The 115343-nt window shown below is 60.7% G+C and carries 88 protein-coding genes (2 of these 88 cut by a window edge); 53 read left to right on the top strand and 35 right to left on the bottom strand.

Features of this window, described 5'->3' with window-relative positions:
• A protein-coding gene (locus tag KUV45_RS11550) for a lipopolysaccharide kinase InaA family protein (protein WP_222163133.1) crosses the window boundary here: on the top strand, positions 1 to 630 show its 3' portion. The gene continues 105 nt to the left of window position 1, outside the view; 630 of the gene's 735 nt are visible here — the last part of the coding sequence; its start codon lies beyond the left edge, outside the window; it ends in the stop codon at positions 628 to 630.
• A gap of 198 nt (positions 631 to 828) precedes the next feature.
• On the opposite strand, the gene KUV45_RS11545 is transcribed toward KUV45_RS11550, so the two are convergent.
• Positions 829 to 1968, bottom strand: coding sequence for a glycosyltransferase (locus tag KUV45_RS11545; RefSeq protein WP_222163132.1), 1140 nt, complete (start codon positions 1966 to 1968; stop codon positions 829 to 831).
• 324 nt (positions 1969 to 2292) lie between these two features.
• On the opposite strand from KUV45_RS11545, the gene KUV45_RS11540 reads away from it, so the two are divergent.
• Together KUV45_RS11540 and KUV45_RS11535 are read left to right on the top strand one after the other, a co-directional pair.
• Entirely contained in the window at positions 2293 to 3480 is a 1188-nt protein-coding gene (locus tag KUV45_RS11540) for a glycosyltransferase (protein ID WP_222163131.1), read from the top strand.
• Positions 3464 to 4747, top strand: coding sequence for a PIG-L family deacetylase (locus KUV45_RS11535; protein ID WP_308126707.1), 1284 nt, complete (start codon positions 3464 to 3466; stop codon positions 4745 to 4747). Before KUV45_RS11540 ends, KUV45_RS11535 begins: the two co-directional genes overlap by 17 nt.
• A gap of 54 nt (positions 4748 to 4801) precedes the next feature.
• Here KUV45_RS11535 and KUV45_RS11530 read toward each other — a convergent pair whose 3' ends face one another.
• From KUV45_RS11530 to KUV45_RS20395, 10 genes are all read right to left on the bottom strand, one after another.
• Positions 4802 to 6163, bottom strand: a complete 1362-nt coding sequence (locus tag KUV45_RS11530; protein ID WP_222163129.1) for an O-antigen ligase — start codon at positions 6161 to 6163, stop codon at positions 4802 to 4804.
• Between the two features lie 14 nt (positions 6164 to 6177).
• The gene (locus KUV45_RS11525) at positions 6178 to 7311 is read right to left on the bottom strand and encodes an exopolysaccharide biosynthesis polyprenyl glycosylphosphotransferase (protein ID WP_261315928.1); all 1134 of its coding nucleotides are present in this window, start codon (positions 7309 to 7311) and stop codon (positions 6178 to 6180) included.
• Between the two features lie 183 nt (positions 7312 to 7494).
• Positions 7495 to 7971, bottom strand: a complete 477-nt coding sequence (gene pssE / locus KUV45_RS11520) for a PssE/Cps14G family polysaccharide biosynthesis glycosyltransferase (protein ID WP_222163128.1) — start codon at positions 7969 to 7971, stop codon at positions 7495 to 7497.
• A complete protein-coding gene (pssD, locus tag KUV45_RS20460) occupies positions 7968 to 8462 on the bottom strand; it encodes a PssD/Cps14F family polysaccharide biosynthesis glycosyltransferase (protein ID WP_222163127.1) in 495 nt (164 codons plus the stop codon). Before pssD ends, pssE begins: the two co-directional genes overlap by 4 nt.
• The gene (locus KUV45_RS11510) at positions 8449 to 9525 is read right to left on the bottom strand and encodes a glycosyltransferase family 4 protein (protein ID WP_222163126.1); all 1077 of its coding nucleotides are present in this window, start codon (positions 9523 to 9525) and stop codon (positions 8449 to 8451) included. The genes pssD and KUV45_RS11510 overlap by 14 nt, the downstream gene beginning before the upstream one ends.
• Positions 9522 to 11036: a hypothetical protein gene (locus KUV45_RS11505; protein WP_222163125.1), complete on the bottom strand. Its 1515-nt coding sequence runs from the start codon at positions 11034 to 11036 to the stop codon at positions 9522 to 9524. The genes KUV45_RS11510 and KUV45_RS11505 overlap by 4 nt, the downstream gene beginning before the upstream one ends.
• On the bottom strand, positions 11036 to 12190 hold the full coding sequence (locus KUV45_RS11500; RefSeq protein WP_222163124.1) for a hypothetical protein: 1155 nt from the start codon (positions 12188 to 12190) through the stop codon (positions 11036 to 11038). The genes KUV45_RS11505 and KUV45_RS11500 overlap by 1 nt, the downstream gene beginning before the upstream one ends.
• 1039 nt (positions 12191 to 13229) lie before the next feature.
• Complete coding sequence (locus tag KUV45_RS11495; protein WP_222163123.1) at positions 13230 to 14480, bottom strand: WzyE family oligosaccharide polymerase; 1251 nt, start codon at positions 14478 to 14480, stop codon at positions 13230 to 13232.
• A gap of 507 nt (positions 14481 to 14987) precedes the next feature.
• Positions 14988 to 16439 carry an MBL fold metallo-hydrolase RNA specificity domain-containing protein gene (locus tag KUV45_RS11490; protein ID WP_222163122.1) on the bottom strand — a complete coding sequence of 484 codons (1452 nt, stop codon included), beginning with the start codon at positions 16437 to 16439 and terminating at the stop codon, positions 14988 to 14990.
• Positions 16440 to 16474: 35 nt separating this feature from the next.
• Complete coding sequence (locus KUV45_RS20395; RefSeq protein WP_308126706.1) at positions 16475 to 17005, bottom strand: prepilin-type N-terminal cleavage/methylation domain-containing protein; 531 nt, start codon at positions 17003 to 17005, stop codon at positions 16475 to 16477.
• Positions 17006 to 17251: 246 nt separating this feature from the next.
• On the opposite strand from KUV45_RS20395, the gene pilB reads away from it, so the two are divergent.
• Together pilB and KUV45_RS11475 are read left to right on the top strand one after the other, a co-directional pair.
• The gene (gene pilB, locus KUV45_RS11480) at positions 17252 to 19066 is read left to right on the top strand and encodes a type IV-A pilus assembly ATPase PilB (RefSeq protein ID WP_222163121.1); all 1815 of its coding nucleotides are present in this window, start codon (positions 17252 to 17254) and stop codon (positions 19064 to 19066) included.
• A gap of 426 nt (positions 19067 to 19492) precedes the next feature.
• A complete protein-coding gene (locus KUV45_RS11475) occupies positions 19493 to 20632 on the top strand; it encodes a type II secretion system F family protein (protein ID WP_222163120.1) in 1140 nt (379 codons plus the stop codon).
• A 107-nt stretch (positions 20633 to 20739) separates the two neighbouring features.
• Here KUV45_RS11475 and KUV45_RS11470 read toward each other — a convergent pair whose 3' ends face one another.
• On the bottom strand, positions 20740 to 21258 hold the full coding sequence (locus tag KUV45_RS11470) for a L,D-transpeptidase (RefSeq protein WP_222163119.1): 519 nt from the start codon (positions 21256 to 21258) through the stop codon (positions 20740 to 20742).
• Positions 21259 to 21413: 155 nt separating this feature from the next.
• Entirely contained in the window at positions 21414 to 22076 is a 663-nt protein-coding gene (locus KUV45_RS11465) for a TetR/AcrR family transcriptional regulator (protein ID WP_206937984.1), read from the bottom strand.
• Positions 22077 to 22389: 313 nt separating this feature from the next.
• Between KUV45_RS11465 and lexA the strand changes: the two genes are divergently transcribed.
• Positions 22390 to 23055, top strand: coding sequence for a transcriptional repressor LexA (gene lexA, locus KUV45_RS11460; RefSeq protein ID WP_222163118.1), 666 nt, complete (start codon positions 22390 to 22392; stop codon positions 23053 to 23055).
• 159 nt (positions 23056 to 23214) lie between these two features.
• Positions 23215 to 24273: a DNA polymerase IV gene (gene dinB, locus KUV45_RS11455; protein WP_222163117.1), complete on the top strand. Its 1059-nt coding sequence runs from the start codon at positions 23215 to 23217 to the stop codon at positions 24271 to 24273.
• A gap of 109 nt (positions 24274 to 24382) precedes the next feature.
• Here dinB and KUV45_RS11450 read toward each other — a convergent pair whose 3' ends face one another.
• Together KUV45_RS11450 and KUV45_RS11445 are read right to left on the bottom strand one after the other, a co-directional pair.
• Positions 24383 to 24718 carry a hypothetical protein gene (locus KUV45_RS11450; RefSeq protein ID WP_222163116.1) on the bottom strand — a complete coding sequence of 112 codons (336 nt, stop codon included), beginning with the start codon at positions 24716 to 24718 and terminating at the stop codon, positions 24383 to 24385.
• A gap of 346 nt (positions 24719 to 25064) precedes the next feature.
• Positions 25065 to 25367: a succinate dehydrogenase assembly factor 2 gene (locus tag KUV45_RS11445; protein WP_206937970.1), complete on the bottom strand. Its 303-nt coding sequence runs from the start codon at positions 25365 to 25367 to the stop codon at positions 25065 to 25067.
• A 247-nt stretch (positions 25368 to 25614) separates the two neighbouring features.
• On the opposite strand from KUV45_RS11445, the gene KUV45_RS11440 reads away from it, so the two are divergent.
• From KUV45_RS11440 to lapB, 3 genes are all read left to right on the top strand, one after another.
• Positions 25615 to 25911, top strand: a complete 297-nt coding sequence (locus KUV45_RS11440; RefSeq protein ID WP_045994571.1) for an integration host factor subunit beta — start codon at positions 25615 to 25617, stop codon at positions 25909 to 25911.
• Positions 25912 to 25995: 84 nt separating this feature from the next.
• Positions 25996 to 26301 carry a lipopolysaccharide assembly LapA domain-containing protein gene (locus KUV45_RS11435; protein ID WP_206937961.1) on the top strand — a complete coding sequence of 102 codons (306 nt, stop codon included), beginning with the start codon at positions 25996 to 25998 and terminating at the stop codon, positions 26299 to 26301.
• A complete protein-coding gene (gene lapB, locus KUV45_RS11430) occupies positions 26302 to 27480 on the top strand; it encodes a lipopolysaccharide assembly protein LapB (protein ID WP_222163115.1) in 1179 nt (392 codons plus the stop codon).
• Between the two features lie 15 nt (positions 27481 to 27495).
• Here the strand turns inward: lapB and pyrF are convergent, their stop codons facing one another.
• Positions 27496 to 28194, bottom strand: a complete 699-nt coding sequence (gene pyrF / locus KUV45_RS11425) for an orotidine-5'-phosphate decarboxylase (protein ID WP_222163114.1) — start codon at positions 28192 to 28194, stop codon at positions 27496 to 27498.
• A 429-nt stretch (positions 28195 to 28623) separates the two neighbouring features.
• Here pyrF and KUV45_RS20390 point away from each other — a divergent pair, with 429 nt between their 5' ends.
• On the top strand, positions 28624 to 29040 hold the full coding sequence (locus KUV45_RS20390; protein WP_222163113.1) for a ComEA family DNA-binding protein: 417 nt from the start codon (positions 28624 to 28626) through the stop codon (positions 29038 to 29040).
• 119 nt (positions 29041 to 29159) lie between these two features.
• On the opposite strand, the gene KUV45_RS11415 is transcribed toward KUV45_RS20390, so the two are convergent.
• Positions 29160 to 29921, bottom strand: coding sequence for an SDR family NAD(P)-dependent oxidoreductase (locus KUV45_RS11415; protein ID WP_222163112.1), 762 nt, complete (start codon positions 29919 to 29921; stop codon positions 29160 to 29162).
• 492 nt (positions 29922 to 30413) lie between these two features.
• On the opposite strand from KUV45_RS11415, the gene KUV45_RS11410 reads away from it, so the two are divergent.
• The 5 genes from KUV45_RS11410 to KUV45_RS11390 all read left to right on the top strand — a co-directional run bounded on the left by KUV45_RS11410 (position 30414) and on the right by KUV45_RS11390 (position 35637).
• Positions 30414 to 30974, top strand: a complete 561-nt coding sequence (locus tag KUV45_RS11410) for an FxsA family protein (RefSeq protein ID WP_222163111.1) — start codon at positions 30414 to 30416, stop codon at positions 30972 to 30974.
• Positions 30975 to 31561: 587 nt separating this feature from the next.
• Positions 31562 to 31855 carry a co-chaperone GroES gene (locus KUV45_RS11405; RefSeq protein ID WP_045994577.1) on the top strand — a complete coding sequence of 98 codons (294 nt, stop codon included), beginning with the start codon at positions 31562 to 31564 and terminating at the stop codon, positions 31853 to 31855.
• Positions 31856 to 31923: 68 nt separating this feature from the next.
• A complete protein-coding gene (groL, locus tag KUV45_RS11400; protein ID WP_206937932.1) occupies positions 31924 to 33567 on the top strand; it encodes a chaperonin GroEL in 1644 nt (547 codons plus the stop codon).
• A gap of 303 nt (positions 33568 to 33870) precedes the next feature.
• On the top strand, positions 33871 to 34788 hold the full coding sequence (locus tag KUV45_RS11395) for a homocysteine S-methyltransferase family protein (RefSeq protein ID WP_222163110.1): 918 nt from the start codon (positions 33871 to 33873) through the stop codon (positions 34786 to 34788).
• 108 nt (positions 34789 to 34896) lie between these two features.
• Positions 34897 to 35637 (top strand): RNA methyltransferase, encoded by a 741-nt coding sequence (locus KUV45_RS11390; RefSeq protein WP_222163242.1) that lies wholly within the window; start codon positions 34897 to 34899, stop codon positions 35635 to 35637.
• Positions 35638 to 35801: 164 nt separating this feature from the next.
• Here KUV45_RS11390 and sodC read toward each other — a convergent pair whose 3' ends face one another.
• The 5 genes from sodC to KUV45_RS11365 all read right to left on the bottom strand — a co-directional run bounded on the left by sodC (position 35802) and on the right by KUV45_RS11365 (position 45714).
• A complete protein-coding gene (sodC, locus tag KUV45_RS11385; protein WP_222163109.1) occupies positions 35802 to 36320 on the bottom strand; it encodes a superoxide dismutase family protein in 519 nt (172 codons plus the stop codon).
• A gap of 402 nt (positions 36321 to 36722) precedes the next feature.
• Positions 36723 to 38072: a Na+/H+ antiporter family protein gene (locus tag KUV45_RS11380; protein ID WP_206937906.1), complete on the bottom strand. Its 1350-nt coding sequence runs from the start codon at positions 38070 to 38072 to the stop codon at positions 36723 to 36725.
• A gap of 455 nt (positions 38073 to 38527) precedes the next feature.
• Positions 38528 to 39562: a histone deacetylase family protein gene (locus KUV45_RS11375; protein ID WP_222163108.1), complete on the bottom strand. Its 1035-nt coding sequence runs from the start codon at positions 39560 to 39562 to the stop codon at positions 38528 to 38530.
• A gap of 461 nt (positions 39563 to 40023) precedes the next feature.
• The gene (locus KUV45_RS11370) at positions 40024 to 40212 is read right to left on the bottom strand and encodes a hypothetical protein (RefSeq protein ID WP_222163107.1); all 189 of its coding nucleotides are present in this window, start codon (positions 40210 to 40212) and stop codon (positions 40024 to 40026) included.
• A gap of 183 nt (positions 40213 to 40395) precedes the next feature.
• Positions 40396 to 45714, bottom strand: coding sequence for a hypothetical protein (locus KUV45_RS11365; protein ID WP_222163106.1), 5319 nt, complete (start codon positions 45712 to 45714; stop codon positions 40396 to 40398).
• 697 nt (positions 45715 to 46411) lie between these two features.
• Here KUV45_RS11365 and KUV45_RS11360 point away from each other — a divergent pair.
• Positions 46412 to 48181, top strand: coding sequence for a type I secretion system permease/ATPase (locus tag KUV45_RS11360; protein WP_222163105.1), 1770 nt, complete (start codon positions 46412 to 46414; stop codon positions 48179 to 48181).
• Complete coding sequence (locus KUV45_RS11355; protein ID WP_224852027.1) at positions 48178 to 49599, top strand: HlyD family type I secretion periplasmic adaptor subunit; 1422 nt, start codon at positions 48178 to 48180, stop codon at positions 49597 to 49599. The genes KUV45_RS11360 and KUV45_RS11355 overlap by 4 nt, the downstream gene beginning before the upstream one ends.
• A gap of 326 nt (positions 49600 to 49925) precedes the next feature.
• On the opposite strand, the gene KUV45_RS11350 is transcribed toward KUV45_RS11355, so the two are convergent.
• The gene (locus KUV45_RS11350; RefSeq protein ID WP_222163104.1) at positions 49926 to 64337 is read right to left on the bottom strand and encodes a carbohydrate-binding protein; all 14412 of its coding nucleotides are present in this window, start codon (positions 64335 to 64337) and stop codon (positions 49926 to 49928) included.
• Between the two features lie 923 nt (positions 64338 to 65260).
• On the opposite strand from KUV45_RS11350, the gene KUV45_RS11345 reads away from it, so the two are divergent.
• From KUV45_RS11345 to KUV45_RS11335, 3 genes are all read left to right on the top strand, one after another.
• The gene (locus KUV45_RS11345; RefSeq protein ID WP_222163103.1) at positions 65261 to 67066 is read left to right on the top strand and encodes a type I secretion system permease/ATPase; all 1806 of its coding nucleotides are present in this window, start codon (positions 65261 to 65263) and stop codon (positions 67064 to 67066) included.
• A gap of 2 nt (positions 67067 to 67068) precedes the next feature.
• A complete protein-coding gene (locus KUV45_RS11340) occupies positions 67069 to 68385 on the top strand; it encodes an HlyD family type I secretion periplasmic adaptor subunit (protein WP_206937885.1) in 1317 nt (438 codons plus the stop codon).
• Positions 68386 to 68537: 152 nt separating this feature from the next.
• On the top strand, positions 68538 to 69050 hold the full coding sequence (locus KUV45_RS11335; protein WP_222163102.1) for a hypothetical protein: 513 nt from the start codon (positions 68538 to 68540) through the stop codon (positions 69048 to 69050).
• A gap of 48 nt (positions 69051 to 69098) precedes the next feature.
• Here KUV45_RS11335 and KUV45_RS11330 read toward each other — a convergent pair whose 3' ends face one another.
• Positions 69099 to 69989, bottom strand: coding sequence for a helix-turn-helix transcriptional regulator (locus KUV45_RS11330; protein ID WP_222163101.1), 891 nt, complete (start codon positions 69987 to 69989; stop codon positions 69099 to 69101).
• Between the two features lie 236 nt (positions 69990 to 70225).
• Between KUV45_RS11330 and KUV45_RS11325 the strand changes: the two genes are divergently transcribed.
• The 13 genes from KUV45_RS11325 to KUV45_RS11265 all read left to right on the top strand — a co-directional run bounded on the left by KUV45_RS11325 (position 70226) and on the right by KUV45_RS11265 (position 84295).
• Positions 70226 to 70924, top strand: coding sequence for an ABC transporter permease (locus KUV45_RS11325; RefSeq protein WP_222163100.1), 699 nt, complete (start codon positions 70226 to 70228; stop codon positions 70922 to 70924).
• Positions 70921 to 71646, top strand: a complete 726-nt coding sequence (locus KUV45_RS11320; protein ID WP_224852028.1) for an ATP-binding cassette domain-containing protein — start codon at positions 70921 to 70923, stop codon at positions 71644 to 71646. Before KUV45_RS11325 ends, KUV45_RS11320 begins: the two co-directional genes overlap by 4 nt.
• Positions 71647 to 71821: 175 nt before the next feature.
• The gene (locus tag KUV45_RS11315; RefSeq protein ID WP_224852051.1) at positions 71822 to 72601 is read left to right on the top strand and encodes a substrate-binding domain-containing protein; all 780 of its coding nucleotides are present in this window, start codon (positions 71822 to 71824) and stop codon (positions 72599 to 72601) included.
• A gap of 157 nt (positions 72602 to 72758) precedes the next feature.
• Complete coding sequence (locus KUV45_RS11310) at positions 72759 to 73262, top strand: cupin domain-containing protein (protein WP_222163099.1); 504 nt, start codon at positions 72759 to 72761, stop codon at positions 73260 to 73262.
• Between the two features lie 379 nt (positions 73263 to 73641).
• A complete protein-coding gene (locus tag KUV45_RS11305; RefSeq protein WP_222163098.1) occupies positions 73642 to 74811 on the top strand; it encodes an isovaleryl-CoA dehydrogenase in 1170 nt (389 codons plus the stop codon).
• 87 nt (positions 74812 to 74898) lie between these two features.
• On the top strand, positions 74899 to 76506 hold the full coding sequence (locus KUV45_RS11300; protein WP_206937874.1) for a carboxyl transferase domain-containing protein: 1608 nt from the start codon (positions 74899 to 74901) through the stop codon (positions 76504 to 76506).
• A gap of 14 nt (positions 76507 to 76520) precedes the next feature.
• Entirely contained in the window at positions 76521 to 77342 is an 822-nt protein-coding gene (locus tag KUV45_RS11295; RefSeq protein WP_222163097.1) for an enoyl-CoA hydratase-related protein, read from the top strand.
• Positions 77339 to 79471, top strand: coding sequence for an acetyl/propionyl/methylcrotonyl-CoA carboxylase subunit alpha (locus KUV45_RS11290; protein WP_222163096.1), 2133 nt, complete (start codon positions 77339 to 77341; stop codon positions 79469 to 79471). Before KUV45_RS11295 ends, KUV45_RS11290 begins: the two co-directional genes overlap by 4 nt.
• Positions 79471 to 80385, top strand: coding sequence for a hydroxymethylglutaryl-CoA lyase (locus tag KUV45_RS11285; protein ID WP_222163095.1), 915 nt, complete (start codon positions 79471 to 79473; stop codon positions 80383 to 80385). Before KUV45_RS11290 ends, KUV45_RS11285 begins: the two co-directional genes overlap by 1 nt.
• Positions 80386 to 80578: 193 nt before the next feature.
• Positions 80579 to 80767, top strand: a complete 189-nt coding sequence (locus KUV45_RS11280) for a hypothetical protein (RefSeq protein WP_206937860.1) — start codon at positions 80579 to 80581, stop codon at positions 80765 to 80767.
• Positions 80768 to 80782: 15 nt separating this feature from the next.
• Positions 80783 to 81757 carry a hypothetical protein gene (locus KUV45_RS11275; RefSeq protein ID WP_222163094.1) on the top strand — a complete coding sequence of 325 codons (975 nt, stop codon included), beginning with the start codon at positions 80783 to 80785 and terminating at the stop codon, positions 81755 to 81757.
• Positions 81758 to 81894: 137 nt separating this feature from the next.
• Positions 81895 to 83796 (top strand): sodium:proton antiporter, encoded by a 1902-nt coding sequence (locus KUV45_RS11270; protein WP_222163093.1) that lies wholly within the window; start codon positions 81895 to 81897, stop codon positions 83794 to 83796.
• A 160-nt stretch (positions 83797 to 83956) separates the two neighbouring features.
• Positions 83957 to 84295, top strand: a complete 339-nt coding sequence (locus KUV45_RS11265) for an MliC family protein (RefSeq protein ID WP_206937853.1) — start codon at positions 83957 to 83959, stop codon at positions 84293 to 84295.
• 132 nt (positions 84296 to 84427) lie between these two features.
• Here the strand turns inward: KUV45_RS11265 and KUV45_RS11260 are convergent, their stop codons facing one another.
• Complete coding sequence (locus tag KUV45_RS11260; protein WP_222163239.1) at positions 84428 to 84988, bottom strand: LysE family translocator; 561 nt, start codon at positions 84986 to 84988, stop codon at positions 84428 to 84430.
• Positions 84989 to 85146: 158 nt separating this feature from the next.
• Between KUV45_RS11260 and KUV45_RS11255 the strand changes: the two genes are divergently transcribed.
• The 5 genes from KUV45_RS11255 to KUV45_RS11235 all read left to right on the top strand — a co-directional run bounded on the left by KUV45_RS11255 (position 85147) and on the right by KUV45_RS11235 (position 92239).
• Positions 85147 to 86544 carry a PLP-dependent aminotransferase family protein gene (locus KUV45_RS11255; protein ID WP_222163092.1) on the top strand — a complete coding sequence of 466 codons (1398 nt, stop codon included), beginning with the start codon at positions 85147 to 85149 and terminating at the stop codon, positions 86542 to 86544.
• A gap of 174 nt (positions 86545 to 86718) precedes the next feature.
• Complete coding sequence (hutH, locus tag KUV45_RS11250) at positions 86719 to 88254, top strand: histidine ammonia-lyase (RefSeq protein ID WP_222163091.1); 1536 nt, start codon at positions 86719 to 86721, stop codon at positions 88252 to 88254.
• 369 nt (positions 88255 to 88623) lie between these two features.
• A complete protein-coding gene (locus KUV45_RS11245; RefSeq protein WP_222163090.1) occupies positions 88624 to 90051 on the top strand; it encodes a YfcC family protein in 1428 nt (475 codons plus the stop codon).
• 20 nt (positions 90052 to 90071) lie between these two features.
• On the top strand, positions 90072 to 91418 hold the full coding sequence (locus KUV45_RS11240) for a M20/M25/M40 family metallo-hydrolase (protein ID WP_222163089.1): 1347 nt from the start codon (positions 90072 to 90074) through the stop codon (positions 91416 to 91418).
• A complete protein-coding gene (locus KUV45_RS11235) occupies positions 91415 to 92239 on the top strand; it encodes a phytanoyl-CoA dioxygenase family protein (RefSeq protein ID WP_222163088.1) in 825 nt (274 codons plus the stop codon). Before KUV45_RS11240 ends, KUV45_RS11235 begins: the two co-directional genes overlap by 4 nt.
• A gap of 3 nt (positions 92240 to 92242) precedes the next feature.
• On the opposite strand, the gene KUV45_RS11230 is transcribed toward KUV45_RS11235, so the two are convergent.
• Positions 92243 to 93040: a hypothetical protein gene (locus KUV45_RS11230; protein WP_222163087.1), complete on the bottom strand. Its 798-nt coding sequence runs from the start codon at positions 93038 to 93040 to the stop codon at positions 92243 to 92245.
• Between the two features lie 130 nt (positions 93041 to 93170).
• Here KUV45_RS11230 and pncB point away from each other — a divergent pair, with 130 nt between their 5' ends.
• The 3 genes from pncB (at position 93171) to KUV45_RS11215 (ending at position 95726) form a co-directional block, all read left to right on the top strand.
• On the top strand, positions 93171 to 94445 hold the full coding sequence (pncB, locus tag KUV45_RS11225) for a nicotinate phosphoribosyltransferase (protein WP_206937830.1): 1275 nt from the start codon (positions 93171 to 93173) through the stop codon (positions 94443 to 94445).
• 87 nt (positions 94446 to 94532) lie between these two features.
• On the top strand, positions 94533 to 95177 hold the full coding sequence (locus KUV45_RS11220; RefSeq protein ID WP_222163086.1) for an isochorismatase family protein: 645 nt from the start codon (positions 94533 to 94535) through the stop codon (positions 95175 to 95177).
• A 75-nt stretch (positions 95178 to 95252) separates the two neighbouring features.
• A complete protein-coding gene (locus KUV45_RS11215; RefSeq protein WP_222163085.1) occupies positions 95253 to 95726 on the top strand; it encodes a secondary thiamine-phosphate synthase enzyme YjbQ in 474 nt (157 codons plus the stop codon).
• Between the two features lie 68 nt (positions 95727 to 95794).
• Here the strand turns inward: KUV45_RS11215 and KUV45_RS11210 are convergent, their stop codons facing one another.
• Entirely contained in the window at positions 95795 to 96451 is a 657-nt protein-coding gene (locus tag KUV45_RS11210; RefSeq protein ID WP_222163084.1) for a DNA-3-methyladenine glycosylase, read from the bottom strand.
• A 689-nt stretch (positions 96452 to 97140) separates the two neighbouring features.
• Here KUV45_RS11210 and KUV45_RS11205 point away from each other — a divergent pair.
• A complete protein-coding gene (locus KUV45_RS11205) occupies positions 97141 to 98439 on the top strand; it encodes a sodium:proton antiporter (protein ID WP_206937822.1) in 1299 nt (432 codons plus the stop codon).
• Positions 98440 to 98526: 87 nt separating this feature from the next.
• Here KUV45_RS11205 and KUV45_RS11200 read toward each other — a convergent pair whose 3' ends face one another.
• The 4 genes from KUV45_RS11200 to KUV45_RS11185 form a co-directional block, all read right to left on the bottom strand.
• On the bottom strand, positions 98527 to 99732 hold the full coding sequence (locus tag KUV45_RS11200; RefSeq protein WP_224852029.1) for a methyltransferase: 1206 nt from the start codon (positions 99730 to 99732) through the stop codon (positions 98527 to 98529).
• 81 nt (positions 99733 to 99813) lie between these two features.
• A complete protein-coding gene (locus tag KUV45_RS11195) occupies positions 99814 to 100635 on the bottom strand; it encodes a LuxR C-terminal-related transcriptional regulator (protein WP_222163082.1) in 822 nt (273 codons plus the stop codon).
• 14 nt (positions 100636 to 100649) lie between these two features.
• Positions 100650 to 101756 (bottom strand): class II histone deacetylase, encoded by a 1107-nt coding sequence (locus tag KUV45_RS11190; RefSeq protein ID WP_222163081.1) that lies wholly within the window; start codon positions 101754 to 101756, stop codon positions 100650 to 100652.
• Positions 101757 to 101762: 6 nt separating this feature from the next.
• Positions 101763 to 103217 carry a Na+/H+ antiporter NhaC family protein gene (locus KUV45_RS11185; RefSeq protein ID WP_224852030.1) on the bottom strand — a complete coding sequence of 485 codons (1455 nt, stop codon included), beginning with the start codon at positions 103215 to 103217 and terminating at the stop codon, positions 101763 to 101765.
• Positions 103218 to 103350: 133 nt separating this feature from the next.
• Between KUV45_RS11185 and KUV45_RS20305 the strand changes: the two genes are divergently transcribed.
• Entirely contained in the window at positions 103351 to 104604 is a 1254-nt protein-coding gene (locus KUV45_RS20305; RefSeq protein WP_224852031.1) for a ChaN family lipoprotein, read from the top strand.
• Positions 104605 to 104709: 105 nt separating this feature from the next.
• Here the strand turns inward: KUV45_RS20305 and KUV45_RS11175 are convergent, their stop codons facing one another.
• Positions 104710 to 105213, bottom strand: a complete 504-nt coding sequence (locus KUV45_RS11175; protein WP_222163079.1) for a DUF523 domain-containing protein — start codon at positions 105211 to 105213, stop codon at positions 104710 to 104712.
• 157 nt (positions 105214 to 105370) lie between these two features.
• Here KUV45_RS11175 and KUV45_RS11170 point away from each other — a divergent pair, with 157 nt between their 5' ends.
• The gene (locus KUV45_RS11170) at positions 105371 to 105649 is read left to right on the top strand and encodes a peptidylprolyl isomerase (RefSeq protein ID WP_206937791.1); all 279 of its coding nucleotides are present in this window, start codon (positions 105371 to 105373) and stop codon (positions 105647 to 105649) included.
• Positions 105650 to 105795: 146 nt separating this feature from the next.
• Here KUV45_RS11170 and KUV45_RS11165 read toward each other — a convergent pair whose 3' ends face one another.
• Entirely contained in the window at positions 105796 to 106284 is a 489-nt protein-coding gene (locus KUV45_RS11165; RefSeq protein WP_222174241.1) for a cupin domain-containing protein, read from the bottom strand.
• Between the two features lie 264 nt (positions 106285 to 106548).
• Here KUV45_RS11165 and KUV45_RS11160 point away from each other — a divergent pair, with 264 nt between their 5' ends.
• The 4 genes from KUV45_RS11160 (at position 106549) to KUV45_RS11145 (ending at position 110204) form a co-directional block, all read left to right on the top strand.
• On the top strand, positions 106549 to 107094 hold the full coding sequence (locus KUV45_RS11160; protein ID WP_222163077.1) for a cytochrome b: 546 nt from the start codon (positions 106549 to 106551) through the stop codon (positions 107092 to 107094).
• A 201-nt stretch (positions 107095 to 107295) separates the two neighbouring features.
• Complete coding sequence (locus KUV45_RS11155) at positions 107296 to 108231, top strand: ABC transporter ATP-binding protein (protein ID WP_222163076.1); 936 nt, start codon at positions 107296 to 107298, stop codon at positions 108229 to 108231.
• The gene (locus KUV45_RS11150) at positions 108228 to 108989 is read left to right on the top strand and encodes an ABC transporter permease (RefSeq protein WP_222163075.1); all 762 of its coding nucleotides are present in this window, start codon (positions 108228 to 108230) and stop codon (positions 108987 to 108989) included. Before KUV45_RS11155 ends, KUV45_RS11150 begins: the two co-directional genes overlap by 4 nt.
• Before the next feature lie 66 nt (positions 108990 to 109055).
• A complete protein-coding gene (locus KUV45_RS11145; protein ID WP_206937776.1) occupies positions 109056 to 110204 on the top strand; it encodes a nucleoid-associated protein in 1149 nt (382 codons plus the stop codon).
• A gap of 1 nt (position 110205) precedes the next feature.
• On the opposite strand, the gene KUV45_RS11140 is transcribed toward KUV45_RS11145, so the two are convergent.
• Together KUV45_RS11140 and KUV45_RS11135 are read right to left on the bottom strand one after the other, a co-directional pair.
• Positions 110206 to 111003, bottom strand: coding sequence for a metallophosphoesterase (locus tag KUV45_RS11140; protein WP_222163074.1), 798 nt, complete (start codon positions 111001 to 111003; stop codon positions 110206 to 110208).
• Positions 111004 to 111025: 22 nt separating this feature from the next.
• Complete coding sequence (locus tag KUV45_RS11135; protein ID WP_206937772.1) at positions 111026 to 111667, bottom strand: LysE family translocator; 642 nt, start codon at positions 111665 to 111667, stop codon at positions 111026 to 111028.
• Positions 111668 to 111833: 166 nt separating this feature from the next.
• Here KUV45_RS11135 and KUV45_RS11130 point away from each other — a divergent pair, with 166 nt between their 5' ends.
• The 4 genes from KUV45_RS11130 to KUV45_RS11115 all read left to right on the top strand — a co-directional run.
• Positions 111834 to 112730 (top strand): NAD(P)-dependent oxidoreductase, encoded by an 897-nt coding sequence (locus KUV45_RS11130; protein WP_222163073.1) that lies wholly within the window; start codon positions 111834 to 111836, stop codon positions 112728 to 112730.
• Between the two features lie 63 nt (positions 112731 to 112793).
• A complete protein-coding gene (locus tag KUV45_RS11125; protein ID WP_222163072.1) occupies positions 112794 to 113639 on the top strand; it encodes a MoxR family ATPase in 846 nt (281 codons plus the stop codon).
• Positions 113639 to 114817: a VWA domain-containing protein gene (locus tag KUV45_RS11120; RefSeq protein WP_222163071.1), complete on the top strand. Its 1179-nt coding sequence runs from the start codon at positions 113639 to 113641 to the stop codon at positions 114815 to 114817. The genes KUV45_RS11125 and KUV45_RS11120 overlap by 1 nt, the downstream gene beginning before the upstream one ends.
• Positions 114818 to 114850: 33 nt before the next feature.
• Positions 114851 to 115343 carry the beginning of an N-acetylmuramoyl-L-alanine amidase gene (locus KUV45_RS11115; protein ID WP_224852032.1) on the top strand. It continues 524 nt past the right edge of the window, so the window shows 493 of its 1017 coding nt (coding positions 1-493); its start codon is at positions 114851 to 114853; its stop codon lies off the right edge, out of view.

The following is a 115343-nucleotide window of genomic DNA, read 5'->3' as shown; positions in this document are numbered from 1 at the left end:
GAAGCGTTTGAGGCGGTCGGCTCCAGTCGCTTCTTCGTCTCTGAGGACGGCAGGATTCTGGCCAAGGTGGTACCGGACAAGTTCTCGAAGACGCTCGAGCCCTTCAAATGGTTGACCCGCGACTACCTCGAGAAACGCTGGCTTGCCCAGTCAGACGCGCGAAAGGAATACCTGAGCATGCGTATTCTGGACAACGCCGGGCTGACCACACCCCGCTGCCATGGATGGGGCGTCAGCCTGAACCCAGGCAATCGCAACGCTTCGCTGCTATTGATGGAACGAGTGGAAGGAGCGGTATCTGGCGGCGATGCATTCGAGGCGTTTACACCGAGTCAACGAGCTGACTTTCTGGATCGGTTCAGCCGGGAGGTGGCTCAACTGGCAGAAGCCGGTTTTGTGCACCGCGACCTGCACTTCAACAATCTGCTTATTGCCCCCTCCGGAGCACTGGTGTGGGTAGATGCCCATGTCCGCCGACTGCCACGACAAGCGCAGCGCAAATGGCGCGCCATCGCGTCCTCATTCACCGCCGGCAAGCTACGTGGAGAAGACAACAGGGCTGAAGTCGCCAGCCGTGTGGCGGATCACTTAAAGATCTTTGGGAGCGACCAAAGCCACGACAGCCCGTAGCATCTGCGGTACTACTTTTCGGTGGCTCCGCTCATTTCTTGGTTCCCTTACTTTTCCGTCCTTTACTATTGCTTGCTTTGCTATTCCTTGCTTTACGGTGCCTGCCCTACCGTCCGCTACTCTTTAAGCTTACGCCTTCTACCACCACTTCCGATGCAGCACCAGTGTCTCGCCAAACCTTCTGTGATTCACTGACGCTCACTTATCTATAAAGGCAGCGGCCACTCTCTCCGGCATAAAGTCCTGGAGCCAAGCGTCGCGGATGGCCGGCTTCGGGCTCGCCACTGCCTGGTTGATCCCCTCCGCCAGTGACGAAGCCTCTCGCTCTACCAGGCAGCTCTCAAGCTCCCCCTTGAGAATTTGCCGCACACCGCCAGGGCAATCCACTGACAGTACAGGCGTTCCACAGGCCAGTGCCTCGAAAAGCACAATACCCATACCTTCAAAGCGAGAGCTCAACACGAAGAGTCTGGCCCGATGCATCCACGGATAGGGATTCTGCTGATTACCAGCAAAGATGACTCGCTCAGCAATACCCAGTTCTTCCGCCAAGCGTTCCAACGCTTCCCGCTCCTGCCCATCGCCTACCAGCACCAGCGGCATCTGGGTTTCCGACAAGGCATAGGCACGCAGCAGCAAATCATGGCCCTTGGCGGGTACCAGCCTGGCCACATTCAGCAGGTAGGGCTGCTCAGGTATCTGCGGGTTGTGCTCGTGCATTGACCTGCGAATGGCACGAATGGGGCAAGGGTTCGGAATCACCGTCAAGGAGCGAGGCCGAAACTTCCACAGCGCTTGCGCTTCACGCAGGCTTTCGGCCACCCCTTCCGACACCGCAACGAGGTCCCGGCGGTGATACAGACAGCGTGCAAACAGCATTCTGCGCCGGCTCGTCCCCTTCAGGTGAAAGATGTTCTCCAACACGTAGCGAGCCCGCTTGTCGCTGAAGCTCCACACCAGTTCGAAGGTTCCGATGCCCCGAAACACGATGCGATCCACCTTGCCGTACTGTTTCTCGAAACGCTTCAGCCAGTGGCGAAACACAACACCACCCATGATCCCATTGCCCAGGAACAGCGCCCTGCCCAGCAACGGATTGAGAATCAAGCGAGCGATCACCTCAAGACCATAGCCAATCAGCGTCAGACGGTTCCGCTGCTGCAGTGGCAGATGGTGCACGGTGACTCCTTCGTGCTCCGGAGCCAGGGGGCGTTTCACCTTGCGAAAACTGACCAGATGGCTTTCATGGCCAGCCTCATGGAAGGCGTCTGCCAGGTTAACGGCCACCCTCTCCATACCGCCCATCTTGAGCGATCTCACTACTACCAGCGTTCTCATGAAAGGCGCCTTGTCCACCTGCCAACGAAAAGAGGCTAATGAGAACACAGATCACTATGCGTGATCGAGCCTTCCTACCGATCACTCACGGCTCGCGGTACTGCCAGCATCCGCTACACCACCGCCCTCGACCAAACGGCGACTCGCTATATGTGAATTTGCTGAAACACGCGAAGGCCTCATTCCACCGAGACGCGACCCCCTGCGGGCTTGCTAGACTTTGCTGTATGAACACTTTGTGGCGAAAGCCAACCGAAACGTCTGAGCTGGGCCGCCGCATAGGTTCTAACACAAGGAAAGCCCTACCAGGCTAGGCGGTGAAAGATGGCAAATAAAAAGCGCGTTCTACTGGTGCTGCGACGCATGGGCATCGGCGGTATCGAACAGGCCACCAAGACCCTGGCGACCGCACTGGAGAGCGCAGGACACGAGACGCACCTGCTGGTGCTGAAAGGGGCCAGCGCCCTCCCCTCGGATGCCCCCTTCCAGACCCACCACCATGACGTGGATAGAGCCAGCCGCAAGGGGTTGGGTCGACTGTGTCATCTGGCCGACAAGCTGCTACTGACCCCACTTATCAAGCAGTCGGGCTTTATCTGGCGGGGCAAGCGCTGCTCTCAGGAATTCAAGCGCTACATCGGTGCGCTGGAGAACACATATGGACACTTTGACCTGATTCTGATACGGGGTCAGGGCGCCTTCGAGAACCTATGGGCCTTTGATGATGAGCGTACCTGGCGCGTGGTAGAAGCCGTAACCGGACGCTTCCCCGCCAATGCTAAGGGGCGCTGGCTGGCACGAGCGCTCTACCAGAACAAGAAGCTGCTGTTTGTCTCCCGCGGGGTCGAGAAGGAAGTAGGTAATTACCTGGAGCGCCAGGGCGTCACACCGCTGCGTGGCGAGATTCTTTACAACGCGGTCCCTATACCCGCGATCAGGCGAATGGCCAACGCCGATAAGGATATGCACCTGCATCAACCCTATCTGCTGCACGTCGCACGCCTGGTACCGGTGAAAAACCAACAACGCCTGATCGCGGCCTTTCACCTGGCCGTGAACCAGGGCCTTGAGCACGACCTCGTCATCATTGGTGATGGTTCCGAACGCCGACACCTGGAAGCCCAGGTGATGGCGCTGGGGCTTGCCGCCAAGGTGCATTTCCTTGGCCAGAAGGACAACCCCTACCCGTGGATGAAGGATGCGACCGCCCTTGTGCTGAGTTCCAACTTTGAAGGCCTGGGCATTGTGCTGATAGAAGCCTTGGCACTGGGCACGCAATGCGTTGCCTGCGATGTGCCTGGAGGTATTGGCGAGGTACTGACCGGACCTCAGGCACGTTTGCTTGCCGCGCCGACGATCGAGGCACTGGCGGATAAGATGCGTGAGGCGGTAACGGATCCGGTAACGATCGACGACTCGATGGTAAAAGCGTTTGAAGCCCTGAGGATCATCAGCGATCTTGTAGCATTGGCCCCTGAGACAACGGACGTGCTCTATGCCCCATCAACGTGACCACCAACTCCCCCTGACACCTGACTGGGAATATACGGCCACAATCGATAGGGACGGGCACCTGACAGTAGACAGCACAGAACGACAGGCTCATCAGGGGTTACCGAGCATCGGCAGCACCACGTGGATGTTGGACGTCAGCTATCGCGCGAGTTCGCGCTGGAAGCTCCCCGCGGTAACAATCCACCAGGACGGCATCGCTCTCTTCACACAGTATCTTGAGCCTAATGAGGTAGGCAGACGCCTTATCAACCTGACAGGCATAAGCGGCCTGGAGGACATACGGCTTGATCTCTCGCACCTGCGCTTGGACACCCAAGCAAGGCTGCTAGGGTTCACGCAGCCTGATCTTGATAGTGGTCCGATCCTTATCATCGCGCCTCACCCCGATGACGCAGAGCTTGCCGCCTTCGGTCTCTACGCCAAACACCCCCAGAATACGTGGATCGTGACCCTTACCCCCGGGGAGCGGCTCAAGAAGCTCGACAAGCAGTACTGGACCAACATGGATGAAAGCCTCGAGGAAGCATCACGACGCAAGGGCTTCATCCGGACCTGGAACAGCGCTACAACGCCTCTTTTGGCAGGCGTCCCGGCTCAGCAACTGGTGATGCTTGGCTACTTCAATGACACGTTGGCTGCACTTTATGCAGACCCCGACGTGCCACAGCCTTCACACAGCGCGGGAGATGTCACACCGGACACGTTTCGCCGATGGAATCGCTTGGCACTGCCGAGCGATGGCCAAGCCACCAACACAGGGCGCTGCCTGCAGCAGGACCTAAGCGCCCTGCTCAACCAGATAAAACCCACCACCGTTATCACACCGCACCCTGAGCTAGACCCTCACACAGACCACATAGCCACCACCGAACACCTTCTTGCCGCTATGCAAGAAAGCGAGCACTCGCCAGAGACGATGTTGCTGTATGCCAACCACCTAAAGAGCACCCGAGGGTTCCCAAGAGGCCCGGCTCACGCCGCTGCCGGCGTATGGCCCACCCAGCTGGCAACATCCAGACTTGGCGAATGGCGGCTGATGAGCACACGGCTAGACCTGGAAACCCAGAAACAAAAAGCCCTGGCATTGCACTCCATGCATGATCTTGGAGGCAAGCCAGGGCTTGAAAGGCGCTGGAAACGGCGGCTAATGCGATGGCTAACCGGCGTACCTATCGAACAGTGGAAAGAGTACAGCGGTCATGACTACTTTCAGACCCACTTGAAGGCTCATGAGATCTTCTGTTCGATCCAACTGAAGTGGTGACCGTCGCGGGACCCATACCAACTCACGCGACGGCTTGCTCAGGCCGAATCTTGCTTATGTGGCAGCTCGCTTGCGTCCAAACGTAAAGACCGAGCTGCCGGTCTCAAGCTGCCAGCGCCAGATGAAGGTGACGACCACACCCATCACCACATTCTGAATGTACGAGCCTGTCCAGAAAAAACTATAGGACTCAAACAGACTCACAATAAAGTAGTAAACGAAAAACGCCCAACCAAAAACAAGCACTTCCGTAGGCATTACCCCAGCCTTCCAGGACTTGTAACTTCCGAGCCCCGTCCACCCCACGAGCACACTGATCACGGACAGGCCTAGCAGGCCATAGCTAACAAGAAAGTCCAGCAAGGTGTTGTGCAAATGTCCGTACTCATCCTTAATCTGCTGCGGAAGCCAGTCGGTATGGTCAATCACAAGCCCGCGACCTTCGCCGCCCCAACCCAGTATGGGTCGCTCCGCAAACCATTCCAATCCTGCGCGCCACGTATGCAGACGCGTGCCAATACTGCTATAAGGAACCTCTTCCCAGTTACCCTGCATAGCATGAGCCATCACGGAGTTTTCAGCTGCGAGACGTGTTTGAAGCGTGTCCTGAAATGTTATGCCAGCGATAACAGCTAAGGCAACAACACTGAAGATCGCAATAACTCCTTGGCGTCGGGCACTACGAGAAAATTTACCCCTTAACGCAGCCACCACGAAAAAACAAAATGCCAAACAAGTGACAACTACCATAGCTAGCCATACTGCACGTGTTTGAGTAACCACGACACCAAGCAAGCATATCGCAAAGGCAATGACCCAAGCCGAGCCAGTTAACCAAGCTATGCGTCCACCGGAAAAGCATAGCCTGACAAAACAAAGTAATCCGATTAATGCCACACCAAAAAACATTGCGGTATGCTGTGCATTTCTGATATCGAGATCAATCCTATGGCCCTGCACGCCCCTTACCCACTGCTCCAGCGAACCATCAAAGAAAAAACACGTCGCCAGGAAGCCTAACAAAGCAAGTGACAACGCAAGTTTGACGTTAAAATAACTGCCACCAAGCCAGAACGCCACGCCAACAAATAAAAACCATTTACCGAGACGATCAATTTCCGGGTTGCTTGGAAGCCAATCCGGGTGGTGATAGTAACCTGCTACCCAGCTTATCAACTGAGCAATTACCACTCCAAGCAGACACCAGAATACAGAACTAGACCTGAGCTCACGTCCTCTCCATAGTATGACAACCAATGCAATAACTGCGATAACAGTACCAGATTTTTGTCCAATATCTGGAGTATAAATCCGAAGAGCGGCATACGCAAAAGTCAAAAAGAGAAGTACTGCACCCAGCCAACGCGGAGAAAAACCACTACCAAACGGAGTGACAAGACTTTGCTTATTATTCATGCCCACAGAGACACTCACCTTGCGCCATTCCCAGTTACGATAGTCTTTACTGTCTTGAATAGCACCAAGACATCCAACCACAGAGAGAAGTGTTTAATGTAGTAAAAATCGTACTGTAACTTTTCAATCATTCCCTCAACTTCAGCTGCATACCCCTGCTCGACCTGGGCCCAGCCGGATATACCAGGCCTCACCACATGACGGTAACGAAAGAAAGGTACATCTCTCTCATACCACTCTGAAAGCTCCATAGACTCCGGTCGGGGCCCAATAAAACTCATCTCTCCCTTTATCACATTAAACAGCTGAGGCAGCTCATCAATACGATATTTTCTTATGACACGGCCAACCTTCGTTATTCGCGGATCGTCTTCTCCGTCAGTGAATCCCTTGCCCTTCTGATCGATGTACATACTGCGAAATTTATAAACCTTGAAAGGCTTTCCTCTATAGCCCATACGTTGTTGAAGAAAGAGTGCAGGCCCCTCGCTCTCATGACGAATACAAATCGCTGTTAGCAGCATGACCGGAGTAAGGAGTGGAAGTAGCAAAACAGCACCAAGAAGATCTACTAGCCTCTTGCAACTAGAGTAAAATGCTGAGGGCATAAGAGAGCCAAACTCATTTTCTGACAGATGATCAATTCGAACTTTACCTGACATGGACTCTTGAATCTGACGGACATGATAAACTGGAATACGACAAAGTGTGCATTCCGCCAAAAACCGTTCCCACTCAGGTCCCAGGCAATCGCTACGAAGATCAGCAACTATTGCATCATAGCGAACTCCGTCTGGCTCGGGGGAGGTTAGCTGCCGAAGCTCAACTTTGGCATACGAGACAAGCCCAATGGCGTTTCCAACCGGCACGACACCAATCTTCAATTGTCTATATCTTCTCCCTACAAAATATCCGGAAAAGAACCATAATAGACACATCAAGTAGCCGGTAAAAAGCACCTGCCTCGTATACGGTTCTCTAGTAAAAAAAAGAATTGCAACGACAACTAGGAAAGCGAGGGTCACCGTAGGTGCTACATAAGCGGCAACCCGTGCACCAGGAAATTTAGAGAAGCGCCTAAGACAAAAAACAGTAGCCACAAATGCTAGACAAATCGCAGCTATAGAGTTTAATCGATTGTCAGACAAATAGCTCCAGAACCCCCACCCCCAACGCTCAAACGATGGCAATAGCACTACGAGGGGTAAACCTACAAAAAATTGAAATGGTAGGCCTAACAACAACCTCTCGTACCAGCGAGAGTGACGACGTTCAAAGCTCAAGTTCACAAGGACCTCTATTTAAAATAACTAGCATCACATAATTAAAAGTTATCTTTTTTTACTCAAAGACGCCTTAACTGCCTTTACGATCTCATTACCGACGAAAAACCTGTCCCGCGCATAAGGACGATAACTGCTCTTAGAAGCAATTTTTATAGTATCGCCAAGCTGATTCACATCCCAAAGAACAGCGCCATAATTATTTTCTTGAATATACTTAGCCAACTCTGCTTGGTGCTTATCTGCTCGCTCTAGGTTAGGTACAACAATTATTTTCTTTCCCATCTCTAGTGTTGCGTATACAGAGCCTGCACCTGCGTGGGTCACTATTAAATCTGCCCACTCATATTGGAGTAATACATCATCGTAGAAACGCTGTACAACACAGCTATCATCTACCCCCCTCTCGCGCTGTTGGCTAGGATCTTGAATTCTAAAAGTATATTCTTCGACTCTGGCTAGGGCGAGCGCACTCGCTATTAACGATTCAAAGCTAGTTGTTCCAACAGTTACAAATATATTCATAGCCTGCCGCAGTATTTACCCTTGGGATAAAACTTATTTAAACTCAAATTCTGATAATAAAATAGATCCGAAAATCGATACATTACCTTTCCAGTAATCGATGTACTATAGAATCTAGACCACGTCTCCACATGTATAATAGTCGACTTTTGACTAAATTTCATGTACAAGGCAAATATCGCAGCTATACCAGGTCCGGTAGAGATAACACACGAGATGTTATTTTCTCTACCAACACGCACAGCATCTCGAAAAACACTGAGAGCACGAGAAAAAAGTGATAGATAGTTATTACTAGTTTTCGATCTTACTTCTACAACATTATAATGTTTAGAAGACCATTCTGGAACATACTGGTCATCCGATACGGTAAACACAACGTTGCTGTCCAAGCCTGCCTCTAGGGCTTCATAAAGCCTAAATGCCTGCGCTTTATGCCCCCCGCAGCCATATACAAGCAGTACTTTCGGGGTAGTGCTATTGGGATTCAATGTTCAATACACTCTTCATCATAATCTCAATGGAACGCGACCTAGAATAACGGCTCACAACTTTTTCTCTAGCCTTTCGCGACATCTCCCTTACTTCAATGCTATTCATGTTTTGAATATATTTGAAGCAGTAAAGCAAGTCAGCTTCGGTTGAGAAAAGCAGCCCATCAATTCTATCATCAATAATATTTCTAAACGCGGGAATGTCTCTACAGATAGGTATACAACCAGTGGCCATAGCTTCCAAAACCACAAGGCCAAGACTCTCACTTATTGACGATTGAATAACAAAATCATTGTCCTTGAATAGTTTCTCTATTTCTTTGTGCGCTACGGAATCGCTTATTGAATAGGAACAATTTTCAGCTGATGACAAAACGTCTACAACTTTCTCTTTCAATGTGCCAGAACCGACAAATGAAAAACAAAAATTCTCAAGTTGCCGAGAGTTATTACTTACACATTTAGCAACTTGCAAAGGATCCTTTACCTTCTCCATACGAGCTGCGTACACCACCCTAATCTTCCTCTCCGAAAGATCGTGACGCTTCACGTAGCGAAATTTTTCAGTGCAAACACCGCCAGAGTAATTTACGATAACTTTTAACCTCGGCGTATTATACTTACTACAAACCAGCTCTTTAAAATGCTCACTAGGCACAACAACTACATGCGATTTTTTAATCGCTATATGATTAATTATTTTTTTAATTTTAAAAAAGAAAGTAGATCGTCCAGGCTGATTAAAAGCGTCGCCGCCGTGAAAGTTGATGACCACTCTACTTTTTATAAAAAAAATAGAAATAAGTACAGGGATAAAAGTATGGGAGGGAAAGTGAATATAAATGACATCCCACTTCTTCCTTACAACAGCTTTAATAATATTAACATAAAACTTAAAATATTGACCTATTTTATCTCTGGTTGTTTTTTTTTTACTATCTATAACTACTCTCTCTACATGAGCTACGGTCGATAAAATGTCATCTGTTTCCTTAACAAATGTCCCAAAGCTTGGGAACTTTATTGATGGATACATATTACTTATGTGTAGGCAGTTCATCGGCCACCTCTAGAATAATTCTTCCTTCTTGGGTTGAAGCGTGTGTTAAGTCTGCCAAGGAAGTTCATAAGAGGGATCAAAACTCTCGGAGTTTTAGATGAATACCCTCCCTCAGAATTCAGTTCTACTATAGCTTCATCATCAATGTCCGACCAAACTTTTTTAAAAGTTTTAAACTCTAATGCATCCGTCATTTTCTGATTGAAAAAATAGTTTAATGAGGACTTAGAACAAAAAGCTGGTACAACATTAAAAAAAAGGCTGTTCATAACAATACCGCCAGTAGAAATGTATCGTCCTCCTCGTCCATAAAAAAACTCATAAAAAGTTACTTTAGTATACGGGTCCTCATCACACAATATATCTGTCTTCTTTTTATAATCCTCCCAAAGCATGTCAAAGTCTTTTTCTCCAAGCTCTCTATATCTAGAGCGCAGAACATACCTATCGGATATATTTAAATAATCGTAAAACTTTGGGAAAATTTTCAAAAATTCTCCTAAAGTGCCTTTAAAGTTGTTATATGTTCCTCGCTGAAGCACATCTCCTAAATAACCATCCAGGCTGAAAACACTGGATTTAAATTCATTCTTTACTTTTCGGTAGTTGCACAAAAATCGTGCATTAGGATTCAATACTGAACCTTTAAACAGAGCACAACAAACTTCATCATCAATGTCATTTACAAATTCATCCGTAAACGAAAATGAAAAATGAGGCTTTTCTTTATTGTTGCTAATTTTTTCAGCTACAATTACATCTTGACTATGCTTGGGGCCCCAAGTATAAAAGGCACTAGGATCAAATCGATGTGCTATTAAGCGAGAATCAAATCCCGCAGACAATGCACATACATCAGGCTTTAGAGGTCGATTAACTTTCTTAAAACTATCGAAAAAATCTTCGTGTCTCACACCGCCAAACACGTAATCATGAAATGTCTTAGAGTTGTCTACTTTTTTTACTACCTGTCGCTTAATCACCAAATGCTCAAATGGGAGAATCTTCTTTACTTGTTTGTCAATAGTATTATCCCCAAAGAGATGCCCCTTCTTAACCAAAATCTCAGTTAAACATGTATCTTCAGAGGAAATAATTTCACCGCATTCGGGTGTAACTACTAGTTCAGATTTTTCTTGAGTCCAGTAATGGGGTAATAAACTTGCCGGGTCTTGAAAGATAGTAAACTCATCAGACGTTGCTGTGGAGTCGAAAAAAATTGCGGTAAAGATACCGGCCTGTATCTTACTCTGTGCATTTTCGAGGCCGTTTAAAATAATTTCGTCATGCAGTAAATTTATATCATTTAGCTTGTCATCTAATATAAACCAACCAGATAACAAAAGTGATTTTCCATTTTTCTCGATAACTGGAACATCGCCCCAGATTGAAGAGTCATACGCATAATATACAGACTGTCCACCTACGATATCTTCATTTATCGTTTTATATGCGGATATGACTTTAGCAAAAGCACTACTCGGTTTCCTATTAACAAACAGAAAAGACATTATATAACCTCTAGAGACCTACCCAAATATTTGTAGCGCCAAATGTAGCCAACTAATATGGTAGAATAGCAAGCAATTGAGCCGAGCGTTCCCAGTACATCGCGAAGAAGCAAAATAACAAGGAAGCTAACTGCAAAAAAAGCTAAGAGCTTAAAATTAGTTTGCATTACTGTGCTTTCATTTCCAGAAATTGCAACAATGCTTATGTCAAAGAAGCTTAACGCGCCAAAAAAAGATTGTAAAAGAAGCAAAAATGAAAGTATAACCACTACAGTGCTTGGCGCTTTCAGACTACTGTCTATCATTGATAAGCCCAAACTGAATAGAATGGCCAAAGTTAAAAAAAATAAGTAATATCCAATTATTAACTTAGAGTAATGACGCCGATGCATAACCACATCTTGGCCATCTTCAATGACTATTCCTCCGAGCTTTTTGTTAAACACTGCACGCGGGAATACTATTAACATGGACGCTAAAACTGCTGTGACAGTTAAAAAATCTATCTCTGCGTTACTAAGCCCATATGCTTTTGTCATAATAGGCATTATAAATGGCATGGCTGTCGTCGACAGATTAGATACAGCAACATAGCAAAATGATTTAACATCGGAGGAGCTTACACTCTTTACTTCTGTATTGATATAGCCCGCCAAAATCCAACAAAACACAATTGTTGCAGCAACACTTGCCAAAGATGCATCACTGATTGCCCCAATAACACAAAAAAATACGGCAAATAACATCGCAATATCTAAAAAAAACAACCTTCGAGTCTTTCTTAATACAATTTGTGACTGCCGCACTATCAAGTGAAGTGCATAAATTATGAGCAAACAACCGGTCAATACTATTGAGCCTACATTGTTCAACATATATATAGCAGTGCTAATCCCTACTACAAATTGTATTAAACAAACGGATAAAATAAAACTTAAACTTGTTGACTTTCTCTTTAATTGATCTCTGGAAATAATTTGAATTGTGGAAGACGCAAATATTATATTATATACACTTACTAGACTTACTATCAATCCTACTTCGAGATTCACACTGGTGCTAAAAAAACCGATAGCAAGCACCAATAGCCTACTACCACCCTGTGCTGCCGCTGAAAAAATCCATACAAACCACTCTAAGAGATGTCGACGCATCTATTTGACTCGCTTTATATAAAGCTCAACTGTAAGGTGAAGGCCACTGCCTTTTGAATTACTCGCTAGCATGATTTAATTATCTTCAAAGAAGACACCTGGGGGAACACGGAGGACCCAATATTGAAAATGCGTGCAGAGCTTGCATAAAGATCCAAAGTCAGCATAAAACTACCAATATCCGTAGAGAAGCTAGGCGTGGTCTACATCCAGATCTATGCGCTAAACAATCCGGTGCCAGCTCAACAAAAGCAACTGCTGATGAGATCCCCCGCAGACAGAGATAGCTTAGTAAGACTGCTTGGTGACACTCTGCAATCTCTAACGGTGCCTATCCTCCCTGCCGTATTCACCTAATACTGAGCCTGCAGAGCTTTTGAAGCAGGCCTTAGAGTGGCTTCCTGCCTAAGGCTATCTTAACTTAGATTGCGTGTTGCGCCAAAGCCGCATACACAGCAAAGCCGCATACACAGAAAGCGCAGCCCTCTATCTTACGATTGTTAGGAGTGCAAGTAGGTGTAAGGCTGTCATGCTCGCGTAGGGCTCTGCCATTCACCGTCTTGCGACCTAGTCTGAATTGGGAGAAAATCTATCCATGAGTCCCACAACAGAGACCGGAAGGTAAGCTGAGTACTTACTACATTCTGCTGTGCGTCAAACATTTCAAGCTGAAGGTCATCGAACACTAAGCCGATGATGCAGTGACGCGCAAATACATTGGATCGCTTGGGCAAACAAAGATCATGCTCTATCTCTATATGCACCATTACAGTCGCAAGCGACCGAATAAGTTTTAGGGCTATGCCGCCTCCTGAGCCCCTCTACCGTACTCGCATAATACGCGTCGCAACTAAAAACTATTTAAGTAAAGGGACACACATCTATATAAGCGTCGGCATTCAGAGCAGCGAAGAGTAAAGGGAGGACAAGTTATTTTATAACACGCTTAGTTAATTTGCGACCAAAAATTAACGTTGCAACAGTTATATTAAAGCTTATAACTGCTCCCAAGCACACTATATAAAAAACTTACTTTCGATCAAGATAATTCACTTTTAGAAACCCGCGAGACTTCCTTAACCGTTTTTAGTGATAAAGAAATCATCATTGCCAAAAAAAACACGATTAAAAATTTAATGCCCACATACAAGAATACTTCCAACCCATCTCGCACCATGAAAAAAACATATGGTAAAAGACATAGGGCGAAGGACTTTAACAACACTCTTCTGCTAAATAACATCTTATCAAATGCATACAGAACTACCGCACAAATGGGAGAAAATAAATAGGCGTGCTCCCCAAACATAATTATTGCGCTGCCAACCAAAGTGGGTGATATTGTAAGATTTGTATCTAGGCCGAGAATTTGCGTGGTGTAGTAATAGCCATTATTCATGAAGTTAATGGGCTTGTCTTCCCACATCGCCCTTGGGACAACAATAGCAAATTCATTAAAAAAGGTTGTGAGATGTTGCAAGTTATAGGATGTAGAGGAAAGCCAACTATATATATTTCTAATTGCATGCGAAGGCGACAAACTCTCTGAAAACAGAATTAAACCCTTATTAAATGTAAAACCTTCCAAGCTAAGCGCATAGCGATAATACTCCAATAACAGTAGCGCTGCGAACAGTACCAAACCGCAAGCGGCTGCAACTGGAATTTTAATTTTCTTAGTTGCTATTAGCCAGATTAACACGATAAATAAAGAAGCTGCTATTAGATTTCTAGAGCCTCCAATCAGCAAGTAATAGGCGCCACCAAATGCAATAGCAGTGGTCGATATCAACAAGAACCCTCGTAGATTGTCTGCTTTACCGCCGACCAAATATGTTGCAATCGCAGCTAAATACCCATACATCAATATTACTAAGGCACCGTTCCCAGCATTTTTTTGAATTCTTGCGTTATAGTCGCCATCGAGTGTTACACCAGCTTTAATATAGAAAGCCAAAAAACCTAAAGTAGCGAGTGCAAAAAATAGAATAGGGTATGCACCCACTCGCAAAGGAGGACTTATCATCATGTTTCTTGTAACGCTGGTAGAGAATAAGAAATTCAAACAAAAGTAGAGAAACACTGTTACTAGTCCAAACAACAGTGACATCACTACAAGTTTCGCGTCATCTTTAAACGCAATGCTATCGTCCACAAAAAAGAAGCCGAACACATTTACTAAAAAGAAAAAGAATAGAAAAAAAACAATGAAACTTATACGGTAATACCAGCATGTTAAAGCCGTAGCCAATGCATACAATGCTAGCAAAGTAAAAACAAAATGAAGCATTAACTTTCCTTTATTAAGGAATTGCTATTAAAATTTAGCACGGTGACTACTAATAAATATCAAGAGTCAGCTCTATTATTGCGCGCCTTAAGCTTTTACATTAACGGTGTAAAATAGCTTGTAACTTTTCACCCTGCTGCCTAATCTATCTTATATATTAAATACTAGGAAGTCTAATATTTTCCTTTTAGCAAAAATCTCACCAACATATATTTCGCTAGGAACATTTCAAATTTCCAGCCACATCATCCTATAGCCTACTTAAGTATGCCACATTTGTTTTAATATTTTTCGCGCACTTACTTTCTTTACACTGATTCTTGATTAAAACTGAAAAAGCTTTATCCATATTTTAATTTTAGCTGATTTGCTATTAGCAAAAAAATTAATTATAACAGCACGAGCTTGGACTCTACATTGCCTTTGCCCACTCATTAATTAATTTAAATCGCTTCTTTCGTCAATTTTTTAAACTTAACTATTGAAAGCTAAATAGGCTAAAACTTGTCATGTAATTACATGTTTTCTTAGGTCCTCACCTATTAGCAATCCTAACCCCCTCCGCGCCCCCTCACTCCCATGCACCAACCGCACCTCCCCTACCGGTTCCTTGGCGCTTCGCACAAAGTTCAGCAGGTCTTGTTGGTCTGCATGGGCGGAAAAGCCGGAGATCGTCTTGATCGTGGCGTTGACGGCGACTTTTTTGTCTTCGAGACGGACGTGGCTGCCTGGTGTTGCCCTCTGGATGTCTCGCCCTGGGGTGCCGTCAGCCTGGTAGCCGACGAACAGCACGGTGTGTCTGGGGTCGGGTAGCAGTCGCGCGAGGTAGTTGACGACGCGACCTCCGGTGGCCATACCGCTGGCGGCGATCACGATGGCGCTAGTAGTCGTCTCGGCCAGCCGTTCTACCATAGCGAGGTGGTCGTCGTGGCTGTCGATGGTCACAAGGCCATCGAAGCTTAGGGGGTGACGGCCGTCCTCCAGCCGCTGTTTGGCTTCACTGTCCCACCAGGGCTTTAGCTCTCGATAGACCTTGGTAAACCTGGCGGCCAGTGGTGAGTCAACCACCACCATGTGTATCGGAGGCGTTTCGCTGGGCTCGGCGCCAGGGCTTTCTGCCTCGTGCTGGCCCGGCAGGTCGTGCAGCAGGGTCTCTATCTCGTAGAGGAGCTCTTGCGTGCGGCCGATGCTGAAGGCCGGAATGACCACGCTACCGCCCTCGCGCTGTGCACGATAAATCATTTCCTTGAGCTGTGCGCGCCGCGTCCTGCGGCCTTCATGCCGACGATCCCCATAGGTGCTTTCCAGCACCAGGACGTCGGCTTTTTCCAATGGGGTGGGGTCCGGCAACAGCGGAGTGTCGGGCGGCCCCAGGTCCCCCGAAAAGACGTAGCGATTATCCAGACTGGCGCGCTGGTCCTCAACATCAATTTCAACGTATGCAGAACCGAGTATATGCCCCGCGTTCTGGAGACGCACCTTGACCTTGAGTTGCTCTTCGTCTATGCAACTTTTCCAGACACCATAAGGACTTGGCTCAAGATGCATCTCGACTCTATCAAGAAACCGCTCGATGAGTCTTCTGTCCCGGGTAAAGCCGATTTTCAGCGCGTCTTCAATTACCAGCGGTAGTAGCTTGGCACTGGGCGGGGTACAAATTATGGGGCCGGTGAAGCCAGCGGCCAGAAGATAGGGAAGCCGTCCGACATGGTCGATATGCACGTGAGTAACGACTAGTGCGACGACGTCATCGACGGAAAATTCGATCTGGTGGCGTTCGAAGCTGCTCTGCCCTTTCAGGTCGCTGCCCTGAAACAGCCCGCAGTCAATCAGAATGGCCTGGTGTGGGGTGATCTGGAGCCTGTGGCAGCTCCCGGTGACGCCGTCGGCGCCACCGTGATGCACAATCGCCGGAAAATCCGACGGTATACGATTTTCTTCAGTGGATCTGTCGGACATTAGCGACCCTTTGGCGTTTACTTCGGTATTTACGCTTAACTGCCGAGAGCGTCATCGACATCCATAACGGGAGGAATGATCAACTTCACCGCTTCCGTCTTGAATTTCTCTGAGGAGGGGGTCGCGTATAGCTCACCGTCCTTATCCGCCGTGCCCCCGGTTCCGTTTACGCCTGCCGTGTACTTCACACTGGTGTCCAAACAGGCTGACCAGGAATAGGCGTCCTTGAGCCCCGTGTTAGCCACGTCCACCTCCGCAAGGGTTCCCTCTATCGACAGCGCCGTTCGTGCGGCCGCGAGCTCTTCCTTGCAGGCATTCACCGCTGCTCGCTTTTGAAAGTTGGTGTACTGCGGTATCGCGATGGCGGACAACAGTCCAATGATGGCCACGACCACCAGCAGTTCGATCAAGGTGAAGCCACCCTGCCCTTGCCGCTGTGTCGGCTGTGCCTGCACCGCGGCGCGTGGTTCGGCAGCTGCGATTGTGGCGCCGGGCTTTTGCATGGCACTCGCAATCCGGACTTCAGTGCACGCTGTCGTCGCGTGTGACCGATGGTGTGCATCCATGACGACTATCTCCTCAGTGGGACTTGACGTATCGCCGAACCGGGAGGTGCGGCGGGGAATATCGGGATAGTACGCCGGACCTCGTGCCGCGCAGGGCTGAGCGCGCTGAAACCTTGATATGCGTCGGGTTGCTAGCGCAAAACACGCGCTGCGGCGCAATTGACCACTCGCAGAGGCGCAAACTGGCGCTATTGTCGACGTTGGATACGGGCTCGCAGAGGAATCACTGTGCCGTTTGATCAGACTATGGGGGACAGACACGCCCAGGGGCCACACAGCGGGCTGGGGCAGCGCTTGGTGGCTTTGGGCCTGTTGCCACCGCTGGAGGCGCTACGCGCCGAGCACGACGCCCTGGCCAAAGGCAGCACCTTGCTACGCCATCTTGTCGAGACGGGACGCGTCGAACCCGGTCCCGCGACTCGCGCAGCGGCGGAGGAGTACAGCCTCGACTTTACCGATCTAAGTACGGTGGTGGCGGAGCAGCTGCCGCCCCTCAGCCACTTTCCCCAGGCGTTACTGCGGGAACACCAGGTACTGCCCCTGGTCCTGGATGACGACCATCTGCACGTCGCCGTGCCCTACCCGTCCACGCTTGCGCGCCTGGGTGAGCTGCAGTTTGTGGTGGGCAAGCCGCTGAAGCCGGCGCTGGCGCCCATGGACAAGCTCTCCCTGCTGCTGGATGCCTACCTGGGCGAGGCCAATGCCGAGGATATTGCCGATGCGATTGACGAGCTTGGCCCTGAGGCGCCACCAAGCCGTAGCAAATCCGTCGCAGCGCAGGGCCAGAGTCGCGGTGAGCGTTTCAGCCGGGCGGAGCCGCGCCGAGTAGCGGGAGATGACGGCGAGCTCGACGAGGAGCTTAGCAGCGGCCAGACGGCTAGCCTCACCAGCCAGGCAGACGATGCCCCGGTAGTGAAGTTCGTCAATACCATCCTGCGGGACGCGGTCAGAAAGCGCGCCTCGGATATCCACTTCGAGCCCTTCGAGGACCGCTTTCGCGTTCGCTTTCGCATTGATGGGCTGCTCCATGAAGTTGCTCAGCCGCCGTTCAACCTGCGCAGTCGCATCGCCTCGCGCTTGAAGGTCATGGCACGCATGGATATCTCCGAACGGCGCCTCCCGCAGGACGGCACCATCAAGGTCCAACTGGACGACGGCGAGGATATCGATTTTCGCGTCAACTCCCTGCCTACGGTATACGGCGAGAAACTCGTGCTGCGCCTGCTGACCTCCGCTACCGCCCGTATCGGGATTGAACAGCTCGGGTTTTCACCCAGCCAGCGAAAGCAGTTCGAGATGGCCCTGGCGAGCCCCCAGGGGATGATCCTGGTAACGGGCCCCACCGGCAGCGGCAAGACGGTCACTCTTTACACGGGCATCCACTTGCTCAACAGCACCGAGCGCAATATCTGCACCGCAGAAGATCCGGTGGAGATCAAGCTGCCTGGGATCAATCAGGTCAATGTGGCGCCACGTATCGGCCTGGACTTCGCCCACACCCTGCGGGCCTTTTTGCGCCAGGACCCGGACGTGGTGATGGTGGGAGAAGTTCGCGATCGGGAGACCGCCGAAATCGCGATCAAGGCAGCCCAGACCGGCCACCTGGTGCTATCGACGCTGCACACCAACTCCGCCGCCGATACGCTCTCCCGGCTCGCCAACATGGGGATCGAATCCTTCAATATTGCCAGCGCGGTCACCCTTATCGTGGCCCAGCGTCTGGCAAGGCGCTTGTGCCCCCACTGCAAGGTACCGGTACAGCTGCCTGAGGATGTGCTCATCCACCACGGGCTGAGTCCGCTACAGGCCCAGCAGGGCAGCTTCTATGACGCCGTCGGCTGCCGCCAGTGCACCCAGGGCTACAAGGGTCGTGTGGGGCTGTTCGAGGTCGTGCCGGTGGACGAGCACATGCGCCGACTGATTCTCAGCGGTGGTAGCGCCGACGAGTTCGACACCCTCGCCCGCAGCCAGGGCTTTCCCAATCTGCGCCGCAGTGGCCTGGAACGGGTGATGGAAGGCGTCACCAGTCTGACGGAGGTCTGCCGTATCACTACGGCGTAGCGGCTTTCGTTCTTCCTCTAACTCTTGAAGCGAGATGCAGACCACGTGCCCTTCCGCGACCGTTCGTCCTCGCCCTCCTCCTCTGTGTATCGGGACCACCGCCCGTCCGATGGCGACGGTCCCGGTTCTGATCCTCGTTCTGGTGCCGGTGCTGGTTCTGGTTCTGGTGCCGGCCATGGAGATGATCACAGCGGAACGGATCAGAGCACCCGCCTCATCGCCGGCTTGCCTACCGGCAGGGAGCGCGCTACTTCACCTCCCCCTGCTGTCGACGCTTTTCATCACCCCATCGGCGGCCCGGGTGTCAGGCCTGATGGGCGCTCAGGCGCTCGAGCAGATACCGCTGGGCGATCAAGGTCCGCGCAGCAACGACAGCTCTGCTGGAAGTGGAAGGGAGAAGATCGCCAGGGTCTGGCCTGCACTGGGATGCTGCTGGCCTCTGGGCGACCCGATGCACAGCGTCAACTGCACCTGCTGGGCATCACGCCGCGTAAGCTCAAACCCGCCGGCAAGTTGGTCCGCTACCAACGCCAGATCAAGCCCAGGGACCTGATGTTGTTCTCCCGTCAGCTGGCCACCCTGCTGACTGCCGGTGTACCGCTACTGGAGGCCTTTCGGGTGCTTGCCGACAGCCTGTCCAACCCCGCCATGCGGTTGATCGTGCAGGCCCTGGGCATGGATGTCAGTGCCGGAGCCAGCCTGGCGCAGGCGCTGTCCCGACAGGGAGCCGCCTTCGACAGCCTGTACGTCAATCTGGTTGCGGCAGGCGAACAGTCGGGCACCCTGGACCAGATGCTGGATCGCCTGGCCAATCACCTGGAGAAACGCGAGCTGCTGAAGGGGCGCGTGCGCAAGGCGCTCTGGTATCCCGCCACGGTGGTGGCAGTGGGTATGGCGGTCAGCGCGATCCTGCTGATCAAGGTGGTGCCCCAATTCGAGCAGATGTTCGACGGAGTGGGCGCGAGCCTGCCTGCCATGACCCAGTGGACCATTATGCTGTCGGAGTTTGCCCAACGCTGGTGGCTGGTCATGCTGGGAAGCCTGTGCACCCTGGTCGCGGCGGTTCGTTGGCGGGTGGCGAAGTCCCAGGCGGCGCGTCTCAAGCTTCACGCCCTGTCGCTCAGGCTGCCGGTGGTGGGGACGATTCTGGATCACGCGGCGGTGGCGCGCTTCTGCCGCACCCTTGCCACCGCCTTTGCGGCGGGGGTACCGCTGGTAACCGCACTGAAAACGGCCGCCGGCGCCTGCGGCAACGATGTCTATCGCCGGGCAGTGTTGGCCTTGCAGGCCGATGTCGCCAGCGGCCAGCGATTGCACCTGGCGATGCGGCGAACACAGCGCTTTCCGTCACTGGCATTGCAGATGGTGGCTATCGGGGAAGAAGCCGGCGCCCTGGATAGCATGCTAAGCCGGGTGGCGGACCACTATGAGCGCGAGGTAGATGACCGGGTCGATACCCTGACCAGCCTGCTGGAGCCGCTGATTATCGTGGTGCTGGGGGTGGTGGTCGGCGGCCTGGTGCTGGCGATGTATCTGCCCATCTTCCAATTGGGCAATGTGGTGTAACGGGCTCTCATCCAGGCACGACGCGTCGAGGGTGTCGTTAAGCCCTATCCAAGAGCTATCAGCTCAGTCCGTTAATGGAGGCCTGACAGACCTCTTGAACGGATACCTTAATCATGCAGCCACACCGGAGTCCCAGGGGGCGCCTGATCGAACAGCTTCACCAGGTCGTCGTCCCGCAGCCGAACGCATCCGTGGGAGTCGGCCACGCCCATGGGCTTGTCCGGTGGAGTGCCATGGAAGTAGATGTAGCGCCGCTGAGAGTCGACGTTACCGCCGCGATTGACGCCCCGTTCCAGGCCGCACAGCCATAAAATGCGCGTCAGTATCCAATCCCGCTCGGGGTTGTCACGTCCCAGCTCGGTGTCGAACACCTCTCCGGTTGGCCGACGCCCACGAAAGACGCTACCCACTGGCTCTCCACCCCCAATAGCAGCGCGAATATAGTGCCAGCCCAGCGGCGTCTGGCCGCTGCCCTCTTGCTGGCCAGTGCCGGCAACGCCGGTCGACACCAGGCACTGCCAATCCGGCTGCTTGCCCCGCCACAGCGTCAATTGCTGGGTGGAGGTATCGACCTCCACCCACACGCTATCGGCGGGCGGCAATGCTTCAAGTCGCGGTGTCTGCATCGTCTCTCCCTGTTTGTTTACGCTGCAGCTATGCCTGCCGTGTTGCCTGTTCGACGCGTCACCGCCCGGGTGGTTCCGATGCGGCTTTGGTGTCGGGCCTGGTTTTGGGTCTAGTTTCGGGCTCTAGTTTCGGGCTCTCGTTTCGGGCTATGGCTTCAGGCCTGAGAACTGGCCTGCGGCGGCTCCGGCAAGGGAGCCTTCATGGCCGCTACCACCACTGGCCGCATCCGGCGTGCCAGGTCACGCACCGACACGTGCTCGTCGTAGTCCTTCTCGGCGATGTCGCGCAGGGCATCGAGGCCAGACAAGGTGAAGATGACGGTACCCAGCACAAAATGCAGGCGCCAGAACCGTTCGGAATCCGGCAGCTCCGGGGTCGCCTTGCGCACCAACGCCACAAAGCGGGTAAACACGGTGCCGTACTGGTCCTGGATATAGCGGCGCAGGTGCCCCTGGGCCTGGCTATAGGCCAACCCCAGCAGGCGCATGAAGACTTTCAGGCTATGACGCTCCGCCGGGACTTCCAGCACCGTCCTGGCCATGGTTTCCAGCAGCACTTCCAACGGAATGACCTTGCTGCCGTATCCACGCTCCAGCTCATCGATGGCAGCGTGGAAGCGGTCGGAAAACGGGTCCAGGTAGCGCGAGAAGACCGCCTGGATCAGCGCCTTCTTGGAGCCAAAGTGGTAGTTGACGGCGGCCAGGTTGACCTTGGCCTTGCCGGTAATGTTGCGCAGCGACGTTTCCGCGAAACCTCGTTCAGCGAAGAGGACCTCGGCGGTGTCCAGAATGCGAGTCACTGTATCGGTCTGGGCCATTCGCGGGCTCCGTCCAGTCAGTCAGGGCAGTTGGAAACAATTGTTTGAATGTTAGCCGGAGTGTAAGGGAGGCGCTCTCTACGCACAATCAACCATCGCAGACGGTGTTTGAAACGTGTGCATCAGACCGCTCATACCACTGCCACGACGCCTCTCACCCCGAACGCGAAATTCGAGGCAGATCACCGTTTTACTGGATAGGCATCCATACTGTACACTTCACCAAGGGTGCTAGAGGTACCCGCTGTCTGGCAGCACGCTGGGGCTACCCTGCCGCTGCCGTCCTGACTCACCGCCGCCCGTGGGAGGCCGCATGACACGTCCCCTGACCCCTCGCCAGCAGAACGTCTATGACTTTATCGTCAAGACCATGAACGAGCTGGGGTACCCGCCGACCCGTGCGGAGATTTCACGCGCACTGGGCTTTCGCTCCCCCAACGCCGCTGAAGAGCACCTGCGCGCGCTGGAACGCAAGGGCGCCATCCGGGTGATTCGCGGCACCTCGCGGGGCATTCGTCTGCCAGCCCAGGAAGCCGACACCACTGCCGCCAACGATGCGCCCCAGGACACCAGTCCCGTCCAGGGCCTGCCGATCATCGGTGAAGTCGCCGCGGGTAGCCCCATCCTGGCGGCAGAGCATATCGATCGTTACTGCCCGCTGCCGCCTGACTACTTCACACCGCGTGCCGACTACCTGCTGCGCGTGCGCGGCCTGTCGATGAAGGACGTTGGCATTCTGGAGGGCGACCTGCTCGCCGTGCACCGTACTGAACGCATTCGCAACGGCCAGATCGTGGTGGCACGCCTCGAGGACGAGGTGACCGTCAAGCGTTTCCAGCGCGACGGACATCACGTCACCCTGCAGGCGGAAAACCCCGACTTCGCTCCCATCACCCTGGACCTGCGGCGGGACAGCCTGGACATCGAGGGCGTTGGAGTCGGTGTCATTCGCGGTGGTAACGGCCAGGCCCTGGGTTAATAGAAAGGTTAATAGGAAGGTTAATGCGAAGGTTGGTGCTGGGGTTAACACTGGGGTTAACACTGCGGTCAACACTGAGATTGACGCTGAGCTAGCCCGAAGCCCCGCCTCACCCTTTCGGATGGATGATTAGACGCCGCGCCGCTGCCAGGCCAGACCATGACGGAACCGGTACGCAAGATTCTTCACGCCGACTGCGACTGCTTTTACGCCGCCGTCGAGATGCGCGACAACCCGGCCCTACGGGATATCCCGCTGGCCGTGGGTGGCGCACGTGAGGGGCGTGGCGTCATCACTACCTGCAACTACCCGGCGCGCAAGTTCGGCATCCATTCGGCCATGCCGACTTCCCGCGCCCTGCGCCTGTGTCCTCAACTCACGCTGGTGCCACCCAACTTCGACAAGTATCGCGAGGTCTCCGCCCAGATCCAGGCCATCTTCCACGAGCTGACGCCGCTGGTAGAGCCGCTATCACTGGACGAGGCCTACCTGGACGTTACCGATGTCGCAGGCTTCAAGGGCAGCGCTACCTGGATGGCCCGCTGGCTGAAGGAACAGTGCCTGGCCCGCACCGGCATCACTGTGTCCGTCGGGGCTGCACCGTCGAAGTTTCTCGCCAAGATCGCTAGCGACTGGGACAAGCCAGACGGCCTGACGGTCATCCCCCCGGACCAGGTCGAGTCCTTTGTGCTGGCCTTGCCCGTGCGCAAGCTGCACGGTGTGGGCCCGGCTACCGGGGCGCGCCTGGATGCGCTGGGCATTACCACCTGCGAAGAGCTGCGCGCCCAGCCCATTGATCGCCTGCTGGACGAATTCGGCAAGTTCGGCCGCCGCCTGTACGAACTGGCCCGCGGCATCGACGAGCGGCCGGTCAAGGTAGAGCGTGAACGCAAGTCGATCAGTGTCGAAAGCACCTACGGACGCGACCTGCCCAACTTGAGCGCCGCCCAGCTGGCACTGGTGGAGCTGTGCGAAAAGCTCAAGGCGCGCATCGACCGCAACGGTCGGCCGCCCCTGGCTGGCGTGTTCGTGAAAGTACGCTTCGATGACTTCACCACCACCACCCTGGAGTCCCGCGGCCTGGAACCTGACCCCGGGACCTTTGCGCAGCTGCTGGACCAGGCCTGGCAGCGGGCACAACGCCCGGTGCGCTTGCTTGGGGTTGGCGTCAGGCTGGTGCCACAAGAGGCGCGTCAGCAACTGACCCTGCCCTTCTAGGTGCCCGCTAGCCCCGCTCGTCATCATGCTACGGCGCGTGAACGTCGTCCTCTCACGAGTCGCGTTCCTGGTAGCACTACGAGTCGCGTTGCTCGTCGTATAGCTCGTCTTATAGCTCGTCGCGTTGTTCGTCGTATCGCCCATCGTGCTCGCTCGCCAGGCGCCCCTTGTTCGAGGCCTCCATTCCCAACAGGTAACGCTTGAGCTGCCACCATTCGCCGGGGTCCACGGCGTCATGCCACAGCCAGTGGGTTCGGCCATGCCAGCGCAGGGCGATCAGGTAATGACCCACACTGATGCAGTAAAGGTCGATGTTTTGCCAGGAAGCGTGACTGTCTTCTGAGGCGGTGACGGGTCCACGCCCGTCCTGACAGACGTCAGGACCCCACTGCCAGTGTCCGGGAACAGGCACTGAGACGGACGCCAGCCCGGCGACAAACGTCATGACGCCTTGCCACCACCGGCGCCATCGACAGGGCCATAGACCAGGAAATCGCCCAGGGCAGCCACAGGGGCTCAGGTACGTCTGCAACCTCGACACAGGCGGTGTGGAAGACAGCGGGGAAGACAGAGTGAGGGACGTCGCGGGCAAAATGGCGGAAGGCGACGCGTTCGGCGTGGCCTGTGGCCCAGGCAGGCAGCGCAACTGACCGAGGAGAGGATGGCGGGCGCTGCGAATCAGCACAGCACCGAGGAAGGCAACAGCATATCCCCCGAGCGGGGAAGGCAGGACGATGGCGACGATCAGACTGACCGCCACCACCACTGCACCATGGGCGAGATGCTGTCGGTCAGAGGCCCCGATTGTGGCCGTGACCCGTGGTCTCTGCATAGTCCACGATCATCTGCACGATACGCCGGCGAGTCGGCTCTTCCGGCCATTCGCGACGCATCAGCCATATAAACAGGTCCTGATCCTCTTCGGTGATCAGGTCGCGATAGGCGGCCTTGTCGGCCTCATCAAGCTCATCGTAGCGGTGTTCCAAAAACGGCAGCAACAGAAGGTCCAGCTCCCACATGCCGCGACGGGAGTGCCAGTGCAGGCGCTTGCGCTCGGCCTCGAGCTGGGAGGCCGCGGAAGACGGTTGATCCAAGGGGAACCTCGTCTGGGATGTTAAGTGTGGCGCCAGTATAGCGCAGGCACCAACGGCGGGCAGCCGCACGGCGGCGAAAAAGGTGATGCCGGGCAAGGGCCTGCCACGAATGTCGATCAATGTAGTGCGTTGTTTTATCAACACTTGAAAAGTATGCTATCTAAAAACAAGGGACTGCGATCGACGCGGTCCTCGACACTGGCCTGACCAGCGCTCATCACCCAGATGGGACTCACGGAGATAACCGATGACAAAGTCCGAACTGATAGAGCAGATCTCCATGCGGCAGCCCGAGCTGTCAATCAAGGACGTTGAGGCTGCGGTGCGCCTCATTCTGGATGACATCACCGACACCCTGGCCGATGGCGGGCGCGTCGAAATTCGTGGCTTCGGCAGTTTCTCTCTGCACTATCGGGAGCCACGGGTTGGACGCAACCCCAAGACCGGCGAAGCGGTGGAGCTGGAAGGCAAGTTCGTGCCACACTTCAAGCCAGGAAAGGAGTTGCGCGAACAGGTCGATGCCAGCCGTGCGCTGGGATACTAGCGACCAACGTCTGGGCCCACTCGCGCCAGCGTTTTCCGTTATCTCTGGCTCAACCTCTCTTCGTCTCACTACGGGAAGTCACACATGCGTTGGCTAAAAGGCCTGATCATGGCCATCATTCTGCTGGCGGTACTGATCATCGGTATCCTGTTCGCGACCAATAACCAGCAGGCCCTGCCGCTGAACCTGATCTGGTTCGAGCTGCCCGAGGCATCCCTGTCCGTCTGGCTGCTGGCCTCCCTGGCCGTGGGCGTCCTGCTCGGCATGCTCGCCATGACTGGCGTCTACATCAGGTTGCGCACGCTGCTGACCCGCGCCCAGCGCCACAACCAGCAGCAGCGCAAGGAACTCGACCGCCTTCGAGTGCAGGAGATGAAGGAACTGCCCTGAATGCCGGATCTCCTGCTACTGGGCCTGCTGGTCGTCGCCCTCGCCATTGGCTGGGCGCTCGGCCGGCGGGAAAGCCGTCCGCAACAACGCCCTGCCCCCAGCCTGCATCGCGACTATTTCGTCGGCCTCAACTACCTGCTCAACGACCAGCAGGACAGGGCCATCGAAACGTTTATCTCCGCGCTTGAAGTAAACAGCGACACCATCGAGACCCATGTCACCCTGGGCAACCTGTTCCGCTCTCGCGGGGAGGCCGACCGAGCGGTCAAGATTCACCAGAATCTGCTCGCCCGGCCATTCCTCGATGCCCACCAGGGCGCCTGGGTCCAGCTCGAGCTGTCCCGCGACTTCCTGCACCTGGGTCTGCATGACCGTGCCGAACGGCTGCTCAAGGGCCTGGTCAAGGAGGACACCCACGCCGAGATTCGCCACCACGCCAAGCGGCTGCTGGTGGACCTGTTCGAGCGTGAAGGGGAATGGCAGAACGCCATCGAGGTTGCCGTACCGCAGCTGACCCGCCAGCACGACGACCTGCGCCGCGCGGCAGCCCACTGGCATTGCGAGCTGGCGGAAATAGCCCGCACCTCCAATAGCCACGGGGTCGCCCGCAAGCACCTCAAGCAAGCGCTGTCCATCGACGAGCGCTGCATCCGAGCCAATCTCGTGCATGCCAAGCTGTGCCACGACACCGGCCAATACCGCCAGGCGCTGAAGTTTCTTGACCGCATTCCCCAGCAGGATGTGGTGTTCATCCCCACCCTGCTGGAGCCGCTGGAGCGCACCTATCAGCTGCTGGACGATGCCGAGGGCCTGATCGAACACTTGCGGCGCCTGCTGGAGCTCAACCCCTGCACCAGCGTTATTGTGCTGCTGGCCCAGACGCTCAGGCAGGTGCGTGGCAACGATGACGAAGCCATCGAGCTGATTACTGAGCAGCTAAGGAAGGAGCCGAGCCTGGGCGGCGTCGATTATCTGATGGGCCTTTACCAGCGCAGCGGCGCTGACGCCGGTGACACTCGCTTTGATCTACTGCGTCAACACACGCAGCCGCTGCTGAAGGCGTTGCCGCGGCATCGCTGCCGACGCTGCGGGTTTTCGGGGGAGCACCTGCACTGGCAGTGCCCCCGTTGCCGCAACTGGGGCACCACCAAACCGATCACTGGCATCGAGGGCGAATAGCGCTACAACAGAGCGTCAGCCCTTGAGCTCGTCCTCGATCGCCGCAAGAGCGGCCATCGGATCTTCTGCCTGAGTCACGGGCCGCCCCACCACCAGATGGGTACTGCCCGCGTCCATCGCCTGCCGGGGCGTCATGATCCGCCGCTGATCCCCCGCCTGAGCAAAACTCGGGCGGATGCCCGGCGTAACCTTCAGGAAATCGTCGCCACAAGCTGCCTTCAGACGGGCGGCCTCCTGGGCAGAACACACCACGCCATCCATGCCGCTGTCCTTGGCCAGCTTCGCCAGGTGCTCCACGTGCTCGTCCAGCGGCGACGACACGCCGGTGGTCGCCAGTTCATCGGCGGTCATGCTGGTCAGCACCGTCACGGCGATCAGGTGGGTGGACAGACCGTTCTGCTCAAGACGCTCACGGGCCGCTTCCATCATGCGACGACCGCCACAGGCGTGCACGTTGACCATCCACACGCCCTGCTCTGCCGCCGCCTGCACCGCTGCGGCCACCGTGTTGGGAATGTCGTGGAACTTGAGATCGAGAAATACCTCGAAGCCGCGACCGTGAAGGGCGTCGAGCACGCTTGGCCCGCTGCGAGTAAACAGTTCCTTGCCGACCTTCACGCGGCAGCGTTCCGGATCCAGCCGGTCTGCCATGCACAAGGCGGCGTCCATGGAGGGGTAGTCGAGGGCGATGATCAAGGGAGATGAGGGGGTCACGGCGGCCTCCGGCGAGAAGTGAACGAAGCGCTGGCGCCCTGCTGATCCGGGAGTACTGCCCTTGCGCGGGGGGCAATACTGAGGCCTTGAGCCAGGCCCGCTACCGGCTAGCCCGCAGCAGGCAAAGGGCGCCAAATCGCCGCAGTATATCAGCCTTGGCGCCACCCGCGCTGCCGCTTGGCTGGCTCAGATCTTCATAGATGACTGATATTTTATTACGAATATTCTTATAACAGAGTTTTCTTATCTAACCCTAAGGTGAGAGAAGACAGCCGACGGCCACCAGGACAACGCCAACGACTGTTCACTCGGGAGGGCTTGGCGCACACCTAAAGGATCGACGGCGCGGCCTTTCTGGCACAGGTGCTGCTGCTATTGATGACACACAGCGCTTGGCCGCCCATTTCCAACAACAACAGGACGTCTCTCATGCCAACACTCAATGACTACCCGTCTGTCCATCACCGCGCGTCTATCCATCACCGCGCGTCTATCCATCACCGCGCGTCTATCCATCACCGCACGTCTACCACTCAACGCACTGTCCGTCGTCGCCGGCTCCATGGGCTCACGGTCGGGACGCTGGTCTGGCTTAGTGTCGCCTGGCTGAGCCTGGCCCATCCGGCCTTCGCTGCAGAAGGCCCCGCCATTGCGCCCATCAACGTCAATGAGGCCAGTGTTGAGCTGCTGGCCGAGCTGCCGGGCATTGGGCCCACCAAGGCGCAAGCCATCGTCGAAGACCGCCAGGTCAATGGACCCTACACCAGCGCAGAGGACCTGACTCGAGTAAAAGGCATTGGCGCCAACACCGTGGCGCGGCTCAAGGACGAAATCAGTACCGACTGACTTGTCGGCGTCACGATCGGCGTCACCAAGAATAGCGTTCATCGCGCAAGCACCCGCCACGGGACGTGGCGGGTGCTTGCAGGTCATCAGGCGCTAGCGCTAGATCGAAACGGCCACGCTTAGAGGCGCAGACCACCGTCTACCTCGATCACGCGGCCATTGACGTAGTCATTGTCGAAGATAAAGGCCACGGTCTTGGCGATCTCGTCGGGAGCCCCCAAGCGGCGTACCGGTACTCCAGCCGTCAGCTTGTCCAGCATGTCTTCACGCATGGACGCGGTCATCTCGGTTTCGATAAACCCTGGAGCGACGGCAGCCACACGCAGGCCGTGGCGCGCCAGTTCACGCCCCCAGGTCACGGTCAAGGCAGCCACACCGGCCTTGGCGGCGGCATAATTGCTCTGCCCCATGTTACCGGCCCGCGAGATGCTGGAGATATTGACGATAACGCCGTTACGGCCGTCTTCGATCATGGCAGCGGCGGCAGCCCGTCCGCACAGGAACACGCCGGTAAGGTTGACGTCGATGACCGCCTGCCAGGCATCCAGCCCAAGCGTCTTCTCTACCTTGCCATCGCGAGCCTTGACCAGCAGACCATCGCGCAGGATGCCGGCATTGTTGATCAGCCCATCCAGCGGGCCCATACCCTGGCGAATGTCGGCGAAGACTTCCGTGACCGACGCTTCGTCCGCCACATTGGCGACGAACCCGCGAGCATCGATACCGGCGTCCACCAACTCGTTGACGGCCTTGTCGAGTTGATCATTATCGAAGTCGATCAGTGCAGGCCGGGCACCCAGCTTGCCCAGATGATGGGCCATGGAGAGTCCCAGGCCACGAGCACCACCGGTGATGGCAATGACGGCATTTTCCAACTGCATACGGTTTCCCCTGGTAAGCACCAGCCGTGCCATGGCTGACAGGCCGGTCGGTGGCTCGCCGACGCGTGCTCCACGGATCGGGGACCCGGAACGCTGCACAACGAGCAGTTATTGCGTTGCAGCATGCCAAGTTTCCCGGCGCGGCGCTACCTTCCGACACCCGGCTCGCGCCAAACGCTAGTTTGCAGGCGATGGCATACCCGCTATAAGCCATTGACGCACCGACCAATGCGTCCGAGTCGATAGTCGACCTCACGTCACTCACGCAAAAACGCAAAAACGCAAAAACGCAAACGACAATATTCCACTGCGATGCAGTGACAGCTGCAGCTCGCCCCAGACGCTCACAGCCACCGACCGACCACTAGCACGCGGTGGCGGGGGCGCCGGTGCGAGCGACCGTCGGGCACTGTGCATCAGCGCCAGAGGTTGATGCTTGAACTCTTCGCCTTTCACCCCCATCTTCTCAACAGACCACAACGCGGAGCTGACATGCCCTTCCTTCTTATCTTCACCATTTTTGCCCTGCTCGACTTCGCCGTGCTGTTTTCGGTCGGCAGTGAGATCGGTCTGCTGTCGACCCTCGCCCTGGTGCTGGCTACCGGTTTTATCGGCCTGCATCTGATCCGTCGTGAGGGTGTGGCGACCTTCGCCCGCGCCCAGGAGCGCATGGCCCGCGGCGAAATCCCCTCCTCGGAGCTGATGACCGGTGCTGCCTTGATCTTTGGCGGTGCGCTGCTGATGGCCCCAGGTTTTCTGTCTGATGCCCTTGGCTTCATGTGCCTGATCCCGGACGCTCGTCGCTTGCTAGGAAAGCTGCTGGCCAAGGTTGGCATTCGCATGAAGGGCTTCCAGATGGGTGGCTCTAGCTTTGGCTACGGTGGCTCGCAAGGCTCTGACTTCGGCGCCGGTTCAGCCAATGGCTGGGAGCAAGCCTCTGGCCGGGACGCTGGCACCAGCCAGCACCAAGAACGGCAGCAGCAGGGCTCCGACAACGGTGACGGCGACCCCATCGAAGGCGAATTTATCAGCAAGGACGATCGTCGACGCTAAGCCTGCGGGAGACAGGGGCGGAGGACGCTAAGCCTGCGGGAGACAGGGGCGGAGATAGGGGCGTTAACGGCCCCTGTCTTCGCCCCTTTTCATGGCGCTATCCTCAGCGCTCCCTCCAGCGCTCCCTGCAGCGCTATCTCCCGCACTATCCTCAGCGCTCCCTCCAGCATTATCCTCAGCCCTCTCGCTATTCTTGTTGTCCCCTCTCTACATCTCATCATCCCCCTCATCACCCCTGTCGTTATCCCTATCGTCACCCTTGCGGGGGGAGATTGCCCGTGGGCATGCCCAAGTTTGCGCCAAGGTTGTGCCGTGATGCGCTGACGGGGCGCATGAGTGTGAAAAAAATTTCGTCCTCGCCCTTGAAAGCCCCTTCACCAGCCCCACTTACCAGATCAGCATCAAGCTTCGGTGAGGGGGTTGCTCCCTCGCCTTTGACAGGAGGGCCGACAAAGGCCTGCCACTTTCATCGGCAGCCTGGCCATGACCTCCAGCTCTCGCCGCGATCTGCGTCACGACGAGAGTGAACAATGAACCGCCGCGGGTGGATGCCCCGGCCTAGCAAAACCATCAGGAGAACGTGAGCAATGAACATCCGTCCCTTGCACGATCGCGTCGTCATCCGTCGCGTTGAGGAAGAGCAGAAGACCGCAGGCGGCATCGTGCTTCCGGGCAACGCCCAGGAAAAACCGACTCGTGGCGAAGTGCTCGCCGTCGGTAACGGCCGGATTCTCGAGAGCGGCGACGTACGTCCTCTGGACGTGAAGGTCGGCGACACCGTGATCTTCAAGGATGGCTTTGGCGTCGAGAAGCAGAAGATCGACGGCGAGGAAGTCCTGATCATGAGCGAGTCCGACATCCTGGCAGTCGTCGAGGGCTGAGCCCACGCCACTGACTCGGTCGTTTCAACGTTCACTTTTGACGCTTAGATTCAAAGGAAGTACAGAAAATGGCAGCGAAACAAGTCAAGTTCTCTGATGATGCCCGCAAGCGCATGGCGCGTGGTGTTGACGTTCTGGCCAACGCCGTCAAGGCAACTCTGGGCCCGAAAGGCCGCAACGTGGTGCTGGAAAAGTCATTCGGCGCACCGACCGTGACCAAGGACGGCGTCAGCGTCGCCAAGGAAATCGAACTGAAGGACAAGTTCGAGAACATGGGCGCGCAGATGGTCAAGGAAGTCGCTTCCAAGACCTCCGACGTTGCTGGTGACGGCACCACCACCGCTACCGTTCTGGCACAGGCCATCGTCGCCGAAGGCCTGAAAGGCGTGACTGCCGGCATGAACCCGATGGATCTGAAGCGCGGTATCGACCAGGCGGTCGTTGCGGCGGTCAAGGAAATCCAGGCTCTGTCCGTGCCCTGCACCGACTCCAAGGCTATCGCTCAGGTTGGCACCATCTCCGCCAACGGCGACACTCGCATCGGCGAGATCATCGCTGAAGCGATGGAGAAAGTCGGCAAGGAAGGCGTCATCACTGTCGATGAAGGTCGCGGCTTCGAAGACGAGCTGGACGTGGTCGAGGGTATGCAGTTCGACCGCGGATACCTGAGCCCGTACTTCGTGACCAACCAGGACACCATGGCGGTGGAACTGGAAGATCCGTTCATCCTGCTGGTGGACAAGAAGATCTCCAACATCCGCGAACTGCTGCCGACTCTGGAAGCCGTGGCCAAGGCTGGCAAGCCGCTGGTCATCATCGCTGAAGACATCGAAGGCGAAGCCCTGGCAACGCTGGTGGTCAACACCATGCGCGGCATCGTCAAGGTGGCAGCGGCCAAGGCGCCTGGCTTCGGCGACCGTCGCAAGGCCATGCTGCAGGATATCGCTATCCTGACCAACGGCACTGTGATCTCCGAAGAAGTCGGCCTGAACCTCGAGCAGGCTACCCTGGACCACCTGGGCACCGCCAAGCGCGTGACCATGTCCAAGGAAAACACCACCATCATCGATGGTGCTGGCAACGACAGCGACATCGAAGCACGCGTCAACCAGATCCGCGCTCAGATCGAAGAGACTTCCTCTGACTACGATCGCGAGAAGCTGCAGGAGCGTGTCGCCAAGCTGGCCGGTGGTGTTGCTGTCATCCGCGTCGGTGCTGCCACCGAAGTCGAGATGAAAGAGAAGAAGGCTCGCGTCGAAGACGCCCTGCACTCCACTCGTGCAGCCGTCGAAGAAGGCGTCGTGCCTGGCGGTGGTACTGCCCTGATCCGCATCCTGACCAAGATCGCTGGTCTCAAGGGTGACAACGAAGACCAGACCCACGGTATCGCCATCGCCCTGCGCGCCATGGAAGCACCGCTGCGTCAGATCGTCACCAACGCTGGCCAGGAAGCCTCCGTCATCGTCAACCGCATCAAGGACGGTGAAGGCAACTTCGGCTACAACGCCCAGACCGGCGAGTACGGCGACCTGTTCGACATGGGTGTGCTGGATCCGGCCAAGGTGACCCGTACTGCACTGCAGTCCGCTGGTTCCGTTGCTGGCCTGCTGATCACCACCGAAGCCATGATCGCCGACGATCCGGACGAGAAAGACGCTGCTCCGGACATGGGCGGCATGGGCGGAATGGGTGGCATGGGCGGCATGATGTAAGTGCCCCCACGGGCAGGCTAGCCTGCCCGGCCCCGCACCCAGAGGTAATGAACAGCAATGCTGCGACTTGCCTCTGGTGTGCCAGCCCTAGAGCACTAGCCCTAGAGCAAACACAAAAGCCCTGCCCCTGCGGCAGGGCTTTTTTATGCCCGACGCTTAGGTGTCATTGCCATTGCCATTGCCATAGCCATTGCCATCGCCCTCTTCATCGATCCGCCTCATATCCACGCTGAGGACATTTCACTTATCGAACGACCCCTGCCGTGGTTCACTATGTCCCGGCTTTTTCGAGGTAGGCAAGCGATGGAACTGACGCTATTGGATGGCGGAATGGGGCGAGAGCTGAAACGTATCGGCGCGCCCTTTTCACAACCGCTGTGGAGCGCCCAGGCGCTGATCGAAGCCCCTGATCGTGTGGTCGAGGCCCACCGCAACTTTCTTGATGCTGGCGCGCGTGTCATCACGGTGAACAGCTACGCCTGCGTGCCCTTCCATCTCGGCGAAGAACGCTATCAGGAGCAGGGTATCGCCCTTGCCACCCAAGCCGCCCGGCTAGCCGCGCGATCCATCAGCGAATGGCAGGCCGACCAGACCAGCGAGGCCTCCAGCAGCCGCGCCCAGGTTGCCGGTTGCCTTCCCCCCGTCATGGGCAGCTACCGCCCGGACCTGTTTGACGCCAATCGTGCACGCTCGCTGCTGACGGACCTTTACCGCGCTCAAGAGCCCTTCGTGGACCTGTGGCTGGCCGAGACGCTGTCGAGCCTGGAAGAAATCACTGTCGTCCAGGAGGTATTGGCGAATAGCGATGCACCACGCTGGTTTGCCCTGACCCTGCAGGACGATATCACCGACGTGGCGCGCCTGCGCTCCGGCGAGAGCGTGGCAGAAGCCGTCACACAACTCTGCCAGGGCGGTGCCGATGCCATTCTCTTCAACTGCTCGATTCCAGAGGTGATCGAGCAGGCTCTGATCGATGCCAGTGACGCCATGCGACGCCTGCGCTGCTCGCTGCCGCTGGGCGCCTACGCCAACAGCTTCGCACCCATTGCCGCAGCCCATCAGGCCAATGCCACCCTGACCCAGGACCGCCAGATCACTCCCCAGGGCTACCTGGACTACGCCACACGCTGGTTCGAACGCGGTGCTCGCCTTATCGGCGGCTGCTGCGGCATCAGCCCCAGCCATATCGCCGCCCTGGAGACATGGCGAAGGTCGCTGTAGCGACTGAGAAAAGACCAGGACAGACAAGGCGTGAAAGCCCGCTCATTCCCCGCCAGGCCGCTGGCGGCTACAATGGCGCTCCCTGTCTCTACTGCGATTTGCTGTCGAATGCTCTCCAATATCCGCATCGTTCTCGTCCAGACCTATCATCCCGGCAACATCGGCTCCGCCGCCCGCGCCATGAAGACCATGGGCCTGACGGACCTGGTGCTGGTCAATCCCCGTGCCTTTCCGGATGAGGAAGCCAGCCGCTTGGCGGCGGGCGCGCTGGATGTGATCGAGGGAGCAAGAGTGGTCGAGCGGCTGGAAGATGCCATTGGCGACTGCGTGCGGGTGGTCGGCGCCAGCGCGCGACTGCGTAGCCTGCCACTGCCCCACTACGACGAGCCGGACGATTTGGCCAAGGACCTGGTGGAAGATGCTCGCAACAGTCCCGTGGCGATGGTGTTCGGCCGCGAGCGCTACGGCCTGACCAACGATGAGATTCGCTTGTGCTCGCATCAGGTCAGCATTCCTGCCAATCCTGACTACGGCATCTTGAACCTGTCCCAGGCGGTACAGGTGCTGTCCTACGAGGTCAGGCGGGCATGGCGCAAGCACGCAGGTGAGTCTAACGCTGGTGCCAGCTCTATCGCGACACCGCCGACACGTGAGCAGGTGGGGCATTTCCAGAGCCACTTGAGCCGCGTCATGCAACGCAGTGGCTTTATCACCCAGCCCCACGCGAAAACCGAAGAGCAGCTGCAGGCCCTGTTCGCCCGTGCTACCCCCTCGCGCAAGGAGCTTTCGTTGCTGCGAGGCTGGTTATCCTCATTGGAAAGCCACCTTCCTTCCGACGACAACCGCTAGCGACATTTGGCCAACTAGAGCGGCCCTTGGTTGGCTAGAGCGGCTCTTCCCTGGGTAGAGCGGCTATTGATCGACTAGAACGACAACATCGTTCACATAAACGCGGGTCGCGACACTATCGCGACATTATCGCGACACTAATCGCGACCCGCTCGGGCTGACGCTTAGCCGTCAATGACCCCACAGGCGACGCGGGCTCCGCCACCACCAAGGTGAGGTTCGTCGCTGTAGTTGTCGCCACCGGCATGAATCATGATCGCGCGGCCGCTCAGGTCAGACTCCTTCACCCTTGGGGCGAGGGTCGTCAGCTCGGCTTCGCCCTGCTGTCCTACGGACAGCGCGGGCAGATCCCCCAGGTGTCCATCGCCATAGGGGCCCTGATGGGTGCCGGTTTCCTCAGGGTCATAGTGCCCACCGGCAGCGGCAGCAGCCACCACTTCCCCGTCCTTCTCTTCCGGGGAGCAATCCGGGTTGACGTGTACGTGCAGGCCGTGGATTCCGGTGTCCAGCCCTTCCAGGGCAGGCGTAATCAGCAGGCCATGATCGCTATCCTCGAAGGTGATGGTACCGACGCTATCACCCACGCCGTCAGTACTGACACGGTGCATCTCCACCTCGGTCGCGGCATGTGCTGCACCCGCCACCAGCAGGCTAGCGCCTAACCACCATGTTGCCTTGATCATCTAGAGGCTCCTTTCCATGTGAAGTGTCTTTCCATCGGGTACGACGTTCCTTCTGGAACACCTGCCGTCAGGAACGTCTTTCTCTCCCTGTAGAGAGTTCAGCGCCGAGTCTTGCCGACCGTTGGCTGTGTTCAACGACTCGATCTCGCGACTCCCTGCCCCTTAGCCTGGACCAAAGTGACGGATCAGCACAACCCGTAAGCGATATCGTCAAACACCCTTTACAGCCACCCTTTCCCCCCCTTGAAACGACAATGCCCGTGCTGCGGGAGCACGGGCACTGTTTTGGTCTATCGCGTGTGCGCTGTCGTTCGGGGCTACGTTAGCCGCTTAGGTTAGCCCTTACGTTAGCCGCTTACGCTGGCAAGGACGTCTGCGTAGGGCCTCAACGGGCACCCAGGACTAAAGCGTCATCGCCGCGAGCCAGCCAAAGGCCACCAGCGGAATGTTGTAGTGCACGAAGGTCGGCACGACGCTATCCCAGATGTGATCGTGCTGGCGGTCCACATTGAGCCCCGAGGTCGGACCCAAGGTGGAATCCGAGGCAGGTGAACCCGCATCACCCAACGCCGCCGCGGTACCCACCAGGGCCACCGTCGCCAGATCGGAGAAACCGAACTGCACCGCCAGCGGAACAAAGATGGCGGCAATGATGGGGATGGTGGAAAACGAGGAGCCAATGCCCAGGGTAATGAACAGACCGACCAGCAACATCAGCAGCGCCGCCAGGCCGCGGTTATCACCGATGACCTCGACACTGGCACTGACCAGGCTCTCGATATCGCCGGTGGCCGTCATCACCGCCGCAAAACCCGAGGCGGAGATCATGATGAAGCCAATCAGCGCCATCATGCGCATGCCGCTGGTGAACAGGTCGTCCGCCTCGCGCCAGCGGAAGATGCCGCCCATGGACAGCAGCGAGAAACCGACCAGCCCCCCCAGAATCATGGAACCGGTGTAAAGCTGAATACCCAGCGCCGCGACGATGGCCACCACCGACATGATCAGCCCCAGCGCGCGGGGCTCCTCGGTGTCGCCCGCTTCATGGCCGTGGGCATGGTGGGTTAGCTCGGCCTCAGAGTAGTCGCGAGGCTTGCGATAGGACAGAAACACCGCCACCAGCAATCCCAGGAACATGCCGGCCACGGGCACGCCCATCGCCATGGGCACCATGGCACGGCCGATCTCGAGCCCAAGGCTCTCCCCGGCCTGATTGATGTTGGCCAGCAGAATATCGTTGAGGAAGATCGCGCCAAATCCCACCGGCAGCAGCATATAGGGCGCCGTCAGGCCAAAGGTCAGGGCACAGGCCACGGCGCGACGGTCCATACGCAGCTGGTTCATGACCTTGAGCAGCGGCGGAATCAGGATCGGGATAAAGGCGATGTGCACGGGAATCAGGTTCTGGGACGATACCGCGACCAACAGGACGCTGCCCAACAACAGATACTTGACCGTGGCCTGGCGAGATGCACTGGATTCCTGCCCCAGCAAGGTGATCAGGCGTCGGGCCAGCAGGTCAGGCAGGCCCGAGCGAGAAATCGCCACCGCGAAGGCCCCCAGCGTGGCATAGGCCAGCGCCACCTTGGCACCTCCCCCTACGCCGTCATTGAAAGCCGCCAGGGTATCCTCGATGGACAGACCACCGACCAGGCCACCCACCAGGGCGCCGACCACCAGCGCCAGCACCACCGAGACCCGCGCCAGCGACAGGCCCACCATCACCAGAACGGCAATAATTACAGCGTTCATAGGAACATCCGAGTTGGGGTTACGAGGGTTGAGGGAGGGGAAAACCTCGGCGCAAAGCCAGGAATAGCGCAGGTTTCCCGCAAAAGTCGGCGCGAAGGATACCAGAAAAGCGCTGGCTGCGGGATGTCACCAAAGCATCACGCGGCGTTGACGGATTTGTCATATTGGCAGGACATACTACACTCGTGTTCAGGCAACATCGGGCAACGGATACTGCCCCATGAGCGTCACGGATGCGACGATGCAGGACGCATCGAGGGAGTTCAGGCACCGGGATAGTGCCTCAGGGAGGAAAGAAAGCAAAAAGATTGCTGCGCCACGTCCATCGGTCGTGGCGCTTTTCTTTTTTGTGGCGCTTTTCTGGAGAACGTCAGCTCTAGAGGACGTCAGCGGCTAAGGCGACTGTGCTAGGCCGCCGCAGTAAAGTCGCCGCAGCAAACTCACGTCCAGCGCCCTCAGGTATCGGTGAACCCGCGCAGAAAGGCAGCGAGGTTACGGCTCAGCGCCGGGGTCGGATAACCGCCCTCCTGCACCAGCACCGTGGGCAGGCCCAGCTCGCCCACCTGGCGGCCAATCGTCACAAAGTCCTGAGTATCGAGGCTCAGCCCCGCCAGAGGATCATCCTTGTGGGCATCCAGCCCCAGCGCCAGCACCAGTGCATCCGGGCTAAAGCTCGCCATGGCATCGAGCAGTTCGTCCAGAGCGGCCTGGAAGGCATCGATGCCACTGCCCACCGGCAGCGGGACATTCAGATTGGCCCCTAGCCCAGGGCCGATGCCGGTCTCTTCTGCGCTACCCCAGTAGTAGGGATAGAAGTCCGCAGGGTCAGCGTGCAGTGAACCGGTCCAGACGTCGCCGCGGTCGTAGAAGATGTCCTGGGTGCCGTTACCGTGATGAAGATCGATATCCAGGATGGCCACCTGGGACACATGCTCACGCAGCACGGTGGCCGCGAGAGCGGCATTGTTGAGATAACAGAAGCCCCCGGCGCGATCTGGCCCCGCGTGATGCCCCGGCGGACGACACAGTGCATACGCCGTGCCTGCGCCCGACACGATGCTTTCAGCGGCGGCCTGAGCCGTCGCGGCGCTGGCCAGAATGCCCTGAAAGCTTGTGGCGGTCAGCGGGCAGGCCATGTCGTGCAGATGCCAGCCTGCCTGACCCACCGGGTGCCGCGGATAATGCTTGCCGCCACCGCAGGGATGCACGTTGGGCGCCACGAAGTCGGTGGCCTCGGGCAGCGTTTGCCAACGGGAATGAATCGTCTCGAGAAAATCCAGGTAACGCTCGGTATGGATCTCCTTGAGCCGCTCCCTCAACTTGGGACTGTCGACTTCTGCGGGTGCGGTCAGCGCCAGGCCGACCTCGGCGAGACCTTCGCTCAGCAACTCTGACCGACGCGGCCCTTCGGGCGAATCGCTCAATACGCCTCGCTTCAAGAACTGAGGGGGTGCGTGACGTTCCTGGTCAGGATGGTAAAACAGTTTCATCTACATCGGTCTCCGGTGATGACGCGACCTCGCTCCCCGTGTCTTGCGTACCCTGGGGCACCACTTCGGCACCATCTCCACGAAACGGTACCTGAGCGAGTCTATCCCTGGCCACAGCAGCTCGGGCCACAGCAGCTCGGGCCACAGCAGCTCGGGCCACAGCAGCTCGGGCCACAGCAGTTCAGGCCAAAGCACTTCAGGCCAAGGCAAGCCAAGCCTGCTCCTGAGCGAGTCTACCCCATGATAGTGCCGGAAAACCCGACCTTGATACCACTCCCGGGACCATCATCACCGCCAAGCTGGCCGCAGCAGGCCAGCTCGGCGTGGCCTGACCTGGCGTTTTTGCCACCGCCAGCAGGCCACCCGTTTGATTGACGTCGGTCAACCTTTGACATCCATCCCAAGGCGCTTGCCAGCCGTCGGTGCGACGGCTCACCACGGCGCCTTGCTCGCAGCAGAGCCTAGCAACGGCCTTTCTTGGCTTGCCCCGGCGGACAGAAGTCGCCGTCGTGATGGCCGCCATGCCCGCGGTGGTCATCGTCAAGGATGATCAGCGGCTCAGACGAGATTCGCGCCGGTTCGTAGCTACAGCCCGCAACGGTCATGATCAGCAGAAGCGGCATCAGCCATTTCGCAGCAGAAGTTACCATCGGCATACTCTTGATCCCCTATTGACACTGATACTCTTACCTCTGGTTATCGATTCACTGTGACAATCCATAGAGGCGATATCGTCGTAGGGTATCGAAAAGTTCGTACAACCACCTCTGTCGCCGGGTAAGCACACCATATGTCGCCAGATGGAGACGTCGCAACGTTGATCACTCCCGCATTCACCAGATATCGCTCCCGGAATCGGGCAGGCCCTGAACCTCCGCCATATCGTCAGAGGGCGGTGGTGCCTGGCGTTGCTGCTCAGCCTCCTGCTGTTTTGATTCTTGCTGCAGAACCCACGGGCGAAGATCCCCCTGTGGCGACACGTCTGCCTGCGGCGCCTCCTCTGACCACATGGTGACGTCCGCAACGGGCTGCTGGTCGGGTTGCTGGTCGGGCCTTTGTCCAGTCACTAGGGCTGTCGGGACCACGCCATCGCCGTCATACATCGGCTTGATGCCTTCGATCACGTACATGTTGTCGTTGTAGTCAAAGTTCCCGCCATTGAAGTCCTGGATGACCAGGTAGGTATCCGGGATGTCGTTGCCTTCCTCGTCCAGGGCCTGGAACAGACGAATAAAGTAGCCTCGCTCCAGATCAGGGCCATTGGCTGGGGGCGTGCCCTGGCCTGTGGGGTTGAGAGACGGGTCTGACGACAGCCTCGCGATCTCGAAGCCAAACAGCGCATCCCCGGTCCAGTCTTCCGGTATGTCAGAGCGCTGCAAGGTGACCTCCGGAAACTCACCACGCCCAAAGGTGCGTGGCAGCAGCGACTGGTTCTGGTCCGGGCCGTGGGGCAGAAGACTGAGATCCTGGGAGGTATCCTGGAAAGCATGTACCCCTAACGCTGCCCCACCGGGATTCTGCATGGACGCGAGCTGGGTGATGCTCACGCTGTCGACGCCGTCGGCAAAGGTCCAGTAACGCGACAGCACCTCCTCGTCAGTGACAGGACGATAGTAGCCAAAGTCGTACAGGGGCGAGCCAGGCCCACCGCCACCACCGGCGAGGGGCAGCCCGCCGATGCGGTTGCCAAGCCCGGCAACGCTCCAGATCTCATCCACGGTGGGTTCCCAACCGCCCTCGTCCTGGGCCTGCCAGAAGCCCGCCAGCTCAAGGGACGTCACCGGCGAGTCGGCGTCGTTGGTCAACAGCGTTAGCCGGCCAAAGAAACGTCCATCATCGTCATTGCGCTCGGGCGCCTGGTAACTGTCACGATCGAACATGACCGTGATGTCGATGGACTCGCCTGCTGCCAGCACGCGCCCTTGCAGCGCGTCGGCATCGGCCAGCCTAAAGGGTCCATCGAGCATCGCATTCAGAATCTGCAGGGGTTCGCTGCCTTCATTGGTAATGCGCGCCAGGCCAGTTTCCCTGAAATCCCGATCAGGGGCCGCAAAGTCATTGATATCCAGATAGTTGAACAGCAGTCGGTCGTGGAAGAACTGGCTCTCGGCGTTCACCAGGCTAACGTCGGCCCCCTCTGCCACAGCGACCGGCGCTACCTCCACCGCCTCGACACGGGAGCTGCTGTCATCATCCGATATCAGGTGCCAGCGATACTCCGTACCGGCCTCAAGCTCGACGTACCAGAACACCCCGCCAGAGCCATCGTCGGTCTGCAGCTCGGGCGGCAATGGCTCCCCATTGAGGGTGACGTCGATCTCGTCCCCCGGTTCGCCCACCGTCATGTCCAGTCGGTATAGGCCTGACTCGCTGACCGTGAAAAACGCATCGGCGGTGCGCGGACTGGAGACCAGGCCAGACACGCCGTCATCCAGCGCGATACGCATCCCATCGGTGGCGTCTGCCGGGTGGCTGATAGCCTCCCGGATGGCTTCCCGTGACAGATCCGGCACCCATAGCAGGTCGACGTCGACCGCACTCCCCCCCGTTGAGGCCAACGCCAGCGCATGGCTTCCCGCCTCCAGGAATACCTCCACGTTCACGTACACCCAGTCATCGGCAGTCTCGCTGTCCGCCGCAAGCTGCAGCGGCGCCAGCTCGACGCCATCGAGCGAGAACGGCAGCTGACGCGGCTCGCCATCCGCGGGAAGGTAGTAGCGAAACCCCAGCTCGTAGTGTCCGTCCTGTTCGACCCGAATCGCCCAGGTAATACGTTGCTCCTGGGCGTCAGACAGCGCGACATAGGCCTCGCCAGAAGCATCACGACCACTGTCATCGGACGTTGGCACCACACCCTGAAGCATCGTTTCTTCCGCCTCATAGCTCGTATGCCCAAACACATCGCCCTGCCACACCTCGAGCTGGTCAATGTTCGGGCCCGCCCTGCCCAGGGATTGCAGGCGAACCTCGACCTCCCCCGACGGCAGGTCGATCTGTACATCCTGGGTCATCCACAGGTTCCACCTTTCATCCAGGCTGGGAAGGCTCGGGGCAGCCGGAAAGCTCACCAGCCCATGGCTTTCGCCGTTGATGAATATCTCCAGTGGGCGTTCCTTGCCGCCGCCGTTGGCATAGCGGATGCGCAGCACGTTGTAGCCTGCTTCCTCCGGCGCCAGGGTGAAGCCAAAGGTGATCCAATCCTGGGCGCTGACGCCAAAGTCGGCATAGCCGCCACCGACACCGTCGCGATCATCGAGATTGCCATCGTTGCCGTAGCTGCCCGGTCGCAGGCCTGGCGTGCCCTCTGCTATGCCCTGAAAGATCGCGACATCGCCGGTCATTGACAGCGTGGCGCTGGTACCGTCGTTCGGGGTATCGTCCTCGGCCTGGATGGTAGCCAGCTTCACAGGCTGCTCCGGCGGCTCAGGCGGTTCTGGCAATACCGGATCCAGACGGACCAGCTGGCTTTCGCCGGTACGCCGATTCAAGGTCAATAGATACAGCTGCCCGGTGGCCGGGTTTTCGATGATATCCAGGGGGCTGTTGTAACGGATGACGCCGCCGTCACTGTCACGCAGCACATCGTCGCTGATGACCTTGCCGTTATCGTCCAGGCGTATCCAGCGGATATCATTGCCGCCGGAAAACTCGGTGAACAGCAGGCTGCCTTTCAGGGCATCGCCAAAGATGTCGCTGGTGAACTCGGTGGCCCCATTGGGTGAGCGGTTGGGTCCCAGAGCGTAGGTATCTTCCACCCGATAGTTGGGATCCGGCTGGGTGCCGGGCGCGTAGGTCGACACCTCGTTGGCGTCTTCAAAGCGGGTCGGGTTGCCACCATCCAGTATGTACTCATCCCGCAACGGATTGCCGTGGCCGTAATAGCCCCCCTGATCGACAGTAAACAGAAAATCGTCCTGGAGCCCCACGCTGATCAGCGATTCATCCTGTGGCGTCGCCGGGTCGTCCGGCACCACGCCTCCTGCGGCGCCCCCGTTGGTAGGCACGTACAGCCGGCCATCCGAGTGCCACACCAGGTCATAGGCGTTACGGATACCGGTGGCAAAGATCTTGGCCACCGCGTCTTCTGCGAAAGGATCGTAGAACGTCGACAGGACGTTACCATCGACGTCCTGGACGCTGGCGACGCCGCGCTCGTCGAAGACCAGATACCGCCCGTCTCCCATGGAAATGGGATCATCCTTCAGGTTGTTATCGTCGTCGCGAAAGCGGGTCTGATCCTCGGGCAGGGGCTCGGTCGTGACGTCGAATCCGCCCTCGGGAGGCGTTCTGCTCGGATCAATTTCCAACACCGTGGCAGATAGCAGGCGCTCGGGCCGGTTGGCCCAGGCGCTGTCAACGCCCCCTACACCCGTGTTGGAACCTTGGGTCAGGTACAACAGATACTCGGGGCCGGCGTCGGGGGAATCCGGGTCAAACTCTGGGTTCTTGCGAAACTCGATGCTGTTGCTGACATGGTCCGCCGCAGAGCGCGGCAGGCCGGTCAGATACACCTCAACCTGCCCGCTGAAGCTGCCATCCTCGTCCAGGGTGATCTTCAACAGCCGACCACTGAAGTCTGGCACCCTGCGCACTTGTCCCAACAGCGGCACCGGATAGTTATCGGTCACCCACAGCACTTGGGGGTCGGAGGGGTCTTCTGCCACGCCGATGATGGCCCGGCGCACATTGTCCGTCACCGAATCAGGCTGCGCGAATGGATCCCATCCCAGGTCCAGCACTTCACCTGGCCCCAGGGAGCCATCTTCCGGGTCTAATCCGTAGCGTCGGATCTGACCGCCCATGCTGACCACATACAGGGTGTCGCCTGCCCCGTTGAGCGTCAGTGAGGTAAAGGCAACAGCATCATCTGCAGCACCGTCGAGCTCGACGGTGCCCTCGAAGGCAACGTCGACGTCCGCGTCTCTCTCGGTCACCGGTCCAGTGACAAAGGTGTTGGTGTATTTGAGGAAGTCACGGGTTGGCGCATCGATATCGCTGTTGTCACCGCGATCCTGAAAACCATCGATGACCAGGGTATAGCTGGTATAGGGCTTGAGCGGGTCAACCGGGGACAGGGTCAGGGAATCGAAACCACCGGTGGTGTTGATATCGAAGTTCACCTCGACACCGGTGACCGTTTCGAACAGGCGCACGGAGCCATCCGCCAGGCTTTCCAGCAGCACACCTCCCCTGCCTTCCACCACCTGAACGCCCACGAAGATGTCCGAGGCCGGATCCACCCCGGTAGGCAAACCGCCATCATCCCGATCAAGTGCCACCTCCACTGCCTGGCTGCCGACGCCCGCCACGGCTCTGGCACCGACAAACCGGGCATAGTCATCGACGGCATCACGATCATCACCTGGGGTGGGGTCCGGCAACGACTGAATCTCGACATATTGCAGCTTGACGTTGCGGGCATCCGCGCCCAGTGCGTCCAGGGTCAAGCGTCCGTCGGTGACCTCGACCACCCTGGTCACCAGCGTCGTGCGAAAGCCATCGGTATCGTCGGTAACGTTGGCATCCAGCGGGAAGTCGCCGGGCCGCGCAGGCACAAACCCATCGATGAGCGAAGCGCCCTCTGCGTTGACCTGATAGAAGGCATCAAAACGGCCGGAGACATCCCCCACCGCCAGGGTAACCTCATAGAAGCCCGGCGCCAGCTCGATCTCCCATCCCGCATTGACGGCGACACCACCATCACGCGTCATCTGGGCGTAGCTGGCCTGGCGAGGGTCCAACCCGTCAAAGTCCCCCGAGCGGTCAACCAGCAAGGACGCATCCACATCGACCAGCGACATGGGAGTGGTGCCGTTGTCGATGCCATCGGCGATGCTGGCGCCGCTGACCCAGCCGTACTGGTGGGACACCCCCCCGACCTCGATCGCCTGTTCGCCAAACGCCTTGCCGCTGTCTACGGCAGAACCGTCCACTGCCGCAGAGGCTTCAGGTTGAAAGTTGATGCGCCATACGCTCCGCTCGCTGATCACCGTTGGGGCCGCCACCGCCGAGGACGGCGGCAAGGCCTGCCCCAGGTGGTCGACATCGTTAACCGCGTTTTCGCGACTTACCTCGTTGACATCCTTTACATCGCTGACACCGTCGACATCATTCCTGCCGCTTACATCGTTTATACGGATTTCATCGCTCACACCCCACCCTCCCCATCCATAAATTTCGCAATGGGCACAATAAAGCGCAATTTATACAGAAAAATAAATAGCAATATTCTTACATTGATTGAGAAAAATGCCATTTGGAAACTACTTTTTTTACACCAACAGGCAATCAAAAAAACAATGCGCCAAAAAGCACAAAAACATGCCAGGAAACACCTGTGCCACAGAAAAATTTATCCTTATGAAACAACTATATGAGAAAAATAGTTCGCGAAATTGATACTTTCTAATTTTCAGAAGTGAGAAAAATCGAAGAGCAAAAACAGAATAATTTATCACCTTTGATCGAGATATTTGTGCTTAAAAAGTCATATATGAAAGAAAACTTGAACCAGGCTTACGACAAAGAATCGCTAGATTCCTACTCAAATATGTCTACATAATACTGGCGGGTAGACAACGACGTCAGAACTGCCTTTTCTGGAACACAGTACATTGCTGTGTGCGTCATTGTGCGAAAGCTTTGTTGTCATGCTGCAGGGGCTCTACTGTCGCTCTGCCAGAGCTCCGTTGTCGTTCGACTAAAGCTCTGCCGAGCGAACGGACTGAATCAACCTGCCGAACCAGAACGAACCAGAACGACGAGTCAGACCGACGAACCAGGCCCTACCATCGAGAGCCACCAGGCTTTTCGCAGGTGCCCCATTCACGCTGCCAAGAGCTCATCGCCATGCGCTTCCCCCCGTCCCAGGCCAATGCTCTATCCCGCGAGGCATCTGCCGTTAGCGCAGCGCTGCGCGGCTGTCGCAGGGGGCTCGTGGATGTGGCCATCTTCAGCATCGCCATCAATTTGCTGATGCTGGTCCCCTCTTTTTACATGATGCAGGTCTATGACCGGGTGCTCGCCAGTCGCAGCGTCGATACCTTGATCATGCTGACGCTTGTCGTGATCTTTCTGTTCGGGATCATGGCCGGCCTGGACTGGGTGCGCTCACGCCTGCTGGTGAGGCTGGGCAATCGTTTCGATGAACAGCTCCAGCAGCGGCTTCATCAATCGCTTTATCGGCAGGCACTTACCAATCCCAGAGCTGCCTCCATCCAGGGCCTGGATGACCTTGCCACGCTACGTCAGTTCTTTTCGAGCCCAGCGGTCCCGGCGTTCCTCGACACCCCCTGGATACCCGTCTATCTAGGTATCCTGACGCTGTTTCATCCGTACTACGGGCTGTTCGCCCTGTGTGCCGGAGCGCTGCTACTGGCCCTGGCGGTGCTGAACGAGGCCAGGACCCGGGAAGTGCTCAAGCAGGCCGGGGCCAGACAGGTGTCCAATCGAGATACCACCGCGGCCAACCTGCGCAACAGCGAGGTGCTGCATGCCCTTGGCATGGTCGAAAGCATCCAGCATCGCTGGCAGGCGATACATCGGGAAGGCCTCACCCTGCAGTCCCTGGCCAGCGACCGCGCAGGCACCCTGACCCATCTGTCGAAAGCGCTGAGGCTGCTGTCCCAGTCCTTGATCCTAGGGCTCGGCGCCTGGCTGGTCTTGGTCGCAGAGTTGACCCCAGGGATGATGATCGCCGGCTCGATTCTGCTCGGCCGCGCGCTGGCGCCACTGGATCAGCTGATCAACGGCTGGAAGTCCTTCATCGCAGCGCGCAATGCATCAGAGCGCCTGAATCTGTTGCTTGGCGCGGCAACGGCAGGTGAGGCCATGGCGTTGCCCTGTCCCCGAGGCTCGCTGACCCTGGATAACGTCAGCGCCGGTCCACCGGGATCCCAGAACATCAGCTTGAAGGTCATCAGCCTCACGCTCTCGCCCGGGGAACAGCTAGCCGTGGTGGGTCCCAGCGGTTCAGGCAAATCGACCCTGGCGCGGGTCGTGCTGGGCATCTGGCCCAGCCTGGATGGCTGCGTGCGTCTCGACGGCGCCGACATTCTCGGCTGGCTGCGTCACGCCCTGGGGCCTCACCTGGGCTATCTGCCCCAGGACGTCGAGCTGCTGGCGGGGACCATTGCCGATAACATCGCGCGGTTTGCCGCCGTCGACGCCGAGGCCGTGGTCAAGGCCGCGATCCTGGCCGGCGTGCACGAGCTCATTCTGTCCCTCGATGACGGCTACGACACCCTCATCGGCCCACAGGGCCTAGGCCTTTCTGCCGGTCAGCGTCAGCGTATCGGACTGGCGCGGGCGCTTTACGGCCATCCCTGCCTGGTCGTGCTGGATGAACCTGACGCCAGTCTCGACGACGCTGGCGAACGCGCCTTGGCGCAGGCACTCGATGGGCTGCGCCGCCAGGGGACGACCACTCTGGTGATCACCCACCGTCAGTGCCTGCTGGATCGGGTAGACCGTATCCTGACGCTTCGCGACGGTCAGGCGGCCGCGCTGCACGCCCGCCGCAGCGCCGACGGTGGCCCGGTCGGGGCCAAGACCTTGCCCGGCAAGGTGATCAAACGGGTAACACCACACCGATCGGCATCGGCAGGAGGCCCGTCATGACCTTGCCTTCGCCTGGCTCATCCACCGAGGCGTCCGCTAAGACCCCGGCCTCTTTAGACGCCGGCGGCTCTCCCGTGGTCCCATCGCCAGCCCTTTCACCAGCCCTATCGCCAGCCCTATCGCAAGACGGGCCGCCGACAGCGCTGTATGTCTATCGCCGCATGGGCTTTGCGCTGCTGATGATCGCCCTGGGTGGCTTTGTGCTGTGGGCAACCACGGCTCAGCTGGCGGTGGCCGTGGTCGCGCCCGGAGCGGTATCGGTAGAAAGCTTCACCAAGCGTGTTCAGCATCTGGAGGGGGGCATCGTCGCCGACATTCTCGTGAGGGATGGGGATCAGGTGCAGCATGGTGATCTGTTGCTCCGCCTCGATGACACCCTGGCACGGGCAGAACGCCGCATTGCCGACAGTGATTACCTGATCGCGCGTGCCAGTGAGATTCGCCTGCTGGCGGAGCAGACAAATGCCGCCATGCTGACCTTTCCCGATGAATTGACGGCCGCCCGGCTACAGCGCGTGCGTGAGGTGCTGGCGGTGCAGCAACACCTCTTTGAGGTACGTCGCCAGGCCCTTGCGGACACCCTGGCTGCCCTGGATCAACAGGTGATCCAACTGGAGGAGCAGATCCAGGGGCTCGCGCGTACCCGGGGGATTACCGACCTGCGCATCGACTCTCTGGAGCGGGACATCGCCAGCCATCGCCGCCTGTTTGACGACGGCCTGATCAGCAGTCAGCGGCTGCGCGAGCTGGAGCGCGAAAGCCTTGAGTACCAGAGCGACAACGCCAGGCATGCAGCGGACATTGCCAGGCTGCAGGCTCAGATCAGCGAGCTGGTACTGAACAAGCAGGTGCGGGGACAGGAATTTCAGCAACAGGTGGGCGAGGACCTGCGGCGGGTTCAGGCCGAGGTGGCCGACGCCGAAGAGCGTCTGGTCGCGCTCAATCATCGGCTGACGCGCACGCACATTGTGGCGCCGGTGTCCGGCACGGTGGTCGGACTCGACGTGCACACGATCGGCGCGGTGGTTCGCGGTGGCGATATCTTGCTGGAGCTGGTTCCGTCCAACGACCGCTTCGTGGTCGAAGCACGGGTCCCCAGCCAGGACGTGGATCATCTGCATGTCGGTCAGCACGCCGATATCCGCTTCAGTGCCTTCAATCAGCGTTTGACCAAGGTGGTCGCGGGCACCATCGGCCATGTCAGCGCCAACAGCTTTGACGATGAAACGAGTCGGCAGCGCTACTACAAGGTCGTCGTACAGGTGACAGACCCGATCACTAGCGTATTGCCTGAGGGCATGACACTCGTCGCGGGCATGCCCGCAGAGGTCATGATTCGTACCGGTGAGCGCAGCTTTGCCAGCTACATGCTGAAGCCGCTTAATGACATGCTGGCCAGGGCCATGCGCGAGGAATGAAGCCTGCGCAAGGAATGACACCTGCGCAAGGAATGAAGCCTGCGCAAGCAATAGCACCGCCACCCAACCACCATGAGAAAGGCAAAAAAAACTGCGCGGATCAAGGTTCAGGGGGACGATCCGCGCAGGGCCAGCTCCCTGCCGGCACGGGACACCATGACATGTCCGACAGAAGCCTCCCTGATAGCCTCCGCCGATGACACCGCCCTGAGGGAGGATGCTGCGTTTCCCTGAGGGGTACCTCCCTTAGACCATGCATCTGGTCGTTTTACGTCATTCGGTGACGCCCGCCTCACCCACCGCGGGCGTCACCGGTCGTCTCTGGCTTACAGGCCGGCATCATCCTGTACGCCCTGCACGCCCACGTCGTCACTCATCGGCAGGTCATCCACATCGTCGCTGGAGGCATCGACAACAGGGTCGTCCGCTGCCAGCAACAGGCTGCTGGTAGCCAGGCTGGCCGCCGCCACGTCGGGATCCCGGGTGAGCTGGAACGAGGCCAGATCCTGGGAACCGCCGTTGAAGGTCAGTCTGAGCACCTGCACGCCTGCCTCCAGGTCCAGGGTCATCGCCGCCGTATCGACGTAGACGCCCCAGTCACTGGTCACCGGCGTGGCCACGCTACCCTGCTCGTAAACGCTACCGTCCTGTTCCAGCGAAGCGGTGATGCTGCGCCCGCCATTGGGGCCCGAGGTCACGAAGGACAGGGTGTGGCTGCCCGCTTGCTCCACGTTGATGGTGTACTCAAGCCACTCGCCGTTATCGATCCAGCCCACCGCGTCGCCCTGCCCCACGATATCCACCGGCGTATCGCGGAAGTTGCTGCCGAACTGCTGCGGGCTCAGCTCGTTGTAGGCTTCACCCTGCTCACCCTCGTCGAACAGCACGGCGTCAAGGGACAGGCCATCGTCAGCGTCCACCAGCCAGGCGTTACCTCCTGCATTGAAGGCCTGTTGGCCGTCCTTGGACAGTGAGAAGCCCTGCAGGTCCATGGACCCGCCGTTGAAGGTCAGGCGCAGCACCTGCTCGCCGGCCTCCAGCGTGACCTGGGTCGACGCGGTCTCGACAAAGTTGGTCCAGCTTCCGGTGGGATCCACCTCTACCGCTCCTGCCGTCGCGTAAGGCGTACCATCGCCCTTGGTGAAGCTGGCGGTGATGCTGCGTTGGCCGCCGGCGGTGGTGCCGAGGGAAGCCAGGAAGGCGAGATCATAGGTGCCTGCCTGCTCCACGTTCAGGGTGTACTCGACCCACTCGCCGTTCTCGATCCAGCCGATGACGCTGCCACCACCCGCCAGGTCCACCCCATCGCCACGGGGATTGGTACCCAGCTGTGCCTGACTTGAGTCGTTGTAGGCGACTCCCTGACCGCCTTCGTCGTAGTTGACCGCCTCCAGGTTGAAGTCCGCCCCCACCTGCCAGGGCGTACCATCATCGGTAAACGCCGACTGGCCATCGTCCACCGGCTCCACCAGATCCAGGCTGAAGGAAGCCAGGTCGAGCTGACCGCCGTTGAAGGTCAGGCGCAGGACTTGTTCACCCTCTTCCAGGTCAAAGCTCAAGGGCCCGACGTCGGTGAAGGTGGTGAAGCTGCCGGTGTTGGGCAGTGCCACCGACTGATTTCCCGTGTAGAAGGCGCCATCCTGCTCGAACGCCGCGGTGATGGTCTTGCCACCGGCCACCGCCGAGGTCGAGAAGTTGAGCACATAGGTGCCCGCGGTCTCCACGTTCAGGGTGTATTCCACCCACTCGCCGTCGGCGACAAAGCCGATGGCCAGCGACGGGGTCGAGATGTCCACCGCCTCGTCAGAGCGGAAGGCATTGCCGCTATGGGTGGTGTCCGAGTCGTTGTAGGCCACCCCCTGGCCGCCGTTGTCGTAGAAGCGCGCTTCCAGATCCAGGCCATCGGCGCCCACCGTCCAGGCGGTCTGGGTGTCATTGAAGGCGGTCTGCGCGACCGGCGTCGGATCATCAAGGAAGTTCGGCGTCCCGTCACCGTCATCATCATCGTACAGATCCACCCGGCCGTTACCGTCGGCGTCCTCGACGCCGGTCGGATCGTACGGCGTGACGTTCTGCACCAGGAAGATGTTGTCGTTGTAGTCGTAGTTCACCCCCGCGTAGTCCTGGATCACGATGTACGTGTCCGGAATCACGTTGCCGTCGGCGTCCTTGGCCACGTACACCCGGATCAGGTGGCCGTCGTTCTCGTCCCAGTTGAGGTTGGCGCCGGGAATGCCGATGGCATCGATGGTGTCCTCGTACAGGTTGGCGTCGGGATCCGACCAGGAGATGTACCCAGGACGATCGGAGATCTCGGCATAGAAGCCGAACGGATCATCCCGATCCAGGGTCGCCACCGCCAGATTGTCGCCATTATTGAGGGTGCGCGGCAGCAGGGTCTGACCGTCGGCCTCGTCGTGGGCGATGATCTCGCTGATGTCGCGGCTGTCCACGTCATGGATGAACAGTCGGGCGATGTCGCCCTGGCCATGGTAGGCCGCGAGCTGGGTGATGGTGATCGGCGAGGCCCCGTCGGCGCGCTGGAAGAACGGCGCCAGGATCTCGTCGCCGTTGGCTTCCACCAGGCCACCCTGGTTCATCTGCCCCTCGGCGACGTCGGTGGTGTAGCCAAAGGCATTGACGATCTCCTGCACCGTCGGCTCCTGGCCACTCTCGGACTGGTTCTGGCTGATACCGGCCAGCTCGATCACCTTCTCGGCCTCATCGGCGTCGCTCGAGCTGATGATCAGACTGGCCTCGTACAGCGAACCGTCATTGGGGTCATCGGCGATAAAGCGCACCGTGACCTCCACCGACTCACCGGGCTCCAGTACCACGGCACTGAAGGCCTGGGTCAGCTCGAACAGGCTGGGGTCACTGACCGCCACAGCGTTGATGGTCAGCGCATCGAAGCCGTCATTGGAGAGCGTGATGGTGACCTCGTCATGCACTTCCTGGGCCGCATTGACGGGGTTCTCGATACGCGACATCACCAGGCGATCGTTGGACGGCACGCCATCGTTGTTGGTGACCGTGAGCGAGCCGCCGGAGACCGGCTTGACGCCTTCGATCACGAACACGTTGTCGTTGTAGTCATAGTTGATGCCGGTGTAGTCCATGATCCCCAGGTAGGTATTGGGAATCACGTTGCCATCTTCGTCCAGGGCCCGGAACATGCGCACCGTATAGCCCCGCTCGATGCCATCGGCATCCGCCGGCGGCGTGCCGCCCCCGGAGGGGTTGAGCGACGGGTCGGTGGACAGTCCCGCCACCTCGATACCGAACACCTCATCGCCGGCCCAGCCATCGGGGATGGTCCCTCTGCCGAAGGTCGCGGTGGCGAAGTTGCCGTTGTTGACCAGCGGCAGCAGGGTCTGATTATTGTCTCCCTGGTGGTTGGAGAAGATGATGTCCTGGCCCTTGTTGCCCGGCGCATGAATGCCCAGCGTCGCCCCTCCGTTGCCATGGAAGGCCGCCAGCTGGGTGATCTTGGCCTGGTCCACGCCATCGGCCAGGGACCAGTAGCGCGACAGCACCTCGTCGTCGTTCACCGGACGGTACAGGTCGAAGTCGTTGAGCACCGAATTCTCGCCACCGCCCACGGTGGTCAGTCCAGCGATGCGGTTGCCGAAGCCGAATACCTCCCAGATCTCGTTGACGTTGGGTTCCCAGCCGCCCTCGTCACGGGCCTGCCAGAAGCCGGCCATGGCGATCTCGGCCACCGGCGAGTCGGCGTCGTTGGTGACCAGCCGAATGCGGCCTTCAAACACCCCGTCACCGGCGTCATTGGCAGGAGGCGTGTAGGCGTCGCGGTCGAACAGTACCGTGACCGTCAGCGACTGCCCGGGGGCCAGGGTCAGGCCGTCGAACGCGCCCGGATCGGCCAGCACGAAGGGCCCGTCGATCTGTGCCTCGAGGATATCGAGCGGTTCACTGCCACTGTTGCTGATGGTGACCGTGGCGCTGTCCTTGAACTCGCGGTCCGGGTTGGAGGCACCGTTGTTCTCCAGATAGCTGAAGTGCAGCCGGTTGGCATAGAAGGCCGCGTCGCCACTTTGCACCTCGATGTCGGCGTTGGCATTACCCGCCAGCGGCGTGACATCCAGGTAGTCCAGATCATCCGCGCCGTCCACGGCGGACACTGCCCGCAGGTTGTACTCGACGCCGGCCTCGAGCTCGACATAGACGCCCTCTTCGCCGGCATCGCCCACCCCCGGATAGGCCAGACTGTCGACGGCCTGACCGTTGAGTGTCAGCGCCAGCGACCCGCCATTGTCGCCACCGGCGTTGGCCGCCAGGTCCAGACGATAGAGGCCATCGCTGTCTACGGTGAAGTAGAAGTCTGCGGTCAGTTCGTTGACGGTGCGGGCGCTGGCGCCATCCTCAAGCTCGATCCGCGCGCCGTCGGACACGTCGGCGTAGACCGGGATGAACACATCGCCGCCATTGTCCGGCACCCGCAGCAGGTCGATGTTCGGCCCCACGGCCCCCGGCGCGGTCAGGGTAATGGTGTTGCTGCCCGCCTGCAGATTGACCAGCACCTCCTGGAAGAACCAGTCGTCCTCGGCGTCATTGCTCTGGCCGACGAAGTTGAGCTGGCCCAGGTCGGTGCCATTAATGGTCAGTCCCAGCGGTCGGTCGGCCTTGCTGGCGGCAAGCGCATAGCGGAAACCGATCTCGTAGCTGCCGTCTTCGGCGACATCCACCGTCCAGGTGATGGTCTGATCGCCGCCGCCATCGAAGTCGACAAAGCCATCGCCGGAGGCGTTGCGGTCATCCTGACTCTCCGGCACGAACACGGCGCCGCCCAGCACGGCGTCTTCGGCCTCGTAGACGGTGAAGCCCGGCGTGGTGTCCTCCTCACGCAGGATCTCCAGCTGGTCGATGTTGGGTCCGGTGTCCTGGGTCGCCTGGAAGCGCACGGTATTGAGGCCGGCGGCCAGGTCCGCGGTGATGTCCACCGTCAGCCAGTCGGACCAGCGGGCGTCAGGATCGGTGATGCTGGAATCCTGGCTCGGCGGGAAGGACACCACCCCCACCGACACGTTGTTGACGAAGACCTCCAGCGGGCGATCGATGTCCGAGCCATTGCCATAGCGCACCCGCAGCACCGACTCACCGGCCTGGCCGGGGTCCAGTTCGAAGCTGAAGGTGATGAAGTCGACGTTGGTGCTGCCAAAGTCGGCATAGCCCCCCGGCACGCCATCGTCATCCACGGTGTTGCCATCCAGGCCAAAGGCGCCGGGACGCAGGCCATTGGGCAGGTTCTGGTTGGTCTCCGGATTGTTGATATCGCGGATTTCGATCTCCGCATCGGCGCCGGTGGCGATGGTCACCGAGGTGCCATCGTTCGGCGTCACGTCCTCGGCCTGAATCGTCAGGACGGTGATCAGGTCGTCGTCCGGGTCCGGATCGACTGGATCGGTGGTGCCGCCCGGCACCGGATCAAGGCGGATGATCTGGCTCTGGCCGTTGCCTCGGTTGAGGGTCAGCAGATACAGCTGACCGGTGGCCGGGTTCTCGATGATATCCAGCGGATCGACGTAGGTGATGACGTTGCCGTCGGGGTCACGCAGCACGTCGTCACCGATGACGTTGCCGTTGGCGTCCAGGGTGATGGAGCGTACGTCGTCACCGCCGGAGTACTCGGTGAACAACACGTTGCCCTGCAGGTTGCCGCCGAACACACCGCTGGTGTATTCCACCGCACCGTTGGGCGAACGGTTCTCGCCCAGCGAATAGACCCCGGCGATGTCATAGGTGCCCTCAGGGTTGGTGCCCGTCGGGTACTTGTCGACCTGATTGGGATCATTGCCACCGGTGGGGTTGCCGCCGTTCAAGATGTATTCGTCACGCAGCGGGTTGGGATGGCCGTAGTAGCCGCCCTCCTCGATGCGGAACAGGTAGTCATCCTGCTTCTCGACGTTGGTGTAGCGCTCGTCCTCCGGCGTATTCGGATCATCCGGCACGTTGCCGCCGGCGGCCGAGCCGTTGGTCGGCACGTACAGGTAGCCGTTGGAGTGCCACACCAGGTCGTAGGCGTTACGCGCCCCGGTGGCGAAGATGGTCAGCACCGCATCGGGAGCATAGGGGTCATAGTAGGACTCGAGCACATTTCCGTCGGCATCCTGCACCGTGGCGACGCCGCGATCATCAAACACCAGGAACTCGCCATTGCCCATGGGAATGGGGTCGTCCTTGGGATGGCCGTCCGGATCATCGAAGCGCTGGTTGAGCCCGTTGTCGGGCAGCGGCTCGGTGGTCACATCGAAGGGGCCATTCGACACATCGCGGGTCGGATCGATCTCCATCACCGCCGCATTCAACAGCCGCTCCGGGCGGTTGCCCCAGGCGCTGTCAGGTTCCCCCATGGCCGAGTTGGAGCCCTGGATCAGGTACAGCAAGTGGGTCGGCACATCCGGGTTGGAGTCCGCGTCGTAGTCCGGGTTCACCCGGAACTCCAGGCTGTTGGTGACGTGGTCACCGTTGGAGCGCGGAAGGCCAGTGATGTAGGCCTCGGCGGTGCCGGAGAAGCCGGGTCCATCGTCCAGGGTGATCTTGGTGATGCGACCACTGAAGTCCGGCACCCCGTTGTCACGTCCGGACAGCGGGATCGGGTAGTTATCGGTGATCCACAGCACGTTGGGGTCGGTGGGATCGACCACCAGGCCAATGATGCCCCGCTGCTGGGTTTCTCCCGGTTGATCGAAGTAGTCGTTGGGCAGGCTCAGCTCCAGCCGGTTGGACAGTGAACCATCGATGGGGTCCACGTCGTAGCGCAGCAACTGGCCACTGATGGTGGCGATGTACATGAAGGCGCCGTCGGGGCTCATCTCCAGCGAGGTGAAGCCGAAGGCCCCATCGGCAGCGCCGTTGAGCTCGACCACATCATTGAAGGCCACATCACGGGCCACGATCTCCGGCTCAGGGCCGGTGACGAAGGTGTTGGTGTACTTCTGGAACTCCCGGGTCGGCGCGCTGGCATCATCGTTGGGGCCGCGATCCTGGAAGCCATCGATCACCAGGGTGTAGCTGGTGAAAGGCTTGAGCGACTGGCTCGGCGAGATGGTCAGGGAGTCGAAACCACCGGTGGTATTGGCATTGAACGTGACCTCCTGGCCGGTCACGGTTTCGAACAGGCGGATGGAGCCATCGGCCAGGCTTTCCAGCAATGCCCCGCCGCGGCCGTCCACCACCGAGATGCCGACGAAGATATCAGAGGTCGGATCAACGCCGGTGGGAATGCTCCCATCGTCCGGGTCGAGATCCACCTCCACTTCGTTCTGCCCCACCCCGGCGATGGCTCGGGCGTCGGTGAAGAAGGCGTAGTCCTCGACCGCCTCGCGTCCATCTCCTGGCGTCAGATCCGGCAACGCCTGGATCTCGATGTACTGGATCTCGGTGTTCTCGTTATCGAGTCCCATGGAGTCCAGGGTCAGGCGACCGTCGGTGACCTGAACGATGCGGGTCACCAGGTCGGAGCGCACGCCCTCGGTGTCATCGGCGGGATTGCCGTCCGCCGGGAAGTCGTCCGGGCGGAACGGGGTGAAGGGGTCGTTGAACAGCTGTCCTTCGGCGTTGAGCACATTGTTGCTGTCATAAGGCCCGCTGGTATCGCCGATGGAGATGGTGACCTCGTAGTAGCCATCGTCGAGCTCGATCTCCCAGCCGGCGCGCACATAGTTGCCGGGCTGGTCAAAGTGCGCGTAGGTGCCCTGGCGCGGGTCGAGTCCGGCGATATCGTCGGTGCGGTCATTCACCGCCACGCTGGTCAGCGAGCTGATATCCAGCGGCTCGGTGCCTGGGTCACTATCGTAGATCGACTCTTCGGTGACCCAGCCATACTGGTGCACCTGGCCATCCACCGTCACCGACTGGGTGCCAAAGGCCTTGCCGTTGTCGGCGATGTAACCATCGGGCACCGCGGTGCCTTCGGGCTGGAAGTTGATCTTCACCGAGAAGCGGTCGCCTGGCTCCACCGGGCGCGGCGGCGCTACGCCGTCACGGCTGACGGTGACCAGGTCAATGTTGGGGCCCGCGGTGCCTTCGTTGGCCAGGCGAATGGTGTTATCGCCGGCCGCAAGCTCCACCTCGATGGTAGTGGTGGTCCAGTTCTCCCAGCCCACCGGGTCGCCGCCGGTGGAAGCGAAGGCCAGGCTGCCCTGGCTCGCCCCGTCCACCAGTACAGTCATCGGACGGTCGGCGCCATTGCCCGCACCGTTGGCGTAGCGCACCTCCAGGGTGTAGGTCCCGGCCTGGTCCACGCTGACCTGAAATTCCGCGGCGTCGCCCACGTCGCCGCCCATGTCCAGATATCCGGCACCGCTGAAGCCATCCCACAGTCCGTCCGCGCCTGCCGCGGCGTTGGTCTCGGGGTTGCTCGGGTCGCGCACCTGGGTATCGCTATCGGCGTCGACGATATCCAGCGCCTCACCTTCGATGCTGAAGCTGAACGGTGGCTGGGTCACGCCGTCGTTGAAGTCGAATACCACCTGGTCGATATTCGGGCCGTTCACCGCACCGGCGGGAATGGTCAGGGTGAAGGTGTTGGCGCCCTCCACCAGCTCCACCGTGACCTCGAGGGTCTGCCACTCTTCCCAGGGCTCGGTGACACCGGTGGCATTGGGGAAGCCGAGCTGGCCCTGGCCACTGCCATTGACGGTCAGATCCAGTGGCCGTGGGGCGTCACCACCGTTGGCGAAACGAATGGTGGCGGTATAGCTGCCCGCCTCCACCGCGTTGACGTTGAAGGTGACCTGGTCACCGGGGTTGGTACCAAAGTCGAGATAGGCCTCGCCCACCGCGCCGGGGCGGTAGTTGCCAAAGTCGTCAGGGTTGGCCGAGTCGACCACCCGGGTGACTTCACCCTGGGCGGTGCCACCGACGTCGACGATGTCGGCGTCCTCTGCCTGCAGGGTGATCGGCGCCACCACCACAGCGCCATCATCGTAGCTGACGACCTCATCGACGCTGGCTTCGTTACCTGTTGCATCGGTGACGATCAGCGTCACCGTGAGATCGCCACTCTGATCATCAAGCAGACCGCTGAGGTCCAGGGTAACGTTGCCCGAGGCATCCGGCGTCACCTCGATGCGAGTGGCGCCGCCGTCGTAAGACACCTCGACGGTGGTGACGTCGTCATCGACACCCGACACATTGAACACCGCCGTCGCCAGCTGGCTATCGTCCAGGCTGTCGTCGGCTGCCACGAGGGCCAGATCGCCGTCTTCATCGGCGCTGTCATCGATCACGATGGGCCCACTTCCGCCCTCGGTAACCTCGATGCGGTCAATGTTGGGGCCGGTGTTGGCACCTGCCGGGATCGCCAGCGCAATGGTGTTGCTGCCCGCCTCCAGAGTCACCGTGATGGTCTCGAAGGCCCAGTGGTCGAAGCCCTCTTCCGGGCCCGTACCATCCGGGTCGGTGCTGGCCATGGCAAGCACCAGCGGATCACCACCGTTGATCACCAGATCCAGCGGGCGATCGGTATTGGTGGCGTAGCGCACGTTGATGTCATATTGCCCGGCCTGGGCCACATCGACCTGCCAGCTGATGTTGTCTCCGGGGGTGTCGCCAAAGTCCAGGTAGCCGCTGCCGGAGAATCCGGGGCGCAGACCGGTGGGCTGGTTGGGCTCCGGGTTACTGGGATCGCGAATCTGGGTATCAGCGTCGTTGGCATCCACGTCGAAGCTTTCTACCGCACCATCCTCGGCCTGCAGCGATAGCGGCGAGAAAGGCGCTTCGTCCACATCATTGACGCTCACCGACACCAGTTCGCTGGTCGTCAGGCCATCGTCGGTGACGCTGACCTCGACTTCGTAGACGTTGTCCTCGTTGGCGTCCACGGCCAGCTCGAAGTCACGGGCCGAAGTGAAGCTGAGCACCCCGGTATCGGGGTCGATGGTAAACAGCGGTGCGTCGATGCCACCGGTGATGGCGAACACCGGTGCGCTCAGCGCGGCAGGCTGACCGTCTTCATCGAGTACCGCGATGGCGCCGATCTCGATCAGGTTCTCGTCCACGTCGAGCGCCGTCTGTGCGATGGACAGGCTTTCGTTGAGGTCGTTGACCGTGATCAGGGTCGCCTGGGACACGCTGTCTTCCCCGTCGCTGACGACCACGGTGACTTCGTAGACGCCGTCTTCATCGGCGTCGACCGCCAGTTCCGCATCGGGCGGGTTGACGAAGCTGAGTACGCCGGTGGCCGCATCGAAACTGAACAGCGGAGCGTCGACGCCTTCCAGGGTCACGCTCAGGGTGTCACCATCCAGGTCGTCCAGGGTGAGCGTCGCGACCGCGCTCGAGTTCTCGTCGACGCTGACGCTAGCGCCGAGCCCGGTGATGGTGGGCGCGTTGTTGACCGGCTCTTCGATGCGCTCGAACGCCACCGAGTCGATACGCATCAGCTCGCCGCCCTGGCCACGCAATTCAAGCCCCAGCTGCGAGTCGGCGGTGATCTCGACCGCTGTCTCGAACACGATCGCCTTGCGGTTACCACTCTGGCCGGCGTTGCCCCTGGCACCACTGCCCACCAGGGTGCCGAAGTCGTCACTGAGCACCACGTCGGAGGTCAGGCTGTCACTCGACAGATGGCGAGCCTCGAGCGCCGTTCCATCGATGGACAGCGTCAGCTCGCCCTCCCCGTCGGTTTCATCGAAGACGTACAGGGTGACCCGATACCAGCCGGGCTCGACCCCGGCCGCGGCCAGGTCGGTACCGATGGCGGCAGGCGCGGTGCTGGTCAGGCGAATCAGCTGGTCGTTGGAGGCGCTGGTATTGGCGGTGACGATCAGGTTGGCGGCATCCAGGTCACTGAAGGCTTCCGCCTCGATGGTCACCACATCGCCGATATCGGTACCGGCGATCTGGAAGTCGAGCACCTGGATGGCCGACAGGCCGCCCGGATCGGTGGCCCGCAGCGTCACGCTGAAGGCCCCACCCTCGGTCGGGGTGCCCTGGATCACGCCATTGACCAGCTCAAGACCCGGGGGTAGGTCCTCGACGCTCAGCGTCAGGTCGTCCCCGTCGGGATCAGAGAACAGCACAGCGTAATCCGCCAGGGTAATCTGGACGAAACTTTCGCCTACCTCGCCAAAGAATGGCTCCAGCGCGGCGGGCTCGGCCACCGGCGCGTCGTTGACGTTCTCGATGGTCAGCACAAAGCTGTCGGAGGTCTCGAACTCCCCGTCGTCGGCGAACAATGTAACGGTATAAACTCCCGGTACCAGGTCATCCAGGCTGCCACCCAGTACGCTACCATCGATGGCAAGGCCAGCGGCACTGACGGGCGCGCCGTCGCTGTCGGCCACCTCGAAGCGATAGTTCAGGTCGTCGCCATCGGCGTCTTCGAAGGGCAGATCCACCTCCAGCGTTGCGCCCTCGTCCAGCACCAGGTCAGCGACGCCGCCGCCGACCACCACCGGGGCCTGATTGGTGTCCACGCTGGTGGCTTCGCTAAGCGTCACATTGGAAAAACGCGCACTGCCCTTGGCGCCAAGGTCATCGTCATTGACGAACACCAGGGAGTCGATGGTCGAGCCGGCCAGGGACGACAGGTCGATGGTAAAGGTCAGGACGCCATCGCCATCATCATCGGTGCCTTGTCCCCGCAGGTCGATAAAGCCCTGCTGGGTCTGGGTGCCGCCCAGCTGGAACAGGCTGCCGCCACCACCGAAGGGGTTGTCGTCCGGGTCGATACCGACGGCGATGATCTCCGATACCGGGGAGCTCGAGGCATCCAGTTCCAGGGTCAGCCGTGTATCCGCGGTAATCTGGTAATTTTCACCCAGGGCCACCCGCTTCCAGACGTTGTCGGTCAAGGCCAGGGTCGCCCCTGCATCTTCCGACGCTGCGCCAGTGCCTTGGCTGGGGTTGTCCTGATTGCCGCCGTAGGACGTGATCGGCCCCGCGGCAAAGTCCAGCGTCAGCGGAGCATCGCTGTCGTCTTCCAGGGTCACCTGGGTCGAGGTAGTGGCTTCATTGCCGGCGAGATCGGTCACGTACAGCACAATGGGATGACTGCCGCCGCCCAGACCGGACAGGTCAAGCTGCAGGCTGTCGCCATCGACCCCGACCGGGGTGCGCGTGGCGCCGCCATCCAGGCTGACCTCGACGCTGTCGGCGTCAGCATCCAGCCCAGCCAGGGTAAAGGTCACGGCGGCACTATCCGCCTGGGCCACCGGGTCTGCCGGGCCGGCCAGTGCCAGATCGCCGCCTTCGTCGGCGGTGGTATCCAGGGTCAGGGCCAGCTCGCGAGTCCCACGGTTGCCATAGGCGTCCATGACAATCAGGGTGGCCGACAGCGGACCGTCGGCCTGACCGGAAAGGTCCAGGCTGAAGGCACCGCTGGCGTCCGGAGTGACCTCCTCTACATTCACGCCGTCATCAAAGCTCAAGCCCACGTAGACGATATCGTCATCAAGCCCCGCGACGGTAAAGGACACAGCGTCGACGGTTGCGGCGTTGACCACACTGTCAGGCGTGGTAAAGGCCAGGTCATCGCCCTCGTCCCCTTCCACATCGCCCACCGGGCCGGAGCCCGCCGTGGTCAGCTCAAGCCGGTCGATATTGGGGCCGCTGCCGGCGCCGCTGGGAATCGCCAGGGTGATGGTGTTGTCGCCCGCCTGCAATGCCACCGTCTGGGTCTGATAGGACCACACGTCAAAGCCTTCCGGCGCTTCATTGGTGGCATTGGGGTCGGTAGTGACGAAGGCCAGGGCGCTGGCGATACCGCCGTTGACCGCCATGTCCATGGGCCGGTCGCCGTTGCTGGCGTAGCGGAAGTTGAGGTCGTACTGACCCGCCTCGGCCACGTTCACGGTAAAGGTCAGGCTGTCGCCCGGTACGCTGCCGAAGTCCACATAGCCGGTCCCGGAGTAGTCGGGACGCAGGCCCTGGAAGCCGGTCCCGTCCTCGGGATTGGCCGGATCACGCACCAGGGTGCCCGCATCGTTGGCGGCACCAAGCTCGGCGTCTTCCGCCTGGACCACCTGGGGCGCAATATCGGGCCCGGTGACCGCGGCGCTGACCAGCACCAGCTCCATCTTGTCGATATTGGGACCATTGGTGTAGCCGCCCAGGCGCAGGGTGTTGCTGCCGGCGGCCAGCTCGACCTCCACCGTCTCGACCGTCCAGCCTTCCCACTCGCTCTGCAGGTTGCCGCCGCTCTGGCTTGGGCGGTTGGCCGCGGCAATATCGGCTTCGGTATCGTCCGGGTAGTAGACCGGCTCCAGCGTCGGCGCAAAGTCAAAGGTGGCCAGGGTGGTGGTGCTACCGCCGTCGACCAGCATCAGGTCCAGGGGGCGAGCGCTGGAGGTGGCGTAGGTGATGCTGATGGCGTAGGTGCCAGCGGTGGCGATGTCCAGGGTAACGTCGGCAGTGGCGTTGGCGTTGCCAAAGGCCCAATCCAGGTAGGCTTCTCCTTCGGCACCAACCCGGAAGGTCTCGTTGCCGTTGGTGAAGTCAGCGATGGTGTCGAGGGTGGCCACCCGGTTGGTGCCGCTGTTGTTCACGTCCTCGGTGGGCGACAACAGCATATCTTCGCCCTGAACCACGTAAAGGTCAGGGTCCGGGGCGGTGATCTCGAGATAGTCGATGTTCGGTCCGCTGGCGCCGTTGGAGGTCAAGGTAATCGTGTTGGTGCCCTGCTCCAGGGTCAGTCGTACCGGCTGGGTCAGCTCGAAGTTGGTGAAGTCATCGCCGGTGGAGGTCAGGTCGAACATGCGGTCGAACAGCTCACCGTTGACGTCCAGGCGCAGCGGGCGATTGCCGGCGCCCATGGCGTAGCGCAGCACCAGGTCGTATTCACCGGCCTCGGGCACGTCGAAGGTAAAGGTAAGGCTCTCGCCACCGGCCACTCCATCGCCATAGTCCACGTAGGCATTGCCCTCGGCGTCCGCCGCATCCGGGTTGGCCGGATCACTGACCACTGCGATGCCAGTATCTCCGGTGATACTGGCCGATGCGCCGTCGCTGGCATCATCGTCTTCGGCCTGGATGCGTAGCGAAAAGCCCACGGGGGCCGCCAGGGCCACTATTGCCGGGGCCGCAGCCGCTGCAGGCAGGGGGTCTGACGAGGGAGCTGCCGAGTTGTCTGGAAGGCTGTCTTGAGAAGCACCTGGAGAATTATCTGGAGAAGTGTCTGGAGAAGTATCTGGAGAGGTGTCTTGAGAGGCACCTGAAGCAGGTCCTGAGGACGCTGCGGCAGAGCCCGCCACCCCTGACGCGCTGTCCATGTCAGCGTCGTCGCTTCCCCCGTCACCATCGCTGGCGCCCGCCTGCGGGCCGTCGACATCCTGCGCTGACGATCCCGGGTCGTTGCCCACGGCTGGATCGATTGGCTCAGGGTGGCTTGCCACAGGATCCGTGGAGCCTTGCTCTGCTCCATCATCGGTATCGGCCTCGGCGTCCTGCACCAGCACTTCACGCAGGGCGGCAACACCGGGGAGCAGCGCTCCTCTGGCGTCGAGCGCCTCGATCATCATTCCCAGCTTGCCAATGGGGGGCGTCGGCAACTGCTCGAACACGAAGGGTCTTTCGAATTTCTCGAAGACGCTTCTCGCTCCTGACGCGTCTTCCCATGTCATGCGCACGGCCGCGACAGCCTCTTGCCAGCGCCCGGGATGGGGCGCCACCACCACGTCATGCAACTCGAAATCTTTATTTAGGAAATGCGCCTTGTCTTCCAGGCGTTTTTGAAAGGACTTGCGACCGCGACCAACAAATGACATGGAAAACATGAGCTGTCCCCTGACGATGATATCGGATGATCAGTCCTTGACGAACCACATTTTATTGTCGGCATCCACTGCCAAAGCTTGGTCTTATTTACGACTACCCTTGCATTACTGAGGTAACGAATGTTTCCGCGATTCGCGAGAACATCCTTTCCTCTTTCTGGTGCTCTTCCGGCCTTACCCTTACTGACCACACCCTTGGAACCCACCCCATGTAGAAAAGCTGTCACTCGGAACTATGCTCCACTAGCCAAGCTCCACTAGCCAAGCTCCACTAGCCTCTATGCTCCACTAGCCACCATGCTCGAAACAGCAAAACTCATAAGATGTAGCCCACCTTCACTGATTCTATAACCCCATCGACATACAGCAAGATTTTTTTGACAGCGCTAACGCTAACGCCACTTAGCCTTCAATAAAGGAAGATGTGTAACGTTCAAATCATTGTAATTATTGATTTTTTTAGTTATCTAAACTGAAAACACTAGACTTCATATTTGAAAAAACTCAGTTAAATAGCACTGACAGCACCAGCAGTAACCAACCCAACGATGAGACTTAACGTGTAAAAAAGCAGACTAAGCTCCACTTTTCTCCAACACCCTTTATTCAGGGATACCATCGCATTCTTTCCTCTCTGCAAAAGCCGAAGAAAACATTGGTTTCATTGCTGTCATCGCTATTGTGGTTGGCCATATTTTCGCTACTATCCCATCGAGACCCGTTTCCGTTTCATGGCTGTTTTTCACCATCATCACATCACCTGGACGGACCAATATCTCGGAACACTTCCGAGGGTCTTCAGGAGAACACTCAAGAGAACATCAATAGATCGAAGATGCGCCACACATCACTAAAAAAAGAAAACCACGGATAACGACAACAACAGCATCCCCGCAAGAGGGGTGATGTCAGGGGGAACCATCATGGCTGCAGAGAAGAATGACCTGCGTAAGGTCCTCGCCTTCTGTCGAAGAAGCTTCGGCTATGTGGCGCTGTTCAGCATGTTTATCAACCTGCTGATGCTGGTACCGCCGCTATATATGCTGCAGGTCTACGACCGCGTGCTGACCACCCGCAGCCAGGAAACTCTGTGGATGTTGACACTGGTGGTGGTGTTTCTCTTTATGGTGATGGGGGGACTTGAGCTGATGCGCTCGAGAATCCTGGTCAGGGTGGGTAACCGACTGGACACCTTGATCAGCCCACGCCTCTACGCCGCCATGTTCAAGCGCAGCCTGGCGAGCCCCGGCAAACCCTCCGCCCAGCCGCTCAACGACCTGACCAGCCTGCGCCAGTTCCTGTCGGGCAACGGGTTGTTTGCCTTCTTCGACGCTCCCTGGGTGCCGATCTACATCGGCGTGCTGGCCCTCTTCCATCCCTGGTTTGGGGTGTTCGCTCTGGTGGCCGGGATCATCCTCGCGACCATTGCCGTGATCAATGAACGACTGACCAAACCGCTGCTGACAGAGGCCAACGGTCGCCACGTGCAGTCACAGGATCTGGCCAACAGCAATCTGCGCAATGCCGAGGTGCTGCATGCCATGGGCATGCTGCCAGGCATCCAGGGGCGTTGGGCAGCACGTCATCGCGAATACCTGGTGCTGCAGTCCATGGCCAGCGACCGCTCAGGCCTGCTGACCAACACCTCCAAGGTGCTGCGGCTGATGTTTCAGTCCTTGATTCTTGGAGTCGGTGCCTTTCTGGTTCTGCGCGGTGAGTTGACCCCGGGCATGATGATCGCCGGCTCCATTCTCATGGGCCGGGCGCTGGCCCCTATCGACCAGATGATCAATGGCTGGAAGGGATTCTCTGGCGCGCGTACCGCCAAGGGGCGGCTGGAAGCCCTGCTGGACGAGGTTCCTGCCGATCCGCCGGCGATGCCGCTGCCAAGCCCGCGAGGACAGCTGACGCTGGACGACGTCAGCGCAGCGCCTCCCGGCGTCAAGCTGCCCACCATCACCAACATCGACCTGCGCATGGCCAAGGGCGAACACATTGCGGTGGTGGGGCCCAGCGCGGCAGGCAAGTCCACGCTGGCTCGGGTGGTGCTCGGGTTGTGGCCCACCCAGCTGGGCTGCGTGCGCCTGGACGGCGCCGATATCAATAAATGGGAACGCACGGCGCTGGGGCCGCATCTGGGCTACCTGCCCCAGGACATCGAGCTGTTTGATGGCAGCGTCGCCGAGAACATTGCGCGCTTTCAGGACGTGGACCCGGAACAGGTGGTGCGGGCCGCCCGCCGCGCCGGTGTGCACGAACTGGTGCTCAAGCTTCCGGACGGCTATGACACCTGGCTGGATCACGGTGGCAGCGCGCTGTCCGCTGGTCAGCGCCAGCGTATCGGCCTGGCCCGAGCGCTGTACGGCAACCCTGCCCTGATCGTGCTGGATGAACCCGATGCCAACCTGGACGATGCCGGCGAAGCGGCCCTGGCCCAATGCCTGATCGAATTGCGCCAGCAGGGCACCACTGCACTGATCATCACCCATCGTCAGCGCCTGCTGGCCAATGTGGACCGCATTCTCGTGCTCAAGGAGGGACGCGTGGCATCGCTCACGCCACCGGGGCGTCGAGAGCCTGTCTCCGCCGTGGCGGCGGGAACAAGACGGGTCTCCCCCGTCACCACCCTGCGCCCCAGCGCACGTGGCAGAAGCGCGGCCGTGCCCGCTGAATCGGCGTCGCCGGTATCCACGGCGTCCACTGTCCGTCCCGACAGCAAGGAGACCTGATCATGAATCCCGCAGGTGCCCCTCAACAAGAATTGCCGTTGCAAGATCAACGTTACCGCCGCCTTGGCCTGCTCATCCTGCTGGTGGCGCTGGGCGGCTTCGGCAGCTGGTCGGTGATGGCCAGTCTGGCGGTTTCCGTCGTTGCCCCCGGCTCCGTATCGGTGGAAAGCTTCACCAAGACGGTGCAACACCTGGAGGGCGGTATCGTCGAGCGTATTCATGTGGAAGACGGCAGTCAGGTCGATGCCGGCGACGTGCTGATCACGCTGGATGACACCCAAGCCAGGGCCCAGAGCCGCATCGTCGAGGCGGACTATCTGATCGCCAGGGCCAGCGAGGTACGGCTGCTGGCCGAGCAGGCAGGAGCGGACCAGCTGGTGTTTCCCGACGCTCTGCGTCAGTCCGACAATGGCCGCGTCCAGGCGGTGCTGGGGGTGCAGCAGCGCCTGTTCGAGGTCCGTCGAGAGTCTCTGGACGGCACCCTGGCGGCACTTGATCAGCAGATTCTGCAGCTGGACGAGCAGATCACCGGGCTCGAGGCCACCCGCCAGATCACTCAGCGAAGGATCGACTCGCTCAATGGTGAGGTGGCCAATCACCGCAAGCTGTTCCGGGATGGACTGATCAGCAGCCAGCGGATGCGCGAAATGGAGAGGGAGAGCCTCGAGTACCAGAGCGACAATGCGCGTCATCTGGCCGAGGTAGCCCGACTGCGCGCGCAGATCAGCGAGAACGTGCTGAACAAGCAGATTCGCCTGCAGGAATTCCAGCAACAGGTCGGCGAGGCCCTGCGTCAGGTGCAGTCGGAAGTGGCCGATGCGGAGGAGCGCCTGGTAGCCCTTACCGATACCCTGAGACGCACGGCCATTACCGCGCCTGTGGCCGGCACCGTGGTGGGACTGAAGGTCCATACCCTGGGAGCGGTCATCCGCGGAGGCGATCCGCTGATGGATCTGGTGCCAATGGGCGATGGCTTTATCGTCGAGGCCAGGGTAGCCAACCACGACGTCGACCATCTGTACCTGGGGCAGCCGGCGGAGATTCGCTTCAGCGCCTTCAACCAGCGTCTGTCCAACGTCATCGATGGCGAGGTGGTCCATGTCAGCGCCAACAGTTTCGAGGACGAAGCCACCCGAGAGCGCTACTACAAGGTGCGCATCCAGGTCACGCAACAGGGCGAGGCCAACATGACCGACAACATGCGTCTGATGGCCGGCATGCCAGCGGAGGTGATGATTCGCACCAGCGAGCGCAGCTTTGCCAGCTACGTGGCCAAACCGGTCACCGACATGCTGGCAAGAGCCATGCGCGAGGAGTAAAGACGACGATCCTGCGCCGCATGGGAAGCGGTTCAGCCTACACGCCCTGCCGCCGTAGCCAGCGTCTGTTCTGGGTCTGTCATGCGTCTGTCCTGGGTCTATAGTGAGGTAGAGACGCTGGTACGGCGATGCCACATTGCGGGGTTCGGCACGTGTACGACAATCGCACCAAGATGCTGCTGGTGGTGTCGAGGCGACTGCTGGTGTTCATCATTATCAGTCTGCTGGCCACGGCGGCCCTGTTCGCGGCAACGCTGTGGTTTCAGCAGCGCCTGATGATCTCGTGGCTGGTGTTCGAATGCGGCATCATCGGAGGCTTCGTCAGTATTCAGCAACGCTTGAAGCACATCTCGTCGACCGAACTGCGACTGCTCACCCAGTCCTGGGCGACCGTGCTGGTGGTGCCCATCTACGGAGGCACCTTTGCGCTGGTGTTCTACGCGCTTACCCTGGCCGGCCTGATCGAAGGGCACCTGTTCCCCAGCTATCACATCGCCGCCTTCCCCGAACCGCCTACTACGGATGACATTCTTCACTTTCTCTCGCGAACCTATCCCGCCCAGGGAGAGGACGTCGCCAAACTGATCTTCTGGTCCTTTGCCGCGGGGTTCTCGGAGCGACTGGTACCACAGATCATTCATCGCACAACGGACCGACAGCCTTGAGCCACGCTTTAGCCTGCCCTGCACTCGCGGGACGGCGTCACACCGCTATCAGGCGTTGAAGCGAACGGCTCCCAGGTCAGAGACGTCGTAACCGCCGAACTGTTCGGCCTGCTCACGCAGGCGGGGTTGCCGTGCGAACGCCAGCAGCCGTTGCAGCGGCGGCTCGAAGTAACTCCTGCGGCGCAGCAGCAGATCAAAGGACTCCTGCTGCAGCGGCAGGAAGGCGAGTCCCTGACGTCGCGCGGCCGCTTCGACACCAAGGCCCGCGTCTGCCCTGCCCTGGGCAATCGACAGGGCAAGATCATCCTCGCTCATGGCGGGTTGCTCCAGCAGGCCAAGGGCGTCCATCGAGATGCCTTGCCGATCCAGCAGTCCTTGCAGCAGGCGATGGGCCCCTGCGCCCTGCGGTCGACGTGCCACCCGGACGTCGCCCCGGGTCAGGTCCCCAAGACCCGAGATACCCAGCGGATTGTCCGCCGCCAGCATCAACCCCTGCTGGCGACGTGCCCAGTGGACAACGACCAGGTCACGCATGCCTCCCAGTCCCAGCTGCGCAGGATCGTTATAGCCGCCATCGGCATCCAGCAGGTGCGCGCCGACCACGCTCGCCTTGCCGGCCAGCAGTCGCTGGATACCGTCACCACTGCCCTGGCACAGGCTGGCCAGACCACAGCCGCTCTCGCGCATGGCCCAGTCGAGCAGCGGATCCTGACTGCCACCGAGGACTTCCTGAGGTCCCACGCTGGCCGCCTGATCCCCCTCCAGGTGATTCATGACCCACAGATCCACCGCCTGCCGCGGGAACAGCAGCTTGCCGGTGGCCCGGCTGCACGGAATCTGCCCCTGGCGCACCAGGTCGTAGACCTTGCGCGGCTTCAACCGCAGATAGTCTGCCACCTCCGAGGTGGTCAGATAGGTCGGGAACGCTACGTCATCCATGGTCCTGCCTCCCTTTTGCTCTACGGGGCTGGTCGTCTGTCTCGAAGCGCTGGTTCACTGATTCAGAACGAGCCACTAGCCGAAAGATGTAGCCGCTAACTATGCACGAAGATGTTTCAGGCTGCATAAATTTCAGTGCCCGGATGCGCATGCCGACGTTTCATCACATTATGCTGGTATATCAAGGGCATCCCGCGACCGCGGCGCCGTTCTGACCCTACCTGACACGAGCCGTGATGACCGACTCCGCCTTTGCCACCGCCCTGGACCTGATTGTTGGACTGGATCCCGACCTGCTGACCATCGTCAGCCTGTCCCTGCGCATCTCGCTGACGGCAGTCGCCATCGCTGCCGCGCTGGCATTGCCCCTTGGCGCGGCGCTGGCACTGTACCGTTTCCCCGGTCGAGCACCGCTGATCATCGCCCTTAACGCGCTGATGGGCCTGCCACCGGTGGTGGCAGGCCTCACCGTCTATCTGCTGCTGTCCCGGGCGGGGCCCCTTGGCTCCCTGGGCCTGCTGTTTACCCCCACCGCCATGGTGGTGGCACAGGTCATTCTGGTCCTGCCGATTCTGGCCTCGCTGACCCGGCAGAAGGTCGAGGAGCTGCATGGCGAATACGCCGAGCAGCTGGCATCCATGGGGATTTCCCGAGTACGCCGTATCCCGACGCTGCTGTGGGACGCCCGTCTCGCGTTGATTACGGTCATGCTGGCGGGCTTTGGACGAGCCAGCGCCGAGGTGGGCGCCGTGATGATCGTCGGCGGCAACATCGACGGCGTTACCCGGGTGATGACCACCGCCATCGTGCTCGAGACCAGCAAGGGCAACCTGCCCCTGGCGCTGGGTCTGGGCATCGTGCTGTTGGCCCTGGTAGGGCTGATCAACGCCCTCGCCCACCTGATCGGCGAGTCCACCAGGAGGCAGCTGGGATGACCACGATGACGCTGTCGGCGCCAGCCTCGGCCCCTCGCCTCACCCTCGACCGGGTCGGCTTCTCGACCGCTGGTCAGCGCCTGCTGGGCCCCCTGTCACTCACTCTCGACGGTCATCGGCGCACCCTGATCATGGGCCCCAATGGCGCGGGCAAGAGCCTCTTGATGCGTCTTGCCCATGGCCTGCTCTCGCCCACCCAGGGACAGCTGCAATGGGAAGGTTCGGCTCCCCGCCAGGCCATGGTATTTCAGCGTCCGGTCCTGCTCAGACGTAGCGCCCTGGCCAATCTCGAGTATGCGTTGGCGGTGAATCATGTGCCACGCCGACAGCGGCGCCAGCGCGCCATCGCCGCTCTCGAGCGCTTTGGTCTGGAAAGCCTGGCCAAACGCCCGGCTCGAGTGCTGTCAGGTGGAGAGCAGCAGCGTCTGGCACTGGCCCGGGCCTGGCTGCTGGAGCCCGAGGTGCTGTTCCTTGACGAACCGACCTCGGCGCTTGACCCCGCCGCCATTCGGGCGGTGGAGAGTGCCATCGAGACCTTTCATCAGCAAGGCGTGCGGATTGTCATGTCCAGTCACGACATGCACCAGGCGCGCCGTCTGGCCGACGACGTCATCCTGCTGCACCGGGGCCGACTGGTCGAACAAAGCCCGGCCAACCTGTTCTTCAGCCGCCCCGTCACCCAGGAAGCCAGCGCTTTTATCGCGGGAGAGCTACTGGACTAGATCGAGGCCACGGTGGTGACGACGCTTCAGGCCCATTCATCCACCGCACGACACCCGTCGTGCGATCTACGCAAGGAACTGCACCATGTCACATCGCCATACCCCATCGTCGCGCAGGCTGTCTTCCATGCAGGTTCGTCGTGCGGCCACCAGCGCTGCCGCGGCGTGCGCGCTGATGCTCGGTGCCAGCAGCGCACTGGCTCAGGACGAGGCCCCCTTCATCACCCTCGCATCGACCACATCCACCCAGAACTCTGGACTGTTTGACGCCATTATTCCGACCTTCACCGACAGCACCGGCATCGACGTGCACGTGGTCGCGGTGGGCACCGGCCAGGCCTTCGAAATCGCCCGTCGCGGTGACGCTGACAGCCTGCTGGTACACGACACTGCCGGTGAGGAAGCCTTCGTGGCGGACGGCTACGCCAGTCAGCGCGATGACGTCATGTACAACGACTTTGTACTGATCGGACCGTCCGACGATCCGGCCGGCATCCGCGACGCCGACAGTGCAGCCACTGCCTTCAGCTTGATCGCAGAGAGTGGAGCCCCCTTCACCTCTCGCGGCGACGACAGCGGCACCAATCGGGCTGAATTGCGCCTGTGGGATGCCGCTGGCGTTGAGCCTGGCGGTGACTGGTATCGCGAGCTGGGGAGCGGCATGGGCGCGACACTCAACACTGCCGCGGGTATGGATGCCTACGTCATGTCCGACCGCGCTACCTGGGTCGCCTTTGATAACCGCCAGAACCTTGAGCTGTTGTTTGAAGGCGATGACGTCCTGTTCAACCAGTACGGCAGCCTCAAGCTGTCGCGGGAGCGTCACCCGGAGCTGAAGCATGACCTGGCGGACCAGTGGCATGACTGGCTGCTGTCCGAACAAGGCCAGCAGGCGATCGGTGACTTCGAGGTCAAGGGTCAGCAGCTGTTCTTCCCCAACGCTGACGCCCAGTAAGCCTATCCTGATCGACGCCGCGAGCCCTGTCGAGATAGCCCTGTCGAAATAGCGCTGCATGGCTCCGGCGTCTAGGCTGCAATGAGGACCGACGCAGGACGGACGACGCTCCACTTGCGGGCTGCTCGTCCGTCCGCTGCACACACAAGGACCCTCAATGCGCGCACGCATCCTCTCTCTCTGCCATTGCCCGATTGCCCGAGAACACCACCAGCACGGCGACAAGGTCGACGCCAGCATCATCAACCTGACGCCGGTGCTGGGCATGCGCGATCTCGGTTGTCGCCGGGTCACCCTGGCGCCGGGCTGCCACGCCTGGCCCTTTCATTTCCATCACAACAACGACGAGATGTTTGTGGTGCTGAAGGGCAAGGGCAGCGTGCGCCTGGGCGACAAGCGCTATCCGATCGTCGAAGGCGAGTTGATCGCGGCACCTGCCGCAGACCCCGACTGCGCCCATCAGATCATCAACGACTCCGACGAGCCTCTCACCTATCTATGCATCAGCAGCATGAATGCCCCGGACGTGACGGAGTATCCGGACTCCGGCAAGTTCCAGGTCGTCACCGGCTCGGCCCCGGGGGGCGACAAGGCCAGCCGCGGCTTCGAGCACACCGGCCTGCGCAAGGATACCGTGGACTACTGGCAGGGCGAGGACTGACGCTGGCTGAGCCGGCTGACCATCAGCCGACCTGGCCGGCTTCGCCAGGGGTTTAGCCCAATTAGCCCAAAGCCGAGGGGCCTTAGCCCAAAGCCAAGAGGCCTCTGAGGGCAGCTTGATCTGTGCGCCGACTGCTACTCTGCCCGTGGCTCCCCCCAGGTCCATCGATTCCCCCCTGCAGACGATGTCGCCCCCCACTTTGGTCGCAAGCGGCAGAAGCTGCACTTTACGTTAACGTCAACTTTGCCTAGTCTTCTTAGCATTCCGCCAGCCGCTGCCTCGACGGCCGCTGATCGGCTTTTTCAGCCCTACATCACTGCCGATGGTCGTGGTCTTGACCGCCACCGCAACGACCATTCAAGACGCTTTGGAGCCCGCCATGTTCAGCCCCTATACCCCGCTCGATTTTGGCCTCGATGAAACCCTGGTCATGCTTCGCGATCAGGTGAATGCCTTTGCCCGCGACGAGATCGCCCCTCGCGCCGCCGAGATCGACGAGCGCAACGAATTTCCCGCTGATCTGTGGCAGAAATTCGGTGACATGGGCCTGCTGGGCATCACCGTTCCCGACGAAGATGGCGGCAGCGGCATGGGCTACCTGGCCCACTGCATCGCCATGGAGGAAATCTCCCGCGCCAGCGCATCCGTCGGACTGTCCTACGGCGCCCATTCCAACCTGTGCGTCAATCAGCTGAAGATCAACGCCAACGCCGAGCAGAAGGCCAAGTACCTGCCCAAGCTGATATCCGGCGAGCATGTGGGCGCACTGGCCATGTCCGAGCCGGGAGCCGGTTCCGATGTGGTGTCCATGTCGCTACGCGCGCGCAAGGAAGGCGATCGCTACATCCTTAACGGCAACAAGATGTGGATCACCAATGGCCCTGACGCCGATGTGCTGGTGGTCTATGCCAAGACCGACCCGGACGCCGGGTCCAAGGGCATCACCGCCTTCATCATCGAGAAAGGATTCGACGGTTTCTCGACCGCCCAGAAGCTCGACAAGCTGGGGATGCGGGGTTCCAACACCTGTGAACTGGTGTTCGAGGACTGCGCGGTCCCCGCGGAGAACGTGCTGGGCGAAGTCGGCAAGGGCGTGCGCGTGCTGATGAGCGGCCTCGACTACGAGCGCACCGTGCTGGCGGCGGGCCCTATCGGCATCATGCAGGCCGCCATGGATGTGGTCGTGCCCTACATCCACGAACGCAAGCAGTTCAACCAGTCCATCGGCGAATTCCAGCTGGTGCAGGGCAAGATTGCCGACATGTACACCACCCTGAACGCCTGCCGCGCCTACCTGTATGCGGTGGCCGCGGCCTGCGATCGCGATCAGACGTCACGCAAGGACGCCGCCGGGGTCATTCTCTACTGCGCCGAGAAGGCTACCCAGGTGGCACTGGATGCCATTCAGCTGCTGGGCGGCAATGGCTACATCAACGAGTACCCGACGGGTCGCCTGCTGCGCGACGCCAAGCTGTACGAGATCGGCGCGGGCACCAGTGAGATCCGGCGCATGCTGATCGGCCGCGAGCTGTTCAACGAGTCCGCCTGAACCCGACGTTGACCCCGGAGCAGAGCGCGTTCAGCGCCTTGTGAATGCTGGCGTACGTCGCCCCTCTTTTGCCTACGGAGCCACCAGATGGCCATGTTGGATACCGCAATCAATCCGCGTTCCGAAGACTTTGTGGCTCGGGATGCGGCCATGCGTGCCGAGGTCGGCAAGCTGAACGAACTGACCGACGCCATTCGTCGCGGCGGCGGTGACAAGGCACGCAGTCGCCACGAATCCCGCGGCAAGCTGTTTGTACGCGACCGCATCGATCACTTGATCGACGAGGGGTCGCCCTTTCTGGAGCTGTCGGCTCTGGCCGCCCACGGCGTGTACGACAGCGATGTGCCGGCGGCAGGCCTGGTCACCGGGATCGGTCGCATCAGCGGCGTCGAGTGTGTGATCGTCGCCAACGATGCCACCGTGAAGGGGGGCACCTATTTCCCGCTGACGGTGAAGAAGCATCTGCGTGCCCAGGAAGTCGCCCGCAAGCATCGCTTGCCCTGCGTGTACCTGGTGGACTCCGGCGGTGCCTTTCTGCCACGCCAGGACGAGGTGTTCCCCGACAGAGACCACTTCGGCCGCATCTTCTATAACCAGGCCACCCTATCGGCCGAGGGTATTCCCCAGATCGCCGTGGTCATGGGCTCCTGCACCGCCGGGGGGGCCTACGTGCCCGCCATGGCGGACGAGTCCATCATCGTGCGCGAACAGGGCACCATCTTTCTTGGCGGTCCGCCCCTGGTCAAGGCTGCCACCGGTGAAACCATCAGCGCCGAGGATCTTGGCGGCGCCGATGTCCACGCCAAGATCAGCGGCGTTGCCGACCACTACGCCGACAATGATGCCCATGCCCTGCAGCTCGCCCGGCGCTGTGTCGCCCGACTGAACTGGCAGAAGCGTGGCCGACTGGCGATGCAGCCACCGCGTCCTCCCGCTCTCGATCCGGCCGAGCTGTACGGTATCGTCGGCACCGACCTGAAGAAGCCGTTCGACGTACGTGAGGTCATCGCCCGCATTGTCGACGGTTCCGACTTCGACGAGTTCAAGCGCTACTACGGCGATACGCTGGTCACCGGCTTCGCCCATATCCACGGCCACCCCGTTGGCATCGTGGCCAACAACGGCGTGCTGTTCTCTGAAAGCGCGGTCAAGGGCGCCCACTTTATCGAGCTGTGCGCCCAGCGCGGCATTCCCCTGGTGTTCCTGCAGAACATTACCGGCTTTATGGTCGGTTCGAAGTACGAGCATGAAGGCATTGCCAAGCACGGCGCCAAGCTGGTCACTGCGGTGGCCTGTGCCCGCGTGCCCAAGTTCACGGTGCTGATCGGCGGCAGCTTCGGTGCCGGCAACTACGGCATGTGCGGCCGCGCCTTCGAGCCCAACCTGCTGTTCATGTGGCCCAACGCCAGAATCTCGGTGATGGGGGGCGAGCAGGCGGCCGGGGTGCTGTCCCAGGTCAAGCGCGAGCAGCTGGAACGCGCCGGGGAGTCCTGGACAGCAGAGCAGGAAGAGGCCTTCAAGCAGCCGACCCGAGAGCAGTACGAGCACCAGGGCCACCCCTACTACGCCAGCGCGCGGCTTTGGGATGACGGCGTCATCGACCCTGCCCAGACCCGCGACGTGCTTGGGCTGTCACTGGCAGCCGCGATGAATGCCGAGATCGAAGAGACGCGCTTCGGCGTCTTCCGCATGTAACCGAGGATGCAGACATGTCTCAGACATCGACACTAGACATTGATGCCAGGGGGGTGGCCTGGCTGACGCTGACGCGTCCGGAGGTCCATAACGCCTTCGATGATGCCTTGATCGGCGAGCTCAATCGCCACCTGGACCGAGTTCGCGCCGCCGCAGAGCGCGGCGAGGTCCGGGTCATGGTGCTCGGCTCGGAGGGCAAGAGCTTCTCCGCCGGTGCCGACCTCAACTGGATGAAGCGCATGGTCGACTACAGCGTCGACGACAACCTGGCCGATTCCCGCGAGCTGTCGCGCCTGATGCACGGACTGGACACCCTGCCCTGCGTCACTTTGTGCCGGGTACAAGGTGCCGCCTTTGGCGGAGCCGTAGGCCTCGCCGCCTGCTGCGATATCGTGCTGGCGTCCCAGCGCGCCAAGTTCTGCCTGTCCGAGGTCAAGATTGGCCTGTCGCCAGCTGTCATCAGCCCTTACGTGCTGCGCGCCATCGGCAGCCGCCAGATGCGCCGCTATGCGCTCAGCGCAGAGGTGATGGACGCCACGACAGCGCAGGCACTGGATCTGGTGCACAGGGTCGTTGAACCAGAGGCCCTGGACCACGCGGTAGAGAGCATGCTCGAGACCCTGCTGGCCACCTCTCCCCAGGCCAGTCGAGCGACCAAGGCCTTGCTCGCTGAGGTCGCTCGAGCGCCGGACGAACAGGCCACACGGGAGCGCACCTGCCTGGTCATCAGCCGCCTGCGCGTCAGCGACGAAGGCCAGGAAGGGCTTTCCAGCTTCCTCGAAAAGCGCCGCCCTGCCTGGGCGGGCACCTCCAACCATAGCGGGAGCGCCTCATGAGCTCGACCCCCACTGCTGACCAGCTGCGCTTCGACACCCTGCTGGTGGCCAATCGCGGTGAGATCGCCTGCCGCGTGATGCGTACCGCACGCGCCATGGGCCTGAAGACCATCGCCGTCTATTCAGATGCAGACGCCGACGCCCGCCACGTGCGCGAAGCCGACGAAGCCATCCATATCGGCCCGGCGGCCGCTCGGGAAAGCTACCTGGATATCGCCAAGGTGATCGACGCTGCTCGCCGCAGCGGCGCCGACGCCATTCATCCGGGCTATGGTTTCCTGTCGGAAAACGAGGCCTTTGTGCGGGCCTGCGAGGACGCCGGCATTGTCTTCGTCGGTCCTCCCGCCGCCAGCATCAAGGCGATGGGCGACAAGTCCGCCGCCAAGGCACGCATGATGGATGCCGGCGTACCGTTGGTGCCTGGCTACCACGGCGATGACCAGGACGACGCTCTGCTCAAGCGCGAGGCGGACGCCATCGGCTACCCCGTGTTGCTCAAGGCCAGCGCTGGCGGCGGCGGCAAGGGTATGCGCGTGGTCGAAAGCGGCAGCGAATTTCAGGCGGCGCTGGAAGGCTGCCGCCGGGAATCCAGAGCCGCTTTCAATGACGATCGCATGCTGATCGAGAAGTACCTGACCCAACCCCGCCACGTTGAGGTGCAGGTGTTCTGCGACCGCCACGGCAATGGGGTGTACCTATTCGAACGAGACTGCAGTGTCCAGCGCCGTCACCAGAAGGTACTGGAGGAAGCGCCCGCTCCCGGCATGACGGCGACGCTACGACGTGCCATGGGCGATGCCGCGGTTCGCGCCGCCCAGGAGATCGGTTACGTCGGCGCGGGCACCGTGGAATTCCTGCTCGACGCGACGCCCGGCGCTTCGCCACAGCAGGACGGCGCCTTCTATTTCATGGAAATGAACACGCGGCTGCAGGTCGAGCACCCGGTGACCGAGATGATCACTGGCCAGGACCTGGTGGAATGGCAGCTGCGGGTGGCGATGAATGAGCCGCTGCCGTTGCGCCAGGACCAGCTGTCCATCGATGGCCATAGCTTTGAGGCGCGCCTGTACGCCGAGGATGCCGACCAGGACTTTCTGCCTGCCACCGGCGTGCTCGATCGCTTCGCGCTGGATCTGGTCGGGGCCGACCTGAGCTCCGCTCAGGTGCGCCTGGATAGCGGGGTGGCCACTGGCGACACGGTATCGATGCACTATGATCCGATGCTGGCCAAGCTGATCACCCACGGTCCGGATCGTGCCTCTGCCCTGGCCAGTCTCAATCGCGCGCTGGCCGCCCTGGACGTGCAGGGAGTGATCACCAACCGAGGCTTCCTGCAGCGGCTGACGAACCACCCGGACTTTCAGGCCGCCCATCTCGACACCCGCTTTATCGAGCGCCATGAGGAAAGCCTGTTTGCCAGCCGCGGGCTGGACCAGCAGAGCCTGGCCAGCGCGGCCCTGGTGGCACTGCACCAATTGTCCCGGGAGTCGGAAAGTGACTCTCCCTGGGATCGCCACGATGGCTTTCGCGTCAATGGCCCCCGTCAAATCCGCATCGCGCTGTGCGATCCACGGGAGGCCGCTGAGGCCGAGCCATCCAGCCTGTGCGTGGTGGAGGGGCGGCACGCCGCCAGCGATCAGGCATGGCAGCTCAGCATCCGGGGTCCCGGGGAATCTCGTGCCGAGGTATCTGCCAGCCTGACTGAGCTGCCCGGCGATGCGGTGGCGATCACCCTGGACGGTCATCGCCGCCGGCTGCAGGCTCGCCTGCTGGGGCAAGGCCAGCAGCGTAATACCATTGTGCTGTCGAGCCCTGGGGGTGAAGTGCGCCTCTGCTGGCGTCGCATTGATGCCATCGATCATGGCCAGCACGAGGTGGAATCGACGCTCACCGCGCCGATGCATGGCACCGTCGTGGCACTGCTGGTGGCGCCTGGCGCCGCGGTCAGCAAGGGCGACGCGCTGATGGTCATGGAAGCCATGAAGATGGAGCACACGCTGACCGCGCCTGCCGACGGTTCGGTCGAGGCCTTTCGCTACGCCGCTGGCGACACCGTCGGCCAGGGCGATGTGCTGCTCGACTTCACTGCCCAGTCCGCCGACAGCGTGCATGACAAGGAGGCTCTCTGATGGCCTTTCCCGACAGTGTGCGGATTGTCGAGGTGGGCCCGCGGGACGGCCTGCAGAACGAGCCGGACCCGATCACCACGGCAACCAAGCTCGAACTGATCGAGCGTCTGGCCATGGCGGGACACTGCCATATCGAGGCGGCCAGCTTCGTCTCCCCCAAGTGGGTGCCGCAAATGGCCGATCATCGCGAGGTCATGCGGGCCCTGATGCAGGAGGGAGCAGCACAGCCCGGACGGCGTTATTCGGCGTTGACGCCGAACCTGAAGGGGCTGGAGGCTGCCATCGAATGTGGCGTACAGGAAGTCGCGGTGTTTGGCGCGGCCTCTGAATCGTTCTCGCAGAAGAACATCAACTGCTCCATCGCCGAATCACTCGAGCGCTTTGCCCCGGTGGTCGAACGTGCCAAGGCCGAGGGCATCCAGGTACGGGGGTATGTGTCCTGTGTCCTGGGCTGTCCCTATGAGGGTGACATCGCGCCTGGGCAGGTGGCCAAGGTGGCACGAGCGCTGGATGAGATGGGCTGCTACGAGGTATCGCTGGGCGATACCATCGGCACCGGCACGCCGCTGAAAGCCCGGCGCATGCTCGAAGCCGTCGCCCGGGATGTGCCGGTCACCCGACTTGCGGCCCATTTCCATGATACCTATGGCCAGGCCCTGGCCAACCTGGTGGCGGTGCTCGAAGACGGTGTCCAGGTCATCGACAGCTCGGTGGCCGGCCTTGGAGGCTGTCCCTACGCCAAGGGCGCCAGCGGCAACGTCGCCACCGAAGACGTGGTGTATCTGCTGGAGGGACTCGGCATCGACTGCGGGGTCGATCTCGCTCGCATCGCCGCCGTCGGTGACTGGATCACCCACACCATCGGCCGCCCGAATCGCTCCAAGGCGGGGGTGGCGATGGTCGCCAAAGGCTAACGAACACCTGAGCGATCGGCGGCGCCGTCAGGGGCCGCTGATCGCTGATGCCCGCTTCCCTGATCTTGCCCTAGGCGCCCTGCCCTGGACGCCCTGCTCGCGGTGTTTTGCTCGCTATGCGGCGCCGCGGACATGCTACTATCCAAGGTGCGCGAAGCCTTTATCCAAGGTACGCGAAAAAAGAGGCATTGCCATGAGTAGCGAAGGGCAGCTCGTACTGGAACAGATTCAACAGCAGCTGACGACCTCCATCGAGGCTGCGGAAACGGTCGGCTGGGATGACGTCGAGGTGACGCCATCGGGTACCATCGTGGTCCGCAAGTACGCCAGCAAGGACGCCGCTGAACTGGAGCGGCAGCGGCTTGATCACGATATTCTCTAGCGCCAGTCGCTGACCATGATCGGCCTGCTGATCTTTCCCGTATTGGTCTGCGGCTACATCTACATCACCGAAAGCCCCAGAGAGCAGATTCGCATCAGCCTCTATCATGGCTGGCTGTTGTACATCCGGGCTGCCAAGTTCGGCATTCTGATCGTTGCCTTCGTTGCGGCACTTTTTGGCTATCTGCTTCCTGCCATTGGCACGTCCATCGGGCACTGGACAGGCATTACCCTTCTACCTGACACCCACCTGTTTCTGTACCTGGCAAACCTGATGGGGTCGGGCCTGTACCCGGGTCGTCAGCTCGATCCGTCCACCCTGGCGTCGCTACAATTGGCGTCCCTGTCCTTCTGCTCCATCGTGCTGACCTGGCTGACCGCTTTCACCTGCCAACGGGTCAACTGGCTAGGTGCCCAGAGGCTTCGTCGGGCCAGAAAGCGACAAGTGGAGCTGCTGCTCGAAGATAAGGCCCCCATCGAACACCAGCTCATCACCATCAAGACTCAGGCCAAGATTGACTTTGCCCACAATGCCGCGATCTACCGTGCCAGACGAGACGTCTTGTCCCATCTACGCTGCGGAAAGATCAAGCGACATGACCCGGAGGACAGGGCGGCACTGGCCGCGATACTGAAACGGCTAACGTATCGACAGGTCACCTACGCTCTAATTAGCCTCGAGAACGACAAAGTGTATATCGGGCTACCTACCCTGCTACCGGAGCCAGATGAAGAAAGCGTGATTTCCCGAGGCATTGGTGTGATTCCGGTACGTTCGGGATATCGAGACAAAAGGCGTCGTATCGTCATTACCGGCGGACACGACTTTGATCTGGCCGCCCCGCTACCGACCAATACCCTGTCGCTGACACGAGACAAGATCATCTCTATTTCGGGCTTTACCTTTCCCAGTCGTCCCTACCCTCGACTGCTTCCCTCCAGCGATATCAGCGACACGCCAGTCACGAGCTCCCGCCGCACCATTCGCTGATCCAGTGTCGCGACGACCTGGCTTCACCTACCCCAGGCAAGCGTTTACACCGCGCCTTGTGATTCGCCTTGCAGCCGCCTAGCGTGTGGATCAAAGGTCTCTGTTTTCACCACAATTTTCACAACAAGGAAGTCACCATGTCCCCGGTTCTCGCCTTCAGCTTGATAGCGGCGCTCGGTATCGGTGCGCAGTGGCTGGCGTGGCGCTGGAAAGTGCCCGCCATTGTCCTGCTTCTGCTCAGCGGTGTGCTCATCGGCCCGGTCAGCGGGGTGCTCGACCCCCACGCCGTCTTCGGCGACCTGCTGGAACCCCTGGTCGCCGTTGCCGTGGCCATGATTCTGTTCGAGGGCGGTCTTACCCTCAACCTGACCCGTCTGAGAGGGGCTGAACTCGCCGTCAAGCGTCTGGTGTTTCTCGGCGGGCCGCTGGTCTGGGGCCTGGCCACGCTGTCGGGACACTACATCGGCGGTCTGTCCTGGGCCTCGGCATCGGTGCTGGGCGGCATCCTGATCGTGACCGGCCCCACGGTCATCATCCCGCTGCTGCGCCAGGCCAGTCTCAAGCGGCGTCCCGGTGAGATCCTGCGCTGGGAGGCGATTCTCAACGATCCGGTCGGCGCTCTGGCAGCGGTGCTGGCCTTCGAGATCACCATCGTGATGTATTCATCCCACGACCTGTCGGTGACCCTGGGCCATATGCTGCTGGGCATTGTCGTCGCCACTGCGGTCGGACTGGCCACGGCCTGGGGCTTGATACGCGCGATCAAGGCCGGACAGATTCCCGAATTCCTGAAAGTCCCGGTCATGATCTTTCTGGTCATGGCGACCTACACGCTGCCCAATGCCCTGCTCCATGAAAGCGGGCTGCTGGCGGTCACGGTGATGGGGGTAGTGATCGGCAATTCGTCGCTGTCGTCCCTGGACGAGATTCGACGCTTCAAGGAGAACATCACCGTCCTGCTGGTGTCGGGCGTGTTTATCCTGCTGGCTGCCCAGGTGGATCTTGGAACCCTGGCCACCCTGAGCATGCGCGAGTATGTGTTCGTCGCCGTCGTGCTGCTGCTGGTCAGGCCAGTGGCGGTATTCCTGGCCTTGATCCGGGTCGACCTGCCCTTCTCGGAAAAGCTGATCGTGGGTTGGATCGGCCCGAGAGGCGTGGTGGCGGTAGCCATCGCCGGGTTGTTTGGAGCCCGCCTCAGCGATGTTGGCGTCGAGGACGCCGCCCTGCTCTCGCCATTGGCGTTTGCCATTGTCGCCGTGACCGTCCTGCTGCATGGCTTTTCGCTGCAGCCCTTGGCACGCCGGCTCAAGTTGCAGTCCACCGACACCAAGGGGCTGCTGATCGTCGGCGCCAATCCCTTTACCGCGGCCCTGGCCGAGGCGATTCAGGCCCAGGGAAGACCGGTACTGATCGCGGACCGCAACTACAATCACCTGCGCCAGGTCAGAGGACGCGATATCCCGACCTACTACGGCGAAGTGCTCACCGAGGAAGCCGAGCTGACGCTGGAGCTCAATCGCTTCGACAGTATGGTTGCGCTGACCGACAACGATGACTACAACGCGCTGCTGTGCATGCACTACGCTCCGGAGTTCGGACATCACCGGGTCTATCGCTTTGCTCCCGGCGGAGGCGTCGGCGGCGACCAGCTCGAACAGACGCTGGGAGGGCGTTTCTTCGCCAAGGAGCTCGACTATGAAGAGGCCAATTCACGGATTCGCCAAGGCTGGTGCGTGCGCCTGACACGCCTTAGCGACAGCTACTCGTTCGACGACTATCGCCGAGACAACCCGGATGCTCGGGTGATCTCCGCCTATGCCGAAGACGGCGACGTCAGGGTCATGCACAAGGACGAGAGCTTCGATGCGGACACCGGTGAAACCTTGCTCGCCCTGGTGCCCGACGACACCCATGAAGACAAGGCCCAGCGCCAGCGCACCAGGAAACAGCGCGCCTCGGCTCAGCCGTCAGCCAACACCAGGGACGAGAGCAACGTCAGCGATGACGGCGAGGCTCCAGACTCCGACTCAGGGTCCTGATGGCCCCGCCAGGTGCCATCACACCCTGGCGCCAGCGGCCGGGACGGCTCATCATGGACAGCGCCGCCGCGGAACTTAACGTTCCGCGAGCACACCAAGCTAAGGCGGCCAGCGATGGCCGCCACCCTCTGCGACAGGACTTTCGACAAGGAGAAACGTCATGAAGGTTTGCTGGATTCCCGCTGCTGCCCTCGCCCTGCTGGTAGCCGGCTGCGCCGGCACAGGACAGCAAGGAAATGAGCCCCCGGCAGATGAGGCAGCTTCACCCTCCGCCGATTACATCTGCCAGGATGGCAGCCAGTTCACGATTGTCTTCGACAGTCCCGATTCGGCGGAAGTCCGGATGCACGGCGATCGCTATCCTCTTGAGCGTCAGCCTGTCGCTTCGGGCATGAGCTACGCCTCGGAAAATGGCCAGCATGTGTTCCGCGGCAAGGGTAATGAAGCCACCTGGACAATTGGCAGGCGCATGCCGGTCAACTGCGAAGTCAGCGGTTAAGCCCCTTCATTCGCCTATCGCTGGGCTTATTACAACTGCTTGGCTTGCTCCAACTGCTTGGCTTGCTAGAACCGCTTGGCTTGCCAGCACGGTCGATCTTGCCGGGGCAGGTAACGCTCCCCGGCCTGACCCTCAGCGCAGGATCATCACTACACAAGCTGCGGTCAGAGCGCCCATCAGCCCGTTGAACACTCGCCAGGCTCGGTCGGTCGTCAGCAGGCGGCCGATGGCGGTGCCAAACCCTGCCCACAGGGCAATGCACGGGAGCCCCACCAGTTCCGCCACGCCCGCGAGCAACAGCGCGTTGACCCAGGGGTTACCACCGTCCGGCAGAAACCCGGCCATCAACGCGATGCCCATGACCCACGCCTTGGGGTTGGCAAACTGGAATGCCGCCGCCTGCACGAAGGTCAACGGGCGGGCATCGCCGACCCGCAGGTCCGGCGGCGGGGCCGTTGCGATCTTCCAGGCCAGGTACAACAGGTACAGGCTGCCAATCAGCTTGAGCCCGCCCTGCACCACCGGATAGCGCTCGAACACCACCCCGAGCCCGAGCGCAATCGAGGCGAACAGCACAAAACAGCCGCCCAGGATACCGAACAGGTGCGGCAGGGTACGCAGGAAGCCGTAGTTGGCGCCGGAGGCGGTCAGCATCACATTATTGGGACCTGGCGTGATGGTCATGGACACCATGAACAGCGCCGCGGGTAGCAGGTAGGCGAGCTGGCTAACGGTCTCTTCCACAATTGTACCCCTACATTTTTTGCATTATGGTGTGAATCACGGCAAATTGCCCCCATGAAAGAAAGCATACTCAGGCCACAATTGGCGTCAAAGGGTTTATTGTCACCATGACAATCTGGATCCCCTCCCTCGAGCTCGACTCCCGATCGGCCCGCTATCGCCAGATCGCCGCGGCCATCGGTGATGCCATCGACCAAGGCCGACTCGCCGCCGGCGATCGACTGCCCCCGCAACGGACCCTGGCCGACGCGCTGGGCGTCACCGTGGGCACCATTACCCGCGCCTACGCCGAGGCGCAGCAGCGAGGCTGGGTGATGTCACGGGTGGGTAGCGGCACCTATGTCCGTGATACGGACTCTCACGAGCCACCTTTCAGCGTTCACGTCGCGGATGATCAGTCCGACGTGATTGACCTGAGCTTGAGCTTTGCGCCCCCCCATCCATGGCGCGACGAGTGCCTGCGCGACGCCTTGGTGGAGGTCAGCCAGGATCCCGCCGCTATTGCCATGGCGGCTGCCTACCAGCCGGATATCGGCACGACGGCCCACCGCCAGGCCCTCAGCCAATGGTTGGCGGCCCTTGGCTTCCCACTGCACGAGGTGCTGGCGGTCACCCAGGGAGGACAGCACGGCCTTGACCTGTGTCTAAGAGCCTTAACCCGCCCTGGCGACCATGTTGCCGCGGATGCCCTCACCTATCCTGGCTTCAATGCCGCTAGCCGCCATGCTCACCTGCGGCCCATGGCCATTCCGCTGGATGAGCATGGTCTGGACACCGATGCGCTGGAGCAGCGCTGCAGGCGACAGGTGCCCCGACTGATCTACGTCACACCGGATCAGAACAATCCCACCAGCGCGGTGATGTCGAGCCAACGACGTCAGCATCTCGCCGAGCTGGCCGAACGCTACGATTTCTGGGTGGTGGAAGATGCGGTGCAATATGTGCCGGCAGCGCAGCGGGGCCCTTCGCTGGTCAGCCTGGTCCCCCATCGAACGCTACAGATATTCAGCACCTCCAAGATTCTCTCCGGCGGGCTGCGGGTCGGCACTCTGCAGATGCCGGCCACGCTGCGCGAGCGCATCGGCAGCCTGATGCGCGCCCAGAGCTGGATGTGTCCACCGCTGATGGCCGAAGTCGCCTGTCGCTGGATCGACTCACCTCGCTATACCACATTGCTGGCCTGGCAGGAGCAGGAACTGGCCGCTCGCCAGCGCCTGGCTCAGAGCACCTTGGCCGACCTGGAACCGCGCAGTCTGCCCTATGGCGCCAACTTCTGGCTGCCGCTGCCAGAGGGCCGTCGCGCCAGCGAAGTACAGACGCTGTTGCAACGCGAAGGAGTGCTGGTCGCGACACCTGAGCCCTTCTGCAGCGGCAGCGACCCCGCACCACAGGCCATCCGTCTGTGTGTCGGCGCAGCCACCAGCAGAGCACGGCTGACAACGGCACTGACGACGTTGCGGCGGGTGCTTGACGAGGGCAACACCAGTCCCTGGGCCACCCTGTAGCCAAGTCTTTCGCCAAAGCGGTGCCGTCCAGTCAGCTGCCGTTGCAGCGTAGAACTGCGGCCATGTCGTGCTGGAGCAGACACCTCCAGCGCGAAGCATGGAGCGTCTAATGTATATACATTAGACTCGAGGTAACGCCCGCTCATCGCGTCACCTCACAGGGAGTTCATCAGCATGCCCACCCTCGTCATTACCCCCGGTCAACTTCGCCTGGAGGACGCACGGCGCCAGCTGGAGAGCCCCCTCGCCATCGCCCTGCCGCCTACCGCCAAGGCCGCCATCGATGCCTCGGTCGAGGCGGTCAATGCGGTGATACGCGAAGATCGCACCGCCTATGGCATCAACACCGGTTTCGGCCTGCTGGCCCACACCCGTATCGATCGACACCGCCTGAACGACCTGCAGCGCTCGCTGGTGCTGTCCCATGCCACCGGCGTTGGCGAGCCGCTGGACGACGCTCTGGTGCGGCTGATCATGACCCTCAAGGTCAACAGCCTGGCCAGGGGCTTTTCCGGAATACGTCGGGAGGTGATCGAGGCCTTGATCACCTTGGTCAACGCCCAGGTGACACCGCTAGTTCCGGCCAAGGGCTCCGTCGGCGCCTCTGGCGACCTGGCGCCCTTGGCGCATATGAGCCTGGTGCTGCTGGGTGAGGGCCAGGCCCGCCATCGCGGTGAGGTGCTAAGTGGACGGGACGCGCTGGACATTGCTGGCCTATCCCCGCTGACCCTGGCCCCCAAGGAGGGGCTGGCGCTGCTCAACGGCACCCAGGTCTCTACCGCGCTGGCGCTCAAGGGGTTGTTCGAGGCGGAAGACCTGCTGGCAAGTGCGCTGGTCTGCGGTGCGCTGAGCGTCGAGGCCAGCCTGGCGTCACGGGTGCCTTTCGATGCGCGTATTCACGAGCTGCGCGGCCAGCAAGGCCAGATCGACGTGGCACGGATCTTCCGCGACCTGCTTGAGGATCAGAGCGCCGTGGGCAACTCCCATGCCAATTGCGACCGAGTCCAGGACCCCTATTCGCTGCGCTGCCAGCCACAGGTCATGGGGGCGGTACTGGATCAGCTGCGCCACGCCGCCCGCATCCTCGATATCGAAGCCAACGCCGTCAGCGACAACCCTCTGGTGTTTGCCGACAGCGGCGACATTCTGTCGGGCGGCAACTTCCACGCCGAACCTGTCGCCATGGTCGCCGACAACCTGGCCCTGGCACTGGCGGAGATCGGTGCCCTGTCCGAGCGCCGGATTTCACTGATGATGGATACTCATATGTCGCGGCTGCCGCCTTTTCTGGTCGACAACGGAGGTATCAACTCCGGCTTCATGATCGCGCAGGTGTCCGCCGCCGCACTGGCCAGCGAGAACAAGGCACTGGCCCATCCTCACTGCGTCGACAGCCTGCCGACCTCTGCCAATCAGGAGGACCATGTCTCGATGGCTCCTGCCGCGGCGCGCCGACTCGGGGACATGGCCGCCAACGTGAGAGGCGTGCTGGCCATCGAGTGGTTGGCCGCCTGCCAAGGGTTGGACATGCGCGACGGACTCACCACGACGCCGCTGCTGGAGCAGGCCAGACACAGCCTGCGCCAGCACGTGGCGCACTACGATCACGACCGTTACTTCGCCCCCGACATCCAGGTCGCCATCGAGTTGCTTGATCGTGGTGCGCTTTATCAGCTGATATCTGGCGCCATTCTGCCCAGTCGAGCCTGATGGCTCGACATAGCGCGCCACAGAGAGCTAAACCCAAAGAATGATACGGACCATACCCTTTTGCACTGCCTGCCATTCACGTTCAGTCAGGGCTTATGAGTCGACCTATCTCGTGAAGGATGCCCCGTAGCAACACCACGGCCCCGTCCTTGGCAGAGCGTCCTTGGGGGTTTCCTGGCTGCTATGTAACCGCATCGTAACCGCATCTCGGTGAGCTAACTCGGACAGACTGACTCTAGGGCCCTAACAGGAGCGACAAGGAGCGACAGGGGGCGACAGGGGGCGACAAGGAGCGATAGAGAACGACAAGGCAGTACAAAACAAGGCGGGCCCGCGTCTACCGACATTCTAGCCAGCGAGATATCAGCGATGACCCAAGACCCGCAGGGAAATGCGGCCGCCCGGCCGAGCATGAATGCCAATCAGACGCTCCCCCACGCCTTTGTCATCCTGTTTCTGCTGGCGGTGCTGGCCGCCGTGGTGACCTGGTTCATCCCCAGTGGCAGCTATGAGCGCGCCACCAACGCTCAGGGCCGTTCCGTTATCGTGGAAGGCACCTACCGGCTGATCGACAATCACGGCATCGGTCCTTTCGACTTCTTCAATGCCTTCTTCGAAGGCATGAAAAGTGGTTCCTCCATCATCTTCTTTCTGATTATTGTCGGCGGCACCTTTGGCGTCTTGCGCCAATCCCGTGCCGTGGAGGGGCTGGTCAACTTCCTGCTGGAGCGCCTGAAGGGCCGGGAAATTCTGATCATCCCGCTGATGATGACCTTCTTCGCCGTGTGCTCCGGGACCTACGGCATGATCGAAGGCAGCATCGTCTACATTTTCATCCTGCTGCCCCTGGCACGCCGGGTGGGCTACGACGCCGTGGTCGCCGCCGCCATCCCGCTGATTGGAACCGCCATCGGTTACACCGGTTCCTGCCTCAACCCCTTCAATGTCGGTGTGGCCCAGAGCATTGCTGAACTGCCGCTATTTTCCGGCATGGGCTACCGCATCATCTGCTGGCTGGCCTTTGTCGCCGTCAGCATTGGCTACGTCATGCTCTATGCGCGCTGCGTTCAGGCCTCGCCGGATCGCAGCGTGGTCTATGGCCTGGCACCACCCGAGGCCAGCGAAGTCAGTGCCGAACACATTCACTTGACCCCTCGTCACCTGATCATCCTGGGCGCCTTTGCACTGGCATTGATCGCCATCATCGCCGGCGTCAGCGCCTTCGGCTGGTACCTCAAGGAAATGGCTGGGGTCTTCCTGGTGCTCGGCATCGTTACCGGCGGAGTTGCCGGCATGGGCGCCAACCGCCTGGCAGCCTCGTTTTCCACCGGGTGCAAGGACATGGTGGACGGTGCCCTGGCGGTAGGAATGGCCTTCACCATCGTCGTTATCGTCCAGCAAAGCGATACCATCGACACCATCATCCACGCCCTGTCGTCCATCATCGGCGACACCTCCTCCAGCGCCGCTGCCCTGGGCATGTTTGCAATGCAGAGCGCGATGAACTTCATCGTCACCTCTGGCAGCGGCCAGGCCGCCCTGACCATGCCTATCATGACGCCGCTGGCCGACCTGGCCGAGGTCAATCGGCAGGTGGCCGTGCTGGCATTCCAGTTTGGTGACGGCATCTCCAATGCGTTCACCCCGACGGCAGGTTGGCTGATGGCTGGCCTGACCATCGCGGGCATTCCCTGGACCCGCTGGATCCGCTTCATGCTGCCTTTGATCGCGCTGCTGTATGGACTGGGCGCGCTACTGGTCCTGCTGGCCACGACGGTCGTGTGGCCTGCTGCCTGACACCTGCGAGGAGACAAGGGTTGGCCGATATCGCGTTACCTGCCAGCGTGCCCATGATCGAACGCCTGGTGGCTTTTGATACCACGAGTCGACACTCGAATCTGCCGATGATCGAGTTCATCGCAGGCTGGCTGGAACGGCGAGGCGTGACCGTCACGCTGTGTCGTAACGGCACGGGTGACAAGGCCAACCTTATCGCCGAATTTGGACCCAGGGAGGCGCCCGCGATCATCGTCTCGGGACACTCAGATGTGGTGCCCGCGGACGACCAAAACTGGCAGATCACCCCACCCTTTACTCCGCGTCGACACCGGGGCCGGCTTTACGGCCGCGGCACCGCTGACATGAAAGGATTTGTTGGCGTCGCGCTGACCCGACTTACGGCCTGGCACCAGCGACATCGCTCGCGCCATGGGGTCATCCTGGCCCTGTCCTTTGATGAAGAGGTGGGCTGCCAGGGCGCCCCGCTGATGCTGCCAGTGCTGGCCAGGCAACAGGAGCGACTAAGAGGCGTCATCATCGGCGAACCCACCGAGATGCGCGTTGCCACTGCTCACAAGGGCCACGTGGGTCTTCGCGCTGTCCTGAACGGCGTCGGTGGCCATTCCGGCTATCCAGAACGCGGCATCAATGCCATCGACCTGGCCGCCGATGTGCTACTTGATCTGCGCCAGCTGGCCAAGGAAAAACGCCAACAGGCCTTGCACGACGTTCGATTCGACCCTCCCTGGTCCACCGTGCACGTCGGCACCATTCACGGCGGCACCGTACTAAACCGCATCCCGGAACGCTGCGAGATGGATATCGAGATGCGCTGCCTGCCCGATCAGCGTGTCGAGGAACTGCGCGAGTACCTGCAAAGGCTCTATCCGCCTTCCGCTGATGGTGACCCACTGGAATCCGGGACCGATGCATCCCGACCTCCTGGATGCCTGAGCACGGGCTCTCACGACACGGCCTCTTTGCCGAGGACCCGCGCCTCATTTCCTATTGAACCACCGTCCCCCGCTGGGTCGGCAACAGACACAACGCAGGCCGGCCGAACTCAGCGCGGATCCCTGAAGCTCGAAAGCCTGGGGCACTATCCGGCACTGGATGAGCGGCGACGCGAGTTCCCACGCTGGATCGCCGACCTGGCCGGCAGCCCCGCCCAGCCTATGGCGCTGGGGTTCGGCTGTGAGGGCGGGCTGTTTGCCCAGTTAGGTGCGCCGACGGTCATCTGTGGCCCCGGCAGCATCCACCAGGCCCACCGGCCCGATGAATACATCACCTTTGAGCAGGTCATTCAGTGCGAGCAGTTCTTTACCCGTCTATTGGCAGCGCTCGCCTTCCCGATTCCTGGCTCAGCTGAAGCGGAGTGCACATGAACCTACGTATACATCCTGACACCATCGTCAATGACGACGTTGTGGCAGACTTTCAGCGAGACGGCGCCATCTGCCTACGGGGCATCTTCTGTCCAAAAGAACTCGCCCGACTGGCAGAAGGCATCGAGCACAACATCCAGCATCCTAGCCCCCGCGCCAAGGTGGCCAGTCGTCCAGACGATCCAGGCTGGTTCTTCGAGGATTTCTGCAACTGGCAAGACAACCCGGCCTATCGTCACTTTATCTTTGATTCGCCCTTGGGATTGATCGGCCAGCGACTGATGGGCTCGCGCCAGGTACGCCTCTACCATGACCATGTGCTGGTCAAGGAGCCGGGTACCCGACAGCGCACCCCCTGGCACCAAGATCAGCCTTACTACAACGTGGAGGGGCATCAGAACCTGAGCATGTGGCTGCCGGTCGACCCGGTACCGCGGGCCTCAACCCTCGAATTCGTGGCGGGGTCCCACAAGGGTCCGTGGCTGATGCCCCGCACCTTCATGGACAACGAAGCGAAGTGGTTTCCTGAAGGCAGTCTTGCCGACCTGCCTGACATCGAGGCCCATCGCGAGCGTTACCCCATTGTGGGCTGGGCGCTGGAGCCCGGCGACGCCGTGTTCTTCAACATGCTGACGCTGCATGCAGCGGGTGGGGTCAGGGGGCCGCAACGTCGCCGCGCCTTCTCCGTCCGGCTGCTCGGCGATGACATGGTCCACGCCCCGCGACGCTGGACGACCTCTCCTCCTTTTCCAGGCCTGGATGAACAGCTGCCGGCAGGAAGCCCCATGGACCACCCTCTGTTCCCATTGCTGGTGGGGTGAAGCTCACACGAGCCGTTTGCATCGCTGGCCAGAGATGGTAGTTGGCGCGGCGGGCAGGCTTTTACCAATGGCGCTCTCGAAGTAGCTGAGGGTGGGTTCCGTCAGGCGAAACAGGCGCGCAGGTGGCCCTTTGCTGCTGACCGCTCTGGTGGTGCCGGTTTCTTCGAGCAGGCCTGCCTTGATCCAGCGGTTGATGACGGTTTGCTTCTTCACCTCGATACCGAAGGTGGCGTAGGCATCGACGATCTCACCGATGGTTACCTCCAACGGCAGCAGGTAGAGCAACAACGACGAGTACTTGATCTTGTTGACGAAGGCCTGATACGCACTGCTGACCAGCGTCAGGTGGTCAAACGGCAGAGGCACCCTGCTGTCCAACAGGTCCCACAGCGAGGCCCAACGCAGGTGATCCTGGAGGGCAAGACGATCGTTCTCGGTGCGATTGAACAGGCAAAGATGAGGAATGGTGACGGACCATCCTCGCGCTATGTCGCGGTAGAGACTGCCCTGGGCCCTGACCTGTTCCAGATAGCTGGGCGCTAGCCCCACCTTGTCGCGCAAGATACGATGCACAGCATCATCGAGACAGCTGTCTCCTCCTTCGCCTGGCTTCTGGGTCCGCTCCTGGGTCTGTGGCTGGATCTGTGGCTGGGTCTGCCCCTGGGACTGCTCGCGGATCCAGCCGCCGACCAGGCCATAGCTCCCAGGTTCGGGTGACGTCTCCCGCTTTCGCAACAGCACTTCCGGTGCCCGAGACTCTGGATGGAGCCGGATGCAGACGAAATCCAGGGTGACGATCATGGCGTACCTCAAGGCAGATGCTGTGCCGCCAGTGTAAAGGACACCGGACTACAGTCAAACTGTTTGACAAAAGAACATGCAGCACGCAGACTGCATTTAGTCAAAATACTTGACAGTATGGAGCGCCCCCATGAACGGCCTGCCCAGGTTCCCTGCTGGAAAGCGCAACCCGATGGTTGCCGGCGTCAATCGCTCGCTGTTCCGCGACGAGCTGATCACCAGCCTACTGGACACAGACGCCTACAAGATCCACATGATGCAGGTGGTCTTCGAGCGCTACCCCACTGCCTGGGTCAAGTACCGCTTTCACTGCCGCAGCCAGGAAAACCTGGCCGCCTACGCCGACGACGTCAGACAGGCGATCCTCAAGCTCCAGCGACTTCGCTTCAGCGATGACCAACTGCGTTACCTGCGCACACGCGGCGAGATCAAGCCTGCCTTTGTCGACTACCTCAAGCGCTTCCGCTTCGACCCGGCGCGACACGTCACAGTAGCCATCGACGCCGGCCAACTGGCGATCGAGGTCGAGGGGCCCTGGCTAGACACCATTCTTTATGAGATACCGGTCCTGGCCATCGTCAGCGAGATACGCAACCGTCGGCGCTTTGGAGAGGTCCCTGAGGAGGCGATCGGACGCACCCTGCGCCACAAGGTCGAGCGGCTCAAGACGGAAGTGCAGCGAAGGGGTCTGACCGAGTTCCGTTTCGCCGACTTTGGTACGCGTCGACGCTTCTCCTATGCCATCCAACGTGAAGTCGTCGAATACATGGTCAACGAGATTCCCGAGCACTTCGCGGGCACCTCGAACTACCATCTGGCCCGGGAGTTTCAGCTGCCGGCCATCGGCACCATGGCCCACGAATTCATCATGGCGCACCAGGCACTGGTGCCCGCGCAGGAAAGCCAGAGACGCGCCCTCGATGTATGGAGCGATGTCTATCGCGGCCAATTTGCCGTGGCGCTGACCGATACCATCTCATCCGATGCCTTCCTGAAGGACTTCGACGCCAGACGCAGCCAGCAGTACCAGGGAGTGCGCCACGACAGCGGCGACCCGATACGCTGGGGCGAAAAATTCATCTCTCACTTCGAGCGACTTGGTATCGATCCGATGGAGCGAACGCTGACCTTCAGCGACTCCCTGACCTTCGATAGAGCGCTCGACATCGCCCAACACTTCCAGGGCAGGACCCAGACCTTTTTTGGCATCGGCACCTATCTGACCAATGATCTCGGCGACTATGCCACCGAGCAGGGCGTCCCTTACACGCCGCTGAGCATCGTGATGAAGATGGTCGAGTGCAACGGCCAGCCGGTGGCCAAGATCTCCGACGACCCTGGCAAGAGCATGAGCATCGATGACACCTATGTGGCAACGCTGAGGCAGCATTTCGCCAGCGCGTGAGTCCATTCGTCAGAAGCCCCGCTAGTTGTGAAGCTGCTAGTCAGAAGCCCCCGCTTCCCGGCAGAGCCTGTTACTCAGGAGCGTCCCATGAGCCAGATTGCCTCTTTCGATGTCGATCCCCAGAAGACCTTTACCCCGCTATGTCCCGACGAGCTGCCGGTAGCCGATGGCGATGCCATCGTGGACGAGCTCAACGCCCAGGCCAGGCTTGCCGATCTGCGTGTAGGCTCCCGGGACGCCCACCCGGCCAACCCGGTCTGGCTGGCGAAGCATCAGGATGAGCTGTTGACGCCGGTCGACAGCGCCATTGCCGGCCCCAATGTCGATGTCCGCTGGTACCGTCATGCGGTTGTCGGCACCCGCGGCTTCGAACTGCTGGACGGCCTGCCGCATCCGGTGGAGGGCTACGACTATATGGTCAGCAAGGGCCTCGATCCCGACTGCCACCCCTACGGCGCCTGCTTTCACGACTTGAGTGACCGGGTCAGCACCGGCGTCATCGAATTCCTGCGGGGGCGCGGCGTCGACAGAGTGATCGTCGGCGGACTGGCCCTGGACTACTGCGTCGTCACGACGGTGATGCAGCTTCGCGACGCCGACTTTCAGGTTTACCTTAATCTGGCAGGTTGTCGCGGCATCGACCCACAGCAATGCGAGCAGGCACTGGCCCGCATGCGCGGCGCAGGTGTGGTGGTGGCCGCCGACGCAGCAGAACTGGCCGCACTGCTGTGACGACGCTTCCCACCTTGAGCTCTCGGGATGTTACCTTCTGAGCGTTTATCCTTTTCTGCTTCGAGATCGACCGCCATGTGGTTCCAGAATAGCCTTCGCCTCTCCGCCCGTCCACGGGGGTTTCACCTGATTACCGACGAGATCGTCAAGGCACTCCCAGACCTGCCTGCGATGCGCGTCGGGCTGCTGCATGTGTTCATCCAGCATACGTCTGCGTCGCTTACGATCAACGAGAATGCCGACCCCAGCGTGCGCAGCGATTTCGAGCGCCATTTCAACCAAATGGTGCCCCAGGACGCTCCCTACTACCGCCATACCGATGAGGGCAGCGACGATATGCCGGCCCATCTCAAGGCGAGTCTATTGGGGCCCGCACTGACCATACCGGTGGGCGATGGCGAGCTGAAGCTCGGCACCTGGCAAGGTATCTATCTTTGCGAGCATCGGGACCATGGTGGGCCGCGCCAGCTTATCGTGACGCTCAATGGCGAGCGCTCACGCTGGCGGCCAGAGCAGGCCATGCCCAATCCTTACCGACGGCGCGACTGACAACGATCGCGTGGGGTGGATGGCACCGCCAGACCTGTTACTTCATGTCAGTCTTTTCGTGGCGGTTTCTACTGACCGAGACGCCGATAGTCAGGCTGTTCGTTGGCGCGCCAGAGATACCAGGATGCCAGCGTGCGCCAGGGGCGACATGGCTCGCAACGTCGCCGCGTCTCGGCGGGGGTTGGCATGTGATCCAGCCCGAACAGGTAGCGCGTGCCGTCACGGATGCCGAAGTCGTCTACCGGCAGGATATCCGGCCGCCCAAGGGTCCCGATCAGCATCATTTCCACCGTCCAGCGCCCAATGCCCTTGATCCGGATAAAGCGCTTGACCAGATCCTCGTCGTCCATCTCGGCGGCCTCTTCCCGCCCCGGTATGTCACCTGCCATCGCGGCACTGGCCAGGCCTTGCAGGGTCGCCACCTTGCGTGCGGAAAAGCCGCATTCCCGCAAGGTCTCCGGCGCCAGCGCCGCCAACTGCTGAGGCGAGGGAAAATCCTGTCCCGGGAACCGTGCGACAAGACGCCCCACGATGGCCGCGGCGGCCTTGCCATGCAGCTGCTGATAGGCCACCGACCGTGCCAGGGACTCGTAGGGACTGCGCTCCACTGCGGTCGTGAGTCGGCAGTCTCCGACCTGGTCGACAAGTCGCGCCCAGGCGGAATCAATACCGCGAAGGTGGGCCTGGCCGGCGCTCAGATGGCGGGCGATATCATGCTCGGGCATGAGGACTCCTGCGGGTTATTGGGGGCGGTGCAGCGGCCCTCGAAAGGAGCGCTGTCCGATCGTTTCGGTCTGGCTCATCATACCTCGGTAGCAGCTGTCCGCCATCTCTGACAGCCCATGCACTTTAGCTTCAAAAAATGCGACATCCGGGCTGTAACCGACACGTGAGCCGCGTATACTTTGCTGCGCTGCGAAATGCAGTGGACAGGACCCCAGATGCGCCCTTTAACCGGCGCCTGACCTCCGCCGGGAACGCTTCCACCAGGCAGGAGCCAGCGAGCCCCTGAACCCCACTGCTTGCAGCCCTTTTTCGCTTTCAGCAAGGCGCTTGAACGCGCCTCATGCTCAGGACCCGGCTGTCGCGATGGACATGTCATTATCGCCTCTTCTGCCCGCCACGCATTCATGTCATGCGGGTATCACAGCAATGTTCATCCCGTTTGCCGTATTCGGTCGTCACCGCATCCCAGGTGGTCGGGCCAAGGTTCGGGCCAGCGCCAAAGCGGTCTCGGGGGCTTCTTCATCCGATGTCTCTGCCCCTGTCTCATCCGCTGCTACCGCCGCTGTCTCGCCAGCCGTGTCAGCCCCTGTTACCCATCCTATTTCCGTCGAGCTTCCAACCGCGCTGCCGACGATGCTTTCCACCGCTATCTCTCCCCCTACCCCAACCACTTCAGAGGCTTCACTCCATGTCGGTGTACGACACCCTATGCCTGCTCGCCGCGATGGCGATGGTGATCTCCTTGATCAACGGCAAGATAGGCAAGTTCCAGACCACCATCGCCATCACTGCCGGGGCGCTGATACTGTCACTTGCCATTGTCATCGCTGGGCACGCGGGCTGGTTTGCCCTTGATGAAACCGCGGAGAATGCCATCAACCAGTTGAATTTCGAGGATTTCCTGCTGAAGGGGATCCTCGGATTTTTGCTGTTTGCCGGCGCTCTCGGGATCAAGCTCCCCCACCTGCGTGATCAGAAGTGGGAAATCGCCATTCTGGCGATGGGCAGCACCCTGTTCTCCACTTTCTTTATCGGCTATACCCTGTGGCTGCTGGTCGGCTGGCTGGGCATCGACTTCGATCTGATCTACTGCCTGCTGTTTGGTGCACTGATCTCGCCCACCGACCCCATCGCGGTACTGGCCATCGTCAAGAAGATGAACGCGCCGCGTCGCATCTCCACTCAGATCGAGGGCGAATCGCTGTTCAACGACGGCTTTGGACTGGTGCTGTTTGTCACGCTGTTTGCCATCGCCTTTGGCGGTGCGACCCCCACCGTCATGAGCGTCGGCCATCTGTTCTTGCAGGAAGCACTGGGCGGCATCCTCTACGGCTTCGTCCTTGGCCAGCTATTCCACTACCTGATCCGGCATACCGAGGATCACTCCATGGAGCTGATGCTGACCCTGCTGGTGCCCACCTCCGGCTATGTGTTCGCTGAGTTCCTGGAGGTATCGGGCCCCCTGGCCATGGTGGTGGCGGGCATCATCATCGGCAACAGGACCCGGCGCAAGGGCTTCTCCGAGGAGACCCAGCAGCATCTCGATCACTTCTGGGAGCTGGTCGATGAATTCCTCAACGGCGTGCTGTTCCTGCTGATCGGCATGACCATGCTATCGTTCAGCTTCCACCCTGAAGACTGGGTGCTGATGATCGCCGCCGTACCGCTGGTACTGCTGTCGCGCTATCTCAGCGTGCGCGTCGCCTATGTTGGCTTCCATCGCTTCCGCCGTTACAACCCCTACTCCGTGCGCATCCTGACCTGGGGTGGCCTGCGTGGTGGTCTGGCGCTGGCGATGGCCATGTCCATTCCCGCCGGCATTGACGTGATCCCCGACAAGAACATCGATGTGCGTGAAATCATCCTGGTGATGACCTACTCGGTGGTGGTGTTCTCGATCCTGATCCAGGGCTCCAGCATCACCCCCTTGATCCAGCGCGCCAAGGCCTGGGAAGTCGAGCAGTTCCGTCGAGGCAAGCGCAGCTGAACCCAGGTCGCGCCGCCGGGGCCCAGCCGCGGCGGCGCGACGACTCAACGACGGCGATCCAGCGCGGCCCAGGGGCTCTGCGCCCGGTCAGGCTGGCGGCTGCGGGGTGGCTACAAGGGCCAGGTTGCGGGGCGTCAGCGCTCGCTCACAGAACTCGCTCAAGCGCACCTCGAAGCCGGCCTCCTCGAGCCACAGGGCCCGGTCCAGGACCAGCCATAGCTCCAGTGGTCGGCGAAACAGGTGGCGCACCAGCTCGAATCGATTGACCCGCCCCAGCCGCGCCACACCGCGACGCTCGAACGCTTCCCAGTCGACCCCCTTAGGCAGCGCCAGCCCCTTCTCCCGGGCGGCCCAGCGACAGAACCCGGCGAAGTCATCTGGCATCTGCCCGTAGGCCAGACTCGGCACCGCCAGGTAGTCGTCCGTCCCGCGCAGCTCCCGCTGCAGCTCATCGAAGCCAAGCCGCCAGGCGTTGGCCCGTTCGCGCTTACGTTGCTCTCCCCGGCTGGCGGTCACCGTCTCCTGCACCGCCATGGCCAGCGTCTCACGATCCAGCGCCAGGTCATGCAGCTCAGCCTGGTATCGGGCCTGGGCGGACAACGGTCGGTAGCGCTCATCCCGGGTCCGCTGGTAGCAGCATGGCGCCAGCGTCACCGCCACGCGCTTGTCCCGCGCCAACTGCAGCAGGCGCACGTGCAGATCGCCACAGGCATGCAGCGCCACCACCTGATCGGCGTGGTCAAGCTGCTCGGCCGCACCTGGCTGCATCACGTCCTGCTCCACCAGACTCACTTCAAGCCCCTGGCGGTCGGCCAGCGCCTGGCCACTGCGACAGAGCGCTGGCTGCCACTCCAGAGCACGCACCGGGCCATGGTGCCAGCGCGCCAACAGCCGCGACAGGTGGCCCTTGCCGGCGCACCATTCGACCAGGCGCTGGCCACGCAGTTGCTCGACCTGAGGGGCAAACGCCAGCATCTGCGCCCACTTGCGACCACCCACGTGGGACGCCCAGGCCTCGGGGGCGTCGATCGCCGGCGGCCCCGGGGCAACGTCGATAAGTCGCTTCAGCTCGGCCACCGGTAGCCAGGCCGCCAGCGGCGAGTCGTCGAAGGGCCGCTGCTGCAGCCACTGGCAGCGCTGGTCATCCAGCGCTTCGAGGCAGGCAGCGATATCCCCGGCCTGCGCGCGGTCGGACCAGGGGATGGAGGCGTGGGTGAAGGGGGTCGGCGACCACAGCCAGTGCCACTCGGCAAGCAGGCGGGTCAGCGCCGCGAGGCGCTCGGTGTGGCTCAAGCTAGCAGTCATGCGCGCAAGGACGACATCGGTCGTGTGGTCAAGGGGACAGGCGCGCCATGGTAGCAGACACGGGGCCTGTCAGGCGCGTCCATCGGACTGGTGCTGAAATAGCATAAATTGCCGGAACAGCTCTGCCTGGCTCGAGATGTTCAGCTTGGCATACAGTCGCTTGCGATGATTCTTGACGGTGCCGGTAGAAATTCCCATCTTGCTCGCGATCTCCGGACTGGTATGTCCCCGCAGAATCAGCCAGGCGGTCTCTCGCTCACGCTCGCTCAGGCGATCCTGTCCAAAGCTCGCCAGCAGGCTTGGCGTTTGTTCCTCCCGCGGCAGGTGCAGACTCGACACCAGCCAGAACTGGCGAACCAGTGACTCAAGCAGAGGAAACAGATAGGCCACCTGGGCCATCAGGGTGACGTGATCGGCGCCCTCCTCCAGGGCACCGTAGGCACCAAAGGACATCGTGATGCCATCCCCTTCTCCCAGCGAAAAGAACGCGGCGGCTTCCCGTTCAAGGCCCAGGTTGCGGTAGTAGGTCGCGAAGTATTCTGTCTCGCGGAAGCCGGCGGGTGCCAGTTCTTCAAGCCACCACACCCCTGGCGCCGCCTGGGACTGCCAATGCTGATGAAACGGGTCGAGCAGGTACATGCGCTCCACGTAGGGTAACAGCACCCGACGATCGAGCACCGCCGACAGGTTATGCGCCAGCACCGTGGGCCTACCCACGCCGGGGAAGTGCATCACCGCATAGCTGATCCCCGGGGCATAGGCACCCAGCACCTCCCCTAACCCCTCGAGAAAATTGGGCGAACGCACGCGGTCGGCAAGGCGCGCCACCGGCGCAAGATCGCTCGGTGGCAGCACCTTCGAGGGCAAACGGCAGGGGCGGCAAACATCCATCGGGTCAGAATACGTCACCCCAGGTGTCTGACCAAGCCATCAAGGCGTGCCAGCAAAGCCTCCTGATGCGGCTGCAACGTCTGCTGGCCCCAGCGTGCGATCTCGTCGTTCATGGGGTCATCGGCCTGGATCGCTGATCCTGCCAGGGTCTGGATGACCGCATGACCACACAGCGGCACGTAGCCCTCGCTGTAGCCTCCCTCATGCACCATCACCAGGCGGCCCTGGCACAGTCTGTCCGCCACATCGAGCAGCCTGGCCGTCATCTCCGCATAGGCCTGACTATTGAGCATCATGCCGCCCAGGGGATCCATGGCGCTGGCGTCGTAACCACAGGCCACCACCACCAGCTCTGGGCGAAAGCGCTCCAGCGCCGGCACCACCACGCGCTCGATGGCCGCCTGGTAGGCGCCGATACCCGAGCCCGGCGGCAACGGCACGTTCAGGTTGTAGCCGCGGCCGACACCACCCCCGATATCTTCGATGTCTCCACTGTCGACGGGGTAGTTGCGGTCCTGGTGCAGCGACAGGGTGAGCACGTCATCGCGCTCCCAGAATGCCTGCTCGGTGCCGTTGCCATGGTGTACGTCCCAGTCGATGACCGCGACACGCTTAAGCGGATGGCGCGCCATCATGGTCATGACCGCGATCGGGATGTTTCCCAGCAGACAGAAACCGCGGCCTCGGTCCCGCTCGGCGTGGTGCCCTGGAGGGCGACACAGGGCATAGGCGTTGTCGGCCTCGCCTCTCAGCACGGCATCCATGGCGGCAATCGCCTGTCCGGTGGAGCGACGGGCGATGTCGTAGCTGTCACGCCGCAGCGGCGCGCACTCCCCGGCATCACCAAAGCCAAACTCGCTCATCTGCGCCAGCCGCGCCAGATACTCGGCGGTATGGAAACGCAGCAGATCGCTCTCATCGGCAGGGGCCCCCTTGATCGGCACCAGCTCATCCATCAGTCCGGTGACTTCCAGCAGATTCTTGAGGCGTCGCTTGGTCTCCGGGTGTTCCACCGCGGCGGCGGGCTGGACATGTTTACCAGGCGTCGCAAAGACCGAGCAGGGACCGTTGTCGTGCCACAGGCAGTGCTCATGAAAGGCAAAGGCCGTACGTCGTTGCATTCGTGGCTACCCCAGCAGGAAATAAAGAATGGCACTGGCACCTGCCGCCAGCAGCACGTACGGCAGCTGTGTCAGGGCGTGCTGGATCGGCGTCACTCCGCAGCCACGTGCACTGAGCACGGTGGAGTCACCGAAGAAACAGGCGTGGGAACCGAAGGCACCGGCCGAAATCATCGCCCCAAGGGTCAGCCCCATGGAGGCCCCTGTCGCCTCGGCCAGGGGAATCACGATGGGAAAGGCGATGGCGTAGACGCCCCAGAAGGACCCCGTCGCAAAGGCCAGTCCGGACAGCAGCAGGAAGGTGACGCCCGGCAACCAGCTTCCCTGCATCAAAGGTTCGACCCAGGCCACCAGCGTCTCGGTCAGGCCGAGGTTCTGGTTCACCGTTTGCAGCAGGAAGGCGGCGAACACAATGCCGAGGGGCAGCAGCATCTGCTGAAAGCCCCCCAGGAGCTCATCAAACATGCGATTGAGTGGCGCGATCCGCTGCGCTGCATACAGCGCCAGGGCAACCAGCAGGGCGAAGCCAACGCCGATCAGCGCATCGATACCGAACCACCAGGTCGCCAGCAGCAGCGTGGTCACCGGCAGTACGAAATTGATCAAGCGGGGCGTGATCTGGCGCTGCACCTCGTCGGCTTGCTCGGCGCTGCTATCATCCACCAGCTCATCTCCCGCCTCTGCCGCGCGCATGCGCCCAAGGGCAGGCAACACCCCCAGCGCTACCAGCAGTACCACCAACAGCGCAATCAAGGGGTAGAACAGCATCGGTATCAGGCCGAGATAGGTGGCGAAGCCATCTCCGGTGGCAGCAATGCCCTGGCTTTCCAGCAGTCCCGCCAGATAGATGGCCCAGGTCGAGAACGGTATCAGCAGACAGATCGGCGCCGCGGTGGAATCGACGATATAGGCCAGCATCGAGCGGGAAATCTTGAGTCGATCGAACAGCTTCTTCATCGCCGCCGATACCGTCATGGCATTGAGGTAATCGTCGATGAAGATCAGGATGCCAAGGCCCGTGGCCCCCAGCATGGCCCGTCTGCGCGTGGTCAACAGGCGGCCCGCGCTATCGCTGAAGGCCTCGGTGCCCCTGACGAACTGCAGAAGGCCAATCAAGGCACCCAGCAGCCCACAGACTAGGGCGATCCAGCCCATGGTCGGCTGCTGCATGACCTCCAGCCCCGCCAGCGCCATGTCCTGAATGGCGCTGGAAGGTGAGAGGATGATGAAACCGCTAAGACACCCAGCCATCAGCGCCTCAAGGGTACGGTGGGTGATCAGCGCCATGGAAATGACAACCACCGTGGGTACCAGCGCGTAGGCGCCATAGTGGCCATCCTGGATCAGCCAGTGGCCGGACAGGCTGGCGACCAGCACCACACTGAGAAAGAGCAAGCCGCGACGCAGGCCGCGATTGGGGTCCTGGCGACGATTCGCCAGCTCTGAAAGACTATGATCCACTGTCGTCACCATCGGGTTGTTGTTGAAATGTGACCGTGCGATGCCTTTGATAGCACTGCCCTAGCACCTGCGGCGATATCCCCATGGGGACCATCGCCACACTCAAGACCCTCGATGTCAGGAGACTCATCCCATGTCCCAACACCGCCATGTCCGGCTATGTCTGCCAGCGCTGGCGTCGATGCTGGTATCACTGTCGGCACCGCTGAACATGGCCCTGGCATCCCCTATGGGCGATGACACCCAGCCACCCGTCGCCGCGCCCTCGACAGGCGCCCCGGGCACCGCTTGTGCCCTTCCCGGCGATTGGCGAACGCCAGGAGACAGCCTGACCAGCCGCTCCCCTCCCATGGGCTGGGCGGCGCTGGCGGACGAGCAGGTGGTACTGCTGGGCGAGCGCCACGACCAGCCTGCCCACCATCGTTTTCAGCTGGCGGCGATCAGCGCCCTGCACGCCCAGCAGCCACGCCTGGCCATCGGCCTGGAGATGCTGCCAAGGGAAAGCCAGGCGGCGCTGGATGCCTGGGTGGCTGGAAATATCGACGAGACAGAGCTGCTCAAGCAGAGCCAGTGGTATCGCTACTGGGGCTTTGACGCCGCGCTCTACCTGCCGATACTGCACTTTGCCCGTGACCATCGCCTGCCGCTGAAGGCACTCAACGTCACGCCGGAGCTGCGCAGACGCCTGGTCGAGCAAGGTGTCATGGCCGTTCCACCCACTGAGCGTCACGGCATCCCGGAACCCGCCCCGGCATCGCCCTCCTACCGGCAGCGCCTGGAAGAGAGCCTGGCCCAGCACGCGGCCGAACTTGGTGACGAAACCGGCAATCGCGCGTTCGATGCAGGAATGATCGATGACTTCGTCTACGCCCAGCAGGTCTGGGACACGGCCATGGCGTACGGGCTTACCGAGCTGGTAGACGACGGCTACCTGGCGGTGGGCCTGGTGGGAATGGGACATGCCAGCTACGGCGAGGGCATCGAGACGCAGCTTTCACACCGGGATATCCGCGCGGTGTCGAGCCTGCTACCGCTGACGGTGGACGAGGCCTGCACGGCCGACGACGGGCTCGCCGATGCGATCTTTGTGGTGCACAACGACATGATTCAGCATGGACCGCGACTGGGGGTTGGCGTCGACATGGACGAAGGCAGTCTGGTAGTCAGCGAGGTGGCACCCGATAGCCCCGCCGCGGCTGCGGGGCTGCGTGTCGGTGATCGCCTGCTGCGCTTTGCTGGCCAACCCCTTGACCAGCCTGCGCAGCTCAAGGCGTTGGTGAACCGCGTAATGCCGGGGACCCAGGCGAGAGTCGAGGTAAGGCGCGAACGGGCCCACCACACGCTGACGGTCAGTTTTCCGCCAGCGCCCACCGAGGTTAAGCGATAGGTTGAGGAATAGCGCGCGGCCCATAGGCCGGTCCCGCAGCGACAGGAGGCTGAGGAAGCCAAGCAGTCCGAGCCTGGAGCGTGGCCCCTCACTGACGCCCGCCCTTCAAAACGCCTCGTCTGCGTCGAGCTGGGCCAGCCGCTCTCCCAGGGCGTCCAGCTGGTGGGGAGCGAAGACCTCAATGCCAGAGGCACGCAGCAACGCCGTGGTGACTCCCTCACCGGCCACCAGAGTGCCCTCAAAATGGCCGTCGTAGATCTGGGTGCTGCCGCAGGAGGGGCTGCGGTCAATCAACAGGGCCAGGCGAACCCCATGGCGCCTGGCCGCGGACAGCGCAAGCTTTGCACCCCGGAGAAAGGCATCGGTGGGATCGTCCCCGGCGTCATCCGCGATCCTTGCCTGCCCGTGCAGCACCTGACGTCCCTGCCCTCCCTGGATTTCGGCGGGAGGTCTTGGCGTCGGCAATCCTCCCGCCACTTCCGGACAGATGGGTACCAGCCGCCCCTCCTCGCGCCAGCGCCTCAGACGCGCATCGCCCAGGGCCTTGTGACTGGCGTCATAGCGCACCGGGTCTCCCAGCAGGCAAGCACTGACCAGAACCTTGTTCACGTGGCAACTCCTCACCATCACTTCTATCGTCAACATGGCATCGCTGGCGGCTACCTCCGCTCGACGACAGGATGCCCTGTGTGCCGCAGCATGCTAAGCTCCGCCCACCTTTAATTCTCGCAGCATTGATTCCCGCAGCACTCAATTGGAGTTTCCCATGGTTCAAGCTACTGCTCGCCATATCCTCGTTGACAGCGAAGACAAGTGCCAGGCCCTCAAGGCCGAAATCGAGAACGGTCGTGACTTTGCCGACGCCGCCCGCGAACACTCCTCCTGCCCGTCCGGCCGCCAGGGCGGCGACCTGGGCAGCTTCGGCCCCGGCCAGATGGTGCGCGAATTCGACGAAGTCGTGTTCTCCGCCGAGCTGAACAAGGTCCAGGGCCCGGTCAAGACCCAGTTCGGCTACCACCTGCTGGAAGTCACCAGCCGCGGTTGATATCCCGCCGAGCGAGTCACACCGATCTAGCCACACCGAGCTAGTCAAACCATGCTAGTCAAACCAAGGCCACGCCAAAGCGTGGCCTTGGTGTCTAAAACAGTGTCTTAGGCAGCCTCTTCTGCCCCCCTTCCTGCCGCTGTTATCTACTCCACTGTCTTCTCGACTCGGGTCAGGGGTTCACCGCGAGTGTGGATCATCACCACGATCAATTCCGCAGCACTTTCATCGCTGGCATTGACCAGCTTCACATGACGCACGCCCTCAGGCTCTCGCCACTCGTCGCCAGGCCCAAAGCGTTCTTCTTCCCCACCCTCAAGCTGTGAGATCACCTCGCCGGCGGCCACCTTGACGTAGGCTGGCCCTGCGTGGCGATGGGGCGGCAGACTGGCCCCAGGGTCCAGGGTAACCAGTACGACGGTGGAGATCAGGTTGGAATCGTCTGACACCCACTTCTGCTGCATGATGTTCTGGGACACGCTGGGCGTTACCTGCTCGCCACTCTGTGCCGACGCCTGGGGCGTCACCGCAATCAGCAGCGTCAGGGCGAACACCAACCGCGACGCCAACCACAGCGAGCGCCCGGGCGACTGGGGCAGAGTCACAGTACCGCACGCCTTGTTCTTGCTGGTCATTCGTTTCAACGTCAGGGGAGACTCAGGAAACATGGAGGAGACCTCTTGGGACAACGTCGTCGGTGACGAGAGTGTTTGGATGACGCCACCACCGCCTTCCTTACATCCGCCCCGGTAACGTCCCGTGCCGAACGGCATGTTCGACCCACGGCTGCAGCTTCGTGCACATTCTATTGGGAAAATTCCCCAGCCCTGCCCGCTGGGCCGAGTTAGGCTATGCAAAAACAACCATCGACCGCCCCGACCGAGGATGAGGAGTCCCCTATGTCGATCATCGATTCACCCGAACGTTATGGCAGTATCAGCCGTTTCTTCCACTGGAGCATCGCCGCCCTGGTGCTGTGGCAGCTCGTCACGGCCATCACCACAGTGCTGTTCGAAGATTCCTGGCTGGATAAACTGACCTGGGCTACCCACAAGCCGGTGGGCCTGCTGATTCTGATCCTGATGCTGGGCCGGGTGGCCTGGGCGCTGTTAAACCAGCGCCGCCGCCCATCCAGCCTCAACCTGCCGTCGCATCTGGGTCATCTCGCGCTATACGCCCTGCTGGTCGTGATTCCATCGATGGCGCTGATGCGCCAATATGGCTCCGGGCGCGCCTTTTCGCCCTTCGGCATCGAGCTCATGTCAGGCTTTGACGGCGACAAGATCGAGTGGATGATGCTCCCTGCCAATCTGCTCCACGGCTGGCTGGGGTGGGCGCTGTTCGCGATGGCCCTGGGGCACGTGTTGATGGCGGTTCATCACCGCATGAATCCCAGGCAGCAGGATGTCCTGCCCCGCATGCTTGACGTCAGCGCCAGGAAATAAGTCCGCCGCAGCCATGGACGGCATGAACCTGCGGCCCCGGCGGAGGGGACACACCGGCCAGGGCGTGGATCGGGCCGGTGTGCAGATGCAGACAACCGCGCTAGGATGGGCGAAGGCCATCGATAAGGACGTCAGCATGGAGCATTCATCAGGACTGCCTCACCCGCCGCACCAAGACCTTGCCCCCGGGGGAAGGCACCCATGAGCGACTCCCCGATCATTGATGTCCAGGCGCTGACAAAGGTCTATGCCGGCGGATTCGAGGCGCTCAAGGGCATCGACCTGAGCATCAAGCGCGGCGAGATCTTTGCCCTGCTTGGCCCCAACGGGGCAGGCAAGACCACCTTGATCAGCGTCATCTGCGGGCTGGTCAATCCCTCATCAGGCCACGTCAGGGTTGACGGCCACGATATTCTCGATGATTTCCGTGCTGCCCGTTCGCTGATCGGGCTGGTGCCCCAGGAGTTGACCAGTGAAGCCTTCTCCACCGTATGGGACACGGTGTCCTTCAGCCGCGGCCTGTTCGGCAAGCCCAAGGATCCGGCGCATATCGAGAAGGTGCTGCGCCAGCTCAGCCTGTGGGAAAAGCGCAAGAACCGGCTGATCACCCTGTCCGGCGGCATGAAACGTCGGGTGCTGATCGCCAAGGCACTGGCCCACGAACCCCAGGTACTGTTTCTGGATGAGCCCACCGCCGGGGTCGACGTCGAACTGCGCCGTGACATGTGGGAGGTGGTGCGAGGCCTCAGAGAGAGCGGCGTCACCATTATCCTCACCACGCATTACATCGAGGAAGCGGAAGAGATGGCCGAGCGCATCGGCGTCATTCGTGCCGGAGAGCTGGTGCTGGTGGAGGAAAAGCAGGCGCTGATGGCGAGCCTCGGCCGCAAGGAATTGACCCTGCACTTGCGCGAACCCCTCGACGCTGTTCCGCACGCCCTGGCTCACCACCACCTGGCCTTGAGCGACGAGGGCCATGCGCTGGTCTACCACTATGACGGTGCAGACGACGGTGAGAGCAGCATCGCCGACTTGCTCGCAGACGTCGACGCCGCCGGCATCGCGTTCAAGGACCTGCACACTCGCCAGAGTTCGCTGGAGGAAATCTTCGTCAATCTGGTCAAGGAGCGACCATGAACATCACCTCGGTCAAGACGCTCTACCTGGCAGAGATGGCCCGAAGCCTGCGCACCGTGCTGCAGAGCGTGGTATCCCCCGTGCTATCCACCTCGCTGTACTTCGTGGTCTTTGGTTCCGCCATTGGCTCACGCATCAGTGAGGTCGAGGGCATTCCCTACGGTGCCTTCATCGTGCCGGGGCTGATCATGCTGATGCTGCTGACCCAGAGTGTCTCCAATGCCTCATTCGGGATCTTCTTCCCACGCTTTTCGGGGTCGGTCTACGAGATTCTATCGGCTCCCATCTCGCCGCTGGAGATCGTGCTGGGCTTTGTCGGCGCTGCCGCCACCAAATCTATTGTGCTCGGCTTGATCGTGCTGGCAACGGCCAGCCTGTTCGTGCCCTTTACCATCATGCACCCGCTGTTGATGCTGCTGTTTCTGGTGCTGACCGCACTGACCTTCAGCCTGCTCGGTTTCATTATCGGGATCTGGGCCGATGGCTTTGAAAAGCTGCAGCTGGTGCCGCTTCTGGTCATCACGCCGCTGACCTTCCTCGGCGGAACCTTCTACTCCATCGACATGCTGCCTCCCCTGTGGCAAACGGTGACCCTGTTCAATCCGGTGGTCTACCTGGTGTCGGGTTTCCGCTACAGCTTTTATGGACTCGGCGATGTCAGCGTATGGGTCAGTCTGGGCATGATTCTGCTGTTCATGGCCCTGGCGCTGGCGGTCATCCATGCCATCTTCCGCAGCGGCTATCGCCTCAAGCCATGAATCGGCTTCGGTCTGACGCCCCAAGTACGCTATCATCTGCCGCCGTTTTTTGGTCACGAGGTTTCCATGCCGATCTCTGCCTGCGTCATCCAGCGCCTGGACAAGAGCGCCAGCGACATCCCGGCAACGCTTAAGCATGCCAGCGAGCTGCATCCCGACAGCGACGCATTGGACAGCCTGGTCACCCGCCTGACCGACGCTTACCACGGCAAGGCCAAGCGCTGGGGCCGGCTCAATGAGCACGCTCCCCCCAGCACCACGGATCGCCCGAGCGTGCAGAATAGCGACGCCAGCGGCGAGGATGTCGCCCCTTGGGACGACGAGGACTCCTCCGCGACAGGGACCTCTGGTGCAGGCTCCTCTGGCCTGGCCGCCTCTGATGAAGGTCCGGTAGTGGCGACCACCAGCCGCTTCCCTGCCGAGTTTCGTGCCTTCCTCGACGGCGAGCGAGACTTTCAGGCACTGGCCAGGGAGCTTGGCGAGGCCATCAAGGGCGTGGTCGACGCGCACCTGCCCACTGGAGGCCACCTGCTCATGGTCGACCAGCGCCAGGGCGAGACCCGCCACCTGTTCGTCGCCCTGGTTCACCATCGGGACGGTTTCGTCATCGGTGAAGACGGTCGCGTCGGCATCACCGGGCAGCTCAATCACAGTCAGATGTCGCTGGCCTTCCGCCTCAACCTGACCCAATGGCAGGACGGCGGCCCGTCGAGTCAGTACCTGTCGATGCTGGCAGATCGCGGCGCGAAGAAGCTGGCCGACGACCTGCAGGCCCTTTTGGGCGCTAGCGAAGGCGTCGATCCAAAGAGCGAAACCCGTACCTTGCTGAAGGCCTTCAGCGACTATGTCGAGCAGGAAGACATGGAGGAGGAAGCGTCGCGGGAAAAGACCGATGCGCTGATCGACTACGCCCAGGACCAGGCAAGTCGCGGTGAAGCGATGACCCTGGATGAGCTCTCCGCCCTGGTCAACGATGACAATCCGCGGGCCTTTTACGAGCACATTCGCAACGCCGACTACGGCCTGTCACCGGAAATCCCGCCAGACAAGCGCACCCTCAATCAGTTCCGCCGCTTCACCGGCCGCGCCGAGGGCGTCTCGATCAGCTTCGACTCCCACCTGCTGGGCAACAGCATCGAGTACGACGAAGAACATGACCGATTGATCATCAAGAAGCTGCCCAGCAAGCTCAAGGAACAGCTGCAGGGGGGCTAGTTCAGGCCTGCCGGGATTGCGACGCCATGCTCTCGACCTCGACCACCCGATCCAGGCGCAGCTCGTCCTCCGAACGCTCGCCGGGATAGCCGCCGGGCACGGCCACCACGCGGGTGTCCCCCAGCGTCAGCATCACCGGGTCGTGGACGTGGCCGTGGACCCACAGCGCCACGCCCTCCATCAGCGACTCGAGGCGCGAGGCAAAGGCCGGCGACAGCGGGTCGCCCTGATAGTGGGCAGGAATGCACTCGGCCAGGGGAGCGTGGTGGCTGACCACCACCGTGGCGCCGGCAAAGGGCCTGGCGAGCTCGGTCTCTAGCCAGGCCCGGTTCTCGCGGTGCAGCTCGACGCTGCGCTCCGGCGAGAAGACCTCGCCATCAGGTTCTTCGATGATCGCGAAGTCGGGCATCTGCCTGAGTGCAGCGGACAGCGTCTCCGCAGGGATGTCCTGCGGGTCGGGACGCTCATCGTAGAGCGCGAAGTCGGTCCACAGTGTCGTCCCCAGAAAGCGCACGCCGTCGAGTTCAAGTCGTGCGTTGTCGAGCAGGTGAATGCCCAGCGTGGCCGCGCGCTCACGCATCTCCTTGCGCAGTGGCTCCATGCGATGCTTGTAAAATTCGTGATTGCCCGGCACGTAGATCACCGGATGATCGGGAAAGCGCGCAGCAGCCCACTCGATTCCCTGCAGGCCTAGATGAATATCACCTGCCAGGATCACCATATCGGCCTCGATGTCGGGCAGCAGGCGATCCCCCTCGAAGTGCTCCAGGTGCAGGTCCGACAGGATTCTCAGGCGCATGAGCTCGCCTCCGGCTTAAGCGTTATGGGCTGCGCTCACTCATTGCCAGCCTGGCCGCCAGACCAATGAACAGCGCCCCCAACCCTCGCTCACACCATAGACCAAGACGACGATTGCCGCGCAGCGCTGTGACCAGCCTGGCGCCCAGGATCACCAGCGGCGGCTCGATCAGCCCCGCCACCGCAATGATCAAGAACCCATGCAGGGCAAGCTGGAGGCTGGCCGGCCCTGCGCCTGGCACCACGAACTGAGGCAGAAAGGCCAGGAAGAAGATGGCGACCTTCGGGTTCAACAGAGAGATCACGACGCCCTGGCGATAGATGCTGGCAGCCCCAGGCAGAGACGGGGCCGGCGCCGCCGTTTCGCTGGACGGGCGGGCGAGCAACGCCTGAATGCCTAGCCACAGCAGGTACGCCGCGCCGACCCACTTGATCAGGCCGAAGGCGACCGCGGACGTTGCCAGCACGGCGGACAAACCCAGCGCCGCCATCAGCACATGCACGCCCGCCCCACTCCATACCCCGAACATCGCAGCGAAGCCCCCACGGCGGCCATGTCGCGCGGTCTGGCCCAGTACAAAAGCCATGTCAGGCCCCGGTGAGAGATTCAGCAGCAAGGCTGCCGACAGAAAGGTGACCCAGTGGGCCAAGGTATACTCGAGCATGGCGGATCTCGTGGCGGCAGCGTCGGTAGCAAAGCCTTCCACGCTAGGCGACGGGGCCTCAGCGCGCAACCCAGTTGAGCCACAAACACACCTTGCTGCATGCTGTCTTCCCTTGCCCGGCCAACTCAAGACGCCGCTCCCTTCTCCCCTGCCAAGGAGTTCTACCATGTCCGCGTTGCTGCCCCGCCTCGGCTTTATCGGTATCGGTCTGATGGGCGACCCGCTAAGCCGCCGGCTAGCCAAGGCCGGTCATCCCCTGGTCCTCTACAACCGCACTCGAGCCAAGGCCAACGCCGTCGCTGCGGATACCGGCGCCAGGGTCGCCGATAGCGTGGCGCAGTTGGCCGCTCAGGTAGACGTGGTGATCACCTGCGTGGCCAATACCGAGGTGCTGCGCGAGCTGATGCTCGGGGCCGAGGGGGTCATCGCCAACGCGGGTCCCGGTGGCGCCATCATTGACCTGACCAGCGCCGACCCGGCCGCCACCCGGGAGCTTGCCCAGCTGGCCGCCGAATCCGGCCTCAGCTGGGTCGACGCCCCGGTCTCCGGTGGCGTGGCGGGTGCCGAGGCCGGCAGCCTGGCGATCATGTGTGGAGGCGACCGAGCCCACGTGGACGCCGCCAGGACGATCCTGCAACCACTGGCCTCGCGCATCACCCATATGGGTCCGGTAGGCGCAGGCCAGGTCACCAAGCTGTGCAATCAACTGCTGGTGGCCTGCAATACCGCAGCGATCGCCGAAATGGTGGCACTGGCCGAGTCCAGCGGTGTCGATGCCGGCCTGTTGCCAGAGGCCCTGGCGGGCGGCTTTGCCGACTCAACGCCTTTTCGCATGCTGGTGCCGCGCATGGCCGAGCGTGATTTTAAGGCGCCCAGTTGGCACCTGCGCACCCTGCTCAAGGATGTCGACATGGCCACCGCTCAGGGTTATCGCCAAGCCAGCGCCACGCCGATGGCAGCGCTGGCCGCCCAGCTGATGCGCAGTCGACTGGCCAGGGGCGAAGGCGAGAGCGATCCGGCGACGTTGATTCGGCTCTATCGTGACGACGCGCAGCGCAGCTAGACCCGTCTGCGGCGGCGCCGTACACTCGTTCGACATCCGCCATCAGTTACAGGATGCTTTTCCATGGCGTTCAACTCCACCGCCACTTACGTGGCTACCGATGCGCTCAAGCAGGCCGTCAATGCGGCCGTCACCCTCGAGCGCCCGCTGCTGATCAAGGGCGAGCCAGGCACCGGCAAGACGCTGCTGGCAGAAGAACTGGCCGCGTCCCTGGGCACCCGCCTGGTGACCTGGCACATCAAGTCCACCACCAAGGCCGCCCAGGGCCTCTACGAGTACGACGCGGTCAGCCGTCTGCGAGATTCTCAGCTCGGCATCGACGGGGTCGAGGATGTGGCCAACTACCTGCGCCCCGGCAAGCTATGGGAAGCCTTCACCGCCGACGAACGGGTGGTACTGCTGATCGACGAGATCGACAAGGCCGACATCGAGTTCCCCAATGACCTGCTGCAGGAACTCGATCGGATGGAATTCTTTGTCTACGAGACCGGCGAGACGATCCGGGCGCGCCACCGCCCCATCGTGGTGATCACGTCCAACAACGAGAAGGAGCTGCCCGACGCCTTCCTGCGCCGCTGCTTCTTCCACTACATCGAGTTTCCCGACCGCGCCACCATGGAGCGTATCGTCGCCGTACACTTCCCGGATATCGCCCCAAGGCTGGTCAGCCAGGCCCTGGAAGTGTTCTTTGAGCTGCGCGAGGCGCCGGGCCTCAAGAAGCGCCCCTCCACGTCTGAGCTGGTCGATTGGCTGAAGCTGCTGATGGCCGACGACGTGGCGCGGGAAGCCCTGAGCCAGCGCGATCCAGCCAAGAGTCTGCCGCCGCTGGCCGGCGCCCTGGTCAAGAACGAGCAGGATACGGCCCTGCTGGAGCGCCTGGCCTTTATGGTGCGGCGTCAGGGGCGCTGATGTTTCTCGATCTGTTCGACAGTCTCAGGCGCCAGCAGGTCCCGGTATCCCTGCGCGAACTGCTGGACCTGCATGCCGCCGTGGACTCCGGCATTGCCTTTGCCGATGTGGACGCCTTCTATCAGTTGGCCCGCACCATCATGGTCAAGGATGAGCGCCACTTCGACCGCTTCGATCGCGCCTTCGCCGCCTGGATCGGGTCGGTGGAAAGCCCCGATGCGGCCATTGACGCACTGATCCCCGAGGAGTGGCTGCGCCGTGAATTCGAGCGCCAGCTAAGCGACGAGGAAAAGGCGCAGGTCACGTCTTTGGGCGGACTCGAGGCGCTGATCGAGACCTTCAAGCAACGCCTCAAGGAACAGCAGGAACGCCACGCCGGTGGCAACAAGTGGATCGGTACCGGCGGTACCAGCCCCTTCGGCGCCTATGGCTACAACCCCGAGGGGATGCGCATCGGCCAGGATGGCTCGCGCCATCGTCGTGCGATCAAGGTCTGGGACGAACGCCGCTTCCGCGACTATGACGATGATCAGGCCTTGGGTCCGCGCAACATCAAGATGGCACTGCGCCGTCTGCGCCGCTTCGCTCGTCAGGGTGCACTGGACGAATTCGATATCGACGCCACGATTCGCGACACCGCACGGGACGCCGGCCTTCTGAACCTGCGCATGCGCCCGGTGCGCCACAACGCGGTGAAGGTGCTGCTGTTTCTCGACGTGGGCGGGTCCATGGACGACCACATCCGCGTCTGTGAGGAGCTGTTCTCGGCGGCGCGCTCCGAGTTCAAGCACCTGGAGCACTTCTACTTCCACAACTGCCTCTACGAGGGTGTCTGGCGAAACAATGCGCGCCGTCACAAGGAACGGTATTCCACGCTGGAGCTGATGCGCACCTTCGGCGCGGACTACCAGGTAGTGGTCGTGGGCGATGCGTCGATGTCTCCCTACGAGATCACCCACCCCGGTGGCAGCGTCGAGCACTTCAACGAGGAGCCGGGCGGCATCTGGCTGAAGCGACTGGTGGAGCGCTACCCGCGACTGGTCTGGCTCAATCCCAACCCACCGCGCTATTGGGAATATACGCCCTCGACCAGGATCATCCGCGAGCTGGTGCAGGAGCGCATGTACGCCATGACGCTGGAAGGACTCGACGAGGCCATGCGCGAGCTGGCTCGCTAGACCACTACCCCGGATCTGATCAAGGACCCGTCGATGCCCCACCTGCCGCAGACACTTCGCCGACTCAGACCCTTGCTGCTTGCCGGCGCATCGGTGTGGCTGGCCGGCTGCGACATGGCTACCGGGGTCGCCACACAAGGGCTGATTCAAGCCTACTCTAGGCCCGCTCTGGAACCCCGTGACGGCTATGTGGTGGACCATCGTCACCCCGCCCGTGGCCACAACAGCCGCGTGCATTTCTTGATCCTGCACTATACCGATGAAAACCAGGCGGACTCGCTGCGCGCACTCACTGGACCACGGGTCTCCAGCCACTATTTACTGCCTTTGCCAACACGCCGACTCCAGGGCTCACCCGTGGTGTTTCAGCTGGTGCCCGAGTCTCGCCGTGCCTGGCACGCCGGCGCCAGCCGTTGGGGCAACCGCATCGGCCTCAACGATACCTCCATCGGCATCGAGATTGTCAATCAGGGCCCCGACCAGCCCTGGGTCGGCAGCGAGCTGGAGCCCCCCGAGGGAGTCGGCT

This window comes from Halomonas sp. DP3Y7-2, from assembly GCF_019800795.1.
Taxonomy (GTDB): domain Bacteria; phylum Pseudomonadota; class Gammaproteobacteria; order Pseudomonadales; family Halomonadaceae; genus Halomonas; species Halomonas litopenaei_A.
The sequence above is the reverse complement of the archived record's forward strand: the minus strand, read 5'-3'. Positions and strand labels throughout refer to the sequence as shown.

What these genes read in the sequence shown, in the direction of transcription:
- KUV45_RS11545 (WP_222163132.1), bottom strand. Translation starts at nt 1,968, where the DNA reads ATGAGAACGCTGGTAGTAGTGAGATCGCTCAAGATGGGCGGTATGGAG.
- KUV45_RS11540 (WP_222163131.1), top strand. Translation starts at nt 2,293, where the DNA reads ATGGCAAATAAAAAGCGCGTTCTACTGGTGCTGCGACGCATGGGCATC.
- KUV45_RS11535 (WP_308126707.1), top strand. Translation starts at nt 3,464, where the DNA reads ATGCCCCATCAACGTGACCACCAACTCCCCCTGACACCTGACTGGGAA.
- KUV45_RS11530 (WP_222163129.1), bottom strand. Translation starts at nt 6,163, where the DNA reads ATGAATAATAAGCAAAGTCTTGTCACTCCGTTTGGTAGTGGTTTTTCT.
- pssE (WP_222163128.1), bottom strand. Translation starts at nt 7,971, where the DNA reads ATGAATATATTTGTAACTGTTGGAACAACTAGCTTTGAATCGTTAATA.
- KUV45_RS11510 (WP_222163126.1), bottom strand. Translation starts at nt 9,525, where the DNA reads ATGAACTGCCTACACATAAGTAATATGTATCCATCAATAAAGTTCCCA.
- KUV45_RS11505 (WP_222163125.1), bottom strand. Translation starts at nt 11,036, where the DNA reads ATGTCTTTTCTGTTTGTTAATAGGAAACCGAGTAGTGCTTTTGCTAAA.
- KUV45_RS11500 (WP_222163124.1), bottom strand. Translation starts at nt 12,190, where the DNA reads ATGCGTCGACATCTCTTAGAGTGGTTTGTATGGATTTTTTCAGCGGCA.
- KUV45_RS11495 (WP_222163123.1), bottom strand. Translation starts at nt 14,480, where the DNA reads ATGCTTCATTTTGTTTTTACTTTGCTAGCATTGTATGCATTGGCTACG.
- KUV45_RS11490 (WP_222163122.1), bottom strand. Translation starts at nt 16,439, where the DNA reads ATGTCCGACAGATCCACTGAAGAAAATCGTATACCGTCGGATTTTCCG.
- KUV45_RS20395 (WP_308126706.1), bottom strand. Translation starts at nt 17,005, where the DNA reads ATGGATGCACACCATCGGTCACACGCGACGACAGCGTGCACTGAAGTC.
- pilB (WP_222163121.1), top strand. Translation starts at nt 17,252, where the DNA reads ATGGGGGACAGACACGCCCAGGGGCCACACAGCGGGCTGGGGCAGCGC.
- KUV45_RS11475 (WP_222163120.1), top strand. Translation starts at nt 19,493, where the DNA reads ATGCTGCTGGCCTCTGGGCGACCCGATGCACAGCGTCAACTGCACCTG.
- KUV45_RS11470 (WP_222163119.1), bottom strand. Translation starts at nt 21,258, where the DNA reads ATGCAGACACCGCGACTTGAAGCATTGCCGCCCGCCGATAGCGTGTGG.
- KUV45_RS11465 (WP_206937984.1), bottom strand. Translation starts at nt 22,076, where the DNA reads ATGGCCCAGACCGATACAGTGACTCGCATTCTGGACACCGCCGAGGTC.
- lexA (WP_222163118.1), top strand. Translation starts at nt 22,390, where the DNA reads ATGACACGTCCCCTGACCCCTCGCCAGCAGAACGTCTATGACTTTATC.
- dinB (WP_222163117.1), top strand. Translation starts at nt 23,215, where the DNA reads ATGACGGAACCGGTACGCAAGATTCTTCACGCCGACTGCGACTGCTTT.
- KUV45_RS11450 (WP_222163116.1), bottom strand. Translation starts at nt 24,718, where the DNA reads ATGACGTTTGTCGCCGGGCTGGCGTCCGTCTCAGTGCCTGTTCCCGGA.
- KUV45_RS11440 (WP_045994571.1), top strand. Translation starts at nt 25,615, where the DNA reads ATGACAAAGTCCGAACTGATAGAGCAGATCTCCATGCGGCAGCCCGAG.
- KUV45_RS11435 (WP_206937961.1), top strand. Translation starts at nt 25,996, where the DNA reads ATGCGTTGGCTAAAAGGCCTGATCATGGCCATCATTCTGCTGGCGGTA.
- lapB (WP_222163115.1), top strand. Translation starts at nt 26,302, where the DNA reads ATGCCGGATCTCCTGCTACTGGGCCTGCTGGTCGTCGCCCTCGCCATT.
- KUV45_RS20390 (WP_222163113.1), top strand. Translation starts at nt 28,624, where the DNA reads ATGCCAACACTCAATGACTACCCGTCTGTCCATCACCGCGCGTCTATC.
- KUV45_RS11415 (WP_222163112.1), bottom strand. Translation starts at nt 29,921, where the DNA reads ATGCAGTTGGAAAATGCCGTCATTGCCATCACCGGTGGTGCTCGTGGC.
- KUV45_RS11410 (WP_222163111.1), top strand. Translation starts at nt 30,414, where the DNA reads ATGCCCTTCCTTCTTATCTTCACCATTTTTGCCCTGCTCGACTTCGCC.
- KUV45_RS11405 (WP_045994577.1), top strand. Translation starts at nt 31,562, where the DNA reads ATGAACATCCGTCCCTTGCACGATCGCGTCGTCATCCGTCGCGTTGAG.
- groL (WP_206937932.1), top strand. Translation starts at nt 31,924, where the DNA reads ATGGCAGCGAAACAAGTCAAGTTCTCTGATGATGCCCGCAAGCGCATG.
- KUV45_RS11395 (WP_222163110.1), top strand. Translation starts at nt 33,871, where the DNA reads ATGGAACTGACGCTATTGGATGGCGGAATGGGGCGAGAGCTGAAACGT.
- KUV45_RS11390 (WP_222163242.1), top strand. Translation starts at nt 34,897, where the DNA reads ATGCTCTCCAATATCCGCATCGTTCTCGTCCAGACCTATCATCCCGGC.
- sodC (WP_222163109.1), bottom strand. Translation starts at nt 36,320, where the DNA reads ATGATCAAGGCAACATGGTGGTTAGGCGCTAGCCTGCTGGTGGCGGGT.
- KUV45_RS11380 (WP_206937906.1), bottom strand. Translation starts at nt 38,072, where the DNA reads ATGAACGCTGTAATTATTGCCGTTCTGGTGATGGTGGGCCTGTCGCTG.
- KUV45_RS11375 (WP_222163108.1), bottom strand. Translation starts at nt 39,562, where the DNA reads ATGAAACTGTTTTACCATCCTGACCAGGAACGTCACGCACCCCCTCAG.
- KUV45_RS11370 (WP_222163107.1), bottom strand. Translation starts at nt 40,212, where the DNA reads ATGGTAACTTCTGCTGCGAAATGGCTGATGCCGCTTCTGCTGATCATG.
- KUV45_RS11360 (WP_222163105.1), top strand. Translation starts at nt 46,412, where the DNA reads ATGCGCTTCCCCCCGTCCCAGGCCAATGCTCTATCCCGCGAGGCATCT.
- KUV45_RS11355 (WP_224852027.1), top strand. Translation starts at nt 48,178, where the DNA reads ATGACCTTGCCTTCGCCTGGCTCATCCACCGAGGCGTCCGCTAAGACC.
- KUV45_RS11350 (WP_222163104.1), bottom strand. Translation starts at nt 64,337, where the DNA reads ATGTTTTCCATGTCATTTGTTGGTCGCGGTCGCAAGTCCTTTCAAAAA.
- KUV45_RS11345 (WP_222163103.1), top strand. Translation starts at nt 65,261, where the DNA reads ATGGCTGCAGAGAAGAATGACCTGCGTAAGGTCCTCGCCTTCTGTCGA.
- KUV45_RS11340 (WP_206937885.1), top strand. Translation starts at nt 67,069, where the DNA reads ATGAATCCCGCAGGTGCCCCTCAACAAGAATTGCCGTTGCAAGATCAA.
- KUV45_RS11330 (WP_222163101.1), bottom strand. Translation starts at nt 69,989, where the DNA reads ATGGATGACGTAGCGTTCCCGACCTATCTGACCACCTCGGAGGTGGCA.
- KUV45_RS11325 (WP_222163100.1), top strand. Translation starts at nt 70,226, where the DNA reads ATGACCGACTCCGCCTTTGCCACCGCCCTGGACCTGATTGTTGGACTG.
- KUV45_RS11320 (WP_224852028.1), top strand. Translation starts at nt 70,921, where the DNA reads ATGACCACGATGACGCTGTCGGCGCCAGCCTCGGCCCCTCGCCTCACC.
- KUV45_RS11315 (WP_224852051.1), top strand. Translation starts at nt 71,822, where the DNA reads ATGCTCGGTGCCAGCAGCGCACTGGCTCAGGACGAGGCCCCCTTCATC.
- KUV45_RS11310 (WP_222163099.1), top strand. Translation starts at nt 72,759, where the DNA reads ATGCGCGCACGCATCCTCTCTCTCTGCCATTGCCCGATTGCCCGAGAA.
- KUV45_RS11305 (WP_222163098.1), top strand. Translation starts at nt 73,642, where the DNA reads ATGTTCAGCCCCTATACCCCGCTCGATTTTGGCCTCGATGAAACCCTG.
- KUV45_RS11300 (WP_206937874.1), top strand. Translation starts at nt 74,899, where the DNA reads ATGGCCATGTTGGATACCGCAATCAATCCGCGTTCCGAAGACTTTGTG.
- KUV45_RS11295 (WP_222163097.1), top strand. Translation starts at nt 76,521, where the DNA reads ATGTCTCAGACATCGACACTAGACATTGATGCCAGGGGGGTGGCCTGG.
- KUV45_RS11290 (WP_222163096.1), top strand. Translation starts at nt 77,339, where the DNA reads ATGAGCTCGACCCCCACTGCTGACCAGCTGCGCTTCGACACCCTGCTG.
- KUV45_RS11285 (WP_222163095.1), top strand. Translation starts at nt 79,471, where the DNA reads ATGGCCTTTCCCGACAGTGTGCGGATTGTCGAGGTGGGCCCGCGGGAC.
- KUV45_RS11280 (WP_206937860.1), top strand. Translation starts at nt 80,579, where the DNA reads ATGAGTAGCGAAGGGCAGCTCGTACTGGAACAGATTCAACAGCAGCTG.
- KUV45_RS11275 (WP_222163094.1), top strand. Translation starts at nt 80,783, where the DNA reads ATGATCGGCCTGCTGATCTTTCCCGTATTGGTCTGCGGCTACATCTAC.
- KUV45_RS11270 (WP_222163093.1), top strand. Translation starts at nt 81,895, where the DNA reads ATGTCCCCGGTTCTCGCCTTCAGCTTGATAGCGGCGCTCGGTATCGGT.
- KUV45_RS11265 (WP_206937853.1), top strand. Translation starts at nt 83,957, where the DNA reads ATGAAGGTTTGCTGGATTCCCGCTGCTGCCCTCGCCCTGCTGGTAGCC.
- KUV45_RS11260 (WP_222163239.1), bottom strand. Translation starts at nt 84,988, where the DNA reads ATGGTGTCCATGACCATCACGCCAGGTCCCAATAATGTGATGCTGACC.
- KUV45_RS11255 (WP_222163092.1), top strand. Translation starts at nt 85,147, where the DNA reads ATGACAATCTGGATCCCCTCCCTCGAGCTCGACTCCCGATCGGCCCGC.
- hutH (WP_222163091.1), top strand. Translation starts at nt 86,719, where the DNA reads ATGCCCACCCTCGTCATTACCCCCGGTCAACTTCGCCTGGAGGACGCA.
- KUV45_RS11245 (WP_222163090.1), top strand. Translation starts at nt 88,624, where the DNA reads ATGACCCAAGACCCGCAGGGAAATGCGGCCGCCCGGCCGAGCATGAAT.
- KUV45_RS11235 (WP_222163088.1), top strand. Translation starts at nt 91,415, where the DNA reads ATGAACCTACGTATACATCCTGACACCATCGTCAATGACGACGTTGTG.
- KUV45_RS11230 (WP_222163087.1), bottom strand. Translation starts at nt 93,040, where the DNA reads ATGATCGTCACCCTGGATTTCGTCTGCATCCGGCTCCATCCAGAGTCT.
- pncB (WP_206937830.1), top strand. Translation starts at nt 93,171, where the DNA reads ATGAACGGCCTGCCCAGGTTCCCTGCTGGAAAGCGCAACCCGATGGTT.
- KUV45_RS11220 (WP_222163086.1), top strand. Translation starts at nt 94,533, where the DNA reads ATGAGCCAGATTGCCTCTTTCGATGTCGATCCCCAGAAGACCTTTACC.
- KUV45_RS11215 (WP_222163085.1), top strand. Translation starts at nt 95,253, where the DNA reads ATGTGGTTCCAGAATAGCCTTCGCCTCTCCGCCCGTCCACGGGGGTTT.
- KUV45_RS11210 (WP_222163084.1), bottom strand. Translation starts at nt 96,451, where the DNA reads ATGCCCGAGCATGATATCGCCCGCCATCTGAGCGCCGGCCAGGCCCAC.
- KUV45_RS11205 (WP_206937822.1), top strand. Translation starts at nt 97,141, where the DNA reads ATGTCGGTGTACGACACCCTATGCCTGCTCGCCGCGATGGCGATGGTG.
- KUV45_RS11195 (WP_222163082.1), bottom strand. Translation starts at nt 100,635, where the DNA reads ATGGATGTTTGCCGCCCCTGCCGTTTGCCCTCGAAGGTGCTGCCACCG.
- KUV45_RS11190 (WP_222163081.1), bottom strand. Translation starts at nt 101,756, where the DNA reads ATGCAACGACGTACGGCCTTTGCCTTTCATGAGCACTGCCTGTGGCAC.
- KUV45_RS20305 (WP_224852031.1), top strand. Translation starts at nt 103,351, where the DNA reads ATGTCCCAACACCGCCATGTCCGGCTATGTCTGCCAGCGCTGGCGTCG.
- KUV45_RS11170 (WP_206937791.1), top strand. Translation starts at nt 105,371, where the DNA reads ATGGTTCAAGCTACTGCTCGCCATATCCTCGTTGACAGCGAAGACAAG.
- KUV45_RS11165 (WP_222174241.1), bottom strand. Translation starts at nt 106,284, where the DNA reads ATGACCAGCAAGAACAAGGCGTGCGGTACTGTGACTCTGCCCCAGTCG.
- KUV45_RS11160 (WP_222163077.1), top strand. Translation starts at nt 106,549, where the DNA reads ATGTCGATCATCGATTCACCCGAACGTTATGGCAGTATCAGCCGTTTC.
- KUV45_RS11155 (WP_222163076.1), top strand. Translation starts at nt 107,296, where the DNA reads ATGAGCGACTCCCCGATCATTGATGTCCAGGCGCTGACAAAGGTCTAT.
- KUV45_RS11150 (WP_222163075.1), top strand. Translation starts at nt 108,228, where the DNA reads ATGAACATCACCTCGGTCAAGACGCTCTACCTGGCAGAGATGGCCCGA.
- KUV45_RS11145 (WP_206937776.1), top strand. Translation starts at nt 109,056, where the DNA reads ATGCCGATCTCTGCCTGCGTCATCCAGCGCCTGGACAAGAGCGCCAGC.
- KUV45_RS11140 (WP_222163074.1), bottom strand. Translation starts at nt 111,003, where the DNA reads ATGCGCCTGAGAATCCTGTCGGACCTGCACCTGGAGCACTTCGAGGGG.
- KUV45_RS11135 (WP_206937772.1), bottom strand. Translation starts at nt 111,667, where the DNA reads ATGCTCGAGTATACCTTGGCCCACTGGGTCACCTTTCTGTCGGCAGCC.
- KUV45_RS11130 (WP_222163073.1), top strand. Translation starts at nt 111,834, where the DNA reads ATGTCCGCGTTGCTGCCCCGCCTCGGCTTTATCGGTATCGGTCTGATG.
- KUV45_RS11125 (WP_222163072.1), top strand. Translation starts at nt 112,794, where the DNA reads ATGGCGTTCAACTCCACCGCCACTTACGTGGCTACCGATGCGCTCAAG.
- KUV45_RS11120 (WP_222163071.1), top strand. Translation starts at nt 113,639, where the DNA reads ATGTTTCTCGATCTGTTCGACAGTCTCAGGCGCCAGCAGGTCCCGGTA.